This window comes from Rhodococcus phenolicus, assembly GCF_001646785.1.
GTDB classification, from domain to species: domain Bacteria; phylum Actinomycetota; class Actinomycetes; order Mycobacteriales; family Mycobacteriaceae; genus Rhodococcus; species Rhodococcus phenolicus.
On the sequence record NZ_LRRH01000056.1, the window covers coordinates 1 to 89282 of the forward strand.

88 protein-coding genes, 1 tRNA gene and 1 pseudogene are annotated in these 89282 nt (G+C 68.6%); 36 read left to right on the forward strand and 54 right to left on the reverse strand.

Annotated features, from left to right (window positions below; translation table 11 throughout):
* The coding region (locus A8G15_RS15875; RefSeq protein WP_245687866.1) for an arginine deiminase family protein at positions 1-298 on the reverse strand (298 nt) is incomplete at its 3' end.
* A 73-nt stretch (positions 299-371) separates the two neighbouring features.
* Between A8G15_RS15875 and A8G15_RS15880 the strand changes: the two genes are divergently transcribed.
* On the forward strand, positions 372-839 hold the full coding sequence (locus A8G15_RS15880; RefSeq protein ID WP_068161364.1) for a heme-binding beta-barrel domain-containing protein: 468 nt from the start codon (positions 372-374) through the stop codon (positions 837-839).
* 3 nt (positions 840-842) lie between these two features.
* On the opposite strand, the gene A8G15_RS15885 is transcribed toward A8G15_RS15880, so the two are convergent.
* From A8G15_RS15885 to A8G15_RS15910, 7 genes are all read right to left on the reverse strand, one after another.
* A complete protein-coding gene (locus A8G15_RS15885) occupies positions 843-1697 on the reverse strand; it encodes an SDR family oxidoreductase (RefSeq protein ID WP_068161365.1) in 855 nt (284 codons plus the stop codon).
* A 94-nt stretch (positions 1698-1791) separates the two neighbouring features.
* Positions 1792-1935 carry a hypothetical protein gene (locus A8G15_RS31115; protein ID WP_169833902.1) on the reverse strand — a complete coding sequence of 48 codons (144 nt, stop codon included), beginning with the start codon at positions 1933-1935 and terminating at the stop codon, positions 1792-1794.
* A 124-nt stretch (positions 1936-2059) separates the two neighbouring features.
* Positions 2060-2135: transfer RNA gene (locus A8G15_RS15890), tRNA-Ala, on the reverse strand.
* A gap of 96 nt (positions 2136-2231) precedes the next feature.
* The gene (gene sepX, locus A8G15_RS15895; protein WP_068161366.1) at positions 2232-3050 is read right to left on the reverse strand and encodes a divisome protein SepX/GlpR; all 819 of its coding nucleotides are present in this window, start codon (positions 3048-3050) and stop codon (positions 2232-2234) included.
* 246 nt (positions 3051-3296) lie between these two features.
* Positions 3297-3932, reverse strand: a complete 636-nt coding sequence (locus tag A8G15_RS15900) for a GNAT family N-acetyltransferase (RefSeq protein ID WP_156665428.1) — start codon at positions 3930-3932, stop codon at positions 3297-3299.
* Positions 3932-5191, reverse strand: a complete 1260-nt coding sequence (gene glp, locus A8G15_RS15905; protein ID WP_068161370.1) for a molybdotransferase-like divisome protein Glp — start codon at positions 5189-5191, stop codon at positions 3932-3934. The genes A8G15_RS15900 and glp overlap by 1 nt, the downstream gene beginning before the upstream one ends.
* A 36-nt stretch (positions 5192-5227) precedes the next feature.
* Positions 5228-6139 (reverse strand): UTP--glucose-1-phosphate uridylyltransferase, encoded by a 912-nt coding sequence (locus tag A8G15_RS15910; RefSeq protein ID WP_068161371.1) that lies wholly within the window; start codon positions 6137-6139, stop codon positions 5228-5230.
* Between the two features lie 59 nt (positions 6140-6198).
* Between A8G15_RS15910 and A8G15_RS15915 the strand changes: the two genes are divergently transcribed.
* The 4 genes and pseudogenes from A8G15_RS15915 (at position 6199) to mscL (ending at position 8483) form a co-directional block, all read left to right on the forward strand.
* Positions 6199-6774, forward strand: coding sequence for a 5-formyltetrahydrofolate cyclo-ligase (locus A8G15_RS15915; protein ID WP_425415095.1), 576 nt, complete (start codon positions 6199-6201; stop codon positions 6772-6774).
* Positions 6775-6856: 82 nt separating this feature from the next.
* On the forward strand, positions 6857-7132 hold the full coding sequence (locus A8G15_RS15920) for an FmdB family zinc ribbon protein (RefSeq protein ID WP_068161373.1): 276 nt from the start codon (positions 6857-6859) through the stop codon (positions 7130-7132).
* A gap of 97 nt (positions 7133-7229) precedes the next feature.
* Positions 7230-7950: pseudogene (locus tag A8G15_RS15925) on the forward strand (RcpC/CpaB family pilus assembly protein).
* Positions 7951-8060: 110 nt separating this feature from the next.
* Positions 8061-8483: a large conductance mechanosensitive channel protein MscL gene (gene mscL, locus A8G15_RS15930; protein WP_068161376.1), complete on the forward strand. Its 423-nt coding sequence runs from the start codon at positions 8061-8063 to the stop codon at positions 8481-8483.
* A gap of 80 nt (positions 8484-8563) precedes the next feature.
* Here the strand turns inward: mscL and A8G15_RS15935 are convergent, their stop codons facing one another.
* From A8G15_RS15935 to mrf, 10 genes are all read right to left on the reverse strand, one after another.
* Entirely contained in the window at positions 8564-9214 is a 651-nt protein-coding gene (locus A8G15_RS15935) for an MspA family porin (protein ID WP_068161379.1), read from the reverse strand.
* A 54-nt stretch (positions 9215-9268) separates the two neighbouring features.
* A complete protein-coding gene (locus A8G15_RS15940; RefSeq protein ID WP_068161578.1) occupies positions 9269-10051 on the reverse strand; it encodes an MspA family porin in 783 nt (260 codons plus the stop codon).
* A gap of 828 nt (positions 10052-10879) precedes the next feature.
* Positions 10880-11377 carry a MogA/MoaB family molybdenum cofactor biosynthesis protein gene (locus A8G15_RS15950; RefSeq protein WP_211270179.1) on the reverse strand — a complete coding sequence of 166 codons (498 nt, stop codon included), beginning with the start codon at positions 11375-11377 and terminating at the stop codon, positions 10880-10882.
* Positions 11378-11448: 71 nt separating this feature from the next.
* On the reverse strand, positions 11449-12741 hold the full coding sequence (locus tag A8G15_RS15955) for a S1C family serine protease (protein WP_068161384.1): 1293 nt from the start codon (positions 12739-12741) through the stop codon (positions 11449-11451).
* 91 nt (positions 12742-12832) lie between these two features.
* Complete coding sequence (locus A8G15_RS15960; protein ID WP_068161386.1) at positions 12833-14248, reverse strand: HAMP domain-containing sensor histidine kinase; 1416 nt, start codon at positions 14246-14248, stop codon at positions 12833-12835.
* 20 nt (positions 14249-14268) lie between these two features.
* On the reverse strand, positions 14269-14958 hold the full coding sequence (locus A8G15_RS15965) for a response regulator transcription factor (RefSeq protein WP_068161389.1): 690 nt from the start codon (positions 14956-14958) through the stop codon (positions 14269-14271).
* Between the two features lie 43 nt (positions 14959-15001).
* Positions 15002-15616: a trimeric intracellular cation channel family protein gene (locus tag A8G15_RS15970; protein WP_068161392.1), complete on the reverse strand. Its 615-nt coding sequence runs from the start codon at positions 15614-15616 to the stop codon at positions 15002-15004.
* A 127-nt stretch (positions 15617-15743) separates the two neighbouring features.
* Positions 15744-15917: a 50S ribosomal protein L32 gene (gene rpmF, locus A8G15_RS15975; protein WP_068161395.1), complete on the reverse strand. Its 174-nt coding sequence runs from the start codon at positions 15915-15917 to the stop codon at positions 15744-15746.
* Between the two features lie 15 nt (positions 15918-15932).
* Complete coding sequence (locus A8G15_RS15980; RefSeq protein WP_068161401.1) at positions 15933-16190, reverse strand: type B 50S ribosomal protein L31; 258 nt, start codon at positions 16188-16190, stop codon at positions 15933-15935.
* The gene (gene mrf / locus A8G15_RS15985; protein ID WP_068161583.1) at positions 16187-17416 is read right to left on the reverse strand and encodes a ribosome hibernation factor-recruiting GTPase MRF; all 1230 of its coding nucleotides are present in this window, start codon (positions 17414-17416) and stop codon (positions 16187-16189) included. Before mrf ends, A8G15_RS15980 begins: the two co-directional genes overlap by 4 nt.
* Before the next feature lie 116 nt (positions 17417-17532).
* Between mrf and rpmB the strand changes: the two genes are divergently transcribed.
* The 8 genes from rpmB to A8G15_RS16025 all read left to right on the forward strand — a co-directional run bounded on the left by rpmB (position 17533) and on the right by A8G15_RS16025 (position 22681).
* The gene (rpmB, locus tag A8G15_RS15990; protein ID WP_068161407.1) at positions 17533-17769 is read left to right on the forward strand and encodes a 50S ribosomal protein L28; all 237 of its coding nucleotides are present in this window, start codon (positions 17533-17535) and stop codon (positions 17767-17769) included.
* A complete protein-coding gene (rpmG, locus tag A8G15_RS15995; protein ID WP_068161409.1) occupies positions 17769-17933 on the forward strand; it encodes a 50S ribosomal protein L33 in 165 nt (54 codons plus the stop codon). Before rpmB ends, rpmG begins: the two co-directional genes overlap by 1 nt.
* 4 nt (positions 17934-17937) lie before the next feature.
* Positions 17938-18243: a 30S ribosomal protein S14 gene (gene rpsN, locus A8G15_RS16000; RefSeq protein ID WP_068161410.1), complete on the forward strand. Its 306-nt coding sequence runs from the start codon at positions 17938-17940 to the stop codon at positions 18241-18243.
* A 10-nt stretch (positions 18244-18253) separates the two neighbouring features.
* Positions 18254-18511 carry a 30S ribosomal protein S18 gene (rpsR, locus tag A8G15_RS16005; RefSeq protein WP_068161411.1) on the forward strand — a complete coding sequence of 86 codons (258 nt, stop codon included), beginning with the start codon at positions 18254-18256 and terminating at the stop codon, positions 18509-18511.
* Positions 18512-18855: 344 nt separating this feature from the next.
* Positions 18856-20046 carry an RtcB family protein gene (locus A8G15_RS16010; protein ID WP_068161413.1) on the forward strand — a complete coding sequence of 397 codons (1191 nt, stop codon included), beginning with the start codon at positions 18856-18858 and terminating at the stop codon, positions 20044-20046.
* A gap of 84 nt (positions 20047-20130) precedes the next feature.
* Entirely contained in the window at positions 20131-21057 is a 927-nt protein-coding gene (locus A8G15_RS16015; RefSeq protein ID WP_068161418.1) for an AEC family transporter, read from the forward strand.
* Between the two features lie 22 nt (positions 21058-21079).
* On the forward strand, positions 21080-21490 hold the full coding sequence (locus tag A8G15_RS16020) for a large secreted protein (protein WP_068161421.1): 411 nt from the start codon (positions 21080-21082) through the stop codon (positions 21488-21490).
* 3 nt (positions 21491-21493) lie between these two features.
* Positions 21494-22681, forward strand: a complete 1188-nt coding sequence (locus A8G15_RS16025) for an MFS transporter (protein WP_068161424.1) — start codon at positions 21494-21496, stop codon at positions 22679-22681.
* A gap of 31 nt (positions 22682-22712) precedes the next feature.
* Here A8G15_RS16025 and A8G15_RS16030 read toward each other — a convergent pair whose 3' ends face one another.
* Positions 22713-24650 (reverse strand): vWA domain-containing protein, encoded by a 1938-nt coding sequence (locus A8G15_RS16030; protein ID WP_068161426.1) that lies wholly within the window; start codon positions 24648-24650, stop codon positions 22713-22715.
* On the reverse strand, positions 24650-26035 hold the full coding sequence (locus A8G15_RS16035) for an ATP-binding protein (RefSeq protein WP_068161585.1): 1386 nt from the start codon (positions 26033-26035) through the stop codon (positions 24650-24652). Before A8G15_RS16035 ends, A8G15_RS16030 begins: the two co-directional genes overlap by 1 nt.
* Positions 26036-26146: 111 nt before the next feature.
* Here A8G15_RS16035 and A8G15_RS16040 point away from each other — a divergent pair, with 111 nt between their 5' ends.
* The 3 genes from A8G15_RS16040 (at position 26147) to A8G15_RS16050 (ending at position 28240) form a co-directional block, all read left to right on the forward strand.
* The gene (locus A8G15_RS16040; RefSeq protein WP_068161429.1) at positions 26147-26737 is read left to right on the forward strand and encodes a DUF4126 domain-containing protein; all 591 of its coding nucleotides are present in this window, start codon (positions 26147-26149) and stop codon (positions 26735-26737) included.
* Between the two features lie 44 nt (positions 26738-26781).
* The gene (locus A8G15_RS16045; RefSeq protein ID WP_068161588.1) at positions 26782-27741 is read left to right on the forward strand and encodes an alpha/beta hydrolase; all 960 of its coding nucleotides are present in this window, start codon (positions 26782-26784) and stop codon (positions 27739-27741) included.
* Between the two features lie 262 nt (positions 27742-28003).
* Positions 28004-28240: a hypothetical protein gene (locus A8G15_RS16050; RefSeq protein ID WP_068161432.1), complete on the forward strand. Its 237-nt coding sequence runs from the start codon at positions 28004-28006 to the stop codon at positions 28238-28240.
* A 39-nt stretch (positions 28241-28279) separates the two neighbouring features.
* Here A8G15_RS16050 and purH read toward each other — a convergent pair whose 3' ends face one another.
* The 4 genes from purH to A8G15_RS16070 all read right to left on the reverse strand — a co-directional run bounded on the left by purH (position 28280) and on the right by A8G15_RS16070 (position 33197).
* Positions 28280-29842 (reverse strand): bifunctional phosphoribosylaminoimidazolecarboxamide formyltransferase/IMP cyclohydrolase, encoded by a 1563-nt coding sequence (gene purH / locus A8G15_RS16055; RefSeq protein WP_068161435.1) that lies wholly within the window; start codon positions 29840-29842, stop codon positions 28280-28282.
* Entirely contained in the window at positions 29829-30455 is a 627-nt protein-coding gene (purN, locus tag A8G15_RS16060) for a phosphoribosylglycinamide formyltransferase (protein WP_156665424.1), read from the reverse strand. Before purN ends, purH begins: the two co-directional genes overlap by 14 nt.
* A gap of 91 nt (positions 30456-30546) precedes the next feature.
* The gene (locus A8G15_RS16065; protein ID WP_068161440.1) at positions 30547-32175 is read right to left on the reverse strand and encodes a cell division protein PerM; all 1629 of its coding nucleotides are present in this window, start codon (positions 32173-32175) and stop codon (positions 30547-30549) included.
* Between the two features lie 65 nt (positions 32176-32240).
* On the reverse strand, positions 32241-33197 hold the full coding sequence (locus tag A8G15_RS16070; RefSeq protein WP_068161592.1) for a DUF5336 domain-containing protein: 957 nt from the start codon (positions 33195-33197) through the stop codon (positions 32241-32243).
* Positions 33198-33262: 65 nt separating this feature from the next.
* Between A8G15_RS16070 and A8G15_RS16075 the strand changes: the two genes are divergently transcribed.
* The gene (locus tag A8G15_RS16075) at positions 33263-33886 is read left to right on the forward strand and encodes an IMPACT family protein (protein WP_068161442.1); all 624 of its coding nucleotides are present in this window, start codon (positions 33263-33265) and stop codon (positions 33884-33886) included.
* A 63-nt stretch (positions 33887-33949) separates the two neighbouring features.
* Here the strand turns inward: A8G15_RS16075 and sucD are convergent, their stop codons facing one another.
* From sucD to A8G15_RS16090, 3 genes are all read right to left on the reverse strand, one after another.
* A complete protein-coding gene (sucD, locus tag A8G15_RS16080; RefSeq protein ID WP_068161445.1) occupies positions 33950-34852 on the reverse strand; it encodes a succinate--CoA ligase subunit alpha in 903 nt (300 codons plus the stop codon).
* Between the two features lie 16 nt (positions 34853-34868).
* Positions 34869-36038 carry an ADP-forming succinate--CoA ligase subunit beta gene (gene sucC, locus A8G15_RS16085; protein ID WP_068161448.1) on the reverse strand — a complete coding sequence of 390 codons (1170 nt, stop codon included), beginning with the start codon at positions 36036-36038 and terminating at the stop codon, positions 34869-34871.
* Positions 36039-36182: 144 nt separating this feature from the next.
* Complete coding sequence (locus A8G15_RS16090) at positions 36183-37874, reverse strand: hypothetical protein (RefSeq protein WP_068161451.1); 1692 nt, start codon at positions 37872-37874, stop codon at positions 36183-36185.
* 223 nt (positions 37875-38097) lie between these two features.
* Here A8G15_RS16090 and A8G15_RS16095 point away from each other — a divergent pair, with 223 nt between their 5' ends.
* A complete protein-coding gene (locus A8G15_RS16095; protein WP_082899941.1) occupies positions 38098-39126 on the forward strand; it encodes a M23 family metallopeptidase in 1029 nt (342 codons plus the stop codon).
* 100 nt (positions 39127-39226) lie between these two features.
* Here A8G15_RS16095 and pcrA read toward each other — a convergent pair whose 3' ends face one another.
* On the reverse strand, positions 39227-41659 hold the full coding sequence (pcrA, locus tag A8G15_RS16100; RefSeq protein WP_068161454.1) for a DNA helicase PcrA: 2433 nt from the start codon (positions 41657-41659) through the stop codon (positions 39227-39229).
* 264 nt (positions 41660-41923) lie between these two features.
* On the opposite strand from pcrA, the gene A8G15_RS16105 reads away from it, so the two are divergent.
* Positions 41924-42223: a chorismate mutase gene (locus A8G15_RS16105; protein ID WP_068161455.1), complete on the forward strand. Its 300-nt coding sequence runs from the start codon at positions 41924-41926 to the stop codon at positions 42221-42223.
* A gap of 53 nt (positions 42224-42276) precedes the next feature.
* On the opposite strand, the gene A8G15_RS16110 is transcribed toward A8G15_RS16105, so the two are convergent.
* Positions 42277-43728 carry an NAD-dependent succinate-semialdehyde dehydrogenase gene (locus A8G15_RS16110; RefSeq protein ID WP_068161456.1) on the reverse strand — a complete coding sequence of 484 codons (1452 nt, stop codon included), beginning with the start codon at positions 43726-43728 and terminating at the stop codon, positions 42277-42279.
* Between the two features lie 79 nt (positions 43729-43807).
* Between A8G15_RS16110 and pgi the strand changes: the two genes are divergently transcribed.
* Positions 43808-45448 (forward strand): glucose-6-phosphate isomerase, encoded by a 1641-nt coding sequence (pgi, locus tag A8G15_RS16115; RefSeq protein ID WP_068161457.1) that lies wholly within the window; start codon positions 43808-43810, stop codon positions 45446-45448.
* A 121-nt stretch (positions 45449-45569) separates the two neighbouring features.
* On the opposite strand, the gene A8G15_RS16120 is transcribed toward pgi, so the two are convergent.
* From A8G15_RS16120 to A8G15_RS16130, 3 genes are read right to left on the reverse strand one after another with little or no spacing between them, the layout of a single operon-like run.
* Positions 45570-46376 carry an FAD:protein FMN transferase gene (locus A8G15_RS16120; protein WP_068161466.1) on the reverse strand — a complete coding sequence of 269 codons (807 nt, stop codon included), beginning with the start codon at positions 46374-46376 and terminating at the stop codon, positions 45570-45572.
* 57 nt (positions 46377-46433) lie between these two features.
* Positions 46434-48062, reverse strand: a complete 1629-nt coding sequence (locus A8G15_RS16125; RefSeq protein WP_068161468.1) for an acyl-CoA dehydrogenase family protein — start codon at positions 48060-48062, stop codon at positions 46434-46436.
* Positions 48059-48655 carry a TetR/AcrR family transcriptional regulator gene (locus tag A8G15_RS16130; protein WP_068161470.1) on the reverse strand — a complete coding sequence of 199 codons (597 nt, stop codon included), beginning with the start codon at positions 48653-48655 and terminating at the stop codon, positions 48059-48061. The genes A8G15_RS16125 and A8G15_RS16130 overlap by 4 nt, the downstream gene beginning before the upstream one ends.
* A 58-nt stretch (positions 48656-48713) precedes the next feature.
* On the opposite strand from A8G15_RS16130, the gene A8G15_RS16135 reads away from it, so the two are divergent.
* From A8G15_RS16135 to A8G15_RS16150, 4 genes are all read left to right on the forward strand, one after another.
* Positions 48714-49940: a hypothetical protein gene (locus A8G15_RS16135; RefSeq protein WP_068161477.1), complete on the forward strand. Its 1227-nt coding sequence runs from the start codon at positions 48714-48716 to the stop codon at positions 49938-49940.
* A gap of 146 nt (positions 49941-50086) precedes the next feature.
* Positions 50087-50719, forward strand: coding sequence for a PaaI family thioesterase (locus A8G15_RS16140; RefSeq protein WP_068161491.1), 633 nt, complete (start codon positions 50087-50089; stop codon positions 50717-50719).
* A complete protein-coding gene (locus tag A8G15_RS16145) occupies positions 50716-51339 on the forward strand; it encodes a PaaI family thioesterase (protein ID WP_068161493.1) in 624 nt (207 codons plus the stop codon). The genes A8G15_RS16140 and A8G15_RS16145 overlap by 4 nt, the downstream gene beginning before the upstream one ends.
* Positions 51336-52856, forward strand: a complete 1521-nt coding sequence (locus A8G15_RS16150) for a carboxylesterase/lipase family protein (protein WP_068161494.1) — start codon at positions 51336-51338, stop codon at positions 52854-52856. Before A8G15_RS16145 ends, A8G15_RS16150 begins: the two co-directional genes overlap by 4 nt.
* 4 nt (positions 52857-52860) lie before the next feature.
* Here A8G15_RS16150 and A8G15_RS16155 read toward each other — a convergent pair whose 3' ends face one another.
* Genes A8G15_RS16155 through A8G15_RS16165 form a run of 3 tightly spaced genes read right to left on the reverse strand, consistent with a single transcriptional unit; the run spans position 52861 to position 54522 of the window.
* Positions 52861-53187: a cupin domain-containing protein gene (locus A8G15_RS16155; RefSeq protein WP_068161497.1), complete on the reverse strand. Its 327-nt coding sequence runs from the start codon at positions 53185-53187 to the stop codon at positions 52861-52863.
* 34 nt (positions 53188-53221) lie between these two features.
* On the reverse strand, positions 53222-53725 hold the full coding sequence (locus A8G15_RS16160; RefSeq protein ID WP_068161500.1) for a dihydrofolate reductase: 504 nt from the start codon (positions 53723-53725) through the stop codon (positions 53222-53224).
* Complete coding sequence (locus A8G15_RS16165; protein WP_068161503.1) at positions 53722-54522, reverse strand: thymidylate synthase; 801 nt, start codon at positions 54520-54522, stop codon at positions 53722-53724. Before A8G15_RS16165 ends, A8G15_RS16160 begins: the two co-directional genes overlap by 4 nt.
* Before the next feature lie 113 nt (positions 54523-54635).
* Here A8G15_RS16165 and A8G15_RS16170 point away from each other — a divergent pair, with 113 nt between their 5' ends.
* The 4 genes from A8G15_RS16170 to A8G15_RS16185 are packed head-to-tail and all read left to right on the forward strand — an operon-like array spanning position 54636 to position 58929.
* Positions 54636-55502 carry an Fpg/Nei family DNA glycosylase gene (locus A8G15_RS16170; RefSeq protein WP_068161506.1) on the forward strand — a complete coding sequence of 289 codons (867 nt, stop codon included), beginning with the start codon at positions 54636-54638 and terminating at the stop codon, positions 55500-55502.
* Positions 55503-55512: 10 nt separating this feature from the next.
* Positions 55513-56580 (forward strand): tellurite resistance/C4-dicarboxylate transporter family protein, encoded by a 1068-nt coding sequence (locus tag A8G15_RS16175; RefSeq protein WP_068161509.1) that lies wholly within the window; start codon positions 55513-55515, stop codon positions 56578-56580.
* A gap of 49 nt (positions 56581-56629) precedes the next feature.
* Positions 56630-57274: an alpha/beta hydrolase family protein gene (locus tag A8G15_RS16180; protein WP_082899942.1), complete on the forward strand. Its 645-nt coding sequence runs from the start codon at positions 56630-56632 to the stop codon at positions 57272-57274.
* The gene (locus A8G15_RS16185; RefSeq protein ID WP_068161515.1) at positions 57271-58929 is read left to right on the forward strand and encodes a sensor histidine kinase; all 1659 of its coding nucleotides are present in this window, start codon (positions 57271-57273) and stop codon (positions 58927-58929) included. Before A8G15_RS16180 ends, A8G15_RS16185 begins: the two co-directional genes overlap by 4 nt.
* Positions 58930-58963: 34 nt before the next feature.
* Here the strand turns inward: A8G15_RS16185 and A8G15_RS16190 are convergent, their stop codons facing one another.
* Positions 58964-59611 (reverse strand): response regulator transcription factor, encoded by a 648-nt coding sequence (locus tag A8G15_RS16190; protein WP_068161518.1) that lies wholly within the window; start codon positions 59609-59611, stop codon positions 58964-58966.
* 186 nt (positions 59612-59797) lie between these two features.
* Here A8G15_RS16190 and A8G15_RS16195 point away from each other — a divergent pair, with 186 nt between their 5' ends.
* The 4 genes from A8G15_RS16195 to A8G15_RS16210 all read left to right on the forward strand — a co-directional run bounded on the left by A8G15_RS16195 (position 59798) and on the right by A8G15_RS16210 (position 62863).
* Complete coding sequence (locus A8G15_RS16195; RefSeq protein ID WP_068161522.1) at positions 59798-60721, forward strand: nitroreductase family protein; 924 nt, start codon at positions 59798-59800, stop codon at positions 60719-60721.
* Positions 60722-60745: 24 nt separating this feature from the next.
* Positions 60746-61693 (forward strand): acyl-ACP desaturase, encoded by a 948-nt coding sequence (locus A8G15_RS16200; protein WP_068161524.1) that lies wholly within the window; start codon positions 60746-60748, stop codon positions 61691-61693.
* Positions 61690-61941 (forward strand): hypothetical protein, encoded by a 252-nt coding sequence (locus tag A8G15_RS16205; RefSeq protein WP_425415096.1) that lies wholly within the window; start codon positions 61690-61692, stop codon positions 61939-61941. The genes A8G15_RS16200 and A8G15_RS16205 overlap by 4 nt, the downstream gene beginning before the upstream one ends.
* Before the next feature lie 112 nt (positions 61942-62053).
* On the forward strand, positions 62054-62863 hold the full coding sequence (locus A8G15_RS16210; protein WP_068161528.1) for a CPBP family intramembrane glutamic endopeptidase: 810 nt from the start codon (positions 62054-62056) through the stop codon (positions 62861-62863).
* A gap of 52 nt (positions 62864-62915) precedes the next feature.
* Here the strand turns inward: A8G15_RS16210 and A8G15_RS16215 are convergent, their stop codons facing one another.
* The 3 genes from A8G15_RS16215 to A8G15_RS16225 form a co-directional block, all read right to left on the reverse strand.
* The gene (locus tag A8G15_RS16215; RefSeq protein ID WP_068161530.1) at positions 62916-63818 is read right to left on the reverse strand and encodes a universal stress protein; all 903 of its coding nucleotides are present in this window, start codon (positions 63816-63818) and stop codon (positions 62916-62918) included.
* A 54-nt stretch (positions 63819-63872) separates the two neighbouring features.
* A complete protein-coding gene (locus A8G15_RS16220) occupies positions 63873-64913 on the reverse strand; it encodes an LLM class F420-dependent oxidoreductase (protein WP_068161533.1) in 1041 nt (346 codons plus the stop codon).
* Positions 64914-64985: 72 nt separating this feature from the next.
* Complete coding sequence (locus A8G15_RS16225; RefSeq protein WP_245687867.1) at positions 64986-65882, reverse strand: universal stress protein; 897 nt, start codon at positions 65880-65882, stop codon at positions 64986-64988.
* Between the two features lie 183 nt (positions 65883-66065).
* Between A8G15_RS16225 and A8G15_RS16230 the strand changes: the two genes are divergently transcribed.
* The 3 genes from A8G15_RS16230 to A8G15_RS16240 all read left to right on the forward strand — a co-directional run bounded on the left by A8G15_RS16230 (position 66066) and on the right by A8G15_RS16240 (position 70114).
* Positions 66066-66506: an RrF2 family transcriptional regulator gene (locus A8G15_RS16230; RefSeq protein ID WP_068161599.1), complete on the forward strand. Its 441-nt coding sequence runs from the start codon at positions 66066-66068 to the stop codon at positions 66504-66506.
* Positions 66507-66563: 57 nt separating this feature from the next.
* Entirely contained in the window at positions 66564-67787 is a 1224-nt protein-coding gene (locus A8G15_RS16235; protein ID WP_068161540.1) for a globin domain-containing protein, read from the forward strand.
* 74 nt (positions 67788-67861) lie between these two features.
* Positions 67862-70114, forward strand: a complete 2253-nt coding sequence (locus tag A8G15_RS16240) for a M28 family peptidase (RefSeq protein ID WP_068161544.1) — start codon at positions 67862-67864, stop codon at positions 70112-70114.
* Here A8G15_RS16240 and A8G15_RS16245 read toward each other — a convergent pair.
* The 15 genes from A8G15_RS16245 to A8G15_RS30695 form a co-directional block, all read right to left on the reverse strand.
* Entirely contained in the window at positions 70092-71000 is a 909-nt protein-coding gene (locus A8G15_RS16245; RefSeq protein ID WP_068161547.1) for a bile acid:sodium symporter family protein, read from the reverse strand. The two genes, A8G15_RS16240 and A8G15_RS16245, sit on opposite strands and share 23 nt — an antisense overlap.
* Positions 70997-71989 (reverse strand): NAD-dependent epimerase/dehydratase family protein, encoded by a 993-nt coding sequence (locus tag A8G15_RS16250; protein WP_169833903.1) that lies wholly within the window; start codon positions 71987-71989, stop codon positions 70997-70999. The genes A8G15_RS16245 and A8G15_RS16250 overlap by 4 nt, the downstream gene beginning before the upstream one ends.
* Before the next feature lie 22 nt (positions 71990-72011).
* The gene (locus A8G15_RS16255) at positions 72012-73040 is read right to left on the reverse strand and encodes a DUF2156 domain-containing protein (RefSeq protein ID WP_169833904.1); all 1029 of its coding nucleotides are present in this window, start codon (positions 73038-73040) and stop codon (positions 72012-72014) included.
* An 11-nt stretch (positions 73041-73051) separates the two neighbouring features.
* On the reverse strand, positions 73052-74068 hold the full coding sequence (locus A8G15_RS16260) for a hypothetical protein (protein WP_068161551.1): 1017 nt from the start codon (positions 74066-74068) through the stop codon (positions 73052-73054).
* A complete protein-coding gene (locus A8G15_RS16265; RefSeq protein WP_082899945.1) occupies positions 74065-75420 on the reverse strand; it encodes an NAD(P)/FAD-dependent oxidoreductase in 1356 nt (451 codons plus the stop codon). Before A8G15_RS16265 ends, A8G15_RS16260 begins: the two co-directional genes overlap by 4 nt.
* Positions 75417-75896 (reverse strand): hypothetical protein, encoded by a 480-nt coding sequence (locus tag A8G15_RS31120; protein WP_068161557.1) that lies wholly within the window; start codon positions 75894-75896, stop codon positions 75417-75419. The genes A8G15_RS16265 and A8G15_RS31120 overlap by 4 nt, the downstream gene beginning before the upstream one ends.
* A 55-nt stretch (positions 75897-75951) precedes the next feature.
* Positions 75952-77196: an aspartate aminotransferase family protein gene (locus A8G15_RS16275; RefSeq protein ID WP_068161559.1), complete on the reverse strand. Its 1245-nt coding sequence runs from the start codon at positions 77194-77196 to the stop codon at positions 75952-75954.
* Complete coding sequence (locus A8G15_RS16280) at positions 77193-79520, reverse strand: PEP/pyruvate-binding domain-containing protein (RefSeq protein WP_068161561.1); 2328 nt, start codon at positions 79518-79520, stop codon at positions 77193-77195. Before A8G15_RS16280 ends, A8G15_RS16275 begins: the two co-directional genes overlap by 4 nt.
* Positions 79517-80566: a saccharopine dehydrogenase family protein gene (locus A8G15_RS16285; protein ID WP_068161562.1), complete on the reverse strand. Its 1050-nt coding sequence runs from the start codon at positions 80564-80566 to the stop codon at positions 79517-79519. Before A8G15_RS16285 ends, A8G15_RS16280 begins: the two co-directional genes overlap by 4 nt.
* On the reverse strand, positions 80563-81669 hold the full coding sequence (locus A8G15_RS16290) for an acyl-CoA dehydrogenase family protein (RefSeq protein ID WP_068161604.1): 1107 nt from the start codon (positions 81667-81669) through the stop codon (positions 80563-80565). Before A8G15_RS16290 ends, A8G15_RS16285 begins: the two co-directional genes overlap by 4 nt.
* 108 nt (positions 81670-81777) lie before the next feature.
* Positions 81778-83001 carry an aminotransferase class I/II-fold pyridoxal phosphate-dependent enzyme gene (locus tag A8G15_RS16295; RefSeq protein WP_068161566.1) on the reverse strand — a complete coding sequence of 408 codons (1224 nt, stop codon included), beginning with the start codon at positions 82999-83001 and terminating at the stop codon, positions 81778-81780.
* Between the two features lie 132 nt (positions 83002-83133).
* Positions 83134-85422, reverse strand: a complete 2289-nt coding sequence (locus A8G15_RS16300) for an MMPL family transporter (protein ID WP_068161569.1) — start codon at positions 85420-85422, stop codon at positions 83134-83136.
* Positions 85419-86879, reverse strand: coding sequence for a cytochrome P450 (locus tag A8G15_RS16305; RefSeq protein ID WP_082899946.1), 1461 nt, complete (start codon positions 86877-86879; stop codon positions 85419-85421). Before A8G15_RS16305 ends, A8G15_RS16300 begins: the two co-directional genes overlap by 4 nt.
* Entirely contained in the window at positions 86861-87526 is a 666-nt protein-coding gene (locus A8G15_RS16310) for a class I SAM-dependent methyltransferase (protein ID WP_068161571.1), read from the reverse strand. Before A8G15_RS16310 ends, A8G15_RS16305 begins: the two co-directional genes overlap by 19 nt.
* Positions 87527-87902: 376 nt before the next feature.
* The gene (locus A8G15_RS30695; protein ID WP_156665427.1) at positions 87903-88400 is read right to left on the reverse strand and encodes a hypothetical protein; all 498 of its coding nucleotides are present in this window, start codon (positions 88398-88400) and stop codon (positions 87903-87905) included.
* Positions 88401-88527: 127 nt separating this feature from the next.
* Between A8G15_RS30695 and A8G15_RS16320 the strand changes: the two genes are divergently transcribed.
* On the forward strand, positions 88528-89136 hold the full coding sequence (locus A8G15_RS16320; protein ID WP_068161576.1) for a TetR/AcrR family transcriptional regulator: 609 nt from the start codon (positions 88528-88530) through the stop codon (positions 89134-89136).
* Positions 89137-89282 lie beyond the last annotated feature (146 nt).

Consider the following 89282-nt stretch of genomic DNA (forward strand, 5'->3'; position numbering starts at 1 on the left):
CATGCCCGAGCCGGCGCGGATCGACCGCCGAGGCGATTCCCTGGATGCGCGCGGCACCGCTGACCTCGAGCGTCTCGGTGAGCAGGTCCGCGAGCAGCAGCACCTCGACGCCGCGACCGCGGAGCAGTTCGGCGAAGGCGTCGTGTTCCTCCTGGGCGCGCGCCACCCACGGCAACGCGTCGAACAGCAACTGATCGCTGTTGCGGGGGGTCAGCCGCTCGAGTTCCGCGCCGGGCCGGTGCAGCATGACCGTCGTGAGGGCACCGACCTCGGAATCCACAGCCAACCGCGCGTTCATGCGTCAACGGTAGTGCCGACGTCGCGTCGGTGGGAGGATCGACGTGCCCATACGTGAGCGAGGAGCACCACACGTGACGGATTCGGACCCGCTCGGCGAACTGTCCCCGTTCGCCGGCCGATGGGTCGGCGGCGGCGACGGCCACTACCCCACCATCGACGACTTCGCGTACGACGAGACGATCGAGTTCACGGCGATTCCCGGCAAGCCGTTCCTGATGTACGTCAGCCGCACCCGTGCGCGCGACGACGGGCGTCCGCTGCACACGGAGAACGGCTACCTGCGTCGCAGCGGCCACGAGGTGGAACTGCTGGTGTCGCAACCCACTGGGTTCGTCGAGATCCAGCGGTCACGGCTCACGCACGGCGTCCTCGACTTCACGGCCGTGCATCTCGAGCGGTCGCCGGATGCGAAGCCCGTGCACGAGTTGCGCCGCCGGTTCGTGCTCGACCGCGACACCCTCACCTACGACCTGTGGATGGCGCACGACGCGACGCCGCTGACGCACCATCTGCATGCGGAGTTCACGCGCGAGGCGTGAGACCTATTTACCGACGCGGCGCAGGGTGCGGGTGAAGTAGTCGTTGGCGAACTGCATGGTCGCGTTGTACGGCGGCGCGAACTTGCGGGCCCACCAGTATCCGAACCGCACGTCGAAGGACGTGTAGACGAGGAAGCGGTTCTTCTTCATTCCGGTCAGGATGCAGTCGGCGACCTTCTCCGGCGAGGCGGCGTGCTTCTCGAAACGTCCGGTGAGCGCGCGGGCTTCGGGCGCGTCACGGTCCACGCCGACGATCTGCACGGTGTTCACGAGGGGGGTTCGGACCGCACCGGGGACGACGAGGGACACGCCGATGCGGTGACGTCTGAGATCGAATCTGAGGACCTCGGAGACACCGCGCAGACCGAACTTCGAGGCGCTGTACGCCGAATGCCACGGCAGCGCCAGCAATCCCGCCGCGGACGAGACGTTCACGAGGTGCCCACCGCGTCGTGCCTCGATCATCGGGGGCACGAAGTTCTCGATCACGTGGATCGGCCCCATCAGGTTGACGTCGACCATCTGCTTCCAGTGGCGGTGCTCGAGCTTGTCGACCGTGCCCCACACCGACACCCCGGCGACGTTCGCGACGACGTCGACGCTGCCGGACTGCTCGTGGACCTTCGCGGCCCATGCGGTGACCGCGTCGTAGTCGGAGATGTCGAGGGCGTCGGCGTGCAGGACGACGCCGCCGCGGTCACGGACGGTGCGGGCGGTGTCGTCGAGTCCGTCGCGGGAGATGTCGGTGAGGACGAGCCGGGCACCTTCCGCGGCCGCGGCGAGTGCCAGGGCCCGTCCTATGCCGCTCGCGGCGCCGGTCACCAGAAATGTGGTGCCGCGCAGGTCCTTGATGGCCATGCTCCCCCGTCCGCCGTGCCCGCCGAATGCTTGTGCGTACCCTAGCGGCCACGACGCACGCTGTCAGAGCCTCGTTTCCGGACGTGTCGGATTTTCAGAGACGCTGGGCCATCTCCTCCTGGTACTGGTGGATCGTCTCCTCGATCCGCTCGGCGTCGCCGGTTCGGTTCTCGTGCCGCGCGGTATCGGCTCGCTCGCGGAGCACCCGAATTGCACGCCGAAGTTCGTCGTCACTCATCCTGTGTTCCATGTCACACAGTGTTCCCCGTTTTCCTGGGGCCTGCCACCGGATCGGGTGCCGTTGCGGTAACGGTGCCGGGGAACGACGAAGGGCGCCTTCCGGATCGGAAGGCGCCCTTCGGTGGTGGAGCTGAGGGGAATCGAACCCCTGACCTCTTCGATGCGAACGAAGCGCGCTACCAACTGCGCCACAGCCCCGCAGGTCCCTACCGGAACCGCTCGCAAACTGTAGCAAACACACCGACGAGACACGAAATCGGCAGTTCAGAGGCAGTAATGAGGGATGTGCGTCCGTCACTCGCCGGAGGCGCGACGCACTTCGTACTCGGAGGGTTCGCGGGTCTCACGGGGTTCGTGGACGTCGAACTCGTCCTCGTAGTTGTCGAGATGGTCGAACACCGGATCCTCGTCGTCCACTTCGAGCACGACGGCACCGGGTCGCCGCAGCCTCGACGGGATCAGACGCAGTTCCTCGTCGCTGCGCGATTCGACACCGAGCCGCGACCGCGCGAGACGGGCCATGCGGCGGCGGCGGATCTCCTGCTCGAGCCGGACCTGCCGCCGCAGATAGAACATGTAGCCGACCAGCGCGCCCATCGCCAGCGCGCACAGCCACCACAGGGCGGACGAGACGATGAGAGCGAGTGCCGCGGTCATGATCGCCGCGAACAGCAGTCCGAGCACGGCGCGCTGCCGGAACTCGTACCGCGCCGCCCGGGCAACGGCGTCCGCGTGCGGGTCGAATCCGCCGCGACCGCGGCGTTCGGGCACGAACTCCCGGGCGGGGGCTCGATCGGTGGTTTCTTCGGGGGGCCGCTCGTCGCGATCGACGAGTTCCTGGGTGTCCATGCTGTCCTCCGCGGGGCTGTCCACTCGATCGGCCGCGAGGGGTGCGCGGCGGCGATCGCGACTGGGACGCCAGTTCGGATCACTGCGGTGACCTGCGGCCGGACCACGCGGGGTGATCGGGTCGTCGTCACCACGGTGCAGAACACGCGTTGCGAGCGCGGCGTCGGTCGTCTGGCGGATACGGGGGCGTTTCGTGACCAGCATCGGCACCAGGACGAACAGCCACACGGCAACGAGTCCGATCCACAGGAGCGAGTTCGGCATACCGGCGGCCCTCCTCCCAGTTGTCGCCTACCAGCCTGTCGACGCCACTGACCCTGTCAGGCTAATGGCATCCGCTCGGTCACCCCGACAGAAACGCCGGACTCATGTGACAACTACTGCAACACGAGTCACTGCGAATCACGTGACACTTTCTTCACTCTAGTCACAGGAATATATGTCTGCATGCGTATTACTACGCGAAATGACCGTAATGTGCGTTACAGGTAGATATAGTTACCCGATCTTTCACGCCCAGCTGGCGCGACCGCTCCGGACGAGCCGGTCCGACACCGAGCCGGGCACCTCCTCGACGGTCATCGCGACCAGTAGGTGGTCGCGGAACGTTCCGTACACGTCGAGGTAGCGGCGCAGCAGCCCTTCCTCGCGGAATCCGACGTTGGCGAGCACCGCGCGGCTCGCCGCGTTCTCCGGCCGCACGGTCGCCTCGACGCGATGCAGGCCGACCGGGCCGAAACAGTGGTCCAGGCCCAGCGCGACCGCCGCGGTGGCAACCCCCATGCCGTTGACGTCCTTGCTGACCCAGTAGCCGATCCACGCGGAACGCAATGCGCCGCGGACGATGTTGCCGACGGTGAGCTGCCCGCAGAACTGTCCGTCTAGTTCGATGGCCATCGGCAGCATGTGCCCCTTGCGGGCCTCGGCACGCAGACTCCGGTACATGCCGGGCCACACCGAGATGTGGTGGCGCGCATCCCACGACGAGTCACCGGTCGGCTCCCACGGTTCGAGATGCCTGCGGTCGGCGGTCCGCAGCCGGCTCCATGCCGCGGCGTCGCGCAACCTCACGGAGCGTACGGTCACCACACCGCCACGAACCCGCAGCGGACCCAGTTCCGCCGGCCAGCCCGGATGAACGCCGATCAACCGCGCTGCCCGAGGAACGCGACGTCCACCGGGTCGCCGGTGCGGACCTCGGAGACCTCGGGATCGACCAGCACCAGGCAGTTCGCCTCGGCGAGCGTCGCGAGCAGATGCGACGACGCGCCCGCCGCCCCGCCGAGCGCCTGCACGAGGTACTCCCCGGAGGTCTCGTCGCGCATGAGCTGACCGCGCAGGAAACCCTTGCGACCGGGGATGGACGTGATCGGCGCGACCGTCCGGGCCGCGACGACGCGGCGCATCGGGTGCCGCCGGCCGAGTGCGATGCGGATCAGCGGCCGCACCATCACCTCGAACACGACGAGCGCACCGACCGGGTTGGCGGGCAGCAGGAACGTGGGCACCTCGTCGCGGCCGAGCTGACCGAAACCCTGCACGGACCCGGGGTGCATCGCGATGCGGTCCACTTCGAGGGGACCGAGATCGGAGAGTGCTTCGCGGACGTCCTCGAGTGCGCCGCCGCCGACCGCCCCGGCGATCACGACGATCTCCGAGCGGATGAGCTGTCCTTCGACGACCTCGCGCAGCGTCTTCGGGTCGGTGCCGGCGATACCGACGCGGTTGACGTCGGCGCCCGCGTCGCGCGCGGCGGCAGCCAGCGCATACGAGTTCACGTCGTACACCTGCCCCGGTCCGGGGGTGCGGTCGACGTCGACGAGTTCGCCGCCGACGGAGATCACCGACAGTCGCGGTCGCGGATGCACGAGCACCTTGTCGCGACCGACCGCGGCGAGCAGGCCGACCTGCGCCGCTCCGATGATGGTCCCGGCGCGAACCGCGACATCGCCCGGTTGCACGTCGTCGCCGGCGCGGCGGACGTAGTCGCCGCTGCGGACGGCCTTGTGAACGCGGATGCGGGCGCTGCCGCCGTCGGTGCAGTCGAGCGGGAGCACGGCGTCGGCGAGGGTGGGCAGGGGCGCACCGGTGTCGACCCGCACGGCCTGCCGCGGTTGCAGCCGGATCGGCTGGCGCGAGCCGGCGCGGACCTCCCCGACGACGGGCAAGCTCAGTTCGGCGGGTTCGCCGTCCTCGTCCGTGACGGTGGCACCCGCGTCCTGGACGTCGACGCTGCGCACCGCGTATCCGTCGATCGCGGCCTGGTCGAATCCCGGCAGGGGCCGCTCGGTGACCACTTCCTCGGCACAGAGCAGACCCTGTGCCTCGGAGATCGCTACCCGAACCGGCCGGGGTGCGACGGCTGCCGCCGTGACCCGTGCCTGCTGTTCCTCAACCGACCGCATACCGCTTCTCGTCCTCCAGCCGCGACCCGACGATCGTCAGCGCTCGAGGCGTTCGATGAGCCACTCACGCAAAGACGGACCGTATTCCTCGGTGTTCAACGCAGAGTCAACCGCAGCGCGGAGGTAGCCTCCGGGATTTCCGAGGTCGTGTCGAGTACCGCGGTGCACGACGACGTGCACGGGATGGCCCTCCTCGATGAGGAGCGCGATGGCGTCGGTCAGCTGGAGTTCGCCGCCGGCACCGGGGGTGATCCGGCGCAGGGCATCGAAGATCGCGCGATCGAGCAGGTAACGGCCGGCTGCGGCGAACGTCGACGGCGCGTCCTCGACGGGCGGCTTCTCGACCATGCCGAGAACCTTGAGGACGTCGGGGTTGGTGGCATCGGGTACGACCTCGACATCGAACACGCCATACGCACTGATCTGGTCCTTGGGCACGTCGATCGCGCACAGCACCGAGCCGCCGCGCTTGGCGCGCACGCGCTGCATGGTTTCCAGCACGCCGACGGGCAGCACGAGGTCGTCGGGCAGCAGCACCGCGATCGCGTCCTCGTCGGGGTCGAGTGCCTTCTCCGCGCACGCGACGGCGTGGCCGAGACCGAGCGGCTGTTCCTGGACGACGGACCGGACGTCGAGCAGGCCCGGCGCCTTGCGCACCTTCGCCAGCAGCTCGTACTTGCCCTTCTCCTCCAGCTTCGACTCGAGGACCAGGTCCTCGACGAAGTGGGCGACGACGCCGTCCTTGCCGGGGGACGTGACGATCAACAGACGCTCGGCACCCGAATCCGCGGCCTCACCGGCCACGAGTTCGATGCCCGGGGTGTCGACGACCGGGAGCAGTTCCTTGGGCACGGTCTTGGTCGCCGGAAGAAACCGCGTGCCCATGCCTGCCGCAGGGACGACTGCTGTCCGGAAATGTCGGACGCCGTCGGTCGTATTGTTCGTCATAGACTCCCACCCTAACGTTCACTACCCCGCGGTAGCCCAACGATCTTAAGGTGGCCGGTGTGCAGACACGACCGAAGGCCGTCTGGCGGACCTCGGTTCTCGCCGCCCGGCGCGACCGTACCGACGCGCAGCGCCGCGTCGAGAACGATGCGCTGACCGCGTCGGCCAGAGCGCTGGCCGCACCGGGCTCGACGGTCTGCGCGTACGTGCCGGTCGGCTCGGAACCGGGGTCGTTGTCGCTGCTCGACGCGTTACGGCATACCGGCAGCCGGGTGCTGGTGCCGCTGACCAGCCCCGATAGCGTGCTCGAGTGGGCCGAGTACACCGGCGAGGACGACCTCGTCGCGGCGGAGTTCGGGCTGCGCGAACCTCGCGGTCCGGTGCTGGCGCCCGCGACCGTGGCGCAGGCGGCGGTGGTGCTGGTGCCGGCGCTCGCCGTCGACCGGCGCGGTGTGCGGCTGGGCCGGGGTGCCGGGTTCTACGACCGGACACTGCACCTGGCCGATCCGTCGGCCCGGCTGATCGCGGTCGTGCGCGACGACGAACTCGTCGACGAACTGCCCGAGGACCCGCACGACATCCGGATGACGCACGCCCTCACGCCGGGCGGCGGACTGACCGCGCTGGTGGAATAGATCTCACACTGGCGTCGTTGGCACTGTCGGCTGTAGAGTGCTAAAGCTGCGATTTATTTTCGAACGCGCGGAGGATTCAGCGGTGCCCACCTATTCATATGCCTGCACGGCGTGCGACAACCGTTTCGACATCGTGCAGTCGTTCAGCGACGACTCCCTCACCGAGTGCCCCGAATGCACCGGCAAGCTCCGCAAGCTCTTCAACTCCGTCGGGGTCGTCTTCAAGGGCAGCGGTTTCTACCGCACCGATTCGCGGGGCGGCGGCAGCAGCACCGTGAGCGAGCCCGCCAAGTCCGACTCGTCGAGCAGCAGCTCGTCGTCGACCGGCACCTCCGCCCCGGCGGCTGCCGCGAGCTGATCGCGGGTTGTCCACAGGCGGGCGATTCATCCACAGCCCGCCCGTAATTCACGCTTCCGAAGGCCGGCAGGCACGACCGAACTCGTAGGGTTCGGCCATGCCCGCCGGTCTTTTCCCGTTCCCACCCGGATCACGATTCCGCGCTGCCGCACCTCGGCCGTCCGCCTCGCTCCGGCCGACGCTCGTCGACCGCGCGAGCACGCTGTTGCGGCCGGGCTGGGCGCGCACGGTCGCGGCCCGGCGCGGTGCGGCTGCACTGCTGGCGCTCGTCGCCCTCGTGACGGCGCTGCGGGACGGGCCGTCGAGCGGCCGGTCGCCGGCCGTCGTCGCGGTGCGTGATCTGAGTCCCGGGTACACCCTCACCCTCGACGACATCGAACTCGTCGACCGCGAATCGTCGGCGGTGCCGTCCGGCGCCCTCACCGTTCTCTCCGATGCCGTCGGCCACACCCCTGTCCGGGCCGGTGCCCGCCGGCGAAACCCTCGTCTCGGTCCGCATGCTCGGTCCACTGCTGGCGGGTGCCGCGACCGGGCATCCGGATGCGCGCGTGGTGCCGATCCGGCTGGCCGACGCCGGTGTCGGCGATCTGCTGCGCGAAGGCGATCTCGTGGACGTGCTCACGGTCGCGCCCGGATCCGAGGACCTCTCCCCCAACGCGCAGGTGCTGGCGACGGGGGCGACCGTCGTACTTGCGCACACTGCCGAAGACGGCCGTGACCAGCGTGAACGTGTGGTCCTGTTGGCACTGGCACCCGAGCAGGCCACCGCGGTCGCGGCGGCGTCGCTGGTCAGCGCGCTCACCGTCACGCTGCACTGAGGTCCTGCGCCGGGACGGAACAGTGCGTGCACTGCGCTGTGCAAACCACGCAGTTGGTTTATGGTTCCCTCGAACCCGTAATGTGACCGGCACCACAAGGAGAGCGGATCATGCTCAAGGGCTTCAAGGACTTCCTGCTGAGAGGCAACGTCCTCGACCTCGCGGTCGCGGTGGTCGTGGGTACCGCGTTCGTGGCCATCGTGACGGCCTTCACCGAGTACATCATCAATCCGCTCGTCGCCGCGCTCGGCGGGAGCAACGACATGGGCTGGGGTTTCCAGATCCTCGCGGACAACCCCGCCACGTTCGTCAACATCGGCGCGGTCGTGAGTGCGGCCATCAACTTCGTCATCATCGCCGCCGTCGTGTACTTCGTGCTCATCGTTCCGGCGAATGCCGCCAAGAAACGGTTCGCGACGGAGAAGTCCGACGAGAAGGCCAGCGCCGAGGATCTGCTCATCCAGATCCGCGACATCCTCGAGACACAGGCCGGCCAGGTCGGCGCGCACGCGAAGGACGTCCCGGAATCGTAACCGTGACGGTACGAAAAGGGCTGGGCCCCTCGGAAATCCGAGGGGCCCAGCCTTGTTCGGCGTGTTGCCGGACTGTCTCCTTAGACGGTCCAGGCCTTGCCGTAGGTGGTGACGTTGTCGCCGTTCGCGGTGATCGCGCGGACGAACGGACGGACCTGGACGGAGCCGAGGACGCCGGAGGCCACACCGTGGACGTTGGCGAACTGAACGGTCTTGTAGTCGCCGTCGAACTCACCCTCGGCGACGACGAGCTCCTCGATGCCCGGAGCCGGTGTCAAGGTCAGCTCGGTGTGACCCTGCGGGAGGATGTCGGTCACGCCGACCTCGGCCTCCACAAGGGTCACAGGGTCGAGAGTGAGGGTCGACTCGAGCTGCGGGGTGGAGTAGGTGACCCCGATGGAGCCGTCGATGCTGCCCATCCACGCGAACTGGTAGCCGAACTGGAAGGTGGTGCCCTCGGCGTCGGCAGCGCCCTCGCCGATCAGGTTCGCGGTGCCGCGGCCGTTGTGGAAGAACTCACGGTTGAACGGGCTGCCACCGAGCGCCGGAACACCGTTGATCTGGGTGTCTTCCTGGGTCACGACGACCTCGAGGCCGTCGGAGATGATGCGGTTCTGGTCGTCGACGGCGGCCTGCGCGGTGCCGGTCGCACCCAGGACGAGGCCGAGCACGGCGGCGCCGGAGACGGCGGCGTTACGGGCGGCCTTGAAGCCACGCGACTTGATTCCCATGATTACTCCGTATTTCGTGGTGGGGATGTACTGCGAGGTGTGGCGGAAGCCGAACTAGATGGTCCAGACCTTGCCGTAGGTGGTCACGTTGTCGCCGTTCGCGGTGATCACGCGGACGAACGGGCGGATCTGGACCGGGCCGATGATGCCGGTGGCCGCACCGGAGACGTTGGCGAACTGGACTTCCTTGAAATCGCCGTCGAACTCGCCCTCGGCGACGACGAGTTCCTCGATGCCCGGAGCCGGGGTGAGCTCAATTCCCGCGGTGGCCTGCGGAAGGATGTCGGACACACCGAGCTCGACATCACTGAGCTCGATCTCGCCGCCTTCCGGATCCTCGACAAAGACGTCCTGGCCATCTTGCTTGACCGGGACGGGCTTGCCTGCCGCATCCTTGATGACGTTGCCGGCCGCGTCCTTCTCGTAGACGGGCACAAAACGAGGGGTGCGTTCACTGGTCGTATCCACACCCAGACCCGGTGACGTCCAGCTGACGCCGACCGAGCCGTCGACAGAACCAGCCCACGCGAACTGGTAACCGAACTGGAAGGTCGAGCCCTCGAAATCAGCGGCGGCGGGACCGACGATGTTGGCGACGCCCACACCGTTGTGGAACCACTGGCGGCTCAGCGGGCTACCACCGATCGGAGGCACACCCTGGATGAACGTGTCCTTCTGGGTAACGATCACCTCGTTACCGGCGGACACGATCCGGTTCTGGTCGTCGACGTCGGCGTTGGCCACACCCGACGATCCGAGGACCAGACCGGCCACGGCGGCGGCGGCCACCGTGGCGTTGCGGGCGGCCTTCAGACCGCGTCGCGTCTGAATCTTCATGAATGCCTCATCCATTCTCTGCGTGCCGGGTTCAAAGCACCCGCGTCCGACAAATCGTCGTGTCGCCCGCGAGGGCATGTCACACCGAGCGCCGCCGAGGCAGTCCCCCGTCGATGCCGATGCGCACATCATCCGCACGGTAGCTGTGTTACCGATTCGTGATAAAAGACCCGGACTTTAGCCCGGGTCTTTACTCGATCGAACCTGTGCAGAGACTAGACGGTGACCTAAACACGGGCAATGGCTACCCTCACATGCCCTGCTAGATGGCGGTGCACGCACAGATCGGCAGGTTTCGCAGAAGTGAACGATAACGATTCGGTAACCTAGTGATACGGGTCACAACGTTGTAATTCGTTACACCGTTGTCCCGCACCGACCGTTTCGATCATCGACGCTGGTTATCAAGCCGTAGTGCCCGCTTCGCAAACCTTGCAAGGAGTGTCGGAGATTACCGACCCCACGGTACGATCCCGGCCGTTTCCCACATTGTGGCAATCGACAATATTTCGGGAACGTTTCGGGACGGCGAATCGCAGTTGAACTCGGTTTCGTTCGCGAAGTGGACGAGTGTCCGAGATCACACCTAGCCGTGGTGGGGCGGGACCTGCCGGCGGAGCCAATCGTCGGAGTCCGGTCGCTCCTCACCCGGTCCCCGTTCGTCCCGCGTCGTCTCGGGCAGGACGTCACCGAAGATGCGGGCGAGCCGGGCGCGGTCGATCCGACCCCCGCCACCTGCGGTTTCACCCGTTTTTTCACCCCGGGCCGGCCCATTGTCCGGGGCCTGTCCCGCAGCGTCCGCACCCGCACCCTCGGCGTTCACGTCGGTCAGCCCTCCAGTCGCGACAGTTCCTCGATGACGTGCGCGGCCAGCGGCGTCAGCGTCGCCATACCGTCGCGGATCGCGGCACGCGACGACGCGAGGTTCGCCACCAGCGTCGAGCCGGACACGCCGACCAGCCCGCGCGACAACCCGGCGTCCAGGGCACCGGCCGACAGACCCGACGAGCGCAGCGCCTCGCTGATCCCCTTCAGCTCGTGATCGAGAACGTCGGCCGTCGCTTCGGGCGTCACGTCGCGCGGCGACACCCCGGTGCCTCCGACCGACACCACCAGATCGACACCACCGATCACCGCGGTGTTGAGCGCGTTGCGGATCTCGACCTCGTCGGCCGAGACCGTGACGACACCGTCGACGACGAAGCCCCCTTCCAGCAGCAGTTCCGTCACGAGCGGGCCGGAGGAATCGGGATTGTCTCCGTGCGCAACACGATCGTCGACGATCACGACGAGAGCACGGCCGGTCCGGGGGGCTTCGAGTTCCATGGCCCCCACGGTAGTTCCCATGTCCAGCAGACGAGCGGTATGCCCGATATCGGCCGTCAGCGTTCCGTCGTTCATCGTCCGCCATCCTCGGCGGCGACGAGCTGCACGTCGACGCTCTTCTCGTTGTTGCCCTGTGCATCGGTGTAGGTGATGCGGACGGTGTCGCCCGGCGCGTGCGAGCGGACGGCCGCGATCAGCGAATCACCGTCGGTGACGGTACGGTCGTCGATCTTGGTGATCACCGAGCCGCGCGGAATACCGGCCTTCTCAGCGGGGCTGCCCGCGGTGACCTCCATGACCGTCGCGCCCCGGGCGGCGTCCTGCGAGGGAACCTGCACGCCGATGATGGCGTGGGTCGCGGAACCGTTGTCGATGAGTTCCTGCGCGATGCGGCGGGCCTGGTCGATCGGGATCGCGAAGCCGAGACCGATGGATCCGGACTGTTCCCCGGACGTCGCGATGGCGGTGTTGATGCCGACCAGCTGACCGTCCATGTTCACGAGCGCGCCCCCGGAGTTGCCGGGGTTGATCGCGGCGTCGGTCTGGATCGCGTCGATCACGGTGCTCTGGTTGCCGGTCTCGCCGCTGGTGGACACGGGGCGATCCAGGGCCGAGATGATGCCGGAGGTGACGGTGCTCTCGAGGCCGAGCGGAGATCCGACCGCGACGACGGGCTGCCCGACCTGCAGCGAATCGGACGATCCGAGGTCGATCGGGGTCAGGTCGGTGCGGCCCTCGGCGCGGACGACCGCCAGGTCGGAGGTGGGATCGGTGGCGACGACGGTGGCGGGCGCGGAACTGCCGTCTGCGAAGTACGCGGTCAGTTGTGCGCCCGGCCCACCGCCGGCGGCGACGTGGTTGTTGGTGAGGATGAGCCCGTCGGAGGACAGGATCACGCCGGAGCCCTCACCCTGCGCGGTACGTCCGACGATGCCGATACGCACGACGCTGGGCACGACCTTCTGCGCGACCGCCTGCACCGATCCGGCCGGCGCGTTCGCGACGGTCGTGGTCTCCGGCTTGGAGGCGTCGAGCGAGTTGGTGACCGGCGGGGCGTCGTTGCCACCCACGGCCAAGGCCCCGACTGCACCGCCGACGCCACCGCTGACCAGGGCCAGGGCGATCGCACCTGCGACGAGCGCGCCGCGGCCCCGCCGGGCCGGCTGCTGCGTCGTCGGGTGGGGTCCCGGCTGCGCGAATCCTGCCTGCGGAACGCCGGGATGCGGGGTTCCCGCCTGGTGTGCTCCCGGCTGGTGAGGTCCCGGCTGCTGCGGGGTCGCGCCGTGGGGTTCCGTCCGACCGAACCCCGGGTAAGGGGTGGTCGGCGGCTGGTACGGCTGCCCAGGATTCTGGTCGTCGCTCATCGCTTCCCCGTTCGTCCACGTTCGGATCTGTACACATCCAGGGTGGACCCGATCGCTGAGAAGTCACTTAGAACAAGACCGAATTTTGCTGTCAATCTTCTGGGAGACCGCTTTCGGACAGGTCCGGCGTGCCCGGCAGCACGATGCGGATCAACGCGCCCCCGCGCAAGGACCGGTCCACCGCGATGGTGCCGCCGTGCTTCATCACCACCTGCCGCACGATCGCCAGGCCCAGCCCGGAACCCGGCATCGAACGCGCGGTCGTCGCCCGGTAGAACCGTTCGAACACGAGCTCGCGTTCCTCCTCGGGGATGCCCGGACCGGCGTCGTCGACGGTGAGCTCCATCAGGCCCTCACCGAGCTGGCGCATCGCCACCAGCACCTCGGCGCCCGACGGGCTCCACTTCGCGGCGTTGTCGAGGACATTGAGCACCGCACGCGACAACGCCGCGTGGTCGCCGAACACGAACCACGGTTCGGTGGTCGCGGTGAAGTCGATCTCCGAGCGGCGACGACGGGCGCGTTCGAGGCTGCGCTCGACGACGTCGGCGATGTCGACGGCCTCGAACACCGTCTCGGGGGCGTCCTCACGGGCCAGGTCCACGAGGTCGCCGACGAGCGTCGACAGTTCCTCGATCTGCGCGACCACGTCCTCACGCAACTCGGCCATGTCCTCGTCGGGCAACTGCGGTGCCCCGGGCCGGCTCGCGGCGATGAGCAGTTCCATGTTGGTGCGCAGCGACGTCAACGGCGTGCGCAACTCGTGCCCGGCGTCGGCGACGAGACGACTCTGCCGTTCCCGGGACTCTGCCAGCGCCCGCAGCATCGTGTTGAAGCTCTCCGTCAGGCGGGCGAGTTCGTCGTGGCCGGTCACCCGGATCGGCCGCAGGTCGTCGGTGCGGGCGACGCGTTCGGCGGCGGCCGTGAGCCGCGCGACCGGTCTCAGCCCCGTGCGCCCGACGGTCGCGCCGCCGGCAGCGGCCAGCACCACACCGCATCCACCGACGACGAACAACACACTGGCCAGCCGGTTGAGGATCTGCGCGGTCGGTTCGAGGCGTTGCGCGATCACCACGGTGCTGCCGTCGGGGATGCGCTGCGCGAGGACCCGCTGCTGCGACACGGTCCGCAGGGACGACTCCGCCTTGCCCTCCGCGACCTCGAGTTCGGGTTCACCGATCGGCACCGTCGATCCGGGCGGCACGTAGCGGCCGAGGTCCGGGTAGATGAGCGCGACGCTGATGAGGGAGCTGTAGAGCTTGGCACCGCCGATGTAGCGGGGGTCGTAGGTGATGAGCGTGCTGGATTCGACGAGCGCGGACGCGCGGGCCTGCAACTGCTTGTCCACATCCGAATAGAGAGCCCGCGCGACGACCGCGTACGCGGCGATCGACGTCACCGCTACCGCGAGCGCGACCGCGCCCGCGGCGAGCAACGTCACCCGGACACGCAGCGGCACCGAGCGGGTCAGCAGCATCGGGGGCCGCATCGGACGTTTCACCTTCATCACATCTGGTCCGTCGCCGATCACGGCGGCGTCTCGCGCAGCACGTAGCCGACGCCACGGACCGTGTGGATCAGACGCGGCTCACCGTCGGCCTCCGTCTTGCGGCGCAGATATCCGACGTACACCTCGAGGGCGTTGCCGGACGTCGGGAAGTCGTAACCCCACACCTCCTCGAGGATGCGGCTGCGGGTGAGCACCCGGCGCGGGTTCGCCATGAGCATTTCCATCAGGGCGAACTCGGTGCGCGTGAGGCTGATCGGACGATCACCGCGCGTGACCTCGCGCGTGTCCGGATTCAGGGTCAGGTCCTCGAAGCTCAGTATCTCCTCGGAGGCCCGGTTCGGATCGGGAGCCGCGCGCCGCAACAGGGCCCGCAGCCGCGCGAGCAGTTCCTCGAGTGCGAACGGTTTCGGCAGATAGTCGTCGGCGCCCGCGTCGAGACCGGCGACCCGTTCGGACACCGAGTCCCGGGCGGTGAGCACGAGGATCGGCAGGTCGTCGCCGGTGCTGCGCAGCCGCCGGCACACCTCGAGGCCGTCGACGCGCGGCATCATCACGTCCAGCACCATCGCGTCGGGCCTGCTCACCTGCAGCTGATCGAGGGCGTCCTGCCCGTCGGTGGCCAGTTCGACGGAATAGCCGTTGAAGCTGAGGGACCGGCGCAGTGACTCGCGTACCGCCCGATCGTCGTCGACCACCAGAATGCGCATGCCCACCAGTGTGGCCCGAACCGGCTGAGAACTCGCTGAGAGGTCAGTCCTCGCGTGGCGTCCGTGCCTGGGGCAGGCTCCAGCCGCGCCACAGTGCAACGAGCCGCAGGCCGGTGGCGAGTAGGGTGCCCAGCACCAGCGCGAGGTTCTGTCCGACGCCCAGTTCGTGGGCGGTGACGAGAACCGCGGCGCCGAGCAGCGCCGGGATCGCGTAGAGGTCGCGGTGCAGCAGCAGCGGGACCTCGTTGACCAGGACGTCGCGCAGGATGCCACCACCGATCGCGGCGGTCGCGCCGATCAGGGCCGCCGCGAGCGGTTCCGCGCCGGCCTCGAGAGCGATGGTCGCGCCGGTGGTCGCGAACAGGCCCATCCCGAGCGCGTCGAGCACGAGGATTTCCCGGTTCAGCTTCGACACCACCGTGTGTAGATAGAAGACGAGGAGCGACGCGGCGAGCGCGGCCCCCAGGTACCGCCAGTTGTTCAGCGACGACGGCGGATGGATGTCGAGCAGCAGGTCGCGGACGATACCGCCGCCGACCGCGGTGAACACCCCGACCAGGCACACCCCGAACAGGTCGAGCCGCTTGACGACGCCGACGAGTGCACCCGACATCGCGAACGCCACGATGCCGACGAGTTCGAGGATCTGCAGAAGCACGCAGTAACCATGCCACCCCCGGCCCGCCCCCACCCCGGGTGATGGGAACCAGTATTCGGTCCTACCGGCTGAAGGCACCCATCACCCGGGAGCGCGGGGTCGCCGGAGGCGGCGGGCGCGGGGCCGCTCAGAGGTCGCGCGGGTCGAGGACGCCGAGGGTCACCGCGCGGACCAGGCGACGCGGGACCCGGTGCGTCCTCCCGCCGACCGTGACCGGGACCAGCTCGGGTGCCTTCGCGTTCCACTGCGAGCGGCGGCTGCGGGTGTTCGACCGGGACATCCGGCGTTTCGGGACTGCCATCGTTCTTCCTCCGTCTCAGGCGCGGCGCTGCCGCTTGCCGTACTTGCGTTCGAACTTCTCGACGCGTCCGGCGGCGTCGAGCACCCGCGCGGTCCCCGTCCAGAACGGATGCGACTCGCTGGTGACGTCGACGACGACCAGCGGATAGGTGTTGCCGTCGGACCATTCGACGGTCCGGTCCGAGGTGAGGGTCGAGCGCGTCAGGAACGTCGATCCGGTGTTCGCGTCCTGGAACACGACGGGGTGGTAGTCGGGGTGGATTCCGGTTTTCATGCGTGTCCTTCTTTCCTGGGTGTGGCCGGTTCTTCCCGGTGCTGGATCGGGAGGTCCTCGCACGGGTCGCGGTGGTGGTCGCCGAACGGGTCGTCCCATGTCGTCCAGCTGTCCGGATCGGCGAACTCGGCGTCGGTGAGCAGCGCCGCGCGCAGCGTGCGCAGGATCTCGTCGGGGTCGGCGTCGTGGACGAGGACCACGAGTGAGCTGTCGCGGTCGCCGTAGGTCTCGTCCCAGCGCAGCGCGGCCATCGCGCGTCGCGATGCCGGAACTCGTTCCTGCTGGTCCGGGGTCATCGAAGCGAGCCACGGTCCGGCGTGCGCGACCCGCAGGCCCCCGCCCGCGGACTCGAGCAACAGGGCGTTGCCCGGCTGGGTGGCGACCCACGCGCGACCGCGCGACCGCACCACTCCGTCGAGGAGCACGTCGATCGCGTCGTGCAGCCGCTGCGGATGGAACGGCCGGGCGGCGGCGAATTCGACCAGTCGCACGCCGCAGTCCTCACCGAGGGGCGGCTGACCGCGCAGCAGCGGGGCATGGGCGTCGTCGACGCTGCCGCGGCGCGCTGTCGGCGGGACCTGCCCGAGCAGGGCTTCGACGTCGGGCCGGTCCGTCCAGGTGATGGGTGCGCCGGGTGCGAGGCGGGTGAGCACGGCGTGCAGGCGGGCCTGCTGCCAGCCGTCGGCGCCGGGGGCGACGACCAGGGCGTCGGCGAACTCGACCTGCCCGACGACGACCTGTGCGACGGTGCGGTCGTCGTCGGTGCCGGGCCGGAGGTCGACGTCGCCGGTGGCGTCGTCGAGCCAGGTCTGCGCGTCGAGGCAGGTCACGACGGCCTCGATGCGTACGTCGCGGGCGGCGGGTCCGTCGATCTGCCCGACCACCCCGGCGACCACGATGTGCTCGACGGCCCAGCACAGGGCTTCGGGTTCGAGCTGCGGGTCGAGGTGCAGGACGATCCGGTCGACGGTGCTGCGGGTGTGGAGGCGGCGCAGCAGCGGCAGGAGGTCTTCGCGCAGGGTGCAGGAGATGCAGCCGTGTGCGAGTTCGAGGACGTCGAGTTGTTCGCCGTCGACGGTCGTGACGGTGCGCCGCACGACGCCTTCGCCGATGTGGCCGAGATCGTGGTGCACGACGACGGTGCCGGGCCGCAGCAGCGCGTGTGCGGCGCGGGCGGTCGGACCGTGCAGGCCGGACACGACGATCAGCGGTGTCCTGGTGTCCACCGGAACCACCTTTCGATAACGATTGTCATTAGCTGATCGGCAGCGTACAGTCGGCCGGGCAATTTGTCGAAAATGATTGTCGTTACGCTCAGCGTGTCGGCGAGGAAGGACACATCGTGTCGGCGCACTGCCAGGTCACCGGGCGCTCTCCCGGCTTCGGGAAGACCGTCTCCCATTCCCACGTCCGAACGAACCGCCGCTGGAACCCGAACATCCAGCGCAAGACGTACTTCGTGCCCTCGGAAGGCCGGCGCGTCACCCTCACCGTCTCCGCGAAGGGCATCAAGACCATCGACCGCGACGGCATCGACGCCGTGGTCGCCCGGCTGCGCGCCCGCGGGGAACGCCTCTGATGGCCCGCAGCGAGATCCGCCCCATCGTCAAACTCCGCTCGACCGGCGGCACCGGCTACACCTACGTCACCCGCAAGAACCGGCGCAACGACCCCGACCGCCTCGTCCTGCGCAAATACGATCCGGTGCTGCGCCGGCACGTCGACTTCCGCGAGGAGAAATAACGCCGTGGCCAAGAAATCGACGATCGCCCGGAACGAGCAGCGCAAGCTCGTCGTCGCCCGCTACGCGCAGCGCCGCGCCGAGCTGAAGGACGTGGTCCGGCGGCCGTCGAGCACACACGACGAACGCCGCGCCGCGCAGGCCGCACTGCAGAAACTGCCCCGCGACGCGAGTCCGGTAAGATTGCGCAATCGAGACGCTGCGGACGGCCGCCCGCGCGGCCACCTGCGAAAGTTCGGGCTCTCACGCGTGCGTGTGCGCGAGCTCGCCCACCGCGGGGAATTACCCGGCGTCCACAAGTCGAGCTGGTGAGGAGCACCGAATGGCAGTCAGGCGAGGACCGTCCAAGAAGGCACGCGCGCAGGAGAGCCGCCGCCCCAAGAAGAACCCGCTCTTCGCGGCGAAGATCGAGTACGTCGACTACAAGGACGTGAACCTGCTCCGCACGTTCATCTCCGACCGCGGCAAGATCCGCAGCCGTCGCGTCACGGGCCTGACCCCGCAGCAGCAGCGTCAGGTCGCCGTCGCGGTCAAGAACGCTCGCGAGATGGCCCTGCTCCCCTACGTCAGCAGCAAGTAGGACAGCACTCCGACGCCGCCCCGTCCGCATCCGGACGGGGCGGCGTCGCCGTTCCCGCTGCCCGCAACGATCTGCGGACCCGTTCCGCGATCGATCTCGGCCGAGTCCGGAGCTGCTCGGAACTCACGCGGATCACCGACCACCCCGGCACCACGAACGCGCCGTACCGTTCGATGTCCTCGGTCCGCTGCCGCTCGTCGGTGCCCAAGTTGCTGCAGAAACGGGCTTCCGACGACCATCCGTGCACACTCGCACCCGGGGTCGGGCACGAAAATCGGACGACAATGCGGGTGTGCCCCGTCTAGGGTCCGTCGCGGAACACCGGCCCCGAGGAGGAAGCAGTCATGTCCGAGTTCCCGGTCGCGCTGAGCGGTCAGCCCGTCGTCCGGCTGTGGGCACACGAGCACGAGATCGAACCGCAGGCCCTGGCCCAGCTGCGCAACATCGCGCGGCTCGACCCGGTGCGCATCGTCGCGGTCATGCCCGACGTGCATCTCGGCAAGGGCGCCACCGTCGGCTCGGTCATCGCCATGCACGACGCGGTGTCGCCGTCGGCGGTCGGCGTGGACATCGGTTGCGGCGTCGCCGCGGTGAAGACATCGCTGAGCGCGGCCGACCTGCCCGGCGACCTCGGCCCCCTGCGATCGGCGATAGAGAAGGCCATCCCCGTCGGATTCGCCGTCCACAAGAGCCCGGTCGGGACCCGGCGGCTCGGCGGGAAGATCGAGAGCCGGTCCGCCCGGCTGTGGGAGCGGTCGAAGGAACTGCGCGCCCCGGTTGCGCGTGCACTGGCCAAGGCGCCGTGCGCGGTCGGCACCCTCGGCGGCGGCAACCACTTCATCGAGGTGTGCCTCGACGCCGACGACGCGGTGTGGCTGACGCTGCACTCGGGGTCGCGCAACATCGGCAAGGAACTGGCCGAACGCCACATCGGCGTCGCCAAGCACCTGCCGCACAACCGCGACCTCCCCGACCGCGACCTGGCCTACTTCCTCGCCGGATCCCCCGAGATGGACGCGTACCTGTTCGATCTGCGCTGGGCCCAGGACTTCGCGGCCCTGTCCCGCGCGGTGATGGTCGCGCTGTTCCGCAACGTGGTGACCGAGGCGTTCCCGCACGTGCGGTTCGCCGACGAGATCAACGTGCACCACAACTATGTCGGAAGCGAGACCGTCGACGGTGCCGAGTACGTCGTCACCCGCAAGGGCGCGATCCGGGCCGGTTCGGGCGACCTGGCGCTGATCCCCGGATCGATGGGGACCGGCTCGTACGTGGTGCGCGGCCTCGGCAACCCGAGGTCGCTGTACTCGGCGTCGCACGGGGCGGGCCGCCGGATGAGCCGGGGTGCCGCGAAGCGTGCCTTCACCGTCGATGATCTGCGCGCCCAGACCGCCGGGATCGAATGCCGCAAGGACGCCGGTGTGGTCGACGAGATACCGGGCGCCTACAAGGACCTGAACGAGGTGATCGCCGCACAGGACAACCTCGTCGAGGTGGTCACCCATCTGCGGACCGTTCTGTGTGTGAAGGGCTGACACCCGGAGCATTTCAGGGGTGATTCCGGGCGCATACCGGGTGTGACCTGGGTCATCGGCCGCGGATCATTAGACTCGACGGCCGTGTCTGGTGTGGTTGCGGGGTTCGGGGTGATCTTCGTGATCATCGCGATCGGTTTCCTGCTCGGCCGCACCGGAACACTCGGTCCCGAGGGGCAGGTGGTGCTCAGCCGACTGGTGTTCTTCGTCGCGACCCCGGCGCTGCTGTTCGACGCACTCGCCACCTCGGACCTGTCGGTCATCTTCTCCCCCACCCTGTACGTCGCCGCCGCGACCGCGTTCGCGGTCGCCGCGCTGTACCTGGTGATCGCGAAGCTGTGGCTGCGACGGCCGCTGCCGGAACTCACCATCGGGGCGCTCGCCGCGTCGTACGTCAACTCCGCGAACCTCGGTATCCCCATCGCCGTGTTCGTGCTGGGTGACGCCTCGTTCGTCGCGCCGCTGCTGCTGTTCCAGATCGTGCTGTTCTCCCCGATCGCTCTGACGATCCTGGACCTGTCGACGATGCGGGCCGGCGCGTCCCGGAGGGAAACCGTCGCCGCGCCGTTCAAGAACCCGATCGTGCTGGCCGGCGCCGCCGGTCTGCTCGTCGCGGTGTCCGGGGTGACCCTGCCCGAGGCCGTGCTGCAGCCGTTCCACCTGCTCGGTGGCGCGTCCGTCCCGGGGGCGCTGCTCGCGTTCGGCTTGTCGCTGCAGGGGGTGAAGGTGCTCGAGAAGGGGCAGAGCCCGCGCCGCGACGTCGCGCTCGCATCGGTCCTCAAGATCGTGGTGCAACCGGTGCTCGCCTATCTCATGGCGCGCTGGCTGCTCGGCCTGGACGGTCACGAACTGTTCGCGATCGTCGTGGTCGCGGCACTGCCGACCGCGCAGAACGTGTTCGTCTACGCCAGCCGCTACGGGCGCGGGATGGTGCTGGCCCGCGACGCGGCGCTCGTGACGACCCTCGCATCGATCCCCGGCATCGGCCTCGTCGCCGCACTGCTCGCGTGATCGCAGGCATAACGTGACAGCCATGCGCCTGCCGACGATCGTCACCCGTGCCCTCACCGTCGCCGTGTTCGGATGTGCAGCGGTCGCGTGCGGAAACGGCGCCGCCGACGTACCGCCGCTGCCGCAGGCACCCGCGCCCGCCGGGGCGACCGTGTTCACCGCCCGTCCCGACCTCCTCGACCCGCACCCCGTCGAGATCACGTCCTGGTCGCCGGCCGGCGACCACATCGCCGTGCACTTCGAGTCCGGCACCCCCGAGTGCTACGGCGTCGACGCGACCGTCACCGAAACCGGCAGCTCGGTCACCGTCGCGCTGCGGGGTGGAACGCTCCCGGAGGCCGCGGACCGCATGTGCATCCAGATCGCCGTCACCGGCATCCTCGACGTGCCGCTGCAGTCACCCCTCGCCGGACGTACCGTGACGGCCGGCTGATCCGTGGCCGCTGCACCCCGCCACTGGCTGCTCTACCTGTGCACCGCGACCGCGCTACTGCACGCCGCGTTCCAATCGGTCCGGGTCCTGGTGTCCTATCGGGTCCTCGCACTCGGCGGTGACGCCACCACCATCGGTGCGATCACCGCGCTGTACGCGATCGTGCCGCTCGTCGCCGCCGTCCAGCTGGGACGCGCGGTGGATCGACATCACGCAGCGGGCATCCTGCGGGCGGGGGTCGTGGTGACGACGGCCGGCGCCGCGGTCATCGCGCTGAGCCCGACCCTGCCGCTGCTCGGCGTCGGCAACGTCGTGCTCGGGCTGGGCCAGCTGCTGGTCACGGTGTCGGGACAGGCGTTCGTGTCGATCCTGTCGCCCCCGGACCGCCTGGACCGCGGCTTCGCCGGGATCACCCTCGGCGTGTCGATCGGCCAGGCTGCGGGGGTGCCCGTCGCCGGGATCATCGCCGCAGCCGGCGGGGGCGATCCGACGACCGTGAACACCACCCCGGCACTGCTGGTGATGACCGCGATCTCCGCTCTGGCACTGCCGTTCGTCGTCGGGCTGCGCGAGCCGGCCGAGCCCGGGCGCCGCGGCGACGGTGACGCACCGCAATCGGTGCTGTCGATGCTGCGCACCCCCGGCATGAAACCCGCGATGCTGTCGAGCCTCGTGGTCCTGGCATCCGTGGATCTGGTGGTGGTCTACCTGCCGCTGCTCGGGGCCGAGTTCGGATTCGGGGTGCTGCTGGTGTCCGCGTTGCTCACCGCCCGGACCGTCGCGTCGATCGCATCGCGGGCGCTGCTGCCGTGGGCGCTCCGCCGCATACCGCGACGGTGGCTGCTGATCTCCGCGACCGCCGCGACGATCGTCCCGGTCGCGCTGATCCCGTTCGTGCCGAACCCGTGGGTGATCGGCGCGCTCCTCGCGATCTGCGGAACGTTCTGGGGTGTCGGGCAACCCCTGACGATGACGTGGGTCGTGCAACTGGTGTCGCCGTCGGACCGCGCCTCCGCCCTCGCGGTGCGCCTGACCGGCAACCGGCTCGGGCAGGTCGCGGTGCCGCTGGCGGCCGGCGCGGTCGCGGGGGTCGCGGGCACGGCGTCGGTGTTCCTGGTGACCGCCGCCCTGCTGTCCGCGGCCGCGACCAGCACCTGGCGCGCGACCCGTGCCCGTGCGCGGTTTTGGTAGCTCCGGCTACCGAAACCGCGCACGGGGCGCGTCAGCGCCTGCGGGCCCGCACGTAGTCACCGACGACCGCGGCACCCAACCCGTCGAGGTCCGGTGCGACGACGCGACCGCCGACGCGGCGCGCCATCCGATCCACGATCCGGGCCAGGCCGGGATCGTCACCGAGCCGGAAGATCGTGATCTGCGCGCCCAGCCGCGCCAGATGGTCGAGTTCGCGAACCGTCAGCCCCAGCGTGCGCGGGCTCGGCGGGTAGTCGAACATCGCATATCCCTCCGGTTCGATGTGCGCGGTCGGTTCCCCGTCCGTGACGACGAGCACCACCGGCTGCGCGTTCGAATGCCGGCGCAGGTGCCGGCCGGCGAGCATCAGCGCGTGATGCAGATTGGTGCCCTGCTCGTACACCCCGTCCAGGCCGGCCAGTTCCGTCGCGGTGACCACGTGCGCGTGCCGCCCGAACGCGATCAACTGCAACGCATCCCCGCGGAACCGCGTCGACACCAGGTGGTTCAGCGCAAGCGCGGTGCGTTTCATCGGTACCCAGCGACCGTCCATCACCATTGAGAACGACGTGTCCACCAGCAACGCGACCGCCGCCTGCGCGCGCTGCTCGGTTTCCACGACCTCCACGTCCGTGACCGTCATCCGCACCGGTACCCGCCCCGGGTCGCGCAACGTCGCGTTCGTGAGGGTGCGCACCACATCCCAGGATTCGGTGTCGCCGAACTCCCACGGCCGTGACGCGCCGGTCGGTTCGCCCATCGCACCGGCCCGACGCGTCTCGCGCTGTCCGCCACGCGACGACAACCGGTTCATCACGTCGCGCAGCGCGGTCTGCCCGAGCTGGCGCATCGCCTTCGGCGACAATCGCCACTGCCCGTCGGCGCCCCGATCGAAGAAGCCCTGCCGTTGCAGTTCCTTCTCCAGTTCGGCGAGGGTGCGCGCATCGGCGGCGGCCTCGTCGCCGAGTTGCCGTGCGAGCGTGTCCAGATCGATGTCGTCGAGCGAGGCACCCGCGTACTGCTGCGATAACTGCTCGGCGAGCGAGTCGAGTTCGGCGATGTCCTGCAACGCCCCGGTGGCCTCGCCCAGACCCATCCCCTGATCCCCGCGGAACCGTTCCGACCCGGACCAGTCCTCGCCCGGACGCGCGGCCTGCAGGTGCTCGTCGAGCCGGCTCAGTTGTTCCATCAACGACGGCGACCCGAATGCCTGCTGCGCCAGGGCGTCCAGCTCGTCACGTTGCTCCTGCGTCATCGAATTGCGCAGACGCTGCGCCGCCGCCGCACGCTGCGCGAGCGAATCGAGCAGTTCGTCGACGTTGCGCGGGTTCTCCGGAAAGAAGTCGCCGTGCTCGGCCATGAACTGCTCGAAGTCCTCGGGTGTGTCCTCACCACGAGAATGCTTGTCCAGCAGGTCGTTCAGATCCCTCAACATTTCGCCGACGCGGCGCCGATCCTCGTCGGTGGCGCCTTCGAGCGCCTGTTTCATCCCGGCGAAACGCTGATCGAGGATCTCCCGGCCGAGCAGGTCGCGGATCTTCTCGTAGTCCTGTCGCGCCTCGGGGCTGCGCCAGTCGTAGTCGGCCAGTTCCTGCACGGCCTGCGCGGCCGACGACGGCAGTTCCTCGATCCGCATCTCCGCGAACCGCGCATCGTCGTCGAGGGCGCGCGCGAGTTCCTTGCGTTCGGCGAGCACCGCACGATCGAGCAGCTCGCGCACCTCCCGCAGGGTGCCGTCGAGATTGTTGCGGTTCAGCAGTTCACGTTTGCGACGGTTCGCCTGCGCTGCAAGATGATCCAGGCCACGCATGTTGCCGTGACCGCGCCGCAGCAACTCCCGCAGCGCGCGGCGCGGCGAACTGCCCGCGAGCACGTCGTCGCCGATCGCGGCGAGCGCGTCGCGCAGGTCGACCGGCGCCGCCAGCGGATCACCGCCGTCGTACGGTCCGTACTGCGCGCCCCTGCTCATCAGGAGTACACCGCGGTACCGTCGTCGGCGTCGTGTTTGGCGATGCGCCGGGCCAGATACAACCCCTCGAGCGCGAACTCCACTGCGGCAGCCCGGGTCCCGATGTCGTCGGCGCCGAGACGATCGGCGACGACGTCGAGCACCGGCAACTCCGGCAGTTCGTCGAGGAGCACCTTCGCGGTGACCCGGTCCCCGGTGGTGACCGGCCGGCCGTGTTCGATCGTCGCGACGAGCGAGGCCAGGTCGATTCCGGCGAGCCGTTCCCGCGCGGTGTCCGCGGTCGCGCGGCGCAGCAGGTGTTCGAGGACTTCGAATTCGCGGCCTTCCTCCCCGGATTCGAATTCGACCTTGCCGCGCAGCACCTCCACCACAGTGGCCAGATCCACCGGCCGGGCGACCGGGTCGTCCTCACCGAGCACGGCCCCGCGATGCACGGCCGCCGCGGCGACCGTCTCCGCACCCGCGACCGCGAACCGCGCGGACACCCCGGACCGTTGATCGATCGACGTCGACTCGCGCAGCAACCGCGTGAACCGGGCCAGGACCTCGAGCAGGAAGTCCGGGACCCGCGCCTGCAGGACCGCTTCCTGCTCGATCACCGCGACCTCGTCGTCGAGTTCCACCGGGTAGTGGGTGCGGATCTCCGCGCCGAACCGGTCCTTGAGCGGGGTGATGATGCGACCGCGGTTGGTGTAGTCCTCGGGGTTGGCGCTCGCGACGAGCAGCACGTCCAGCGGCAGACGCAGCGTGTAGCCGCGAACCTGGATGTCGCGTTCCTCCATCACGTTCAGCAGCGACACCTGGATACGTTCGGCCAGGTCGGGCAGCTCGTTGATGGCGACGATGCCGCGATGGGCACGGGGCACCAGCCCGAAATGGATGGTTTCGGGGTCGCCGAGACTGCGACCCTCCGCGACCTTGACCGGGTCCACATCTCCGACGAGGTCGGCGACGGACGTGTCCGGGGTGGCGAGTTTCTCTGCGTACCGCTCGCTGCGGTGCCGCCACGCCACGGGCAGTTCGTCGCCGAGTTCGGCGGCGCGCCGGATCGACGCGGGGGTGATCGGTTCGTACGGGTGCTCGCCGAGTTCGGATCCGGCGATCACCGGGGTCCATTCGTCGAGGAGCAGCGGCAGCGTCCGCAGCAGGCGGGTCTTGCCCTGGCCGCGTTCGCCGAGCAGCACCACGTCGTGGCCGGCGAGCAGGGCACGTTCGAGTTGGGGGACGACGGTGTCGTCGAATCCGACGATGCCGGGCCACGGGTCGGTGCCGTCGCGCAGCGCGGCGAGCAGGTTCTGCCGGATCTCGTCCTTCACCGATCGCTGCACGTGCCCGGACGCGCGCAGCTCTCCGAGGGTGGACGGCCTGGTTGTGGGTGACGTCACCTCACCCAAGGTACGAGGATCCGCCGGATTCGGCATCCGGTCGGTGCGGGGGATTTCGCGCGGTGTCGCGTGCCCGGTCGCCGATCGGACACACCGCCCTACACTCACGGCGTGGAGATCTGGATTCTCGCGGCACTGCTCGGACTCGGACTGGCGGCCGCCACCGGCCTGCGCACGTTCCTGCCGTTGCTCATGCTCGGCGCCGCCGTGCACTTCGAGCTGTTCGGGATCGTCCTGAACGAGTCGATGCAGTGGATCGGATCGCCGGCCGCGCTGGTCGCCCTGGCGATCGCGACCGCCGTGGAGGTTCTCGCCGATCTCGTCCCGCTGGTCGACAACGCGATGTCGCTGATCGGTACCGTCACCCGCCCGGTGGCGGGAGCCGTCGCGGCGTGGGCCGCGTTCGCGAATCTCGATCCGGCGATGGCGGCCGTCGCGGGCATCGTCATCGGCGCGCCGACCGCGCTGGCCGTGAGTACCGCCCAGACGGGAACACGCGCGGTGAGCACGGCGACGACCGCGGGCCTCGGGAACCCGATCATGTCGGTGATCGACAGTGTCACCTCGTTCGTGACGTCGCTGATCTCGATGGTGCTGCCGCTGCTCGTCCTCCCGCTGCTCGCGCTGCTCGGATGGTTCGGTTTCCGCGGCTACCGCCGCTTCCGGCGCCCGCGCGGAGCGGTGACCGAGCCGGCCGGATAGATCCGGTCGCCGTAAAGTCCGGGTCTTCTGATAGACACATGGACATGTCGGAAACCGAGATCACCTTCACCAGCGGAGACGTGACGCTGTACGGCAGCCTGCGAGTACCCGCTGCCGGTGACACCCCGGTTCCCGCCGTGCTGCTCCTCGCCGGCAGCGGCCCCACCGACCGCAACGGCGACAGCGCGTTGCTGCCGGGCCCGATCGGCACCCTCCGCCATCTCGCGGACATCCTCGAGATCAACGGTTTCGCGAGCCTGCGCTACGACAAGCTCGGCAGCGGCGTCACCGGGCTCGGCCCGTACGAGGTCGCCGACGTCGCCGATCTCGGCTTCTCCACCTTCATCGACGCCGCCCGCGACGGACTGCGGTTCCTCGCGGACCAGCCGGGCGTCGACCCCGAGCGCGTGTACGTCGTCGGGCACAGCGAGGGCGCGCTCATCGCGCTGTCGCTCGCGCACGCCGGTGAGCCGGTCGCGGGCCTCGCCCTGCTCGAGCCGCTCGCGGTGCGCCTGCTGGACCTGCTGACCGCCCAGATCGACGCGCAGCTCGACGCGGTCGTTGCGGCCGGTCAGCTGGCCGTCCAGGTGGCCGACGAACTGCGGGTGGCGCTCACCGGAGCGGTGGAGTCGTTGCGCGCCGACGGCACCCTCAGCGACCGCCTGCCCGAGCCGCTGCGCAATGCCGGTCTGGTTCCGACGAACGCGAAGGCGCTCGCCGAGGAGGACGCGCTGGACCCGCGCATGCTCGCCGCGCAGATCGACAGTGCACTGCCCGTGCTCACGAGCGTCTCCGACAAGGACATCCAGTTGCGCGTCGAGGACGTCGATGCGCTCGACGACGCGCTCGTGCACACCAAGCTCACGTCGCTGCGTCTGCGCAACGCCAACCACGTCCTCAAGGACATCGGCGATCAGCAGTCCACCGGCGCCGATTACATCGCCGACCTGCCGTATTCCTCGGAGTTCACCGACGGTTTCGGGGCCTGGCTGCGGGGTCTGTGACCGCGCCTCGCGAAAATTGGGGATGTAAAAAACCCGTCATTGGGGTATGGTTCCCCGTTAACCCGCTGGATACTCGAGAAAGGTACGGTCCGATGCAGCATCACAAGCGCATGTATCGATTCGTACCCGAGTTCCACTTCCACTGCGCCGCACGGCGATCCCGGGAATAGAGTCACAGCCGACTCGCTTCTCGGGCACCCCAGGCACATCGCCTCGGGTGCCCTTTTTCATCCCCATACTTTTCGATTGCAAGGAGAAACACATGAAGTTGCGACTGGGAGCCACCGGCTCCGTCCCGAAGAACCTGCCCACCGATCTGACCGGGCACGCCATCACGATCGACCTCAGCCACGTCGACGCCGAGAAGGGCGCGCTCGCAGCCGATCTCATCCGTGAACTGCTCGACCGCGGTGCCGCCCGGCTCGTCATCTCCGACGGCAGGGGCACCACCGAGTTCGAGACGACGCGACAGGAAACCGCCCACCCGTACGCGGCCTGACATCCAGGTCCGGGCGGGTGGGCGGCTGCCCGGCGAAACTCAGTGCGCGAAGTGGCGCGCGCCCGTCAGGTAGAGGGTGATACCGGCCTCGCGGGCAGCGTCGATCACCTCGTTGTCACGAACCGATCCGCCCGGCTGCACGACGGCCTTGACGCCGGCCTCGGTGAGGACCTGCAGGCCGTCGGCGAACGGGAAGAACGCGTCCGACGCCGCAACCGCGCCGGTGACACGCTCGCCGGCGCGGGTGACCGCGAGACGCGCCGAGTCGACCCGGTTGACCTGACCCATCCCGACGCCGACGGTCGCGCCGTCGGACGCCAGCAGGATTGCGTTGGACTTCACGGCACGGCATGCGCGCCAGGCGAATTCCAGATCGGCGAGGGTCTGCTCGTCGGCGGCCTCACCGCACGCGAGCTCCCAGTTCGCGGCGGTGTCGCCGTCGGCGGTGAGCAGATCGCGCTCCTGCAGCAGCAGGCCACCGGAGATCTGACGCAGCTCGATCTGCGCGGACTTCGGGGAATCGGCCCGCAGGATGCGGATGTTCTTCTTACGCGCGAGGACCTCGACGGCACCGTCCGCGTATGCCGGGGCGATGATCACCTCGGTAAAGATCTCGGCGACCTGCTCGGCCATCTCGACGCTGACCTCGCGGTTGACGGCGATGACGCCGCCGAACGCGGACACCGGGTCGCACTCGTGCGCCTTGCGGTGGGCCTCGGCGACGGTGTCCGCGACAGCGATGCCGCACGGGTTGGCATGCTTGATGATCGCGACACACGGACGGTCGTGGTCGTGCGCGGCGCGCCACGCAGCGTCGGCGTCCTGGTAGTTGTTGTACGACATTTCCTTGCCGTGGAACTGCTCGGCCTGCGCCAGCCCCGGCTCGCCGTCCTCGTTCACGTACAGGGCGGCCGCCTGGTGCGGATTCTCGCCGTAGCGCAGCACGCTCGCGCGGGTCCAGGTCGCGCCGGCCCACGCGGGGAACTGGCTGTCCTCGTCGTCCTGCACGGCATAGCCGCTGTTCATCCAGCTCGCAACCGCGACATCGTAGGCGGCGGTGTGCTGGAACGCCTGTGCCGCGAGGGCCTTGCGCTCGGGCAGGGTGAACCCGCCTGCCTTCACGGCCTCGATGACGGCGTCGTAGCGGGCCGGGTCGACGACCACCGCGACGGACGGGTGGTTCTTCGCGGCGGCACGCACCATGGACGGCCCGCCGATGTCGATCTGCTCGACACACTCGTCGGGGGTCGCCCCGGACGCGACGGTCTGCGTGAACGGGTACAGGTTGACGATCACCAGTTCGAACGCCTCAATGCCGAGATCCTTGATCTGGTCGAGGTGATCCTGCTTGCGGGTGTCGGCGAGGATGCCGGCGTGCACGCGCGGGTGCAGCGTCTTGACCCGGCCCTCCAGGCACTCGGGGAAGCCGGTGAGCTCCTCGACCTTCGTCACGGGGATGCCGGCGCCCGCGATGGTCGCGGCCGTGGATCCGGTGGAGACCAGTTCGACACCGGCCTCGTGCAGTCCGGTCGCCAGCTCGACCAACCCGCTCTTGTCGTACACGCTGACCAGTGCGCGCCGCACAGCCTTACGTTCGGTCACTGGGGATCACGGCCTTTCGTCCATCGGATACAACTCCACGGGTTGCGACAGCGGCGACCACCTCGGCCAGCAACCGTCGTTCCACAACTTTGATGCGCTCGTGCAGGGTGTCCTCGTCGTCGGCGTCGAGGACCGGCACGGGTTCCTGCGCGAGGATCGGCCCGGTGTCCACTCCGCCGTCGACGAGATGCACGGTCGACCCGGTGACCTTCACGCCGTAGGCCAGGGCATCGGGGACGGCGTGCGCACCGGGGAACGCGGGCAGCAGCGCCGGATGAGTGTTGATGATGCGGCCACCGAAACGTCCCAGGAACGTCGGGCCGAGGATCTTCATGAAACCGGCGGAGACCACCAGATCGGGTTCGTGCGCGGCGACGGCGTCGGTGAGCGCGACATCCCAGGCGGCGCGGTCGGCGTGGTCGCGCAGGGAGACCCGGAAGCCGGCGATGTCCGCGTCGCGGGCGTGGTCGAGAGCCGTGCAGTCACGGTCGACGCCGACGGCCACGATCCGGGCCGGGTAGCCGTCGGTGCGGGTGGCGTCGATCAGTGATCGCAGCAGACTTCCGGTACCCGAGGCGAGTACGACGACCCGCGCCGGCGCGGTGGGCGGCAACTGGTCACGCGAGGCAGTCAGCGCTCTACTCCTGGACTCTCGAAAGGTCGGGCTCGTGAAGGGGTCGGCCGGACCATCGGCCGCCTAGAGCCTAGTCGCTGGTGTTGCGGGTACCTTTCGGCAGGTCCCCGTCGTCGGTCTCGTCGTCGATCTCGGCGTCGACGACGTCCGGTTCCCCGGTGTCCTTCTCGTCCGGTTCGGGGACGGGTTCCTCGTCGTCCTCCACCACTTCCGCATCGACGACGCCGGGCTCGTCGCTGCCGTCCTCCGGGTCGGTGTCCGGTTCGGCATCCGGGTCGGGCGCGGCTTCGAGCGCCTTCGGTTCGTCGAGGTCGCCGGCCGTGTCGTCCACGTCCTCGTCCCGGTCGGAATCCTCGTCCGCCTCGGCGGAACCGGAGGCCGAGTCTTCCGCCTCGGCGGAGCCGGAGGCCGAGTCGCCCGCCTCGGCGGAGCCGGAGGCCGAGTCGCCCGCCTCGGCCGTGCGCGCCGCCTCGGCTTCGGCCGCGGCCAGCTTGCCTTCGCGCCACAACAGCAGCTGCGCGGTGATGAGTCCGAGCAGGCCCGACCACGCGAACACGAGAATCCCGGCGAGCCACCAGTTACCGCCGACCACCCCGAAGAATCCGAGCCGGCCACCGGCCGCCCAGGTCACGAGCGCGGTGGCGGCACCGGCTTCGGCGGACGCCGCCAGCACGGTCAGGGCACCGTCGCTCGCCGAGATGTACTCGCCGCGCGCCTGCGCCTCGAGGTTGCGTTTGGCGACGTACCGGCCGAGCAGCGCACCGATCGTGGCGGGCACCGCCAGCGCCACGGGCCAGAACGACGGTGCCGGTCCGGGCGGGATCGCGGCCAGCACGGGAAGCGCGGGCAGGTCGCCACCGGTGGCCTCGAACAGGCTGAGCTGGACGTCGCCGAACTCGACGGTGCTGCCCGCCAGGACCGCGGCAGCACCGATCATCACGTTCGGCAGATACAGGATCGAGACGACCAGCAGGCCCAGGACACCGATCCAGTTCTCGCCCCGGGCGAGGAGATCGCCGACGGTCTGCCACGACCACAGCATCCCGATGACAGTGAGCAGGCCTCCCATCGCGAACATCCCGAGCACCGCGCGGGTCGCGGGCCGGACCGAGTCGACCAGCCACTCCGGGACCCCGTACCGGTTGCACAGCGGACGCCACATCTGCGACCCGACACCGAGCAGCGACGACAACAGGTACAGGCCGGTCACCCAGGCGAGGGCGCGGGCCGGGTCCGGCGTCGAGACGGGCAGCACACTCGACGCATCCTGGATGACGACGAGCGCGGTGACCGTCACGGCCAGCGGCCCGGCGAGGGTCGCGGCGGTGATCCGAGCCGCGTCGCGACCGTCGAGCGCGTACCCGCTGTGCACGACCATCGCGTCCGCCGCCGACGCGCACGAACGGGCGGACAACCACACCAGCACCGCGGTCGGCAGCAGCGGCAGCACGCCGAGAGCGGTGTCGTCGATGGTGAGGCCGACCTGGTGCAGGCCGAGCCAGACCCCCGCGGTCGCCGCGTACACCCCGGTGAGGTCGCTGCCGGCGGCGACGAGCGTCGTCACGACGATCGTCACGATCAGCGCCATCGTCACGGCCGGCACGCGCGCGGCGGCGCCGAGCAGGATGCGGAACTGCTCCGGATCCGGCGAATCCTGGTTCGTGGGGTGGCGGGAGTTCCGGCCTAGCGTCGAAGTCATCGAGTCGAGGGTGTCACCCGCCGCGGGTGGTTGCGGTCAGGCGCGCCGACCCGGCACGAACCTCGTCACCGCTTCTCGTCGTTCGGTTTGAACACCTGCGTGGCGTCCTGGTCTCCGGGTCCCGAGGTCGCGACGGTCGGGTCGGTGTCCTCGGTGGGGCGGACCAGCTCGGTGTCGTCGTCGTGACCGGAGGTCTCGGGCGCTCCCCCGGCCGGTTGAGCTCCCGGATACTGCTGCTGCTGACTGCTCGGGTACTGCTGGGCGGCGTGCGACTGGACCGGGAACTGCTGCGTCTCGTACGACTGCGCACCGTACGGCTGCGCGGCATACGGCTGCGCGGCATACGGCTGGCTGGGGTACTGCTGCTGGCTCGGGTACTGGCCGCTGTACTGCTGCGGAGCCTGCCCGCCGTACTGCGGGCTCTGCGGCTGCCCGCCGTACTGTTGCGGGCTCTGCGGCTGCCCGCCGTACTGCTGGGGGAACTGCCCGGCCTGCTGCGGTTGTCCGTGCTGCTGGCCGTATCCGCCGCCCTGCGGGAACTGAGGCTGCGCCGGGAACGAGCCGGGCCGGGCCGACCGCGCCGCCGGAACGAGCACGCCGATCCCGAACAGCAACGCCACCACCGCCACTGCGGTCTGCAGGAACCCGAACACGAAGATCGCCACGCCGCCCCACGCGATGCCGGAGTCGTCGGGTAACTGGAACCACTGGAACAGCGACGTCACGAACCCGACCGCGGAGGCCGCCAGCGCGACGGCCCGCAGATCCTGGCCCGGCAGCAACGACAGGGCCGCGCACACACCGCCGAGCAGCAACATCGCCAACGGCACCACCGCGAAGCCGAACTCGAACGCCGACAGCGCGACGTGCCCGCCGAAGTTGATCCGCATGTACGGGGCGAGACCGAGAAGGAAATTCACGACGCCGAGTACTGCGACCGCGATCGGCAACAGGACCGGCACGAGCTTGGCCGACGACCCGCCACCGCTCTGATCCGTTGTCTGGCTCCCTGGGTATGTCATCGATCCTCCTGCGGTCGTCGGATGCACTGCAACCAGCGTATGCACCGATCGCCACAATGGGGGCCATGCCGAACACACTCGTGCCCGGACCGGACGTGGTCGTGGAGACGGAGGTGAAGCACTCGCGTTTCCTCGCGGCGCTGCGCCGCGTCGAAACCACCGCCGACGCGACCGCGTTCACGGACGAGCAGCGCCGCCTGTACCCGGACGCGCGGCACCACTGCTGGGCGTTCGTGGTCGGCGACGAGCAGGCGTCGCGGGCCGAACGATCGAGCGACGACGGCGAGCCGGGCGGCACGGCGGGTGTTCCGATGCTGCAGGTGCTGCACCACCGCGATCTGGTGAACGTGGCGGTGGTCGTGACCCGTTGGTTCGGGGGAATCAAGCTCGGGGCGGGCGGGCTCGTGCGCGCCTACTCCGGTGCCGTCGCGGTCGCGCTGGATTCGGCGACGCTGGTCCACCGGGAGCGCCGGGAGGTGTTCACTCTCGCGGTCGGGCACGGGGACGCGGGCCGGGTGGATGCGGAACTGCGCGGTCGTGGGGTGAGTGTCCTCGGGGTGTCCTACGAGGACCGCGCGGTGTTCACGGTCGCGGACCGGGACCCGGAACACCTGGCGAGTGTGGTGGCGGCGGTGACGTCGGGCACCGGGGAGCTGGAATCCGCCGGCAGGGAATGGATCGACGCCTGAAACGCGTCGTGCGCGGTTTCGGTAGCGGGTGCTACCGAAACCGCGCACGGGCGGCGAAGCCGCCTACAGGGAGTTCAGGATCTCGCGAGCGAGGGCAGCAGTCTCGGACGGCGTCTTGCCGACCTTGACGCCGGCCGCCTCGAGGGCGTCCTTCTTGGCCTGCGCGGTGCCCGAGGAACCGGAGACGATGGCGCCGGCGTGGCCCATGGTCTTGCCCTCGGGGGCGGTGAAGCCCGCGACGTAGCCGACGACCGGCTTGGTGACGTTGGCCTTGATGTAGTCGGCGGCACGCTCCTCGGCGTCGCCACCGATCTCACCGATCATGACGATGACCTTGGTCTCCGGGTCCTTCTCGAACGCCTCGATGGCGTCGATGTGAGTGGTGCCGATGACCGGGTCGCCGCCGATGCCGATGGCGGTCGAGAAGCCGTACTCGCGCAGCTCGAACATCATCTGGTAGGTCAGGGTGCCGGACTTGGACACCAGGCCGACCGGGCCCTTGCCGGCGATGTTCGCCGGGGTGATGCCGACGAGCGCCTCACCCGGGGTGATGATGCCGGGGCAGTTGGGGCCGATGATGCGGGTCTTGTTGCCCTTCTCCACGTTGTAGGCCCACGCGTATGCGGAGTCCTGCACGGGGATGCCCTCGGTGATGACCACGAGCAGCGGGATCTCCGCGTCGATGGCCTCGACGATGGCGTCCTTCGAGAAGGCCGGGGGAACGAACGCGATCGAGACGTCCGCGCCGGTCTCCTTGATTGCCTCGGCGACGGAGCCGAAGACGGGGAGCTCGACCGGGTTGCCGTCCTTGTCGGTGTGCGACACGGTGGTGCCGGCCTTGCGGGCGTTGACGCCGCCGACGACCTGGGTGCCGGCCTTGAGCATCAGCGCGGTGTGCTTGGTGCCCTCGCCGCCGGTGATGCCCTGGACGATGACCTTGGAATCCTTGGTAAGGAAGATTGCCATTGTTCTGTGTGTCCCTTTACTTCGCTGCGAACGCGAGCTCGGCAGCCTTGTCGGCAGCCTCGTCCATGGTGGCGACGACCGTGACCAGCGGGTGGTTGGCCTCGGCGAGGATGCGGCGACCCTCCTCGACGTTGTTGCCGTCCAGGCGCACGACGAGCGGCTTGTTGGCCTCGTCGCCCAGGGTCTGCAGGGCGCCGACGATGCCGTTGGCGACGGCGTCACACGCGGTGATGCCACCGAAGACGTTGACGAACACGCTCTTGACCTGCGCGTCGTTCAGGATCACGTCCAGGCCGGCAGCCATGACGGCCGCGGAGGCGCCGCCACCGATGTCGAGGAAGTTGGCGGGCTTGACGCCACCGTGCTTCTCACCTGCGTATGCGACGACGTCCAGGGTCGACATGACCAGACCGGCGCCGTTACCGATGATGCCGACCTCGCCGTCGAGCTTGACGTAGTTGAGGTCGTTCTCCTTGGCCTTGAGCTCGAGCGGATCCGTCGCGTCCTTGTCCTCGAACTCGGCGTGGCCGGCCTGGCGGAAGTCGGCGTTGGCGTCGAGGGTGACCTTGCCGTCGAGGGCGAGGATCTGGTCGTCCGGCGTGCGGACGAGCGGGTTGACCTCCACGAGGAGAGCGTCTTCCTTGACGAAGACCTCCCACAGCTTCTGGATGGTCACGGCCGCGGCGTCGAGGACCTCGGCGGGCAGGTGGCCCTTCTCCGCGATCTCACGGGCGAACTCGAGGTCGACACCCTTGACGGCGTCGACGGCGATCTTGGCGAGGCGCTCCGGCTTGGTGGCGGCGACCTCTTCGATCTCCATGCCACCCTCGACCGAGCACATCGCGAGGTAGGTGCGGTTGGTGCGGTCGAGCAGGAAGGAGATGTAGTACTCCTCCGCGATCTCGCTCGCCTCGGCGACGAGGAGCTTCTTGACGACATGACCCTTGATGTCGAGGCCCAGGATGTTCTCGGCGTGGGTCTGCGCGTCGTCCGCGGTGGCGGCGTACTTGACGCCACCGGCCTTGCCGCGGCCGCCGACCTTGACCTGTGCCTTGACCATCACCGGCTTGCCGATTTCCTCCGCGATCTCGCGGGCACCGGCAACCGTGTCGGTAACACGGCCGGCCGACGTCGGCACGTCATGCTTGGCGAAGAGTTCCTTCGCCTGGTATTCGAAGAGATCCATCTGCTCACCGTCTCGTCTGCGTTCACGCCCGCTCGGGGGTTTTGAGCGGGCCGGTTCGGACTCTAGTTACTTGGACGCCCCACGAAACGTCCGCACTCCCACCATGTGGCGCATGTCACGGAGTTCGGGGGCCCGCGGGCTACCTCACGGGATTTCCTCCCGGAGTGTGAGCGACGCCGCAACCAAGAGGAGCACCGTCCCCAGAATGACAGGTGCGACACCGACGGCCGCGACCGGATCCTGGATCACCCCCCGGACCAGCACCCAGGAGGACGCGTAGACGGCTGTCGCACCGGCCGTACCCAGCAGCAACGCACCTCCCCGCGCGGGCCGGGACCGTACCGCGACCGCCGCGGCGACGACGACCGCGACGGCGAGCAGCAACCGCCCCCACAGGTCGTATCCCCACGGATAGGACAGGACCGATCCGGCGCCGTGATAGAGCGGCGCGGCCAGGCCGACGACGGACACGACGGCAGCCGCTGCGACGACGACCCGGGTAGGGGACGAGACGACGCGGTCGACCGAGGTGTCGACGCGGTCACGCTCGGCGGCGCCTGCTGCGATCACCGCGGCGCCCGTGACCGCCGCGCCGACCGCAGCGCCGAAGACCACAGCCGTTCCCGTGCCCGCGCCGACACCCGGCAGTTCCGCCGCCACGACCCACGCCTGCAGGACGGCGGCGGCGGTCGTCGCGACCGCGACCGCGGGCACCGCGACCGCGGGCCGCACCGTCTCCGCGTATTCGGACAGCAACAGCCACACGCTCAGTGCCGCCAGCAGCAGTCCCGCGACGAGCAGCACATGCGTCTGCGGAAGATCCGGCACGTCGCGGCCGGCCGGAACGGACAGCGTGGGCAACAACGCCCCGGCGACGGCGAGCGCGGCGGTGACGAGACCGAGCACCCCCGCCACGGCGTGCGCCCGGCCGGCGCTACCGGCACGCTGCGCAGCATCGGGAGTGACCGGCCGCGACGCGCGCACGGCCCGCCGCGCGGTCGCCGCGGGGATCGCGGCGGCGAACACGAGGAGCAGCACCGCGCCGATCGATCCGGCGACGGTCGCCGCCGTCGGAGCAAGGCGTTCACCGGCGAGACCTGCGGCGAACCTCGGCGCGAGCAACGCGAACGCGGCCAGCCCGGTCCCGGCCAGCGCGCCGACGGCCGCGGCCGCCACACCCGAGCCGAGAGCCCACACGACGGTGACGAGTGCGAGCATCGCGGCGAGCACCCCTCCGAACGCCGTGGTGGCGGGGGCATCGAGCACGCCGCGCGCGACGATCACCGGATCTGCCGACACCACCACCGGAGCGAGCAGACCGACGGCGACGACGATCGCGGACGCGACGATCCCGGCGACGAGGGGCGTGCCGGGCCGGGTCCCGACCGGACCCCCGTCGGTGCGGGGGGCGCGGGCCGCGGTGATCGCACCCGCGACACCGGCGAGCACCGAGCACAGGTGACCGGCGAGCACTGCGGCGGCTCCGGGCCCGGCGGTGAGCGCGGCGGCGGTCACGGGACGGAACAGTTCGAAGCGGTTCGCGTCGATCGCGTCGATGAACAGGGTGAGGTCGGTGAGGGCGGCACCCGCCGCGACAGCGCCGGCACCCGCGAGCAGAGCACCACCGGCGATCTCCGATCGGTGGGCGGCCGCGAACGCCGCGACGGGAACCGCCAGGGCGGTGACCGCGGCGACCACGGCGGCGACGAGGATCGCAGAACCCACGTCGCCGATTCCGGCCCGGGCGACCGGCAGCATCGGCGCCCCCGCTACGGCGAGGGCGCCCAGGGCGGAGAGCGTGAGTCCGAATCGGAGCGAGGTGGGGCGATTCGACACGGGGCGACGCTACGCGACCTGAACGTCACCTGGTTGTGACACACCGAAATGTTTTGTATCGACGTGGAGAGGGCAGATTGTTTCCACTTTCCCGCAGGTGAAACTGTGATGCCGCTCACAGGACCCGGGTGTGTCCCGCGTATGGGTTGCCAGTCCAGCGATCGTTTCGTTACCGTCGCTCTGGTTGAAGTAACGGTCAGGTCACGAGGGGGAAGGACGGCGAATGAGCCCGAGCAGTCAGCTCACCAGCCGTGGGGTCCACAACGGATCGTCGGAGACCGACCAGTACGCCGGTTCCGGGTACTACACAGAATCCGGCTACTACGACTACGAGTCCGACTACTACTCGGACGCCCCGTACCACTACGGCAGCGACGACCGAGCAGAATCCGGACAGCCCTACTACGGCCAGGCCACCTTCCGCGACGCCGGCGCCGAGACCTACTACGAGACCGAACCGGTCGACGTCGATGCCCCGGCCCGCCGCGGCGGCGCCCACCGCATCCCCACCCCGCCGAGCGCGCTCAAGGGCCGCGCCGCGGTGTTCGCCGTCGCGGCCGGTGCAGTCGTTGCCGCCGGCCAGGCCGCGACGAACGGACCCGGTCAGAGTTCCGAGCACTCCGAGGTCGCGCTCGCGGCGAACCAGTCGGATTCGAACGTCATCACGGCGACCGCGGTGCCGCAGGCATCCCAGTTCGCGGCGACCGCCTCGGACGGTGCGGCTCCGTCGCAGGCTCCGCAGGTCCTCAACATCGCGGACCCGAACGACCTGTCCCAGTTCTCGAACCTGCTCGCGAAGGGCCAGCGGTTCAGCGACGAGCGTGCCGCCCGTGAGGCCGCCGCCCGTCGCCCGCTGTTCGTCCTTCCCGCGGTCGGCACCTACACCTCGAACTTCGGCGCCCGCTGGGGCACCCTGCATGCCGGTGTCGACATCGCCGGCCCGATCGGCACCCCGATCCTCGCGGTCGCCGACGGAGTCGTCATCGATTCCGGTCCCGCTTCCGGCTTCGGCATGTGGGTGCGCCTGCAGCACGCCGACGGCACGGTCACCGTCTACGGGCACATCGACCAGTCCCTGGTGTCGGTGGGCCAGCAGGTCATGGCCGGCGACCAGATCGCCACGATGGGCAACCGCGGGTTCTCGACCGGCCCGCACCTGCACTTCGAGGTGCACCTGGGCGGCACCGACAAGATCGACCCGGTCCCGTGGCTCGCCACCCGCGGCATCAGCCTCGGCATGGAACAGGACTGACCCTCGGCACTGCCGGCCGCTCCCCGCGTCACCGCCGTCCTGTCCGGCCACGCACCGGCGCCGGAACCCCGTCGCGGGGCCCGGCGCCTCCCCCTCTTTCCTAGAGCTTGACCATCGGCACGCCGCCGACGAGCATCAGCCGCACCTTGCCGGCACTTCCGAAGTCGATGACGACCGTCGCGGTCGGTCCCGACCCCTTCGTCTCGAGCACCGTTCCGAGTCCGTACTTGTCGTGGCTGACCCGGTCCCCGACCGCGAGCACCAGATGATTGTTCCGGGCACGGGCACTGCCGAACCCGGTGCCCGAGGCGGAACCGCCTCCGAAACCCGAGCCCGAGCCGCCGCCGAATCCGGATCCGACTCCGCCGTAGCCGCGCGAACGTCCGGACCCGATGGAGTGACCGCCCGTACGGGACGGCTCCTCCCGCTTCCATTCGATGAGATGCTGCGGAATCTCTTGCAGGAAACGTGATTCCGGGTTCGAGACGGGCTGCCCCCAGGACGAACGCAGCACCGCGCGACTGACGTGGAGACGACGCCGGGCACGCGTGATCCCCACGTACGCCAAACGACGTTCCTCGGCGAGTTCGGCCGGGTCGCCGAGCGCGCGCATGTGCGGGAACTGCCCGTCCTCCCAGCCGGTGACGAACACGACCGGGAATTCCAGGCCCTTGGCGGTGTGCAGCGTCATCAGGGTCACGACGCCCTCGTCGTTCTCGGGAATCTGATCCGCGTCGGCGACGAGCGAGACCTTCTCGAGGAATGCGGGCAGCGACCCCGGTTCGGGGTCACCTTCCTCGGGCTCGGCATCCTCGAGTCCGGCGGCGTTGCGCGCGTCGGAACTGAATTCGCGTGCCACGCTGACCAATTCGTTCAGGTTGTCGAGTCGGGCGCCGTCCTGCGGGTCGTCGCTGGCGGCGAGTTCCGCACGGTAACCGGTCCGTTCGAGGATCGCCTCGACCACATCGCCGAGGTCGACGAGTTCGTTTCCGTCCGAGTCGGTTTCGGTGAGCATCGCGCGCAGCCCGTCGAGCGTCTCGACGAACGCGGCGATCGCCTTCTGCGAGCGCGTGTTCAGCAACGCGACCTTGCCTTCGGCCGCGTCGGCCAGAGCCTGCCCGAAACCGATCCCGAGCCGCTCTGCGTGCACCGCGACGCACGCCTCGGCGCGGTCGCCGATGCCGCGGCGCGGGGTGTTGAGGATGCGGCGCAGGCTCACCGTGTCGTCCGGGTTGGCGAGCACCTTCAGGTACGCGACCAGATCGCGGACCTCCTTGCGCTCGTAGAAGCGCACCCCGCCGACGACCTTGTAGGGCACGCCGTGACGGATGAAGACGTCCTCGAGTGCGCGCGAGGAGTTGTTGGTGCGGTAGAAGACGGCGACGTCGGCGAACCTGATCTCCCCGGCCGCGGTGAGCCGGTCGATCTCGGCGGCGACGAACTGCGCCTCGTCGTGCTCGTTGTCGGCGACGTAACCGACGATGAGATCGCCCTCGCCCGAATCGGTCCACAGTCGCTTCTCGCGGCGGCCGGTGTTGCGGGAGATGACGGAGTTGGCCGCGGACAGGATGTTCTGCGTGGACCGGTAGTTCTGCTCGAGCAGGATCGTCCGAGCGTCCGGGTAGTCGCGTTCGAATTCCTCGATGTTGCGGATCGTCGCGCCACGGAACGCGTAGATCGACTGGTCCGCGTCGCCGACGACGCACAGTTCGCTCGGCGGTACCGCACTCTCGTCCCCGGCCTCGCCGACGAGGGTGCGCACCAGCACGTACTGGGCGTGGTTGGTGTCCTGGTACTCGTCGACGAGCACATGCCGGAACCGCCGCCGGTAGTACTCGGCGACCTGCGGATGCGCCTGCAGCAACGCGACCGTCTCGCCGATGAGGTCGTCGAAGTCGAAGGCGTTCGCCGACCGCAGCCGTCGCTGATAGTGCGCGTACACGGTGGCCACGATCCGAGGCAGCTCTGCGGGGTCGCCATCGGCGTCCGCGGCGGCCTCCTGCGGGTCGATCAGCTCGTTCTTCAGGTTGGAGATCTGCGTGGCGAGCAACCGCGGCGAGTACTTCTTGATGTCGAGATCGAGGTCCTTGGCGATCATCGTGAGCAGGCGACGCGAGTCGTCGGCGTCGTAGATCGTGAAGTTCGAGTTCATGCCGGGCAGCAAGGCCGACTGTGCTCGCAGGATCCGCACACAGCTCGAGTGGAACGTCGAGACCCACATGCTGTGGGCGCGCGGGCCCACCAGGTGCGCGACACGTTCGCGCATCTCGGCGGCGGCCTTGTTGGTGAACGTGATCGCCAGCACCTGGCCGGGTGCGACCCCGCGTTCGGCGAGCAGGTACGCGATCCGCCGGGTGAGCACCGCGGTCTTGCCGGAACCGGCGCCGGCGACGATGAGGAGGGGGCCACCGTCGTGGGTGACCGCTTCCCGCTGCTGGGGGTTGAGGCCGGCGAGCAGCGCGTCTGGCGAATCCGCACTCGCGCGCCGAGGCGAAGCGGAGTCGGTATGGCCGAAGGCAACGGGAGTGTTCATCGTCGTACCAAACTACCGGCGGACACCGACATCCGCGTAGACGGGCGATCCGGACGATCCGGCCAGGCTTACCTTACTTGGCGCCCCAATTCTACGGATGGCAGACTGATGTGCATGTCATGTGACCGCTGTCGACCAGATGGACAGGTAGTCCAGCGGTGTCGGATTCCCAGCACCGACGCCTGACCGCACGGTCCTGATCCGCTTCGTGCGGTAACGCCCGCCGGCGACGAAGCGATCCCAGTTCTGACGCGAGGAGATGACATGAGCACCAACATCGACGCTGCCACATCCGACTCTGCCGCCGAAGCCCCCGCCAGCCAGGCGGAGATCGACGAACTTCGCAAGGAAATCGACCGGCTCGACGCCGAGATCCTCGCCGCGGTCAAGCGCCGCACCGAGGTTTCCCGCATCATCGGCCGCACCCGCATGGCCTCCGGCGGCACCCGCCTCGTGCACAGCCGTGAGATGAAGGTGCTCGAGCGGTTCAGCGACCTCGGCCAGGAGGGCCACACCCTCGCAATGCTGCTGCTCCGCCTCGGCCGCGGCCGGCTCGGCCAGTAGCCCCCGGTCCTCCCAGGCCGGCAGTCACGGCCGTCCGGCGACGGCCGCCTCTCCTACTCGAAGGCGACGTACTTCGTCTCGAGGTACTCCTCGATGCCTTCGCTCCCGCCTTCGCGCCCGATTCCCGACGCCTTGACCCCACCGAACGGCGCGGCCACGTCGGAGATCACTCCGCGGTTGACGCCGACCATGCCGGATTCGATCGCCTCGGATACACGCAGCGCCCGATCGAGGCTGCGCGTGTACATGTAGGCGGCCAGACCGTATTCGGTGGCGTTGGCCGCGGCGATCGCCTCCTCCTCGGTGTCGAATCCGGCGACCGCCGCGACCGGCCCGAAGACCTCCTCGGTCAGGATGCGCGCGGACGACGGGACCTCGTCGAGCACGGTCGCCGGGTAGAACCATCCCGGCCCGTCCGGCGCCGTGCCGCCGAGCCGCAGTTTCGCGCCGGTCGAGACCGCATCGCCGACGAGCGTGGTGACCGTTTCCTTCTGGTCGGCGTCGATGAGGGGACCGAGCGTCGTGTCGGGATCGGTGCCCGGGCCGAGCCGGTAGGCCGCCATCTTCTCGGTGAGTTTGGCGACGAACTCCTCGCGCACCGAATTCGCGACGTGGAAACGGTTCGCGGCCGTGCAGGCTTCACCGCCGTTGCGCAGCTTCGCGGCCAGCGCCCCGTCGACGGCGGCATCGAGATCGGCGTCGTCGAACACCAGGAACGGCGCGTTGCCGCCGAGTTCCATCGACGTGCGCAGCATCGCGCGCCCGGCCTTCTCGGCGAGGGCACGGCCGACGCTCGTGGAGCCGGTGAAGGTGAGCTTGCGCAGTCGCGGATCGTCGAGCAGCGGACCGGTCACCGCACCGGCGTGGGAGGTCGGCAGCACCGAGAGCACGCCCTTCGGCAGGCCTGCTTCCTCGAGCACCCGGGCGAGCAGCAGCATCGTCAGCGGGGTCGCCGACGCCGGTTTGACGAGCATCGTGCAGCCCGCGGCGAGCGCCGGGCCGATCTTGCGGGTGCCCATGGCGAGCGGGAAGTTCCACGGAGTGATCGCCAGGCAGGGACCGACGGGCTGTTTCGTGACGAGGATGCGCCCGGAGCCGGACGCCGAGCGGGTGTAGCGGCCGGCGATGCGGACCGCTTCCTCGGAGAACCAGCGGAAGAACTCGGCGCCGTAGCGGACCTCGGCGCGGCTCTCCGGCAGCGCCTTGCCCATCTCCAGGGTCATGAGCAACGCGAAGTCGTCGGCGCGGGCGGTGAGCGCCTCGAAGGCCGCACGCAGCACCTCCCCGCGTTCGCGGGGCGCGGTCGCCGCCCATTCCGCACCGGCCGCGACCGCCGCGTCCAGTGCGCGGGCGGCGTCGGCGGGACTCGCGTCGGCGACCTCGGTGAGGACTTCCCCGGTCGCGGGGTCGTGGACGGGGAAGGTCGCGTTGTTCTCCGCGGCGACCCAGTCGCCTCCGAGGAACAGATCGGTGGGCACGGTGCGCAGCATCTCCGAGTTGTCCATGACCCCATCATGCGCCCGTACATTTCACATCTGTTTCCGACCGACCGGTAACTTACCGCGCGCACTAGTCTCTGGAGACATGGACAACGTGACCCGGACCGCCCCGTGGGAAGAGCTCGCCGAGCACCGTGCGGAGATCGAGTCGCTGCACCTGCGCGAGTTGTTCGCGGCGGAACCGGAACGCGCCGACGCGTTCACGCTCACCGCCGCCGACCTGTACATCGACTACAGCAAACACCTGATCACCGGCCGCACCCGCGAGTTGCTGCTGGACCTGGCCCGCTCCTGCGGGGTCGAGGCGCACCGCGACCGGATGCTCGCCGGCGACCACATCAACACCTCGGAGGACCGCGCGGTGCTGCACACCGCACTGCGTCTGCCGCGCGAGGCGACGCTCACCGTCGACGGACAGGATGTCGTCGCCGACGTGCACGCGGTGCTCGACAAGATGGGCGAGTTCACCGACCGGGTCCGCGACGGGCGGTGGCGCGGCGCCACCGGTGAACGCATCACGACCGTCGTCAACATCGGTATCGGCGGGTCGGACCTGGGTCCGGTGATGGTGTACCGGGCGTTGCGGCACTACGTCGACGCGGGTGTCGAAGCCCGGTTCGTGTCCAACATCGATCCGGCCGACCTGACCAACAACCTGCAGGGCTTGGACCCGGCCCGGACCCTGTTCGTCGTTGCGTCCAAGACGTTCTCGACGCTCGAGACCCTGACGAACGCGACGGCGGCGCGGCGCTGGCTGGTCGCGGCGCTGGGCGAGGACGCGGTCGCCAAGCACTTCGTGGCGGTGTCCACGCACGAGGAGCGGGTCGTCGAGTTCGGGATCGACCCGGAGAACATGTTCGGGTTCTGGGACTGGGTCGGCGGCCGGTATTCGGTGGGGTCGGCGATCGGGTTGTCGGTGATGGCCGCGATCGGCAGGGACCGGTTCGAGGAGCTGCTCGCGGGATTCCACGCGATGGACACGCATTTCGCGACCGCCCCGCTCGAGTCGAACGCGCCGGTCCTGCTCGGCATGCTGGGGGTCTGGTACACCAGCTTCCTCGGGGCGCAGTCCCGCGCGGTGCTGCCCTACAGCAACGATCTGGTGCGCTTCCCCGCCTACCTGCAGCAGCTGACGATGGAATCGAACGGCAAGTCGGTGCGTTCGGACGGTACCGCGGTGGACTACCCGACCGGGGAGATCTTCTGGGGCGAACCGGGCACCAACGGGCAGCACGCGTTCTATCAGCTGCTGCACCAGGGGACGCATCTGATCCCGGCCGACTTCATCGGTTTCGCCCGCCCCGTCGACGATCTGCCGACGATCGACGGTCACGGTTCGATGCACGACGTGCTCATGTCGAACTTCTTCGCGCAGTCGACGGTGCTCGCGTTCGGCAAGACCGCCGAGCAGATCCGCGCCGAAGGCACCGACGAGACGCTGGTGGCGCACAAGGTAATGCCCGGCAATCGGCCGTCGACGACGGTGCTGGCGCCGGTGTTGTCCCCGTCCACGCTGGGTCAGCTCATCGCGCTGTACGAGCACGAGGTGTTCGTCCAGGGGGTGATCTGGGGCCTCGATTCGTTCGACCAGTGGGGTGTGGAGCTGGGCAAGGCGCAGGCGCTCGCGCTGGAACCGGCCCTGACCGAACCGGGTGAGCCGGCGTCGCTCGGTGATTCGTCGACGGATGCACTGATCCGCGAGTACCGGCGGCTGCGCAGGGCCTGACGGCGCGGTCAGGACGAGTCGTCATCAGCCGATCGACGCGACGACTGCGAGCCCGCTCGATCCAGGAGATGAGCGGACCCGAAACCGTGGCGGGATCGAAAAGCGTTCCGTGTGAAGACAGTCAGGCCGCGCGAGGATCCGACCACGCGGCGGTGGTGTGGATGTGACCGTTCCCGTCGATCAGGCGGGCCGCCAGGCCGTACTGCTCGAGCCAGCGCATCGCCCCGATGCCGCGGCGCAGGGCGGTCGCGCAGGCCGCGTCCGCCCACACCGCGTCCGCGGCGATGACGGTGGCTTCGGTCCACAACGAGGCCGGGAAGTGGTCCGTGCTGCGCGTCGACATGGCCGCACCGGCCGGGAGTTCGACGGTGCCCCCGCCGGGCAGATCGATCTGCCAGCCCCCGGCGGGACAGTTGCCGGCGGCGGCCATCGTCTCGCCCATGCGCACCATGGCACCGCATTCGAGGTCGCGGGCCACCGCGGCGGCCGCCCGGTCGACGGTGTCGGCCTTCGCGGTCTCGCTGATGTCCAGGCTTACTCCCCACGGGGTGAGCACGGTCTCCCCGTCGAGTTGCACGTCGAGGTAGGTGGGGACCGGATGGATCGGCGGCACCGCGGTGGCGTCGAACCCGGTGTCCTCGAGCCCGTCGTCGTCCGCCGACAGGGGGTCGACGACACCGTCGGTCATCCGGGCCGCCCACAGAGCCGAACGCAGCAGCACCGACAAGCGCGGGCTGACCTGCACCGGGATGCCCTGGGCGAGGTTCACGGCGTGGATCTCGGCATCGCCGCGCTGCGGGTTGCTGACCGCCTCGGAGTCGGCGACGACATCCCGCACGATCCGCTCGGCGTCGTGCAGGGCGTCGTACTCGGTCACGGCCAGCGTGACCCGCTCCCCCCACCCCCGCCATTCGCTGTATCTGATCATGACGGGCTCCACGCACGTTCGACGATCCGGTGACGATGTCTTCCAGTATGCCCCCGGTCACGCCCGGGTCAGAATCCCCGCCGTGTCGGTGCCGGTCGGCAGGGTGCCCAGCGCGATCCCCCAGTCGTGGTCGAGGCGGCTCGCGCAGAACGCGTCGGCGACGGCCGGATGCCCGTGCCGCACCAACTGGGCCCCCTGCAGCACGAGCGCCATGAGTTCGACGACCCGGCGCGCCCGGTACTCGACGTTCTCGAGGTCGGCGAGTTCCTTGCCGACGCGGGAGATCGCATCGTCGAGCCGGCGATCGGCGCCCTCGGCGAGCCGGACCTCGGCGAAGAACGCCTCGACGGTGTCCGGTTGCCTGATCATCGCGCGCAGTGCGTCGAGCGCGGCGACGTTGCCGGAGCCCTCCCAGATCGACATCAGGGGCGACTCCCGGAACAACCGCGGCATGCCCGATTCCTCCGCGTAGCCGTTGCCCCCGAGACATTCGAGCGCTTCGGCGGCGTGCGCCGGGGCCCGCTTGCACACCCAGTACTTGGTGACGGCGAGTGCGATGCGCCGCAGAGCCGCTTCCTGCGGGTCACCGGAGGCGCGGTCGGTCGCGCCGGCCAGCCGCATCATCATAGTGGTGGCGGCCTCGGATTCGACGACGAGATCGGCGAGCACGTTGCGCATGAGCGGCTGGTCGATCAGCAACGCGCCGAACGCTTTCCGATGACGGGCGTGGTGCACGGCGCGCAACGTCGCCATGCGCATGCCCGTCGAGGAACCGATGACGCAGTCGAGCCGGGTCATATTGACCATCTCGATGATGGTCGCGACGCCGCGGCCCTCGGGCCCGACGAGCCAGCCGGTCGCGCCCTGGTACTCGATCTCCGACGACGCGTTGGACTTGTTGCCGAGCTTGTCCTTGAGCCGCTGGATGTGGATGCGGTTGCGGGTGCCGTCGGGCAGCACGCGCGGGAGCAGGAAACAGCTCGGCCCGTGCTCGGTCTGCGCGAGCGTCAGGAACAGGTCCGACATCGGCGCCGACGTGAACCACTTGTGCCCGACGATCGTGTGGCTGCCGTCGGCGTTCGCCGTCGCGGTGGTGGTGTTGGCGCGCACGTCGGAGCCGCCCTGCTTCTCCGTCATGGACATGCCGGCGATCAGCCCGCGCTTCGAACTCGGTTCACGCAGACCGAAGTCGTAGTGGGGTGCGGCGAGCAGCGGCTCGTAGCGGTCGGCGAGTTCGGGGTTGTGCCGCAGCGCGGGGATCGCCGCATAGGTCATCGAAATCGGGCACATGTGCCCGGCGTCGGCCTGGCCCCACGCATAGAACTTCGCGGCGCGGGCGACGTGCGCGCCCGGTCGCGGATCGCGCCAGGGCGCGCCGTGGAGTCCGTGTTCGACGGCTACGGTCATCAGGTCGTGCCAGTGCGGATGGAACTCGACCTCGTCGATGCGGTTGCCGTACCGGTCGTGGGTGTGCAGCACGGGCGGGTACTCGTTGGCCAGACGCCCCCATTCCTGGGCGCGGACGCCGCCGGCGAGCACTCCGAGGGTGCGCACCTCGTCCTCGGCCCACGCGGCACCTTCGCGGCGCAGTCCCTCGAGCAGGGCCGCATCGTCGGCGGCGTCGTAGGGCACGAGGTCGGGGACCTGGTTGAACACCTCGTGGGTCGGCGGGAAGGTCGGGTTCATTGCGGGGCTCCCAGGGCTCGGAGGGCGAAGGCGACGAGGTCGGGGACGGTGCCGGTGGCGGCGGTCCCGGTGTGCAGGGGGTCGGTGAGCACTTCGCCGACCGCGCCAACGAGTGCGGCCGCGGCCAGGCCGGCGTCCTGGTCGGGAAACTCGCCGGTGGCGATGCCGTGGCCGATCGCGTCGGCGAACGCGGCCGCGAAGGCGCGGCGCAGCACGAGCCGTTCCGCGTCGAGCGCCGCGTCGACCGGTTCGGCGAGCAGGGTGTAGGCGAGCCGGGGGTTGCGCAGCGCCCGTTGCGCGAAGGTCTCGACCATCGCCGCGACCCTGCCGGTCGCGGATCCGGCGGCGGACGCGGCGGTGACGGCCTCGACCTCGCGGACGCACAGGTCACGGAAGATCCCGACCATCAGTTCGGACTTGTCGGTGTAGTGCCGGTAGACGGTGCCGGTGGCCACGCCGGCACGTTCGGCGACCGCGGCGATGGACAGCGCCCGGTAGCCGTGGTCGGACAGCAGCGCGATCGCGGCCGCGGCGATCGCGGCGCGCCGGTCTTCGAGTCGCTGCTCGACGGCAGCGGTACGACGGTAGGCCACGCAAGAATTGAACCCCAGTTCATCCCTTGGGTCAACGGTCGGCGCTACCGTCGAGTGCGTGAACCGGCTCAGCGTGGTGGACGAGATCTTCCTGCACCGGCACCGAGGTCTCGGTCTGCCGGTGGTCATGCAGGGGCTGTGGCGCAGCGACGACACCGTCGACCTGCCCCTGCTCATCTCCCTGCACGACGCCCTCGCGCGCGGCCCGCTCGGCCGGCGCGTGGTGCGCCCCCGCATGCCCGGCGCGCGGCCCCGTTTCGAACCGACCCTCGAATCCCGGCCACTGCACTACCCCGCCGACCCGATCCCCGTCGACGGCGTTCTCGCCTGGGCCGACCTGCAGGCCGAGGTCGACGTCGACCCGCAGCGGCGACCGGGCTGGGCCCTGGCCGCCGCCCCGGTCGCCGGTGGGGGCACCGTCGTCTCGCTCGTGTGCTCACACGTACTGGCCGACGCTCGCGGCCTGCTCGACGCGGTCACCGGCGCGCTCGCGGGCACGGCCGAGCCGCCGAGCCCCGACCACACCTCCGACGTGCGCGACGCCCTGCACCTCGTCCGACAGGTCGGTCGCGGCCTGCGCGGTGTGCACTACTCCCCCGCCTCCGGTACCGCACCCCCGCCCAGAACGGTCGCCGCCCGGCCGGTCACCGCGCTGCTCGACGTCGACGCCGAGCAGTGGGACCGGATCGCCGAGACCGACGGCGGCACCCCCAACGCGTTGTTCCTCGCCGTCGGCGCCGGCATCGCCCGGCGTGCGGGCGTGCCGTCGCCGGTGCGGATCGCGGTGCCCGTGGGCGCCGCCCCCGACACCGATGCCACCGCGAACGGCGTGTCCACCACCGAGGTCGTCGTCGGCGCGGCCGACACCCCCGCGCGGATCCGCGCCGCGGCGCGCGAGGCCTACCGGCGGCCGCGCGAGGGCGCACCCCACGGGATTCCCGACGAGATCCTCCAGCTGATGCCGGATCGGCTCGCCGCCCGGATGGCGGCAGGCGCCGGCGAGCGGGATGTGTTGTGTTCCAACATCGGACCGATTCCGGACAGCCTCACGACCTTCGGCCCACACCGCACCACCGGATTCGCCGCGCGGGCGATGCACCCCGGCCTGCCGGCGGCGCGGGCCACCACGTCGACGCGGCTGTCGGCGTACCTGTGCGCGCTCGGCGGGCACTACACGCTCGCCCTCGTCGCCCTCGACGGCGACCTGTTCCCGGACTCGACGGCCCTGCGCACCCACGCCGACGCCGAACTCGCCGCCCGCGGGCTGCAGGCGCGGTACTGGTGACGGTACAGAACTCAGATTCTTGCTTTTCGAGAGTATAGTTCTCACATTCGGGGACCACGGCGCCCGACACCACCGGGATCGGTCCGGCGGTCACGCAGACGGAGGAGGACGCAGACCATGCGGATCGGACCGAACGCGAGGCCGTCGTGACAACGGACGCGGGCGCAGCACCCTCGTCGTTCACGGGTACGGGCTCCGTGGCGCGTGCGGCGCAGTCCGTGCGCCGCGTCGCCGTGGCACTGCTGTCCGTGCGCCCGGACCTGCCGGAACTCGGCGACATCGCAGCAACGATCCACGGCCTCGCCGACGACCTCGGCACCCGGGCCTGCCCCGTGGACGAACGCGTCCACGGCATGAGCACCACCGAGCGGATCGTGCCGTACAGCCCCGTCGTGGGAACGGCCAACGCCGTCGCCCCGCCGCTCCTGCTGCGCCCTGCCGCGGCAACCGGAGACGGCCCCGATCTCGAGGGCACCGTCACGTTCTCCCCGGCGTACCAGGCGACGCCGGGCACGGTGCACGACGGGGCAGCCGCGATGGTGCTCGACGTGGCTCTGGCCGACGCCAACGTGCGGGCCGGGGTACCCGGCATGACCGTCGAACTCGTACTGCGCTTCCACCGCCCGCTCCCCGTCGACCGCGAACTGACGGTCCGGGCCTGGCACGACAGCGTCGACGGCCGGAAAGCCCGGTCCCACGGCGAGATCCGGTGGGGACCGCACCTGTGCGTGAGTGCCCGTGGACTGTTCGTCGTCGCACGAGGGGCCGCAGCACCGTGACCGACACCGATTCGACCGACACCGATTCGACCGAACATGCCCGCGCACAACAGCTCCGGAACGTCGTCGACGGCCTGCGCAGGCTGACGGATGTGCTTCTGCGCGTCGACGACGACGATCCCGCACTCGACGCCGCGGCCGCGGAGCTCGATCGGATCGCCGCGCTCGTGGAGCAGTCGAGCCCCGCGACCGGGTTCGGCACCGCACCCGACGGCAACGATCCGGTGTTCGGGCACCGGAACGCCCTCGCACCCCCGCTGACCCCGGCCGTGACCGACAGCGGAACGGTGTCCGCCACCGGGACCCTCGGCCTGGCGTATCAGGGGCCGCGGGGTCTGGTGCACGGTGGCGTCTCGGCACTGCTCCTCGACCACGTGCTCCACACCGCCGCCGACCGGTACGGTCCGGCGGTCCTCGACGAACTGACGGTGCGCTATCACCGGCCGGTCCCGCTGTTCGAGGCCGTGACCGTGACCTGCGGGCACACCGACCGGGGCGGTGCCGACCTCCGGGCGCGCGGCGAGATCACCGTGGACGGGAACGTCTCGGTGTCGGCTCAGGCCACTTACCGCGCGGGTCCCGGCAACTGTGACGGCCCGTCACGTACAGTTTCCACATGACGTCCGAGACCCTCGTCACACTCGCCGACGGCGCGGTCCGCGGCAGCCGCATCGGCGACCTCCTCTCGTGGCGGGGCATCCCGTATGCGGCACCGCCGGTCGGCCCGTTGCGGTTGCGGGCACCCCAACCGGTGCAGCCGTGGACCGGGGAACTCGACACGACCCGTTTCGGCAATGCCGCGTGCCAGGCCCCGCGCGGCGCTTTCACCGGCAGCCGGGAGCGCGCGACCATCGGCGAGGACTGCCTGACCCTCAACGTCCTCGCCCCCGCCGCCCGGTCGTCCCAGCCCCGCCCGGTGATGGTGTTCGTGCACGGCGGCGCCTACACGCTCGGCACGAGCGCACTGTCGATCTACGGTGGGCAGTCGCTGGTGCGGCGCGGCGACGTGATCTACGTGTCGCTCAACTACCGGCTCGGCAGCCTCGGCTACCTGGACTTCTCGGCGTTCTCGACACCCACCCGGAGATTCGACTCGAACCTGGGGCTCCGCGACCAGGTCGCCGCGCTCGAATGGGTGCAGCGCAACATCGCCGCATTCGGCGGCGACCCCGGCAACGTGACCGTCTTCGGCGAATCCGCGGGTGGCAACGCGGTCACCACACTCATGGCGACTCCCGCCGCGCGCGGCCTGTTCGCGCAGGCGATCGCGCAGAGTTCCGCGCCGAACCTGGTCGTCGAGGCGTCGCGTGCCGCCGGCTGGACGGCACGGTTCGTCGAACTGCTCGGCGCCGACGCCGACAGTGCGGCGGCCGCGCTCGACGCGGCCTCGCCCGCCGAACTCGGTCGCGCCGGCAACCGGCTGTCCGGTGAGACCCTGCGCGCGACCCCCGGCCTGCACGTGTTCGGGCCGGTCGTCGACGGCGACTTCCTGCCGACCGACCCGCTCGAGGCGTACGCATCCGGTGCGGCACATCGCGTTCCGCTGATCATCGGCACCAACGCCCGGGAAGGCGCCCTGTTCCCCCGTTTCCTCGATGCGCTGCCGACGAACCCCGACCGCATCGACCGGATGTTCTCGCTCACCGACGCATCGGCGCGCGACCGCGTCGTCGCGGCCTATCCGGGCTACCCGGCCGAACGCGCCGCGATCGACATCGGCGGCGACCTCACCTTCTGGTATCCGTCGATTCAGATCGCGCAGGCGCATTCCCGGTTCGCTCCCACCTACAGCTACCGCTTCGACTTCGCGCCCCGGCTCGCGCGGGTGGCCGGGTTCGACGCGACGCACGCCGTGGAACTGCTCTCGGTGTTCGATCAGGTGGACACGCCGCTGGGCCGGGCGTACACGGCGCTCGGCGGCCGGCGCGGGTTGCGTCTGGTCAGCGACGCCGTGCAGCGGCACTGGCTGCACTTCGCGCGCCACGGGGAGCCGCTGCCGTCGTGGCCGCGCTACGACGAACGGGACCGCGCGACGACGATCTTCGACGTGCCGACCCGTCTCGAGCACGATCCATGGAAGGAACGCCGCCTCGCGTGGGAGGGTTACGCGGGCTACCGCACCCCGGTGTCGCCCTAGCCGGTCACTTGGCGACGGTCAGCAGGAACGCGACGTCCTCGAGAGCGGACACGCTGTGCCGGCTCTGGGGGATCACCAGGAAATCCCCGGCCGACCCCTTCCACGACTGGTCCCCCGCGATCAGGGACAGCTGACCGCTCAGGACCTGGAGTGTCGCCTCACCAGGGCTGTCGTGCTCGCCGAGTTCGTGGCCGGCGAGCAGCGCGATCACCGTCTGCCGAAGATGCTTGGTGTGACCGCCGAGCACCGTCTGCGAACTTCGCCCGTTGCTCGAGGTGGCCGCGAGCTTCAGCTGCTGCCGGGCCATTGCGGTGAGGGAGAGCTTGTCCATGTTCGCAGTATGGCGCACCGCGAGGGCACGGCTGTCAGCTTCGCGAGTACCCGACCCAGCGGAAGGTGATTCCGTTGCGGGACTGCTGCCACGCTCCCGGATCGGTGACCGTCCACTCCGGCCCGATCGCGGGTGCGACCGCATCGCCGGCGCCGTCAACGCCGAGGTCGAGATCGACCTCGGTGACGAGCAACCGGGTCGCATGCGGCATGGCCTGAGCGTAGATCTGGCCGCCACCCATCACGACGGCGTCCTCGTCGGCGACCAGTCGCAGTGCGTCGTCGACACTCCCGGCGACCTCGGCTCCCTCGCCGGTCCAGCCCGGGTTCCGGGTGACGACGATGTTGCGGCGTCCCGGCAGCGGCCGGAACTTCGCGGGCAGCGAATCCCACGTGAGCCGGCCCATGACGACGGGCAGGCCCATCGTGGCTTCCTTGAAGAACGCCATGTCCTCGGGGATGTGCCACGGGATCGTCCCGTCCCGCCCGATGACGCCAGCGCGGGTCTGCGCCCAGATCAGGGTGAGCGTCCCGGTCACACCGCCACCGGCGCCTTGATCCCGGGGTGGTGCCGGTAGCCGACGACCTCGACGTCCTCGAACTCGTAGTCGAACAGCGAGTCGCGGCGGTTCAGCTTCAGTGTCGGGTACTCGTACGCCTCGCGACCGAGCTGCTCGGTGACCTGCTCGATGTGGTTGTCGTAGATGTGGCAGTCGCCGCCGGTCCAGATGAACTCGCCCACCTCGAGACCGGTCTGCTGCGCGACCATGTGGGTGAGCAGTGCGTAGCTGGCGATGTTGAACGGCACCCCGAGGAACAGGTCGGCGCTGCGCTGGTAGAGCTGGCAGCTGAGCTTGCCGTCGGCCACATAGAACTGGAAGAAGGCGTGGCAGGGCATCAGTGCCATGTCGTCGAGGTCGGCGACGTTCCACGCGGAGACGATCATGCGCCGCGAATCCGGGTTGTTGCGGATGGTGTCGAGCACCTGGCCGATCTGGTCGATGTGCTCCCCGTTCGGGGTGGGCCAGGACCGCCATTGCACGCCGTAGACGGGCCCGAGCTCGCCGTCGACGTCGGCCCATTCGTCCCAGATGGTGACGCCGTGCTCCCGCAACCACTGCACGTTCGAGTCGCCGCGCAGGAACCACAGCAGCTCGTACACGATGGACTTGAGGTGCACCTTCTTCGTGGTGATCAGCGGGAATCCCTGCGCGAGGTCGAAACGCATCTGATGCCCGAACAGGCTGCGCGTCCCGGTCCCGGTGCGGTCGGCCTTGGGGGTGCCGGTCTCGAGGACGAGGCGCAACAGGTCTTCGTACGGGGTCGGCACAGTCACGCCAGCAGTTTAGGCGGCTTCGCCGACAAGAGTTCAGGCGGCTTCGCCGCCCGTGTGCCTTTGTGGCGGCCGGAGCCGCCACATCGGCACACGAGCAGCCGTAGGCTGCCCATATGCCCGAACTCCCCGAGGTGGAGGCGCTGGCCGGGTTCCTGCGGGAACATGCGGTCGGATCGGTGGTGGGCCGCGTCGACGTCGCGTCGATCAGCGTGCTGCAGACCGCCGATCCGCCCATCACTGCGTTGCAGGGCCGCGATGTCACCGGCGCGCGCCGATTCGGCAAGTTCCTGTGCCTGGACTGCGGCGACCTCTCGCTGATCACCCACCTGTCGAGAGCCGGGTGGCTGCGCTGGATCGACGATCCGTCGCCCACCCCGCCACGACCCGGCAAGGGACCTCTCGCGCTGCGCGTGCACCTGTTCACGCCCGACGCGACGACGCCCGCCGTCGACCTCACCGAAGCCGGAACCCGCAAGCGTCTGGCCGTGTGGCTCGTCGACGATCCGCGGAAGGTCCCCGGCATCGCACGGCTGGGCCCCGACGCGCTCGACGTCACCGTGGACGACCTCGCGGCGCTGCTCGTCGGAAGCACGTCGAGACTCAAGACCGTCCTGGTGGACCAGTCCGTCATCGCCGGTATCGGCAACGCCTACTCCGACGAGATCCTGCACACCGCGCGACTGTCCCCGTTCGCGACCGCGGGACGCCTGAGCGACGACCAGGTCCACGCCCTGCACGACGCCCTGCACGCGACCCTCACCGACGCGGTCGCACGCTCCGCCGGGCAGGACGCGGCGCGCCTCAAGGGCGAGAAGCGTTCCGGGATGCGGGTGCATGCGCGCACCGGGATGCCGTGCCCGGTGTGCGGCGACACCGTCCGCCAGGTCGAGTACTCGGAGCGGTCCTTCCAGTACTGCCCGACCTGTCAGACCGGCGGCAGGATCCTCGCGGATCGAAAACTGTCTCGGCTGCTGAAGTAGCTTGCTGGGAGTGGACATCTCGACTCGGGTGCGGGAGGCGGTCCGCGTCCTCTCGCCCGGCTACTTCGCGTTCGTCATGGCCGGCGGCATCGTGTCGATCGGGCTGCATCTGAAGGACCATCGGGTGATGTCGACGGCCATGCTCGTCGTCGCGGCCGCCGGGTACGTGGTGCTCGTGGCTCTGTCGCTGTGGCGGCTCATCGCATTCCCCCGGGAGATGCGCGCGGACATGGCCGACTCGGGTCGCGCATTCGGATTCTTCACGTTCATCGCCGCCGGCAACGTCCTCGGTATCCGCCTGATCGCCGAGGGCCGGCATTCGACCGCGGCGGTGCTGCTCGTCGTGTCCGCCCTGACCTGGCTGGTGCTGGGTTACGTGATCCCGTGGACGGCAGTGCTCGGCACCACGCAGCGCCCCGTGCTCGCGAAGGCCAACGGCACGTGGTTCGTCTGGGTGGTCGCCAGCGAATCCGTCGCGATCGCCGCGGCGACCCTGCAACCGGTCTACGACGAGTTCGACCGGCTCCTGGCGGCAGTCGCCGTGTTCACCTGGGCCGTGGGCCTGTTCCTGTACGCCGCGGCCGGCATCTTCGTGGCCGCGCGGATGCTCCAGTATCCGCTGCGCCCCACCGACCTGACGGCGCCGTACTGGGTGTCGATGGGCGCCTGCTCGATCATCGTCGTCGCCGGTGCCCACATCGTGGAGATGGCCGACGCACCGATGGTCGACGCCACCCGCGGACTGATCGCGGGCCTGGCCGTCGTGATCTGGGCGTTCGCGACCTGGCTGTTCCCACCGTTGATCGCGGCGGGCTGGTGGCGCCACCGCGTCCACAAGGTCCCGTTGACGTACGACTCGTCGCTGTGGTCGATCGTGTTCCCGCTGGGCATGTACGCCGTCGCCGGGATCCATCTCGGCCGCGCCGACGATCTGCCTCTCGTCGGCATGGTCGGCAGCGTCGAACTGTGGGTCGCGGTCGCCGCGTGGGTCCTGGTTTTCGTGGCCATGGTCCACCGAATCTGGACGACATTGCTGCGGGGCGGGCACTCCACGACCGGCCGCACGGATCCGGCCTGATCCCCATCACCCGCCGATCGGCCCGCACCGTGCGGCTACCGTATCGGGTGTGAGCGTCGAACTGGTGGATACCGAGACGGTGCACGGCAGTCTGCATGTTCCCGACGGACCGTCGCGCGGTGCGGTCGCACTGACCCACGGTGCCGGCGGCACCCGGGACGCGGCGATCCTGCAGCGCGTGTGCGACCGTTTCGCCGAGCACGGGTTCCTGGCTCTGCGCTACGACCTGCCGTTCCGGCGGCGCAACCCGAAGGGTCCGCCGCAGCCGTCGCGGGCAGCGGAGGACCGTGCCGGGATCGCGGACGCCGCAGCTGCACTGCGCGATCGCACCGACGGACCGCTCCTGCTCGGCGGCGTCTCCTACGGCGGCCGGCAGACGTCGATGCTCGTCACGGAGCGGCCGGGAATCGCCGACGCGCTGGTACTGCTGTCGTATCCGCTGCACCCGCCGGGTAAGCCGGAGAAGGCCCGCATCGAGCATCTGCCGGACATCGCGGTGCCCACGGTGTTCGTCCACGGCGTCCGCGACCCGTTCGGAACGATCGACGAACTGCGGGAAGCGGCCACGCTGATCCCGGCGGCCACGGTACTCGTCGAAGTGCCTGCCGCCGGCCACGATCTGAGCCGCGCGAAGACCGATCCGTCGGCGGCGGCGGTCGCCGCGGCGTCGGAACTGCTGGAAGGTGCCCGATGAGCGACGCGACCGATTCGGCGATCGACAGCCTGCTGTCCGAGCTGCGCAGCCGGCTCGACGACACCGATACGCACCCGGCGACGTTGCGGGGCCTGCTCGAGGCGGTGCTCGTCGTCGGCTCGGGTCTCGAACTCGATTCGATGCTCCAGCGCATCGTGCAGACCGCGGTGTCGCTGCTCGACGCCCGGTACGGCGCGCTGGGTGTCCGCGCCGCGGACGGTGGCCTGTCCGAATTCGTGTACGAGGGAATCGATTCCGAGCAACGCAAGGGCATGGGTCACCTGCCGGAGGGACGCGGCATCCTCGGCCTGCTCATCAACGATCCGCGGCCGGTACGGCTCGCGGACCTGTCGACACCCCCCGCCTCGATCGGTTTCCCGCCGAACCACCCGCCGATGAAGAGCTTCCTCGGTACCCCGATCATGATCCGCGGCAAGGTGTTCGGCAGCATCTACCTCACCGAGAAGCTGGGCGCGCCGGCGTTCACCGAGGAGGACGAGGTCATCCTCAAGGTTCTCGCGACGTCGGCGGGCATGGCCGTCGACAACGCCCGGTTGTTCGAGGGCTCGCTCACCCGCGAACGTTGGCTGGCCGCGATGGCCTCGATCAACGCGCGCCTGCTCGTCGGTGGCTCGGTCGACGAGACGCTCGGGTTGCTGACCGGACAGGTCCGCGATCTCGCGCGCGGCGCAGGCGCGTTCGTCGTCCTCGTCGAGGGCTCCCATGGCAGCGTGTGCGCCGCATCCCCGGCCGCGCCGGCAACCGGTCAGGTCCGTATCGATCTCTCCGATTCGCCTGTGCTGGAGGCCCTCCGGTCGCGACGCCCGGTGCTGACCGACACCCTGACGAAACTGCCCTCGGCGGGTGCGGGCGACGCGGGCAGCGCGGTGGTGCTGCCGTTGTCGGCGACGTCCACGGTCACCGGCGTGCTGATCGTGACGCGTGCGCCCGGCACCGACCCGTGGGACGGCGAGGACGTCGCCCGTCTCGAATCGATGGCCAATCTTGCCGCGGTGGCGCTCGAATTCGCCGAGCAGCAACGCAAGCACCGCCTGCTCGACGTCCTCGCCGATCGCGACCGGATCGCACAAGATCTGCACGACAACGTGATTCAGCGGCTCTTCGCCACCGGCATGAGCCTGCAGAGCGCGATGGTCCCCGGGGCCGATCGCCAGCGGGTCACCGACGTGGTCCAGCACGCCGTCGAGCAGCTGGACCGGACCGTCCGCGAGATCCGCACCACCATCTTCGATCTGCACACCACGGGCGCCGCGGCATCGACGAGCCTGCGCCGGCGACTGCTCGACGTGGTCGGCGACCTGAGCATCCATTCGACCGTCGCCCCGAACGTGCAGTTCGCCGGGCCCATCGACACGCTGGTCCCGGACCGGATCCATCCGCACGCGGAAGCGGTGCTGCGGGAGGGGCTCAGCAACGCCCTGCGGCACTCTCAGTCCGACAACATCACCGTCGCAGTGACCGCCGACGACAGGTTCACCATCGAAATCGTCGACAACGGTACGGGTCTGCCGGTGACCTCGCACCGCAGCGGCCTGGCGAATCTGGAACGCCGGGCCGAGCAGTGCGCGGGCCTGTGCAGCGTCGGTCCCGGTCCGGACGGCGGCACCCGTGTGCTGTGGACGGTGCCGCTCTGACGGGTTCGCCCCGGCTGCCGCGCGAACGGATCCGCTAGGCGGGACCGTGCCCGCGTTCCTTGCGCAGCTCGGTCGCCAGCACCGCGGCCTGAGTGCGCCGCTGCATGCCGAGTTTCGACAACAGCCGCGAGACGTAGTTCTTGATCGTCTTCTCCGCCAGGAACAGTCGCTCCGCGATCTCCCGGTTGGTCAGACCCTCACCGATCAGCTCGAACACGGCGCGTTCCTGCTCGGACAGCTCCGCCAGCGGATCGGCGGTGCGGGACGCGCGGATGCGGTCCATGAGTGCGGCGGTGGCGCGGCTGTCGAGCAGCGACCCGCCCTCCCCGACGGTCCGGATCGCCGAAACCAGGTCGGTGCCGAGGATCTGCTTGAGCACGAACCCCGACGCCCCCGCCATGATCGCATCGAACAGCGCCTCGTCGTCGGCGTACGAGGTGAGCATCAGCGCACGCAGTTCCGGCATGCGCGCGCGCAGTTCGCGGCACAACTCGACGCCGTTGCCGTCGGGCAGTCGCACGTCGAGCACCGCCACCTCGGCTCCGCTACCCGGGACGCGCGCCAGCGCCTCCCCCACCGACGCCGCCTCACCCACGACGGTGAAATCCGGCACGCTGCTCAACAGATCGACCAGACCACGCCGGACGATCTCGTGATCGTCGACGAGAAACACGCGAGGCATCGGAGCCCCCCTTTCTTTTCGCACGGTCGGGTCCATCGTTCCAGTTCCCCGGAACCCGGGCGACGTCGGGCCGTTCGACGACTGTTTCGGGACCTTCGCCCACTGCGCGGAACACCGGCACCGGGCGATCCTCATGGAAACATCCTGTGACCTGCGCGAGGTGACCGACGAGACGAGGAGATCGACATGGCCGTCCCGACCGACACCTGGACCACCGGCGACACCGAGATCATCGCCCGAGCCGTCATCGAGGCACCGTCCATCCACGACACCCAGCCCTGGAACCTGCGTCTGCCCGGCCGTTCCGCGGAACTCGACGAACGGCTCGAATTCGCCGAACCGGGTCTCGATCCGCTACGGCCGGACCGGCTGATCTCGTGTGGCACCGCACTGGCGAACCTCGAACTGGGCATGCGGGTCCTCGGGTGGCGCACCCGCACCACCCTGTTGCCGGACCCGGAACGACCCGAGATGATCGCGCGGGTGGACGCTGTGGAGGTGCGGCCCCCGTCGGGCTCGGATCTACGGTTCTATGCGGCGATCTCGCACCGCCGCAGTCACCGCGAGTCGTTCGCGCGGATTCCCGTGGCGGCAGCGACCATCGCGGACGTGATGGCCGCGGTCGACGAGGTACCCGGCGTGCACGTTCGGCTGCTCGCGTCCGACGAGGCGCCGGTGCTTGCCGAGACGCTGACGTATTCGGCAGAGGAGGTCCGCCGCAATCCGCGCTACCAGCGCGAAATGTTCTCGTGGACGTCGCACTGGCAACCCGAGGGCATCACGGAGGTCGTCACCGACTGGGACGCCGGACTGGACGTGGGCGGCGCGGCCGGCAGGGCGCTGGTCACCACCGGTGTTCCCGACACCACCGCGCTCGCCGAGGCGATCGATCGGGAGTCGGTCCTCGTGTTCGCCACTGCCACAGGTGATCCGCTCGATCTGATCCGGGTGGGGATCGCCACCGAACGTGCGTGGCTGGCCGCGGTCGACGCCCGGCTCTCCGCATCGGTGCTGACCCACCCGCTGCGCGTCGAGGACTCGGCTGAGCGGTTCGCCGACCGGCTCGCGCTGCCCGGACGGCCCCAATTGATCATGCGCATCGGATACTGACCCCGATACAGGGAGATTTGCACTGTGACAAGAGCACTCACGGACATCGAACTGCTCCGCGAACTCGAGCCGGTCGCCGAGGACAACGTGAACCGGCACCTGTCGATGGCGAAGGACTGGCACCCACACGATTTCGTGCCCTGGGACGACGGCCGCAACTTCGCCGCGCTGGGCGGTGTCGACTGGGATCCGGAGCAGTCCGCTCTCGGTGAGACGGCGAAGGCCGCGATGATCACCAATCTGCTCACCGAGGACAACCTGCCGTCGTACCACCGTGAGATCGCCGAGCATTTCGGATTCGACGGCGCCTGGGGCACGTGGGTGGGACGGTGGACCGCCGAGGAGAACAAGCACTCCATCGTCATGCGCGACTACCTGGTGGTCACCCGCGGCGTCGACCCGGTGGCGCTCGAGAACGCGCGGATGGAGCACATGACGAACGGGTTCGCTCCGGGCGCCACGTCGATGCTCGATTCCGTGTCGTACGTGACCTTCCAGGAACTGGCCACGCGCGTCTCGCACCGCAACACCGGCAAGGCCTGTGGCGATCCGATCGCGGACCGGATGCTGGCACGCGTGGCCGCGGACGAGAACCTGCACATGATGTTCTATCGGAACATCGTCGAGGGCGCCCTGGACATCGCCCCCGATCAGGCCCTCGAGGCGGTCGTACGGGTCCTCACCCACTTCCGGATGCCGGGCGCGTCGATGGCGAACTTCCGGCGCAACGCGGTGCTCATCGCCAAGGGCGGAATCTACGATCTGCGTCAGCATCTCGACGAGGTCGTGCAGCCGGTGCTGCGCAAGTGGCGGATCTTCGAACGCACCGACTTCGGTGCGCGCGGCGAGGAACTGCGTGAGCAGCTCGACGCGTTCGTGGTGGATCTCGAGGATCGGGCGGCGCGGTTCGAGGAATCCCGCGACCGCGCGCTCGCACGGCAGGCCCGGCGCGGTCAGGAGGTCACCGCGTGAGTGCCCCGACCGAGAAGCCCACCGACGAGCTGTTCCGCTCGGTCCTGGAGATGGCTCGAACCGCCAAGCAGCAGAACACATCCGGATGGCTCCGCGCACGCTACGAGTCGGAACGCGCCGAGGACGTCGCCTATCTGACATCGATGATGCTGGGTGTTCTCATCGAGAACGACGCGATCCGTCGCGGCATCCATCCGGCGGACGTGTGGGCGCAATTGCGTGAGCGCGGGCTCGACGAGTTCGGCTGAATCCCGGCGCCGTCGAGGCGCGGTGGTGCGGACCAGGACATCCGCGGCAGCAGCGTTCCCGGAGCTTTCCGCGTACCGCACGAAAACGCCGTGGTGCTCATAGGATGACGCGATGAACCCTCAGCCGGATCTCTCCCCTTCCGTCACCGGACGCCGACTCTCCTACGCCGCCTTCGCCCTGGTCGTCGTGGTCTATCTCGCGATCATCCAGTTCGGCGGTCACTTCATCGCGGACTGGAGCGGTGAGGACGGCACGGTGACCACACGCGGGGTCGTCGTCACCATGGTGATCCCGCTCGGGCTGGCGCTGGCGTTCACCTACGGCGTGGTCGCGGCCCTCGGGTGGTGGCGTCCGGTGCTCCGGGACGACCGGCCGGTGAACCGCTGGGTGTGGTGCGTGCCGGTCGTCCTGCTGGTGGCGATCCTCGTCGGCATCGACTACGGCGCCCTCGCCGAGAAGGGCTGGCTGTTCGTGCTCGTGCTGCTCGTCGCGACCCAGTTCGTCGGGTGGGGTGAGGAGGGCATGTTCCGCGGCATCGGGGTGACGGTGCTGCGCAACCACGAACTGAGCGAGGGCAAGGTCGCACTGTGGTCGAGTCTGATCTTCGGCCTGGTTCATCTGTCGAACGTGTTCGGGCACGGCGCGTCCGCTGTGCCCCAGGCGATCCTCGTCAGTCTGGCCGGCTACTTCTTCTACCTCACCCGTCGGGTTTCCGGCAGCAACGCGCTGAACTCGGTGCTGCACGGACTGTTCGACTTCGCCCTGCTCAGCGGTTCCGCCGTCCTGCTCGACCAGCAGGGTTACGTCGGGGCCTTCGCACCGATCCTGGTGTATCCGGTCCTCGCGATCGTCCTGTTCGTCAAACGGCGGGACATCGAACCCAGGGATCCCCGCGACGACAGGACCGTGTCCCCCGTCTGAACGCGAACGGCCCCACCGTCGCCCGGGACGGTGGGGCCGGATCGTCACAGCGTCACGGCGCGTCCTTCGGGCGCACCACCAGCACCGGGCAGTCCGCCGTCTGGATCAGCGCGTTGCTGGTCGATCCGAGCAGCAGACCCTTGAATCCCCCGCGACCACGCGTGCCGACGACGAGAAGCTGCGCGGTCTCGGCGTACTCGCTCAGGACCCGCACCGGGCGGTCCCGCGCGACCACGCGTTCCACCACGACGTCCGGGTACCGCTCCCGGAACCCGGCGAGGCGTTCGGCGAGCACCACTTCCTCTCCGGTCTGGATGGTGCTCCACTGCGGGTCCTCGGGCACCGCACCGAGGGACGGCTGCACGCTGACGTCGCTCCACACGTTGATGGCGACGAGCGTCGCCCCGCGTGCCGCGGCTTCCTCGAACGCGACCTCGACGGCGGCCTCACAGGATTCGGAGCCGTCGACACCGACGACGACCGGCCCCTCGGCGGGCGGGGCACCATCGAGGGTGCGACCGCGCACCACCGCGACCGGCGCATGCGAGTGCGCGGCGACGGCGAGCGTCACCGAGCCGACGAGCAGGCCCTTCACTTCGCCGAGGCCGCGCGATCCGAGAACGATCTGCGCGGCGTGGGCGGACAGGTCGACGAGGGTCTGCGCGACCTTCCCTTCCACCTGCGCGGTCGTCACCGTGAGGGGACCGACTTCCTCCGCGGTGTGCCGGGCCAGAACTGCCGAGTTGTCGAGCCGCGCCCGGGCGGTGTCCTTCATCTCCTGGTGGAAGCTCTGCGCCAGATAGGGCTCGGAGTAGTAGAACGACGGCACGTGCACGACGGTGACGATGTGCAGCGGAAGCGCGCGCGCCGCCGCGGTCCGTGCCGCCCAGATCACGGCGGCGGCAGCCGCGTCCGATCCGTCGACGGCCACGACGATCGGTTTGGGATCGCTCATCTGTGTCCTCTTCTCGGTGTTGCCGCGGTGGTGCCGGCCTGGGGGTGCGGTGGGTCAGTCGCAGATCGCGCGGAGTTGCTCGATGAGTCGGATACGGCCGGGTCCGTCGCCGGCGAGCGGGGTCACCGACAGGGTGGTGACACCCGATTCGGCGAACGCGGCGACGCGTTCGCGGACGTATCCCTCGGGGCCGATGAGGGAGACGGCGCGCACCAGCTCGTCGGGCACGGCGGCGGCCGCTTCCTGCTTCTTACCTGCCAGGTAGAGGTCCTGGATGGTCTCGGCTTCCTTCGCGTAGCCGTAGCGGACGGCGAGATCGTTGTAGAAGTTCTTGCCCTTGGCGCCCATGCCGCCGATGTACAGCGCGAGGTGGGGCTTGACCCATTCGAGCATGTGGTCGACGTCGTCGCCGATGGCCAGCGCCGGCGTGGTGTAGATCTGCAGCTCGCCGAGCGCCGGATCGCGCAGGGCTTTGCCCTTGGCGAGGGACTCGCCCCACACCTCGGCGGCCTTCTCCGGGTAGTAGAAGATCGGTTCCCAGCCCTCGGCGATCTCCGCGGTCATCGCGACGTTCTTCGGTCCGAGCGACGCGATGACGATCGGGATGCGTTCGCGCACAGGCTGGTTGATGATCTTGAGCGGCTTGCCCAAGCCGGTGCCGCGCTCGGCGGGCAGCGGGATCTGATAGTGCTTGCCGTGGTGCTGCACCTTCTCACGGCGCCACACCTGCCGGCAGATGTCGACGATCTCCCGGGTGCGACCGAGTGGTGCGTCGTAGGGGACGCCGTGAAAGCCCTCGATGACCTGGGGGCCGGAGGCGCCGATGCCCATGACGAACCGGCCGTCGGAGACGAAGTCGAGTCCGGCGGCCGTCATCGCCGTCAGGCTGGGGGTACGGGTGTAGAGCTGGAAGATGCCGGACGCGAGTTCGAGCCGGGTGGTCTTCGCCGCGAGATATCCGAGCTGGCTGACCGCATCGAACGAGTACGCCTCCGGAACAAAGATGATGTCGAGACCGGCCCGTTCCAGATCGGCGACCTCCGCCGCCGTCTGGGCGAATCCGCCGCTGTAGTTCAAACCCATTCCGATGCGCATGCATCTTCCCCAATCCTGCGGCGCCCGGTAGGGCACTCGTCGAAACCGTGCACCCGAACCCTACCCAGGAACTCACGCCCGTTCGGGACGCACCACCATCACCGGGCACCGCGCATCCCGGATCAGACCGTTGCTGGTGGAGCCGAGCAGCAGGCCGGTGAAGCCTCCGCGTCCGCGGCTGCCGACGACGACGAGCTGCGCCTTCTCGCTCCATGCCTGCAGGTGGGCGCGCGGCCCGTCGAGGTACACCTCACGATGCACCACCACGTCGGGGTATCGCTCGCAGTAGCCGCTCAGCCGTTCGGCGAGCAGCACCTGCTCGCTCTGCTCGAACGCCTGCGGGTCGAGAAGCTCGGCGCGGTCGGCCCCGGAGAAGGTGCCCACGTTGACGTCGCTCCAGACGTGCACGGCGACGAGCGGGACCCCGCGCTGCGCGGCCTCCTCGAACGCCGCGGCGACGGCGCGTTCGCTGACCTTGCTGCCGTCCACACCCACGACGACCGGCGCGCTCGGGTCGGTCGTCTCCCCGCGCACGACCACCACCGGACAGCGGCCGTGGCTGGCGACGACGACCGGGGTGGACCCGAGCAGTGCCTCACCGATCCGCCCGCTGCCGGACGCGCCGAGCACGACCATGCGGGCCCGGCCGGACTCCTCCACGAACCAGTGCGACCCGCCCGCCGGGACGAGTGTGGTCTCGATCTCCACGTCCGGGGCGACCGAGCGCGCGGCGGTGACGGCGTCGGACAGCATGACGCGCCCGTCCTCCTCGGCCCATTCGAAGACCTTGGCGGACTCGACGTACGGGGCGCCGGAGTAGCCGACCGGCGAGAAGTCGATGACGTGGACGATCCGGAGCGGAAGGTCGCGAGCCGACGCGGTCGCGGCCGCCCATCGCACCGCCGATGTCGAGGTGGGCGAGCCGTCCACCCCTACGACCACCTGATTGTTGTCTTCGGGAAGGTTCACGATCCCGAGGCTAACCCGCCGCATCGGACTCGGGTACGGACTTTGGTCCCCGCGGCATGGGGCCCGGTCTTCCCTGGCATCGGAAGCCCCGGGCACGACACGATGGATACAGGTAGCGTCGGCCTCTGCGATCTGGATCACATTAAATTGTCATCCGAGATGCAAATTATCTAGTCTGTGTTCATGCAACTCACCCAGTTCACCGATCTCGGACTGAGAGTTGTGATGCATCTGGCAGCCACCGCGGCGGACGGTTTGCCCAGCACGAAACTCGTTGCCGAGCAATTGAACCTGTCCTACGCCCACACCACCAAAGTGGTTGCCCGCCTGAGCGAGCTCGGAGTCGTCACCACCCGTCGCGGCCGCGGCGGAGGGCTGACGATCACCGAGCTCGGCCGGACCGCCTCCATCGGATGGCTGGCACGGCAGCTCGAAGGCGACGACGAGGTCGTCGAGTGCGACGGAGCGAAACCGTGCCCGCTGCGGTCCGGTTGCAGCCTCCGCAAAGCGTTGCGCGACGCCCAGGAGGCGTTCTACGCCGCACTCGACTCGGTCACGATCGCGGATCTCGCTACAGCCCAGAGAAACCCCGTTCTGCTGACCCTGACCCGTCCCGCCGTCTGAACCAGCCCGCACAGACTCACCGCGTTCCCCCGGAACCCTCTAGAACGGAGCCCGACGATGCCGCTCTCCCCCCAATCCAAGGAAGTCATCCAGGCGACGCTGCCCGCCGTGGGCGCTGCCATCGGTGACATCACCCCGTTGTTCTACAAGAAGCTGTTCGCCGCGCACCCCGAGCTCGAACGCGACCTGTTCAACCGCGGAAACCAGAAGCAGGGCGAGCAGCAGAAGGCACTGGCCGGTTCCATCGCGGCGTTCGCGACCCTGCAACTCGATCCCGATCCGGCCCGCGTCGAGGCGATCCTGTCCCGCATCGCCCACAAGCACGCATCCCTCGGCATCAAGCCCGACGAGTACTGGATCGTGCACAAGCACCTCTTCGAAGCGATCGTCGAAATTCTCGGTGAGGCAGTCACTCCCGAAGTTGCAGCAGCGTGGGACGAGGTGTACTGGCTGATGGCCAACACCCTGATCAAGCTCGAGGACGACCTCTACAAGTCCGCCGGTGTCGCACCCGGTGACGTGTGGCGCACCGTGCGGGTCGCCGACCGCATCCACCAGTCCGCCGACACCGTCTCCTTCGTCCTCACCTCACTCGACGGCGCCCCCCTGCCCGGGTTCCGTGCCGGACAGTACCTTTCGGTCGGCGTCAAGCTCGCCGACGGAGCCCGTCAGATCCGTCAATACAGCCTGTCGAGCGCGCCGTCGCAGGGGGACTGGCGCATCACGGTCAAGCGAGTGCTCGCGCATCCCACCGAGGACGGCACCGTCGCGCCGGCCGGCGAGGTCTCGAACTACCTGTTCGAGAACGTCTTCGAAGGCGACGAACTGCAGGTCACCACCCCGTTCGGCGACCTGGTGCTCGCCGAGAACGACGCCCCGCTGTTCCTCGCGTCGGCCGGCATCGGCTGCACCCCGATGATCGGCATGCTCTCGCATCTCGCGGAAACCGGTGACCCCCGCCGGATCTCGGTCCTGCACGCCGACCGGTCCGCCGCGAACCACGCACACCGCCACGAACTTGCGACCCTCGTCGAGCGCATCCCCGGCGCCGAGGTGCATCGCTGGTACGAGGATCTCGGCGCCCGTCAGCCGCTCGAGACCGTCCGGCTCGGCCGCGCCGAGCTGAGCGACCTGCCGCTCGAGCCCGACACCCAGGCGTACCTGTGCGGTCCGCTGCCGTTCATGCTGTCGATGCGCGAGGCCCTGATCGAACGCAACGTCCCGGCCGAGAACATCCACTACGAGGTCTTCGGGCCGGACAGCTGGTCGCCGGCGTCCTGACGCTCCATCGGTGACGGCCGTATTCCCGGGTCTCGCGCCCGGGGATACGGCCGTTGCTCCGTTACGCTCCCAGCATGGATCGCCTGCCGAACGCGCTGGGTCTGCTCGTCGTTCTCCTCGTCGGGCTGGGTGCGGTGATCGTCCCCGATCCGCCCGCACCGCTCGGGACCGATGCGCCCCTCGGCGAATTCAGCGCGGCACGCGCGGCCGAACACATCGACGTCGTCGCCGCCGAACCGCGGCCGCTCGCCTCGCCGGGCCACACCGCGGCCCGCGAATACCTGGTGGGGACCCTCGACGACCTCGGCTGGGACACGACCGTCCAGGAGGGCATCGGCTGGTTCTCCCCGACCGATTCCCCCACCCGTCGCGGCGCCGCGCTGAGCAACATCGTCGCGACGCTGCCGGGCGCGGATCCCACCGGAACGGTCGTTCTGGCCGCGCACTACGACACCGTCACCGCCTCCCCCGGCGCGTCCGACGACGGCATCGGGATCGGCACCGTCCTCGAAACCGCCCGCGCCCTGTCCGACGGCGAGCGGCCCCGCAACAACGTCGTGGTCCTGCTGACCGACGGTGAGGAGCGCGGCCTGCTGGGCGCCCGGCTGTTCACGGCGGAGACGCCACCCTTTCCCGGTCCGATGGTGGTGCTCAACCACGAGGCGCGCGGCAATGCCGGGATGCCGCTGACGTTCCGGATCTCCTCTCCCAACGCGGATCTGGTGCGCATCCTGTCGCAGGCGCCCGGCGCGCTCGCCGACTCGTTCACCCAGACGGCCTTCGAAGCGCTGCCCAACGACACCGACTTCCGCCGGTTCGACGAGGCGGGGCTCCACGGCTACGACACCGCGATCGCCGGTGGCAGTGCGTATTACCACACGCCGCTCGACACACCGGATCGTCTGAGCCGGTCGTCGCTGCAGCAGATGGGCGATGTCGCCCTCGCCACCGCACGGACCCTCACCGTCACCGACCTGACCGCCCTCGACGCGGGCACCGACGTCGTCACCACCACACCGTGGGGACTGCTGCACTACCCGCGGTGGGTGGAGGTGGCACTGACCCTCGCACTGGCCGCTGCGGTCGCGGCGCTGGCGGTGATCCGCGTCCGGCGCCGCGACGCGTCCGCCGGACGGATCGCGGGTGCGGCGGGGGTCGCGCTGTTCGCCGCGGTCGCCGCGGGTGGCGCCGCATTCCTGCCGTGGTGGCTGTCGCGGCGTGCCGTCCCCGGTCTGGGCTCCGTGCCGATCGGCGAACCCTACCGGCCCGGCTTCTACCAACTCGCCGCGGTCGTCGCCGCGGCAGCGGTGCTCACCACCGTGTACGTGGCGGTGCGCCGACGATTCGGCGCTCCGGCGTTCGCGGTCGGTGCGCTGATGGTCGTCGCCGTCGTCGCGCTGGCTGGACTGCCGTTCCTGGGCGTCGCGACGCCGCTGGTGCTGATTGCACTGCCGGCGGCGCTCGGAGTGCTCGTCGCCGAGGCGATCCCGCAACGGAGGTCGCGGTGGCGGATCGTCGCGATGGCCGCGGGACTCGTACCGGCCGCGCTCGTCGCCGTTCCCGCGGTACTCGCCTCGTTCGACGCCGGAGTGACGTTCGGTGCGCCACTCGCCGGGGCGTTCGTCGCGGTGCTGTTCGCGGTGCTGCTGCCGCTGACCGCGCCGCTGCTCCCGCGCGAGGGCGCCGCGCCGTTCGCGGTGGTCGGCGCGTTCGCGGTGGTCGCGTGCACGCTGCTCGGTGGCTACACGAACCGCGACGGCGCAACCGCACCGCGCCAGGAAGAGCTCTTCTACTCGCTCGACGCAGACCGCGGCGACGCCGTGTGGGCCTCCCCGGGCCGGCCACGATCCGACTGGAGCGCCGAACTGCTCACCGAGTCCCCCACCCCGTTGCCCGACCGATTCCCGTGGCGCCCGGGCACTTCGCTCGCCCACGGCCCCGCGCCGGTCGCGTCGCTCGAACCGCCTCGGGTCGAAATGCTGAGCGACATCGAATCCGACGGCGGACGCATGGTGCAGTTGCGCTTGTCCTCCCCACGCGGTGCTCCCACGCTGGGCCTGTGGGTCGACGGCGCGACCGTCCGTGCCGCGACCGTGGACGGCTCGCCCGTCGACCCGGGCGCGAACTTCGGGTTCGTGTTCACCACCGCGAGCACGGACGGTATCGAGGTGCGCCTGGACCTCGACACCACCGGGCCCGCCGAAGACGTCGAGGTGCGTGTCGCGGATGTGACAAGTAACCTCTCCGTCGTCCCCGGCTACACACCCCCGGAGGACAAGGTCGTGGTCGGACCGGCCGTCGTCGTCACGCGCTCCGTGCATCCGTGACGGAACTCCTCGGTTCGAGGTGTGTCCCGCCGCCCGTACGGGTCACCAACCAACCGAACACCGCAGCAAGGGGGAATGCGATCACCGAATACACGGCGGCAGGCACGGCCATCTCGACACTGCCGAGCACGGAAACTGCGATCGTGATCGCCAAGGTGCCGTTGTGGATACCGACTTCCATTGCGCTCGCGATCGCCTGACGAGCGCCCAGTCCGCACGCCCTGGGCACGTAGTATCCGACGGTCAGGCTCGCGGCGCAGAACACCACGGTGATCAGGCCGACATCGGCCACGTAGCCACCGACGTTCTCGCGTTCGGCGAACATCATCCCGACGATGACCACGGTGAGGACGACACCCGACGCTACCCGCACCGGCCGGTCCATCCGCACCGCGAACACCGGCCACAACCAGCGCGCGAGCATGCCGGCGGCCACCGGTATCAGTACCATCGCAAAGATCTGCACGACCTTCGTGAACTGCAGACCCAGCGAACCGTCGGTATCCGGCGGATCGAAACAGCCGAGGGCGACGTTGGCGACCAGCGGCAGCGTCACCACGGCGATCACCGAGTTGATCGCCGTCAGCGAGATGTTCAGTGCCACATCACCATGGAACAGGTAGCTGAACAGGTTCGCGGTCGTCCCTCCCGGCGACGCGGCCAGCAGCATCATTCCCACCGCGAGGAGCGGTGGGAGATCGAACAGCAGAACGAGGCCGAAGGCGATCACGGGAAGCAACAGCAGTTGACATCCGAGTGCGACCACGACCGCGCGCGGTTGCCTCGCGATCCGTGCGAAATCCTGGACCGTCAACGACAGGCCGAGACCGAACATGATCACGGCCAGCGCAATCTGCAGCGCCGCCGTGGACACACCGGAGTTCATCGGATTCCCTCGTTTGCGTAGATACGCTGCCACTTGCGTTCGACGACGTCGATGTTGCGAACCTCTCGTCCGTTCAACCGGAGCATGGTGAGCGCGTTGTCGTCGGACGACGCCGAGGATTTCCATCCGGTCGCCCGGCAGAACCGTGACGAGTCGACACTGATGTCGCCGGCGGTGACCCACTGCCCGGAATACCCGAGCAGGCGAAGGCGATACAGAACATCGGCAATCGTCACCGCTGCGCGCATCGGAAGCGAGACGAGGATCTGCCCGTGCAGATCCGCGAGCCTGCGCATCGACGTGCGGTCCGGCGGCGCGACGTTGTACGCACCGTCCAGGGAAGGCGTGACAGCTGCCAGTGCGAACGCTTCCGCCATGTCGTCCTGCGCGAGGAACTGATAGGACGCCCGATCCGCTTCGGGCAGAGCGGCGAACCGCGAACACATCGCGTCTATCGCCGGATTCGAGAAGTCCGGTCCGACGACGAACGAACAACGCAGTGTCACGATCGACAACGGACTCGCCGAGTACGCACGGTACCAGTCGACATAGTGCTCGACCTGCGATTTGTCGTGGAAGTAGTAGCGGTCCGGATCGCTCAACGTGAACTTGTCCTCGGTGACGAAGTCTTCGGACACCTCGGAACCGTAGGCGTTGACACTCGAAGCCACCACCACCCGCCGGGCCCCCGATTGCGCGGCGGCGCGGATGACGTTCATCGTGCCGAGCACATTCACCTCGCGGGTCAGCTTCTTGTCCCGCAGTTCCGAGACGACGAACGCCAGGTGGATCACCACCTCGCATTCCTGGAGGTACTCGCACATGCCCGGATCTCGCACGTCTGCGGAGATGCTGTGCACCCGTGGATCATTGCTCGAGTACCGCCTCCTTGCGATCGCGACAACACCCGTGACCCTCGGGTCTGCGAGCAACCGCGGAACTATCACGCGACCGAAATTGCCGGTGGCGCCGACGACAGCGACCTTCACGACCCACCTCCCGATGCCGGACTCATACGACTCCTGTGACGCGCAACGCGTTAACGATGTCCAGGAGGGATCGGCAGCCGCGGAAGGCCATGTACTCCGCGTCGGCGGTCTCGGTCCCCCACTTGGTCTTGTACTCGACCTGGGTGCGGCCCGGATACAGCGCGGCACCGTGTTCGGCGATCGTGTCGATCGCCCATTCCAGGACACGGCTGTGCCGTCCCCGAACAACAGTCGGCGCGAGGTCGACGAACGGCGTGAACCCGAAATGCAACCAGCCGGTCCTTTCGGACCGAAACTGCTCGATGGCAGTGACATTGATCAGTTCCATCGTTCCGGGCGGGGCTGTGGGCACCCGCCTGGTCAGGTCGTGCAACCAACCCGGACGCGGCCCGTAGCTCGGCACGTACGACACGTAACCGATCGGTCGCCCCCCGGCCTCGGCCACGAACAGTCGCCGATGCGCCTGGAGGACGTCGCCCATCGATCCGGTGAGGAAGTCCAGTTCACGTCCACCGCCGTGCTCCATCGACCACAACCATCGCGTGTCTATTCGGGCGATGTCGGCGGCGACGGAACCGTAGGGCACCTCGCGAACCTCGACACCCGCCCGCCGGGCACGCGCGATCTTGTTTCGCAGCTTGACGAAACGCTTGCCGCCGAGTCCGAAGTCGTCCAGACGTAGCGCATACGACGATCCGATTCGGTTCACGAGGAACCCCAGTGCTGTGAAGGCGCCGACGTCCTCGGCACCGACCTGCAGGGCGAGGACACGGTGCCCTCGGCTTCGACAATGGGCGTCGAACTCGTGCAACAGCGATACCCGGTCCCGGGGCGCACACACCGGACCACCGAATACGATCGAGGTGCCCCCGCGCGTCCGATAGGTGACGACTCCGTCGCAGCGACGGCCGAAGTAGTACTCGTTCCGGTCGGACAATCCGTTGAAGGCACTCGGGTTCGAGGTGTAGGCCGAGACCGATCGGTGGGCCGAGCGAATCACGTCGTCGCGCGACGCGGCGGCCGGGAACACGGACTCCACGCCGATGGACATCGGCGCCGGCATCATGCGCGGATTCCGATTCCGTGATTCCGTTCGTCCGTGAGGATTTCGAACAGCGTCCTGTTGGAGGCCGCGAGGTGGAAGGTCGTTCCGTCGGACTTGTCGTGGACTTCGAGCGAGCAGCTTCCGATCTTGGTGTTGATGCAGTGTTTCACACCACCCGACGGGTTGTAGTAGATGAGCCCGACGAATGCTTCCCCCGGGGCGGCGATCCGGCCGGTGATACGGGCCCGGTCGTTCTCTGCGGTGAATTCCCATCGGAAAAAGGAGTATTCACCTCGATTCCTGACCGCACGGATCAACGAGGACATGTCGTACTCGCGCCCGTGAGCGCGCAGGACCAACATTGTTGCCCACGGGGTGTGCACCGGACCGACCTTGACCTTCGCCGTCGCGATCTCGAGGAACGCGGTCGGGTCGTCGTCGAATCCGGCGACCTGCGCGAACGCGTACTTGTCGGTGTGGGCGGATCCCCAGTTGTGATTCTGACTGCCGACCCAGTCGGCCACCGGGATCTCCCGGTCGCCGACGTTCACAACACCGTTGAAGACCGCAAGCGGATGCGCGATGAGGCTCTTGGCCTTCGGAAATTTCAACGAGTACGCGCGGCGGGACTGAAGGAAGATCGGATCGTGCGTGGACGTGTAGGAAAGGTCCCAGCCGAATCGCACGTTCTCGTAGGTCCCGCCGCCGACGAGCTTTCCCGGTGTGAGCACCGAGTCGCCGATCCGGACATCGAACGACGTCGTGGAGAACGAGCACCGGTCGATCGGCACCTCCTCCTTCATCACTGCATGGTCGCCCGACTCCCCGTCGAAGAACACGAACCACAACTCGCCGATCGCGGATTCGGGCCGGCCCTTCGGAACGAACACGGTGTAACGGATCCAGAACGCGAGCGGTCGTGTCGGGTGATTCGCACGCTGGTAGAAGCTCTCGTAGTGCCCACCCCGCTTCTCGCCGTCGTATTGGGCAAAATTGAGCACATCCGGGTCGCGCAGACTGCTCTCGATCTTCATTTCCTGTCTCCTGCCTCGCGTTGAACATTTGTCGTTCGTACCGGAGCGGCGGACTGAGCCCGCCTCATCGCCAGTGTTCTGACGCGGATGTATCCGCCGACCGCTGCGCGAACCGGTCTCGATGCCCGCGGACCGGGAGCGCGTGATCGCATCCACGGTAGGTCGACCAGACGACCGCCCGGGCCGGAAACCGCATCGGCGATCGCACCCGCGTTGTAGGCCGACATGGCGAGTCCGTGGCCGCCGCATCCCCCCATGAACCACACACCCGGCATTCCCTCGACGGGACCCACCACAGGAAGACCGTCGGCCGTCACCGCGATCGGCCCCGACCACCGGTACCCGAGTTCCGCGTTCTTCCCGATGGCTCCGGTGATCCGTGCCCACCGTTCGAGCCAATTCCAGGTGGTGATGTCGAAGGGGACAACCGATCCGGGAATCGAGGACCGCGCACCGCCACCCCCGACTGTGGTCGAGCCGTCGGGCCGCGTCGCGTGGAACGGGGCCAGCGGATCCGCGCCGATGAACGCCGATCCCACCCGCTCGGCGGGCCCGGCCACCGCGGAGCCGGAGGTCGCCGCCCCGAATACCGTGAGCCCGGCTATCCCACCGACCCTCCGGGCGACCGACGGGATGGTCGGGACGTTCGTCGCGACGATCACCGATCGGGCAGCGACCGCTCCCCGCCCCGTCTGCACTCGAACACGTCCCCCGTGCAGGCCGATATCGGACACCGGTACGCCGTGATACATCCCCGCTCCCAGAGACGCGACCCGACGGGCGAGCGCGGTCGTCAATCGTGCCGGATCGACCATCGCCGCGGACCTGTACGCCAATCCGGCGAGAACGGGCGTCGCCGTCACATCCGCGAGGCCGCGGCGACTGCACGCGAGGACGTCGACGCCGAGCCGGCGATAGGCGCCCATCTGGGCGAACAGCATTCGCTCCTCCGCGGCGGTGCGTGCTATGACGTACTGCGCCGATTCGGCTACCTCTACGTCGAGTTCGCGGCACAACGCGACCGTGATCTCGACGGCTCTCTCCGACGCCCGGTACGAGCGCAGCGCGGTCGCGCTACCGAAACGCCGTTCCAGGACATCGATACCCGGTCCGATCCGGGGTCCGACCAGCCCGGTGCCGCGACCGCTCGCTCCGGCGGCAGGCGCCACGCCGTCGAGTATCGCGATCGATGTCTCCGGTTGCCTACGCAGGATTTCCCTCGCCGTCGCCAGGCCCACGAGGCCGGCACCGACGACCACGACGTCGAACTCCGCGCCACGGTCCAGTTCGTCCGGATCCGCCGAAACGGTGTCGTACCCGCGCCACGGAGTAGGTCCCGATTCCACCGTCATCGCGCGACCTCGGTGCGCCGTTCCTCTTTCGCCTGCAGGAACGCGATCTCGGCGAGCAGGTCTGTGAAGGGCCGGATGCGAGCCGGTTCGAACGGAGTGGAGAACACCTTCATCTGGTTGCCGAACAACCCTCGGTCCGCGAACACGTGTATCGGGATGGCCAGCAGTGTCCACTGCGGCCCGCAGACCAGCATCCACACACCGGCGACGGCACCCTGGGTCAGGCCGCTGTGCATCACGTTGTACATGACGTAGAACCGTCGAGGAGGGTGGTTCGTACCGCGGATCCGGCAGTACATCGCTCCCGGCAGATATCCGATGATGTCGATGGAGAAGAACAGCACCAGGGCGGGGATCCACTCGATCCGATCGATGTGCACAACAGCGAGAACAACGCATGCCGCCAATGCGACGGTGTATTCGCCTCGGACCAGACTGTAGGTCGTCCTGGTGTCGAAGTAGTTCTGAGCATCCACTTTCGGTTCGCCTGTTCGTCTCGAAGTTCCTCGTGTTCCTCGCCACAGCTCCGCACTATCCGTGCGCATACCTGGAGGCGGTACGAAGCCGTTCCAGCAGCACAGCCACCTCCTCGACGGTGATGACCAGGGGTGGCATCACCAGCACCGAGCCGGGATGGTTCGGGGCAGGCGACACCAGCAGTCCCGCACGCCAGCAATGTCCCGCGAACTCCATGCACCGCCCGGGCTCACGCAGATCCAGCGCCCGCATCAGGCCGACGCCTCTCGCCGCCGAGAACAGGCCGGGACGCGACGCAACGAGATCGTCGAGACCGTCGCCGAGCAACTGCCCGCATTCGCGCACCGAAGCGAGGAAGCCGTCGGCACTCACGGTATCGACTACGTATCTCGCTATGCGGCAACCGATTTCCGACCCGCCGAAACTACTGGGACGGAAGAACGGTTGGCCGTCGATCGATCGCCCGACGGCCTGCGTGTAGACGCACGCAGCCACCGGATAGATGCCCCCGGACAGCCCCTTTCCTGCGACGAGGATGTCGGGCACGATCCCGATGTGGTCGATTGCCCACATCGAACCGGTGCGCCCCAGGCCGGTCTGCACCTCGTCGACCACCAGAACGGTCCCGGTGTCGTCACATCGGCTGCGCACCGACCGCAGGTACTCCGGCGCCGGGATCATCACCCCGGCCGCGGCCTGGATCGGCTCGACGACGAACGCTGCGACACTGTCGTCCAGGGCAGCCACGACGGCGTCGATGTCTCCGAACGGCACCGTTCCGACTTCTCCGGACTCGACGCGAACGGCCGCCGAGCCGGCCTGCGAGAGCTGACCGGAAATGCCCACCTGACCGTGATAGGCGTTGTCGGTTGCGACGATCCGTGTTCGGCCGGTCTTACGACGCGCCAGTTCACAGGCGATGTCGATGGCTTCCCCTCCACTCGTCGCGAAGGTCACCAACGCGAGTTCGTCCGGAAGCGTCCGGGTGAGTGCGCCCGCCGCCTTACCCCGATCCAGGGACGGCAGGAGCCAGTCCCCGATGTCGACCTCGTCCAGACCGTCGACGACGAGTTCACGGATGCCGGCGTTGCGGTGCCCGAGATTGAACACTCCTCCCGCACTGCGGCAATCGAGGAGGGCCGCGCCGCCGCCGTGCATCACGAAGACACCGGCGCTGCCCACTGGAACCGGCACGTCCCCGAGTTCACGGTAGAACTGCGCGCGCGACGGCGAGAGGTGTCGCTCCAGGAGGCCGATTGCATCGAGTTCACCCCCTGCGGACTTCGTTTCGCCCCTCACCGCACCGTCACCTTCCCCGACGTTCCATCGATACGAAGGATGTCTCCGGTCGCGATGCGGGTGGTCGCCCCCCGTACACCGACCACTGCGGGGACACCGTGTTCCCGAGCGAGAATCGCTCCGTGGGACAACATTCCGCCGTTCTCCGAGACGACGCCGAGTGCACACCCGAACGCGGCCGCCCAGCCCGGGTTGACGGTGCGGACGACGAGTATGTCGTCCCGGGTCACGGCTGCGAGATCCGAGGGTTCGCCGACCACTCTGGCGCGACCTTCGACAATTCCGGACGAACACCCTACACCGTCGAGATCCGTTGCGTCGCAACCGGGCGCGCCGGACCTCGCGGCCGGGCCGGCGAGACCGCCCGTGTTCGAGATGCTCTCCGGAACCGTCCAGTTGCGATACATCGATGCGCGGCGACGCCGATTGCGGGCACGGGCGCCGAGATCCTCCGTGTCCCGGAACCTCGACGCCCCGGAGGCCTCGTCCGCGGTGAGCCAGAACACGTCGTCGCGAGCCTCCAGCACCCCCGTCTCGACCAGACGATCGGCGAGTTCGAGACACACGGCGCGCAACAGGTAGTTCTGGCGTGCGGCACAGGCTCGCATGTCCTCGCGAAGGACCGCCCACGATCTGGCCTGATCCAGGACGGAACCGAAGACCGCTCTCCCGTACCAGCGGGCGCGGAGCAGATCTCGCCGCGCTCGTCGATAACGTGAGGAAACCGGCCGTCCCTCTGCCTCGGTCGCGGTTGCAGATCTGCCCAGATTGGCCTGCAACAGGGCCAACGGTGCGGTCGGGTCCTCGTCCCAGCGTGGGTTCGACAGTTCGTCGTCGCAGAAGGACAGGTATCCCCACCGCTCCGCGATCACACGGAGGCCGGCATACACCGCGGCCGGCAGATCGTCGAGACAGGAGGCGCCGACGACAAGATCCGCCGACTCGCGGTGCCGGTCCGCGAGCGAAGCCAGGGCACGTGCGCCGCGACCGGTCGCGAGGTCGCCGAGATCCGACATCAGCTCCACCGGACGGACGACGCGCTCCGCGGTGGAGACCGATTCGGCGCAGGCACGCAGGATGTCGAGAGTCTGCTCGGCGATCAGCGAGACCTGCATCGAGAGCAGGTAGACCCGGCGGTGTTCCCGGAGCACGGCATCCAGACGATCGGCGAGGGTTTCCGGCGATCCCCGGTACCCGTGCCGTCTCTCCGTCCACGGGACGCTTTCGCTCCGGGTGACGCAATCGGCAGCGGCCCGCCGGACGCTGTACGCGTAACGGACGCTGCGTAGGGCGATGCCGGGGTAACCGAGTGCCGCCCATTTTCCGACCGCGGGTTGGGACGCGTTCGGGTCGTGCTCGATTCCGACGGAGGTGTCGAAGATGCACGGGTCGTGGCCGGGAAGCCGGCGCATCTGCGAACGCAATCCGTCGACACGCCAGAACGGCCTGGCATACATCGACCGCGCCACCACGAGCCGGTGACCGGAGCGGTCGTTCAGGATCGTGCGGACCGCCCTCTCGATCGCCTCGGGAAAGATCGACTCCAACGTTGTCGTCGCGGTGAGGGTCGACACGGTGTCGGTGAGCGAATCACGCAGGTTCGCAGTGGTCCACACACCTTCGACGCCCCCGAATCCGACAGCGGTGACCGGTCTGACCTGCAAGAGCCACAGCGTCATCCCATCGAAGGCGAACTCGACGTCGACCGGGGTTCCGAGCCGGACCGCGAGATCGTCCACCAGATCACAGATCCGCTCGGCCTCGGGCCGCCCGATCCGATCATCACATTCGAGGACCAACATTCCATCGGCACCGAGGCGACGACGCGCGACCGCCGGTGCCACCGAGCCGTCCGTCACCGTGTCTCCACGCCCGGACACCACCTCGATCGTGGTGAGGTCGCCGTCGCCGCTCACCGGGTCGATGGAGAAGCCGACTCCGGCGATCTTCGGGTCCACCATGACCTGGACGAGTACCGGTACCGGAGACTCGGGATGCGATGTCCCCGGTGTGGAGCCGGCGCCGAATCCGCGGCGGACTGCTTCGATCGCGGCGTCGAGACCGGCGGCGTCCACCTCCAACAGCGTGCAATACCTGCCGGCCATCGACGAGGTGCTCGTGTCCTCGTCCGGAGCCGACGACCGCACCGCGAATCGGGCAGCACCGAGAATGCGGGCGATGTCCTCGGCCGCCACCGGCGCATCCGGTGGGATCACCACTCCGGCGGGCACATCGAACCCCTGCTCGACAGCGCGAGAGAGCATGGCGGCCTTGATGCCGACCCGCTCCGGCCCGTGGGCGGCGGCAGCGACGAGGTCGATCACGACACCGGGCCCGACGACAATGCGTCCGCGGACAGACCCGTCACCGCTTCGCTCACGGGTACCGGCTCGAACCGAAAGCCTTCTTCCTCGAGCCGGCTACGAACGCCGGCGAAGGTGACCACGTCCTCGAGTGAGCGAACCCCCGAACTCAGTGGCGTGCGCTCGAGCAGTGCCTCGGCGAAGACGTCCGCAGCAGCCACCGTCAACCGGTAGTCTCCGATCCCGGTGCAGCGGTACCCCGCGAGCACCTGTCCGTCGAGCGTGACCTCCACCAGATCCGCCTTCTTCTCGCGGGTCAACTCATCGGGCACCTTCAGGCCCGCGACGAACATCCATCGCGGAACCAACCGGAGCAGCCCCATCGAGTTGAGAGCGAGGAGGCTTCGCTGGAACCAGGACTCGGCGAAGAAGAAGTAGACCTTCCCGGTGCGCCCGTCGGCAGTCCTCCCCAGCAGCCCGTCGGCGGCGTCGCCGACCTCGAGGCAACGGCGCGACCCGTACGGTTCGGCGAGGTGGAAAACGCCGGTCCGGTGCCTCACACCGCGAGCGAGCAGCCGATACGCCAGCCCGCCGACCGCCTGCGGTCCACCGGACTCACTGTACGAGAAACTCATGACCAGCCTGACCTCGTCGGCTTGCGGATATCGGGCCAGCAGGTCCGCGGCGAGCAGACTGTTGACACCCGGGGTGAGCCCGGCGTTCAGCACCACGGTCCCGCGAGGGGACCGTCCGTCCGCGCGTAGGGATGCACTTTCCTCGGCACTGAGATTCGCCAGGTTCAGCAGCGTGCCGCCGGATTCGAGGATCCACCGCTCGGGCAACAGTTCCGGGCTGCGCACGCAGTTCACGACCAGATCGAATCCCCCCAAAACGCCTGCCACCGATACGGGGTCCGTGAGTTCGATCTGCACATGGGCACCCGCATCGCGGGGTTGTGATCTGCTCGCGACGACGACGTCCGCCCAGGTGCGGATCCGACGTGCGACGAAAGTTCCCAGAACTCCGGATCCGATGACGAGGATCCGCGGTCGATCCGTTCCCGTCATCGCACACCGCCGGTCGAACCGGGAGCGAGAGTGAACAGTCCGCCCTTCATGTAGCAGGCGAGGCCGTCGGCCGTCTGTGACCGGAAGGGTGGATGGAATCCGTACGCGTGCACGACGGATTCGAGGTATGCGACCTCGGGTCCGGCGATGAACGCGGAACCACCGAGCGCGGCGACGCTCACCGCGGCGGACCGTCGCAGCGACTCGCGCACGGTGTACCGCAGGAGCAGCAGATGCGCCGACAGTTCCGCGCCACGCTCGCCGGCGTCGAACCGGCGCGCGACACCGTCGATTGCGGCATACGACGCTTCGAGTTCTCCCGCAGCACACGCGACTGCCTCGGCGTCTGCGCCGCGCTTCGTCAGCAGCATCTCCACCAACCGGCACGATGCTCCCAGATACGCCGCGGTGATCAGCATTCCGAACCAGAGGAAGCCGGTCATCTCGTGCTCGCTCATCGAGACACCGTCCACGTCGGCGACGACGAGCGCCTCCGGTACGAAGACCTCGTCCAGAACGACCTCGTCACTCTCGGAGGCCGCGAGGACGCCGGCCTTCCAGAAGGGACGGACCGTGACCCCGGGTGAATCTGCCGCCACGAGAGCAATTCCCCGGACCGGTCCGTTTCCGGTCGGCACCAGCACCGTCGCGGTCAGCAGGTCCATGGACGCCGAAAGGCTGCACGGTTTCTTCGATCCCGAGATGATGTATCCGCCCGGTGTTCGCTCGGCCTGCATCGCGGGTTCGAACACGCTCGATCCCGTTCGGCCTTCGGCGAATCCCGACGCTATGAGCATGTTCGCGCCCACGATCGAACGTGCGAGGTCCAGATCGTCCGCGGTTCCCGCGTGCGCATACTCGAGCAGTGTCGCCAAGGAAAGGTGGTGCATCGTCGTCGCGACCCCCAACGAGGGCGAGCGACTGCCGATCTCACGCTGCACCGCGATCGAGTCCCTGGCGGTGGCGCCGGCACCTCCGAGTGCTTCGGGAACGATCAGCCCGATCGCGCCCGACGCCTTGAATCGCTCGACGATCTCCGAATCCCGGCTCTCGAGATCCAGCAGCGACGTCGAGTTCAGGTATTCGTCCAGATCGGGAAACATCTTTTCCACGAGTCTTTCTCGAATCGGCCAGATACTTCGGTCCGGCCGAGCGCGATGCTCGATGACTGTACTCATGTGGACACTCCGATGTGTGGTGGGCGGACCGCGTCATGCAACCGCGACGAGATCGAGGCAGTGCGCGATCGCGTCGGCAGCGGATTCGAGTTCGGCTGTGGTGTGTGTTGCCATGACACAGACCCGGAGCAGTGCGGACCCGGCCGCCACTGCCGGATGAACCGCTGTGTTGCAGTAGATTCCGGATTCGAACAGCGTGCGCCACGCTCGAATCGCACGGAGATCGTCACCGACGTGAACGGGCACGATCGGCGACGTCGACACGCCTGCGACGTTGGGATCGCGGCCGACATCGACTCCACGGTCATCCAGCGCCGACCGCAGGAAGCGTGAGTTCTCGGCGGAACGAGCGGCGAGTGCGCGGCCCTCCCCGCTCCGGGCAACTCGAACCGATGCCAGTGCCGCGCCGAGGGACGACGGGACTCCGGCCGTGCTGAATTGGAACGATCTGGCACGTGCACGGATCGTATCGACGAGTTCGTGGGTCCCGACGACGAATCCGCCGGTGGATGCGAGACCTTTGGACAACGAGCCCATCCGGATGGGAATCCGCCCTGCCAGGTCCGCCATCTCGCTCACTCCGGTACCACGGCGGCCGAAGAGCCCGACACTGTGCGCTTCGTCCACCATGAGAACCGCGCCGAAGTCCTCGCAGACGTCGACCAGTTCGCGCAAGGGCGCAAAGTCGCCCTCCATCGAGTAGAGCGCGTCTATGACGACCAGTACCGGCGCCGTGCCGATTTCGGCGAGTGCTGCGCGCAGCGATTCGGGATCGTTGTGGCGGAAGCGCCGCATGTCAGCGCCGGCGAGACGGCAACCGTCCTGGATCGAAGCGTGCGCGTACTGGTCGACGACGACCGCGGCGCCTCTGGGCACGAGAGCTCCGATCGTTCCCAGATTGGTCTGGTAGCCCGTGGTGAATACGATCGCATCTTCGGTTCCGTGCCATTCGGCCAGTTCCGCCTCGATCCGGGTGTGCAAGGCGATCGTGCCGTTCATCAGACGGCTCCCGGTTGTTGCCGTGCCGTATTCGGACAATGCCCGCCGGGCGCCTTCCACCACCAGTGGGTGTGTCGACAACCCCAGGTAGTTGTTCGACCCCAGCATGATTCGCGGCCGGCCTTCCATGTCTGTTGTCGGCGCCGGTGCCGATTGCATCTCCCGGAAGAACGGCAGGTGACCGCTGTCGCGCAGTCCTTTGAACAGTTCGATCCGGGCATCGTGGCCGATCAATTCGGAAAGCGGCGTACCACTCATGTTCTGCTACCCCCAGTTGAATATGCGTCGCCCCACTGCCGGCCGGATGCGTCGGTGGCTCCGTTGCCACCGCGGCCTTCTGCCGGGTGCTGTGAGACGTAGATGTGGCGCGGACAAGTCCGCGAGAGTTCGCTACTGTACGGGGACCGTCGCCCGCTGGTCTCTCTGCTCGCCGGGTGGTTCGACCGCCATCGACTTGTCCGCGAAGATCGGTGTCCACCAGTTCCAGCGTCCCATGACGGACATGGCAGCCGGGATGGCGAGAAGGCGAATGAGGGTGGCGTCGAGAGCCACCGCGGCCGCCAGCCCGAGTCCCAGTTGTTGCATCGGCAGAACCGCCGCAAGCGTGAACGCGAGGAACACGGTGATCATCAACAGGGCGGCCCCCGAGATCAGTGGCGCAGTGCGCACCGATCCTTCGACGACCGCCGCTCTGGTGTCTCCACCGTTCGATCGGTACGCCTCACGTATCCGGCTGATGAGGAAGACCTCGTAGTCGGTGCTGATACCGAACAGGAGAACTGCGAGAACGATCGGAACGAAGTTCGTCAGGTCGGCAACACTGTCGGATCCGAATATTACTCTTCCCCAGCCGAATTGGAAGATCAGGACGACAACACCGTAGGCGGCGGAGATGGAGACGACGTTGACCACGACGGCCTTGAGCGGAATGAACACCGACCGGAAGTACACGAACAGGAGCGCGAAGATGCCGATCAGCATCAGCGCGAGAACGGTCCACAGCCGACGTTCGATCTCGGCGTTCGCGTCGATACCCTCGGCGGTTTCGCCGCCGACGTGTACGACGAGTTCGTTCCGGTCCGCGCCCAGCTCCCTGATCTCCCGTACCACGGCTCTGGCTGTCGGCGACGACGCTTCGCCGTCGACGATCGCCTCGAGAACCAGGTTTCTGCCGTCCGCCGAAACGTATCGGTTCACGGCCGCGGCCCGTGTGTCGCCGGCGTTGCGGTCGGTCGAGCGAAGCCCCTCGAGTGCGTCCCCTTCACCGAATGTCGCCATGGTGGGCAGCACGCTGTTGACGGCGACGACTCCCGGAAGGTCATCGATCGCGGTCACGAATTCGTTCAGGCTGTCGAGGTTCGATGCCTCGGCCACCGGCTCCCCGAAGGTCACGACGACATTGACGGGTGCGACCGCGCCGGTCCCGAACTGCGTCCGCATCGCTTCGTATCCCACTGCGGACGGAGAGGACGAAGGAAGGATCGACGAGTCGGGCGTGACCGTGTCCATCCGGAGCGCAGGCACCGCCAGGAGACCGCACACGGCCAGACAGACGCCGATCGTGGTGTACGGCCGGTTCATCGCGAATCGGGGGGCACGTTCCCAGATCGTCCGCCGCGATCCCGTTGCGTCGGAGACCGGCGCACGCGGGCCGATCCACCGGGAGAAGATCACGATCAGCGCCGGGAGAACGAGCAGGCTCATCACCATCGCGGCGCCGATCCCCAACATCGCACCCAGCGCCATGGACCTGATGACGTTCAGCTGGACGACGAACAACGCCGTGGACGCCACCATGATCGTCAGCCCGGATACGGCCACCGTCTCTCCGGATCTGACCCACGCAGTCCTCAGGGCGGCAACCGGGCTCGAACCCGCGCCGAGTTCCTCCCGGTAACGGCTGATGATGAACAGGGAGTAGTCCACGCCGATCGCGAGTCCGAGCATGGTTGCCGCACTCTTGCCGAACAACGACACCTCGGTGTGCCGGGCGATGAAACCCAGTGCACCGACGGACAGGAGGACGGACGCACCGCCGACGACACCCGACAGCACAGCCGCGGCCACGGATCGGTAGACGTAGAGCAGGACCAGCGCCAGCACGGGCAGTGCGATGAGTTCCGAACGGATGAGCCCGGATTCGGACAGCTCGTTCATCTCCCCCCAGAACGCCGACGCGGAGATCATCGTCGCGTGCACGCCCGTGCCTTCGAAGTGCGCGTTCAGTTCGTCCTGGATATGCGGAAATTCGCGGCGCGCGGTCCCGTCGTCGAGATCCGTTCCCACGAAATCGACGACCATGTTGCGATCCGCACCGACGAACTGGGATCCGAATCCGTCCGGAATCGTCGACCAGCCGAATCTGCTGACCGCGGAATCCCCCAGCTCGTCCGCGACGACGTCGAACACCGACTGGACGGACGAGCGGAACACCCGGTCGGACACGTCCGCCGAATCGACCGTCACGACGAGCGCGAACGAGGACGGTCCGCGGCCTTCGAAGCCGGCGCTCAGCGTCTCGGCGGCGATCTGCGAATCGGATCCCTCGACGTACCATCCACCGCCGGACAGGTGATCGTTCGACGACAACGCGAAGACAGCGCTCACTCCGCACACACCCAGCCATGCCAGGACGATTCCCCACCGTGATCGCACGAGCGTGTCGAAGAACCGTCTCACGACGCCGACCTCCCCGTGCGGGGCGCTCCGGCGGGCCGGTCCGTGCGCGGGCGATAGATCATGTCCATGCCGTATCGGGGACGAAGAGTGATCGAGGCCAGCGTGCGGACTTCGTGATGAGGATCGTGCCGGAATTCGAAGCGCTGGAACAAACCCGCGAGGATCATCTGCGATTCGGCGATCGCAAAGTGCTTCCCGATGCAGATGTGCGGTCCGGCACCGAACGGCGCATACGCCTTGTGGTCGACCCCGATCGGCTTGTCGAATTCGAATCGGTCCGGCCGGAACGCCTCCGGATCTTCCCAGTGCCGTCGATCGCGGCCGATGTTGTACAGGGAGACCAGAACGCGACTGCCTGCGCGGAGCCGGTGACCGCCCAGCGTGCAGTCCCGCGCAACCAGCCGCGGAATGAGCGGGGCAGACGGGAACAAGCGCAGTGCCTCCGCGGCCACACCTGCGGTGTATCGAAGGTTCTTCAGATCCGCTGCCGTGGGCAGCCGTCCGTCCAGTACGCTGTCGACCTCGTCGCGGAGCCGGTCGACGACATCCGGGTTCTTCGACAGCAGGTACATCGCCCAGGTGAGAGTCTGCGCCGTGGACTCGTGGCCCGCGGCGAAGGTGGTCATGACCTCGTCGCGAATCTCTCTGTCATCGAGAGCTTCCCCGGTTTCCTCGTCACGCGCGTCGATGAGCATGTCCAACATGTCACCGTGGTTGCGGTCCGAAGCGCGGCGATCGGCGATCAGGCGGTAGACGACGTCATCGAACTCGTCCATGATCCTTCGGAATCGCTTGTTGGTCGGTGTCGGCCAGGCCAGCGGTGGACTGAGCGGATTCTGCAGTCGGTCGAAAGCGAAGTTCAGCGCGTGTTCGACCGATCGCGGATCTGCGGCGTCGCCGAGATCGGCGATCCCGACACTGAACATGCAGCGCGAAACGACGTCGAGAGTAACTTCCATCTGAACCCGGTGCATGTCGATCGTGTCTCCGGCCGAGTTGTGCGTCTCGATGCGGTCGACCATCCGGGCAACGCAGTCGTGCATCGTCGAGTACATCTGTTCGATGCTCGCCCGAGAGTACAGCGGCTGCATCATCCTGCGGTTGCGCTTCCAGACCTCGTGGTCGGACGCGGTGAGCAGCCCGGTGCCGAGAACCAGTCGCAGAGGGTTGTCGGCACCGAGCTTGCCGTAGAGCAGCGGGTTGACGAACACCTCGTGCGCCAGCTCGCTGTCCGAGATGCAATACACCGAAACAGGTCCCAGCCGGTATCTGACGATGTCGCCGTGACGTCGCCATCCCTGCTCTGTTGCTTTCAGGATGTCGGACCTGAAGTCTCGGACGGTGCGAATCACCCCGCGATCACTGGTCGGCACCTTCAGCGGTGCGGTTGCACCGCCGATTCGGCACGTGTCGCTGTGGGACGGGTCGAGCCGGGTGCTCACGGCTTCGTCGCCCATGCACAGAGCCAGCCGAGAGAACGTTCCGGGCGCGTGGCCCACCGGCTGTCGTCGAATCCGGCATCGTTGAGGTACCCGCACAACGCGTCCGCCGAAAGTATCGTCATTCCACTGGCTTCGGACCGTTCGATGAATCTGCGGCCGACAGTTCTCTGGACGAGTGTGGGACTGAGCATCGATTCCTTGCTCATCTCGACCACAACTCCGATGCGCCCTCCGGGTCGCAGCACTCGGTGTACTTCGCGCAGCCCCGCTGCGAGATCCGGCCAGAAATACACGGTTTCGATTGCCAGTGCGACATCGAACGAATTGTCGTCACACGGGAGTCGGTCGGCCGTCCCGTTCGCCGCGCGCAGCCTGGTCGCCTGCACTGCGGCCCGATTCCTCCGAAGTGTCTGCGCCACCATCACATCGGAGTAGTCGACACCCATGAGTCGTCCGGATGTGCGACGGGACACCATTCCGAGTGCCATTCCCGAGCCGCATCCGACGTCGAGAACGCTCGCGGCGGGGGGAATTCCGATCGTGTCGAGCGCCCATCCGGTCAGACTTCGATGTTGTACGGACATGAGATGCCCGACAACCTTCCCCGGAAGACCCACGGGCTTGAGAAAATTCGCTTCGAGTACCCCGAGTGGCTGTTTCATCGACGCTCACCGCATTCGGATGCGCCGAGCCCGGACACGAGATGTTTCACGTTCCCCCCTGCGAAAGATTGCAGTGCACCCCTGCGCACACCGACGAATGCGACTGTATAAGCGTTGAACACGCACCGCAGGGGCACGCGCACGCGCGACGGAATTCAGCCCCTATCCTGATGACTCATCACAAGATCAACTACGGGGGCCACAACGACGAATAGGCCAATTGAGGTTCACCGCAACGGTTTCGGTGTACTCAATGCAATATCTTCTGCATACAGACCGAATGTTTCTTCAAATTCCGCACATCTGTCGACATTTCGATTCAATTGTCCACACTTCGTCTGCGGACAGTTCGAGATCGCATTGACGGCCAGCGCGTTCAGTACAAGGACCACAGCACGAACGCAAAAAACAGCAACACCATCAGCGCCCCGACCTCGGCTCCGACACCACTCGGCCCCGATACGCCCACGACGTTCGTACGCCACGGCTGCGACGGCCCGCCGCCGGCTCCCGCGGCTTCGATCCGCACATCTCCGGCGGCACAGGCTAGCGCCGGGCCGCCTCGGGGCGAGTTGTGGTCGATCAGGCGCCGCAGGGCGGGCTGCACGGCATCGACGCGATCCCACGCAGACCGGGCGATTTCCACAGGACTCGCCCCGGTGCACTCGCCCTCGAACGCTTCTTGTTCGAGAAACCCACGGTAGAGAACGGACCATTTCGCTTCGAGTGCCGAGACCAGATCCGACTCCGACGCGAATACCGTCGACGCCCCTGGGACATCGGCGTACGGAACAGCGACCTGGCCCGTGCCGGCCGCCCGGTCCAGTACGGCATCGATGACTGCAACTTTCCGGTGGTACTCGTCCCAACTCACTACGACCTCCCTCGTGCACGCCATCACTGCACTGCGCTGCGCCGACCGGAGCATACGGAGAACTCTGGTTCGTTCACATACTCCGAGTCGGTCAAATACTCATGGTCGAAGAGTATCGTCGCGTACTGTGAACGTTGTCAAGACCAGCCGCCGCGAGATGTATGCCGCGTTGACCCGGGACGCGGTACTGGAAGCGGCGCGCACCCTGTTCGTCGACCGCGGGTTCGCCGACACGTCCGTGGAGGACATCGCCAAGCTCGCGAACGTCAGCAAGGGCGCTGTGTACCACCATTTCTCGGACAAGCAGGCAATCTTCACGCAACTGTTCCGGGACTCGCTCGCCGGCGGTCTGGCGACCGTCGCGAACGCGATGGCGGACGTCGAGGACCCTTGGGAACGCGTGGTACGCGCGCTGCGCAGTTACCTGACGGTGTACGCCGAGGACAAGGAGGCCCGCTCGTTGCTGCAGCAGGTCGTCGGCGTCCTCGGCGAAGCACGCACCTGCGCCCTCGACGAGGAGTTGGTACTCCCGATGATCCGGGCCCTGCTCGTCGAACTCGACGACGCGGGAGAACTGAAGCCGGTGTCCATCGAGGCCACCACCCGGCTCGTCTTCGACGTCCTCTGCGGAGCCGCGAAGTCCCTCGCCGGTACCGATGAAACCGATTCCGCGTCAGGGGAGCTGGAAACCGTCATCCTGCACATGTTCTCGGGTCTGCGCCGCACTGCGCGGTAGGGCGGCGGCGGAGCCGTCCGCTCACGAACCCCACTCGTGCACAGGCCGGCCCCCGGCCATGTTGCGCACGTAGTCGCGCATCATCTCGGTGAGCGCGGTCCGGCGATCCGCCCCCGCCGCCTCCCGCCCGGCGACCTGCTCACGCT

Bases quoted from the DNA above. Each gene is read 5' to 3' on its own strand.
- A8G15_RS16125 (WP_068161468.1), bottom strand. From the start codon at position 48,062: ATGAACCCGACCTTCCCGCCGACCCACGAGGTGTTCAACCAGGTCCCC.
- A8G15_RS16110 (WP_068161456.1), bottom strand. From the start codon at position 43,728: ATGGACAACTCGGAGATGCTGCGCACCGTGCCCACCGATCTGTTCCTC.
- A8G15_RS16310 (WP_068161571.1), bottom strand. From the start codon at position 87,526: ATGAAACAGCCACTCGGGGTACTCGAAGCGAATTTTCTCAAGCCCGTG.
- A8G15_RS15910 (WP_068161371.1), bottom strand. From the start codon at position 6,139: ATGACGAACAATACGACCGACGGCGTCCGACATTTCCGGACAGCAGTC.
- A8G15_RS16150 (WP_068161494.1), top strand. From the start codon at position 51,336: ATGACGTCCGAGACCCTCGTCACACTCGCCGACGGCGCGGTCCGCGGC.
- A8G15_RS16050 (WP_068161432.1), top strand. From the start codon at position 28,004: ATGAAGTTGCGACTGGGAGCCACCGGCTCCGTCCCGAAGAACCTGCCC.
- A8G15_RS16285 (WP_068161562.1), bottom strand. From the start codon at position 80,566: ATGACGGGAACGGATCGACCGCGGATCCTCGTCATCGGATCCGGAGTT.
- A8G15_RS16240 (WP_068161544.1), top strand. From the start codon at position 67,862: ATGGATCGCCTGCCGAACGCGCTGGGTCTGCTCGTCGTTCTCCTCGTC.
- A8G15_RS15960 (WP_068161386.1), bottom strand. From the start codon at position 14,248: ATGAAGGTGAAACGTCCGATGCGGCCCCCGATGCTGCTGACCCGCTCG.
- A8G15_RS15955 (WP_068161384.1), bottom strand. From the start codon at position 12,741: ATGAGCGACGACCAGAATCCTGGGCAGCCGTACCAGCCGCCGACCACC.
- A8G15_RS16305 (WP_082899946.1), bottom strand. From the start codon at position 86,879: ATGGGCGACGAAGCCGTGAGCACCCGGCTCGACCCGTCCCACAGCGAC.
- A8G15_RS16255 (WP_169833904.1), bottom strand. From the start codon at position 73,040: ATGTCCATCGGCGTGGAGTCCGTGTTCCCGGCCGCCGCGTCGCGCGAC.
- A8G15_RS16245 (WP_068161547.1), bottom strand. From the start codon at position 71,000: ATGAACTCCGGTGTGTCCACGGCGGCGCTGCAGATTGCGCTGGCCGTG.
- A8G15_RS15940 (WP_068161578.1), bottom strand. From the start codon at position 10,051: ATGAAGATTCAGACGCGACGCGGTCTGAAGGCCGCCCGCAACGCCACG.
- A8G15_RS16215 (WP_068161530.1), bottom strand. From the start codon at position 63,818: ATGAGCGATCCCAAACCGATCGTCGTGGCCGTCGACGGATCGGACGCG.
- A8G15_RS15965 (WP_068161389.1), bottom strand. From the start codon at position 14,958: ATGCGCATTCTGGTGGTCGACGACGATCGGGCGGTACGCGAGTCACTG.
- A8G15_RS16030 (WP_068161426.1), bottom strand. From the start codon at position 24,650: ATGAGCAGGGGCGCGCAGTACGGACCGTACGACGGCGGTGATCCGCTG.
- A8G15_RS16105 (WP_068161455.1), top strand. From the start codon at position 41,924: ATGAGCACCAACATCGACGCTGCCACATCCGACTCTGCCGCCGAAGCC.
- A8G15_RS31115 (WP_169833902.1), bottom strand. From the start codon at position 1,935: ATGAGTGACGACGAACTTCGGCGTGCAATTCGGGTGCTCCGCGAGCGA.
- glp (WP_068161370.1), bottom strand. From the start codon at position 5,191: ATGCGGTCGGTTGAGGAACAGCAGGCACGGGTCACGGCGGCAGCCGTC.
- A8G15_RS16260 (WP_068161551.1), bottom strand. From the start codon at position 74,068: ATGAAGATCGAGAGCAGTCTGCGCGACCCGGATGTGCTCAATTTTGCC.
- A8G15_RS16070 (WP_068161592.1), bottom strand. From the start codon at position 33,197: ATGACATACCCAGGGAGCCAGACAACGGATCAGAGCGGTGGCGGGTCG.
- A8G15_RS16020 (WP_068161421.1), top strand. From the start codon at position 21,080: ATGCGCCTGCCGACGATCGTCACCCGTGCCCTCACCGTCGCCGTGTTC.
- A8G15_RS16170 (WP_068161506.1), top strand. From the start codon at position 54,636: ATGCCCGAACTCCCCGAGGTGGAGGCGCTGGCCGGGTTCCTGCGGGAA.
- rpmG (WP_068161409.1), top strand. From the start codon at position 17,769: ATGGCCCGCAGCGAGATCCGCCCCATCGTCAAACTCCGCTCGACCGGC.
- mscL (WP_068161376.1), top strand. From the start codon at position 8,061: ATGCTCAAGGGCTTCAAGGACTTCCTGCTGAGAGGCAACGTCCTCGAC.
- rpmF (WP_068161395.1), bottom strand. From the start codon at position 15,917: ATGGCAGTCCCGAAACGCCGGATGTCCCGGTCGAACACCCGCAGCCGC.
- rpsR (WP_068161411.1), top strand. From the start codon at position 18,254: ATGGCAGTCAGGCGAGGACCGTCCAAGAAGGCACGCGCGCAGGAGAGC.
- A8G15_RS16065 (WP_068161440.1), bottom strand. From the start codon at position 32,175: ATGACTTCGACGCTAGGCCGGAACTCCCGCCACCCCACGAACCAGGAT.
- A8G15_RS16185 (WP_068161515.1), top strand. From the start codon at position 57,271: ATGAGCGACGCGACCGATTCGGCGATCGACAGCCTGCTGTCCGAGCTG.
- A8G15_RS15950 (WP_211270179.1), bottom strand. From the start codon at position 11,377: ATGGAACTCGAAGCCCCCCGGACCGGCCGTGCTCTCGTCGTGATCGTC.
- A8G15_RS16235 (WP_068161540.1), top strand. From the start codon at position 66,564: ATGCCGCTCTCCCCCCAATCCAAGGAAGTCATCCAGGCGACGCTGCCC.
- A8G15_RS16295 (WP_068161566.1), bottom strand. From the start codon at position 83,001: ATGAGTGGTACGCCGCTTTCCGAATTGATCGGCCACGATGCCCGGATC.
- A8G15_RS16045 (WP_068161588.1), top strand. From the start codon at position 26,782: ATGTCGGAAACCGAGATCACCTTCACCAGCGGAGACGTGACGCTGTAC.
- A8G15_RS16075 (WP_068161442.1), top strand. From the start codon at position 33,263: ATGCCGAACACACTCGTGCCCGGACCGGACGTGGTCGTGGAGACGGAG.
- sepX (WP_068161366.1), bottom strand. From the start codon at position 3,050: ATGCCGAACTCGCTCCTGTGGATCGGACTCGTTGCCGTGTGGCTGTTC.
- A8G15_RS16190 (WP_068161518.1), bottom strand. From the start codon at position 59,611: ATGCCTCGCGTGTTTCTCGTCGACGATCACGAGATCGTCCGGCGTGGT.
- A8G15_RS16290 (WP_068161604.1), bottom strand. From the start codon at position 81,669: ATGTTTCCCGATCTGGACGAATACCTGAACTCGACGTCGCTGCTGGAT.
- A8G15_RS15980 (WP_068161401.1), bottom strand. From the start codon at position 16,190: ATGAAAACCGGAATCCACCCCGACTACCACCCCGTCGTGTTCCAGGAC.
- A8G15_RS16230 (WP_068161599.1), top strand. From the start codon at position 66,066: ATGCAACTCACCCAGTTCACCGATCTCGGACTGAGAGTTGTGATGCAT.
- A8G15_RS16010 (WP_068161413.1), top strand. From the start codon at position 18,856: ATGTCCGAGTTCCCGGTCGCGCTGAGCGGTCAGCCCGTCGTCCGGCTG.
- A8G15_RS16155 (WP_068161497.1), bottom strand. From the start codon at position 53,187: ATGGACAAGCTCTCCCTCACCGCAATGGCCCGGCAGCAGCTGAAGCTC.
- A8G15_RS16120 (WP_068161466.1), bottom strand. From the start codon at position 46,376: ATGATCAGATACAGCGAATGGCGGGGGTGGGGGGAGCGGGTCACGCTG.
- A8G15_RS15935 (WP_068161379.1), bottom strand. From the start codon at position 9,214: ATGGGAATCAAGTCGCGTGGCTTCAAGGCCGCCCGTAACGCCGCCGTC.
- sucD (WP_068161445.1), bottom strand. From the start codon at position 34,852: ATGGCAATCTTCCTTACCAAGGATTCCAAGGTCATCGTCCAGGGCATC.
- pcrA (WP_068161454.1), bottom strand. From the start codon at position 41,659: ATGAACACTCCCGTTGCCTTCGGCCATACCGACTCCGCTTCGCCTCGG.
- pgi (WP_068161457.1), top strand. From the start codon at position 43,808: ATGGACAACGTGACCCGGACCGCCCCGTGGGAAGAGCTCGCCGAGCAC.
- A8G15_RS15885 (WP_068161365.1), bottom strand. From the start codon at position 1,697: ATGGCCATCAAGGACCTGCGCGGCACCACATTTCTGGTGACCGGCGCC.
- A8G15_RS16265 (WP_082899945.1), bottom strand. From the start codon at position 75,420: ATGACGGTGGAATCGGGACCTACTCCGTGGCGCGGGTACGACACCGTT.
- A8G15_RS16220 (WP_068161533.1), bottom strand. From the start codon at position 64,913: ATGCGCATCGGAATGGGTTTGAACTACAGCGGCGGATTCGCCCAGACG.
- sucC (WP_068161448.1), bottom strand. From the start codon at position 36,038: ATGGATCTCTTCGAATACCAGGCGAAGGAACTCTTCGCCAAGCATGAC.
- A8G15_RS16095 (WP_082899941.1), top strand. From the start codon at position 38,098: ATGAGCCCGAGCAGTCAGCTCACCAGCCGTGGGGTCCACAACGGATCG.
- A8G15_RS16210 (WP_068161528.1), top strand. From the start codon at position 62,054: ATGAACCCTCAGCCGGATCTCTCCCCTTCCGTCACCGGACGCCGACTC.
- A8G15_RS16195 (WP_068161522.1), top strand. From the start codon at position 59,798: ATGGCCGTCCCGACCGACACCTGGACCACCGGCGACACCGAGATCATC.